Source organism: Marinifilum sp., assembly GCF_965230805.1.
Classification (GTDB): Bacteria; Bacteroidota; Bacteroidia; order Bacteroidales; family Marinifilaceae; genus Marinifilum.
In genome coordinates, this window is the sequence record NZ_OZ246019.1 from 980,415 (window position 1) to 1,095,757 (window position 115,343).

93 protein-coding genes, 6 tRNA genes, 1 pseudogene and 1 riboswitch are annotated in these 115,343 nt (G+C 35.7%); of the genes and pseudogenes, 48 read left to right on the top strand and 52 right to left on the bottom strand.

Annotated elements, in window-relative coordinates; all coding sequences use genetic code 11:
* Window positions 1-129: 129 nt before the first annotated feature.
* Window positions 130-837 carry an SAM-dependent methyltransferase gene (locus ACO05S_RS03700; RefSeq protein WP_421920199.1) on the top strand — a complete coding sequence of 236 codons (708 nt, stop codon included), beginning with the start codon at window positions 130-132 and terminating at the stop codon, window positions 835-837.
* Between the two features lie 398 nt (window positions 838-1,235).
* Here the strand turns inward: ACO05S_RS03700 and ACO05S_RS03705 are convergent, their stop codons facing one another.
* Window positions 1,236-2,270, bottom strand: a complete 1,035-nt coding sequence (locus ACO05S_RS03705) for a DHH family phosphoesterase (RefSeq protein ID WP_421920200.1) — start codon at window positions 2,268-2,270, stop codon at window positions 1,236-1,238.
* A 210-nt stretch (window positions 2,271-2,480) separates the two neighbouring features.
* On the opposite strand from ACO05S_RS03705, the gene ACO05S_RS03710 reads away from it, so the two are divergent.
* Window positions 2,481-2,900, top strand: a complete 420-nt coding sequence (locus ACO05S_RS03710) for a nucleoside-diphosphate kinase (RefSeq protein ID WP_421920201.1) — start codon at window positions 2,481-2,483, stop codon at window positions 2,898-2,900.
* 59 nt (window positions 2,901-2,959) lie between these two features.
* Here ACO05S_RS03710 and ACO05S_RS03715 read toward each other — a convergent pair whose 3' ends face one another.
* The gene (locus tag ACO05S_RS03715; protein ID WP_421920202.1) at window positions 2,960-3,250 is read right to left on the bottom strand and encodes a DciA family protein; all 291 of its coding nucleotides are present in this window, start codon (window positions 3,248-3,250) and stop codon (window positions 2,960-2,962) included.
* Window positions 3,247-4,356: a DNA replication/repair protein RecF gene (recF, locus tag ACO05S_RS03720; protein WP_421920203.1), complete on the bottom strand. Its 1,110-nt coding sequence runs from the start codon at window positions 4,354-4,356 to the stop codon at window positions 3,247-3,249. The genes ACO05S_RS03715 and recF overlap by 4 nt, the downstream gene beginning before the upstream one ends.
* 176 nt (window positions 4,357-4,532) lie before the next feature.
* On the opposite strand from recF, the gene ACO05S_RS03725 reads away from it, so the two are divergent.
* Window positions 4,533-5,225: a tetratricopeptide repeat protein gene (locus tag ACO05S_RS03725; RefSeq protein ID WP_421920204.1), complete on the top strand. Its 693-nt coding sequence runs from the start codon at window positions 4,533-4,535 to the stop codon at window positions 5,223-5,225.
* A gap of 143 nt (window positions 5,226-5,368) precedes the next feature.
* Here ACO05S_RS03725 and ACO05S_RS03730 read toward each other — a convergent pair whose 3' ends face one another.
* Window positions 5,369-6,235, bottom strand: coding sequence for a diacylglycerol/lipid kinase family protein (locus tag ACO05S_RS03730; RefSeq protein WP_421920205.1), 867 nt, complete (start codon window positions 6,233-6,235; stop codon window positions 5,369-5,371).
* A 409-nt stretch (window positions 6,236-6,644) separates the two neighbouring features.
* On the opposite strand from ACO05S_RS03730, the gene ACO05S_RS03735 reads away from it, so the two are divergent.
* The 5 genes from ACO05S_RS03735 to ACO05S_RS03755 all read left to right on the top strand — a co-directional run bounded on the left by ACO05S_RS03735 (window position 6,645) and on the right by ACO05S_RS03755 (window position 7,146).
* Window positions 6,645-6,727: transfer RNA gene (locus ACO05S_RS03735), tRNA-Tyr, on the top strand.
* Window positions 6,728-6,766: 39 nt separating this feature from the next.
* Window positions 6,767-6,839: transfer RNA gene (locus ACO05S_RS03740), tRNA-Gly, on the top strand.
* A gap of 18 nt (window positions 6,840-6,857) precedes the next feature.
* Window positions 6,858-6,940, top strand: a tRNA-Tyr gene (locus ACO05S_RS03745).
* Window positions 6,941-6,979: 39 nt separating this feature from the next.
* Window positions 6,980-7,052: transfer RNA gene (locus ACO05S_RS03750), tRNA-Gly, on the top strand.
* Window positions 7,053-7,061: 9 nt separating this feature from the next.
* Window positions 7,062-7,146, top strand: a tRNA-Ser gene (locus tag ACO05S_RS03755).
* Window positions 7,147-7,319: 173 nt separating this feature from the next.
* Here ACO05S_RS03755 and ACO05S_RS03760 read toward each other — a convergent pair.
* The 11 genes from ACO05S_RS03760 to ACO05S_RS03810 form a co-directional block, all read right to left on the bottom strand.
* On the bottom strand, window positions 7,320-9,788 hold the full coding sequence (locus ACO05S_RS03760) for a T9SS type A sorting domain-containing protein (RefSeq protein ID WP_421920206.1): 2,469 nt from the start codon (window positions 9,786-9,788) through the stop codon (window positions 7,320-7,322).
* Window positions 9,789-9,912: 124 nt separating this feature from the next.
* The gene (locus ACO05S_RS03765; RefSeq protein WP_421920207.1) at window positions 9,913-10,950 is read right to left on the bottom strand and encodes a thioredoxin family protein; all 1,038 of its coding nucleotides are present in this window, start codon (window positions 10,948-10,950) and stop codon (window positions 9,913-9,915) included.
* 77 nt (window positions 10,951-11,027) lie between these two features.
* A complete protein-coding gene (locus ACO05S_RS03770; RefSeq protein ID WP_421920208.1) occupies window positions 11,028-11,993 on the bottom strand; it encodes a S1 family peptidase in 966 nt (321 codons plus the stop codon).
* Entirely contained in the window at window positions 11,929-13,161 is a 1,233-nt protein-coding gene (locus ACO05S_RS03775; protein WP_421920209.1) for a thioredoxin family protein, read from the bottom strand. Before ACO05S_RS03775 ends, ACO05S_RS03770 begins: the two co-directional genes overlap by 65 nt.
* A 22-nt stretch (window positions 13,162-13,183) precedes the next feature.
* Entirely contained in the window at window positions 13,184-14,557 is a 1,374-nt protein-coding gene (locus ACO05S_RS03780) for a TlpA family protein disulfide reductase (RefSeq protein WP_421920210.1), read from the bottom strand.
* 114 nt (window positions 14,558-14,671) lie between these two features.
* Window positions 14,672-15,847, bottom strand: a complete 1,176-nt coding sequence (locus ACO05S_RS03785; RefSeq protein ID WP_421920211.1) for a thioredoxin-like domain-containing protein — start codon at window positions 15,845-15,847, stop codon at window positions 14,672-14,674.
* Window positions 15,848-16,060: 213 nt separating this feature from the next.
* A complete protein-coding gene (locus ACO05S_RS03790) occupies window positions 16,061-17,341 on the bottom strand; it encodes a hypothetical protein (protein ID WP_421920212.1) in 1,281 nt (426 codons plus the stop codon).
* 18 nt (window positions 17,342-17,359) lie between these two features.
* On the bottom strand, window positions 17,360-18,823 hold the full coding sequence (locus tag ACO05S_RS03795) for a RagB/SusD family nutrient uptake outer membrane protein (RefSeq protein WP_421920213.1): 1,464 nt from the start codon (window positions 18,821-18,823) through the stop codon (window positions 17,360-17,362).
* An 11-nt stretch (window positions 18,824-18,834) separates the two neighbouring features.
* A complete protein-coding gene (locus tag ACO05S_RS03800; protein WP_421920214.1) occupies window positions 18,835-22,320 on the bottom strand; it encodes a SusC/RagA family TonB-linked outer membrane protein in 3,486 nt (1,161 codons plus the stop codon).
* A 528-nt stretch (window positions 22,321-22,848) separates the two neighbouring features.
* Window positions 22,849-23,997: a FecR family protein gene (locus ACO05S_RS03805; RefSeq protein WP_421920215.1), complete on the bottom strand. Its 1,149-nt coding sequence runs from the start codon at window positions 23,995-23,997 to the stop codon at window positions 22,849-22,851.
* Entirely contained in the window at window positions 23,998-24,579 is a 582-nt protein-coding gene (locus tag ACO05S_RS03810; protein WP_421920216.1) for an RNA polymerase sigma-70 factor, read from the bottom strand.
* A 1,864-nt stretch (window positions 24,580-26,443) separates the two neighbouring features.
* Between ACO05S_RS03810 and bglX the strand changes: the two genes are divergently transcribed.
* Window positions 26,444-28,711, top strand: a complete 2,268-nt coding sequence (bglX, locus tag ACO05S_RS03815; RefSeq protein WP_421920217.1) for a beta-glucosidase BglX — start codon at window positions 26,444-26,446, stop codon at window positions 28,709-28,711.
* A gap of 1,418 nt (window positions 28,712-30,129) precedes the next feature.
* On the opposite strand, the gene ACO05S_RS03820 is transcribed toward bglX, so the two are convergent.
* Complete coding sequence (locus tag ACO05S_RS03820; RefSeq protein ID WP_421920218.1) at window positions 30,130-30,291, bottom strand: hypothetical protein; 162 nt, start codon at window positions 30,289-30,291, stop codon at window positions 30,130-30,132.
* A 432-nt stretch (window positions 30,292-30,723) separates the two neighbouring features.
* On the opposite strand from ACO05S_RS03820, the gene hpf reads away from it, so the two are divergent.
* Window positions 30,724-31,014, top strand: coding sequence for a ribosome hibernation-promoting factor, HPF/YfiA family (gene hpf / locus ACO05S_RS03825; RefSeq protein ID WP_421920219.1), 291 nt, complete (start codon window positions 30,724-30,726; stop codon window positions 31,012-31,014).
* A gap of 38 nt (window positions 31,015-31,052) precedes the next feature.
* Here hpf and ACO05S_RS03830 read toward each other — a convergent pair whose 3' ends face one another.
* Window positions 31,053-31,496 carry a (4Fe-4S)-binding protein gene (locus ACO05S_RS03830; RefSeq protein ID WP_421920220.1) on the bottom strand — a complete coding sequence of 148 codons (444 nt, stop codon included), beginning with the start codon at window positions 31,494-31,496 and terminating at the stop codon, window positions 31,053-31,055.
* 249 nt (window positions 31,497-31,745) lie between these two features.
* Between ACO05S_RS03830 and ACO05S_RS03835 the strand changes: the two genes are divergently transcribed.
* Window positions 31,746-31,818 (top strand) — tRNA-Trp (locus ACO05S_RS03835).
* Window positions 31,819-31,955: 137 nt separating this feature from the next.
* On the opposite strand, the gene ACO05S_RS03840 is transcribed toward ACO05S_RS03835, so the two are convergent.
* The 3 genes from ACO05S_RS03840 to purB form a co-directional block, all read right to left on the bottom strand.
* The gene (locus ACO05S_RS03840) at window positions 31,956-32,102 is read right to left on the bottom strand and encodes a hypothetical protein (protein WP_421920221.1); all 147 of its coding nucleotides are present in this window, start codon (window positions 32,100-32,102) and stop codon (window positions 31,956-31,958) included.
* A gap of 165 nt (window positions 32,103-32,267) precedes the next feature.
* A complete protein-coding gene (locus ACO05S_RS03845) occupies window positions 32,268-34,097 on the bottom strand; it encodes an ABC transporter ATP-binding protein (RefSeq protein WP_421920222.1) in 1,830 nt (609 codons plus the stop codon).
* A 120-nt stretch (window positions 34,098-34,217) separates the two neighbouring features.
* Window positions 34,218-35,555 (bottom strand): adenylosuccinate lyase, encoded by a 1,338-nt coding sequence (purB, locus tag ACO05S_RS03850; protein ID WP_421920223.1) that lies wholly within the window; start codon window positions 35,553-35,555, stop codon window positions 34,218-34,220.
* Between the two features lie 387 nt (window positions 35,556-35,942).
* Between purB and ACO05S_RS03855 the strand changes: the two genes are divergently transcribed.
* The 4 genes from ACO05S_RS03855 to ACO05S_RS03870 all read left to right on the top strand — a co-directional run bounded on the left by ACO05S_RS03855 (window position 35,943) and on the right by ACO05S_RS03870 (window position 39,674).
* The gene (locus tag ACO05S_RS03855) at window positions 35,943-36,725 is read left to right on the top strand and encodes an EI24 domain-containing protein (RefSeq protein ID WP_421920224.1); all 783 of its coding nucleotides are present in this window, start codon (window positions 35,943-35,945) and stop codon (window positions 36,723-36,725) included.
* Between the two features lie 71 nt (window positions 36,726-36,796).
* A complete protein-coding gene (locus ACO05S_RS03860; RefSeq protein ID WP_421920225.1) occupies window positions 36,797-38,224 on the top strand; it encodes an NfeD family protein in 1,428 nt (475 codons plus the stop codon).
* Window positions 38,217-38,642, top strand: a complete 426-nt coding sequence (locus tag ACO05S_RS03865) for a GNAT family N-acetyltransferase (protein ID WP_421920226.1) — start codon at window positions 38,217-38,219, stop codon at window positions 38,640-38,642. Before ACO05S_RS03860 ends, ACO05S_RS03865 begins: the two co-directional genes overlap by 8 nt.
* A 165-nt stretch (window positions 38,643-38,807) precedes the next feature.
* Window positions 38,808-39,674, top strand: a complete 867-nt coding sequence (locus ACO05S_RS03870) for a class I SAM-dependent methyltransferase (protein WP_421920227.1) — start codon at window positions 38,808-38,810, stop codon at window positions 39,672-39,674.
* A gap of 75 nt (window positions 39,675-39,749) precedes the next feature.
* Here ACO05S_RS03870 and ACO05S_RS03875 read toward each other — a convergent pair whose 3' ends face one another.
* The 6 genes from ACO05S_RS03875 to gldF all read right to left on the bottom strand — a co-directional run bounded on the left by ACO05S_RS03875 (window position 39,750) and on the right by gldF (window position 47,116).
* Complete coding sequence (locus ACO05S_RS03875; protein ID WP_421920228.1) at window positions 39,750-41,546, bottom strand: AMP-dependent synthetase/ligase; 1,797 nt, start codon at window positions 41,544-41,546, stop codon at window positions 39,750-39,752.
* A 235-nt stretch (window positions 41,547-41,781) separates the two neighbouring features.
* Entirely contained in the window at window positions 41,782-42,393 is a 612-nt protein-coding gene (locus tag ACO05S_RS03880; protein WP_421920229.1) for a fumarylacetoacetate hydrolase family protein, read from the bottom strand.
* Between the two features lie 30 nt (window positions 42,394-42,423).
* The gene (locus ACO05S_RS03885) at window positions 42,424-43,191 is read right to left on the bottom strand and encodes an exonuclease domain-containing protein (protein ID WP_421920230.1); all 768 of its coding nucleotides are present in this window, start codon (window positions 43,189-43,191) and stop codon (window positions 42,424-42,426) included.
* 102 nt (window positions 43,192-43,293) lie between these two features.
* Window positions 43,294-44,424: a DNA polymerase III subunit beta gene (dnaN, locus tag ACO05S_RS03890; protein ID WP_421920231.1), complete on the bottom strand. Its 1,131-nt coding sequence runs from the start codon at window positions 44,422-44,424 to the stop codon at window positions 43,294-43,296.
* Window positions 44,425-44,681: 257 nt separating this feature from the next.
* Window positions 44,682-46,391 carry a gliding motility-associated ABC transporter substrate-binding protein GldG gene (gene gldG / locus ACO05S_RS03895; protein ID WP_421920232.1) on the bottom strand — a complete coding sequence of 570 codons (1,710 nt, stop codon included), beginning with the start codon at window positions 46,389-46,391 and terminating at the stop codon, window positions 44,682-44,684.
* Window positions 46,385-47,116, bottom strand: a complete 732-nt coding sequence (gldF, locus tag ACO05S_RS03900; RefSeq protein ID WP_421920233.1) for a gliding motility-associated ABC transporter permease subunit GldF — start codon at window positions 47,114-47,116, stop codon at window positions 46,385-46,387. Before gldF ends, gldG begins: the two co-directional genes overlap by 7 nt.
* A gap of 245 nt (window positions 47,117-47,361) precedes the next feature.
* On the opposite strand from gldF, the gene ACO05S_RS03905 reads away from it, so the two are divergent.
* Complete coding sequence (locus ACO05S_RS03905; RefSeq protein ID WP_421920234.1) at window positions 47,362-48,318, top strand: acyloxyacyl hydrolase; 957 nt, start codon at window positions 47,362-47,364, stop codon at window positions 48,316-48,318.
* Entirely contained in the window at window positions 48,311-49,051 is a 741-nt protein-coding gene (locus tag ACO05S_RS03910) for a GIN domain-containing protein (protein ID WP_421920235.1), read from the top strand. Before ACO05S_RS03905 ends, ACO05S_RS03910 begins: the two co-directional genes overlap by 8 nt.
* A 2-nt stretch (window positions 49,052-49,053) precedes the next feature.
* Here ACO05S_RS03910 and lpxB read toward each other — a convergent pair whose 3' ends face one another.
* The 3 genes from lpxB to surE form a co-directional block, all read right to left on the bottom strand.
* Complete coding sequence (lpxB, locus tag ACO05S_RS03915) at window positions 49,054-50,184, bottom strand: lipid-A-disaccharide synthase (RefSeq protein WP_421920236.1); 1,131 nt, start codon at window positions 50,182-50,184, stop codon at window positions 49,054-49,056.
* A 77-nt stretch (window positions 50,185-50,261) separates the two neighbouring features.
* Window positions 50,262-50,561 (bottom strand): hypothetical protein, encoded by a 300-nt coding sequence (locus ACO05S_RS03920; protein ID WP_421920237.1) that lies wholly within the window; start codon window positions 50,559-50,561, stop codon window positions 50,262-50,264.
* Complete coding sequence (surE, locus tag ACO05S_RS03925; protein WP_421920238.1) at window positions 50,545-51,318, bottom strand: 5'/3'-nucleotidase SurE; 774 nt, start codon at window positions 51,316-51,318, stop codon at window positions 50,545-50,547. Before surE ends, ACO05S_RS03920 begins: the two co-directional genes overlap by 17 nt.
* A gap of 348 nt (window positions 51,319-51,666) precedes the next feature.
* Here surE and pheT point away from each other — a divergent pair, with 348 nt between their 5' ends.
* Window positions 51,667-54,114, top strand: coding sequence for a phenylalanine--tRNA ligase subunit beta (gene pheT / locus ACO05S_RS03930; RefSeq protein ID WP_421920239.1), 2,448 nt, complete (start codon window positions 51,667-51,669; stop codon window positions 54,112-54,114).
* Window positions 54,115-54,181: 67 nt separating this feature from the next.
* Here the strand turns inward: pheT and ACO05S_RS03935 are convergent, their stop codons facing one another.
* On the bottom strand, window positions 54,182-54,703 hold the full coding sequence (locus ACO05S_RS03935; RefSeq protein WP_421920240.1) for an OmpH family outer membrane protein: 522 nt from the start codon (window positions 54,701-54,703) through the stop codon (window positions 54,182-54,184).
* A gap of 286 nt (window positions 54,704-54,989) precedes the next feature.
* Here ACO05S_RS03935 and ACO05S_RS03940 point away from each other — a divergent pair, with 286 nt between their 5' ends.
* Window positions 54,990-55,574 carry a PrsW family glutamic-type intramembrane protease gene (locus ACO05S_RS03940; RefSeq protein ID WP_421921274.1) on the top strand — a complete coding sequence of 195 codons (585 nt, stop codon included), beginning with the start codon at window positions 54,990-54,992 and terminating at the stop codon, window positions 55,572-55,574.
* 145 nt (window positions 55,575-55,719) lie between these two features.
* On the opposite strand, the gene ACO05S_RS03945 is transcribed toward ACO05S_RS03940, so the two are convergent.
* A complete protein-coding gene (locus ACO05S_RS03945) occupies window positions 55,720-56,172 on the bottom strand; it encodes a DUF5362 family protein (protein ID WP_421920241.1) in 453 nt (150 codons plus the stop codon).
* 246 nt (window positions 56,173-56,418) lie between these two features.
* On the opposite strand from ACO05S_RS03945, the gene ACO05S_RS03950 reads away from it, so the two are divergent.
* Window positions 56,419-56,874: a cold-shock protein gene (locus ACO05S_RS03950; protein ID WP_421920242.1), complete on the top strand. Its 456-nt coding sequence runs from the start codon at window positions 56,419-56,421 to the stop codon at window positions 56,872-56,874.
* A gap of 121 nt (window positions 56,875-56,995) precedes the next feature.
* Here ACO05S_RS03950 and ACO05S_RS03955 read toward each other — a convergent pair whose 3' ends face one another.
* From ACO05S_RS03955 to ACO05S_RS03965, 3 genes and pseudogenes are all read right to left on the bottom strand, one after another.
* A complete protein-coding gene (locus ACO05S_RS03955; protein ID WP_421920243.1) occupies window positions 56,996-57,187 on the bottom strand; it encodes a cold-shock protein in 192 nt (63 codons plus the stop codon).
* Window positions 57,188-57,398: 211 nt separating this feature from the next.
* Window positions 57,399-57,662, bottom strand: a pseudogene (locus ACO05S_RS03960) (GNAT family N-acetyltransferase); the annotation flags it as partial.
* A 396-nt stretch (window positions 57,663-58,058) separates the two neighbouring features.
* Window positions 58,059-58,814 (bottom strand): DUF4197 domain-containing protein, encoded by a 756-nt coding sequence (locus ACO05S_RS03965; RefSeq protein ID WP_421920244.1) that lies wholly within the window; start codon window positions 58,812-58,814, stop codon window positions 58,059-58,061.
* 415 nt (window positions 58,815-59,229) lie between these two features.
* On the opposite strand from ACO05S_RS03965, the gene trhA reads away from it, so the two are divergent.
* Complete coding sequence (gene trhA / locus ACO05S_RS03970) at window positions 59,230-59,913, top strand: PAQR family membrane homeostasis protein TrhA (RefSeq protein ID WP_421920245.1); 684 nt, start codon at window positions 59,230-59,232, stop codon at window positions 59,911-59,913.
* 92 nt (window positions 59,914-60,005) lie between these two features.
* Here the strand turns inward: trhA and ACO05S_RS03975 are convergent, their stop codons facing one another.
* A complete protein-coding gene (locus tag ACO05S_RS03975) occupies window positions 60,006-60,329 on the bottom strand; it encodes a hypothetical protein (protein ID WP_421920246.1) in 324 nt (107 codons plus the stop codon).
* 295 nt (window positions 60,330-60,624) lie between these two features.
* On the bottom strand, window positions 60,625-62,004 hold the full coding sequence (locus ACO05S_RS03980; protein ID WP_421920247.1) for a tryptophanase: 1,380 nt from the start codon (window positions 62,002-62,004) through the stop codon (window positions 60,625-60,627).
* A gap of 595 nt (window positions 62,005-62,599) precedes the next feature.
* Between ACO05S_RS03980 and ACO05S_RS03985 the strand changes: the two genes are divergently transcribed.
* The 3 genes from ACO05S_RS03985 to ACO05S_RS03995 all read left to right on the top strand — a co-directional run bounded on the left by ACO05S_RS03985 (window position 62,600) and on the right by ACO05S_RS03995 (window position 65,412).
* On the top strand, window positions 62,600-64,231 hold the full coding sequence (locus tag ACO05S_RS03985; protein WP_421920248.1) for a DUF3078 domain-containing protein: 1,632 nt from the start codon (window positions 62,600-62,602) through the stop codon (window positions 64,229-64,231).
* A 193-nt stretch (window positions 64,232-64,424) separates the two neighbouring features.
* The gene (locus ACO05S_RS03990; protein ID WP_421920249.1) at window positions 64,425-64,892 is read left to right on the top strand and encodes a hypothetical protein; all 468 of its coding nucleotides are present in this window, start codon (window positions 64,425-64,427) and stop codon (window positions 64,890-64,892) included.
* A 91-nt stretch (window positions 64,893-64,983) separates the two neighbouring features.
* Entirely contained in the window at window positions 64,984-65,412 is a 429-nt protein-coding gene (locus ACO05S_RS03995; RefSeq protein WP_421920250.1) for a rhodanese-like domain-containing protein, read from the top strand.
* A gap of 104 nt (window positions 65,413-65,516) precedes the next feature.
* Here the strand turns inward: ACO05S_RS03995 and ACO05S_RS04000 are convergent, their stop codons facing one another.
* On the bottom strand, window positions 65,517-65,690 hold the full coding sequence (locus ACO05S_RS04000) for a macro domain-containing protein (RefSeq protein ID WP_421921275.1): 174 nt from the start codon (window positions 65,688-65,690) through the stop codon (window positions 65,517-65,519).
* Window positions 65,691-66,456: 766 nt separating this feature from the next.
* Between ACO05S_RS04000 and ACO05S_RS04005 the strand changes: the two genes are divergently transcribed.
* Entirely contained in the window at window positions 66,457-67,551 is a 1,095-nt protein-coding gene (locus ACO05S_RS04005) for a 6-phosphofructokinase (RefSeq protein WP_421920251.1), read from the top strand.
* 382 nt (window positions 67,552-67,933) lie between these two features.
* Here the strand turns inward: ACO05S_RS04005 and ACO05S_RS04010 are convergent, their stop codons facing one another.
* The 6 genes from ACO05S_RS04010 to ACO05S_RS04035 all read right to left on the bottom strand — a co-directional run bounded on the left by ACO05S_RS04010 (window position 67,934) and on the right by ACO05S_RS04035 (window position 71,458).
* Window positions 67,934-68,359, bottom strand: a complete 426-nt coding sequence (locus ACO05S_RS04010; RefSeq protein WP_421920252.1) for a thiol-disulfide oxidoreductase DCC family protein — start codon at window positions 68,357-68,359, stop codon at window positions 67,934-67,936.
* A 25-nt stretch (window positions 68,360-68,384) separates the two neighbouring features.
* Window positions 68,385-69,422 (bottom strand): permease, encoded by a 1,038-nt coding sequence (locus tag ACO05S_RS04015; protein WP_421920253.1) that lies wholly within the window; start codon window positions 69,420-69,422, stop codon window positions 68,385-68,387.
* A 170-nt stretch (window positions 69,423-69,592) separates the two neighbouring features.
* A complete protein-coding gene (locus tag ACO05S_RS04020; RefSeq protein WP_421920254.1) occupies window positions 69,593-70,297 on the bottom strand; it encodes an aromatic aminobenezylarsenical efflux permease ArsG family transporter in 705 nt (234 codons plus the stop codon).
* 7 nt (window positions 70,298-70,304) lie between these two features.
* A complete protein-coding gene (locus tag ACO05S_RS04025; RefSeq protein WP_421920255.1) occupies window positions 70,305-70,757 on the bottom strand; it encodes a nitrophenyl compound nitroreductase subunit ArsF family protein in 453 nt (150 codons plus the stop codon).
* Between the two features lie 97 nt (window positions 70,758-70,854).
* The gene (locus ACO05S_RS04030) at window positions 70,855-71,091 is read right to left on the bottom strand and encodes a thioredoxin family protein (protein ID WP_421920256.1); all 237 of its coding nucleotides are present in this window, start codon (window positions 71,089-71,091) and stop codon (window positions 70,855-70,857) included.
* Between the two features lie 67 nt (window positions 71,092-71,158).
* Window positions 71,159-71,458, bottom strand: coding sequence for an ArsR/SmtB family transcription factor (locus ACO05S_RS04035; RefSeq protein WP_421920257.1), 300 nt, complete (start codon window positions 71,456-71,458; stop codon window positions 71,159-71,161).
* 514 nt (window positions 71,459-71,972) lie between these two features.
* Between ACO05S_RS04035 and ACO05S_RS04040 the strand changes: the two genes are divergently transcribed.
* The 5 genes from ACO05S_RS04040 (at window position 71,973) to pcaF (ending at window position 77,558) form a co-directional block, all read left to right on the top strand.
* Window positions 71,973-73,505, top strand: a complete 1,533-nt coding sequence (locus ACO05S_RS04040) for a hypothetical protein (protein ID WP_421920258.1) — start codon at window positions 71,973-71,975, stop codon at window positions 73,503-73,505.
* 30 nt (window positions 73,506-73,535) lie between these two features.
* Window positions 73,536-74,249, top strand: coding sequence for a 3-oxoacid CoA-transferase subunit A (locus ACO05S_RS04045; protein ID WP_421920259.1), 714 nt, complete (start codon window positions 73,536-73,538; stop codon window positions 74,247-74,249).
* Window positions 74,243-74,896 carry a 3-oxoacid CoA-transferase subunit B gene (locus ACO05S_RS04050; RefSeq protein WP_421920260.1) on the top strand — a complete coding sequence of 218 codons (654 nt, stop codon included), beginning with the start codon at window positions 74,243-74,245 and terminating at the stop codon, window positions 74,894-74,896. Before ACO05S_RS04045 ends, ACO05S_RS04050 begins: the two co-directional genes overlap by 7 nt.
* A 19-nt stretch (window positions 74,897-74,915) precedes the next feature.
* On the top strand, window positions 74,916-76,262 hold the full coding sequence (locus ACO05S_RS04055) for an aspartate aminotransferase family protein (protein ID WP_421920261.1): 1,347 nt from the start codon (window positions 74,916-74,918) through the stop codon (window positions 76,260-76,262).
* Between the two features lie 90 nt (window positions 76,263-76,352).
* Window positions 76,353-77,558: a 3-oxoadipyl-CoA thiolase gene (pcaF, locus tag ACO05S_RS04060; protein ID WP_421920262.1), complete on the top strand. Its 1,206-nt coding sequence runs from the start codon at window positions 76,353-76,355 to the stop codon at window positions 77,556-77,558.
* Between the two features lie 4 nt (window positions 77,559-77,562).
* Here the strand turns inward: pcaF and ACO05S_RS04065 are convergent, their stop codons facing one another.
* Entirely contained in the window at window positions 77,563-78,033 is a 471-nt protein-coding gene (locus ACO05S_RS04065) for an RNA methyltransferase (RefSeq protein WP_421920263.1), read from the bottom strand.
* Window positions 78,034-78,198: 165 nt separating this feature from the next.
* Window positions 78,199-78,416: riboswitch (cobalamin riboswitch) on the top strand.
* 95 nt (window positions 78,417-78,511) lie between these two features.
* Here ACO05S_RS04065 and ACO05S_RS04070 point away from each other — a divergent pair.
* Window positions 78,512-80,773 carry a TonB-dependent receptor gene (locus tag ACO05S_RS04070; RefSeq protein ID WP_421920264.1) on the top strand — a complete coding sequence of 754 codons (2,262 nt, stop codon included), beginning with the start codon at window positions 78,512-78,514 and terminating at the stop codon, window positions 80,771-80,773.
* A 62-nt stretch (window positions 80,774-80,835) separates the two neighbouring features.
* On the top strand, window positions 80,836-81,774 hold the full coding sequence (locus ACO05S_RS04075) for a sirohydrochlorin cobaltochelatase (RefSeq protein WP_421920265.1): 939 nt from the start codon (window positions 80,836-80,838) through the stop codon (window positions 81,772-81,774).
* Window positions 81,775-81,939: 165 nt separating this feature from the next.
* On the opposite strand, the gene ACO05S_RS04080 is transcribed toward ACO05S_RS04075, so the two are convergent.
* Entirely contained in the window at window positions 81,940-82,095 is a 156-nt protein-coding gene (locus tag ACO05S_RS04080; RefSeq protein ID WP_421921301.1) for a hypothetical protein, read from the bottom strand.
* On the opposite strand from ACO05S_RS04080, the gene ACO05S_RS04085 reads away from it, so the two are divergent.
* The 10 genes from ACO05S_RS04085 (at window position 82,043) to ACO05S_RS04130 (ending at window position 94,023) form a co-directional block, all read left to right on the top strand.
* The gene (locus ACO05S_RS04085; RefSeq protein ID WP_421920266.1) at window positions 82,043-82,213 is read left to right on the top strand and encodes a transporter suffix domain-containing protein; all 171 of its coding nucleotides are present in this window, start codon (window positions 82,043-82,045) and stop codon (window positions 82,211-82,213) included. The genes ACO05S_RS04080 and ACO05S_RS04085 overlap by 53 nt on opposite strands.
* A gap of 473 nt (window positions 82,214-82,686) precedes the next feature.
* Window positions 82,687-83,133: a DUF4231 domain-containing protein gene (locus ACO05S_RS04090; protein ID WP_421920267.1), complete on the top strand. Its 447-nt coding sequence runs from the start codon at window positions 82,687-82,689 to the stop codon at window positions 83,131-83,133.
* Between the two features lie 11 nt (window positions 83,134-83,144).
* Window positions 83,145-84,386 carry a toll/interleukin-1 receptor domain-containing protein gene (locus tag ACO05S_RS04095; protein WP_421920268.1) on the top strand — a complete coding sequence of 414 codons (1,242 nt, stop codon included), beginning with the start codon at window positions 83,145-83,147 and terminating at the stop codon, window positions 84,384-84,386.
* A 1,726-nt stretch (window positions 84,387-86,112) separates the two neighbouring features.
* Window positions 86,113-86,280, top strand: coding sequence for a hypothetical protein (locus ACO05S_RS04100; RefSeq protein WP_421920269.1), 168 nt, complete (start codon window positions 86,113-86,115; stop codon window positions 86,278-86,280).
* An 81-nt stretch (window positions 86,281-86,361) separates the two neighbouring features.
* Complete coding sequence (locus ACO05S_RS04105) at window positions 86,362-87,216, top strand: AraC family transcriptional regulator (protein WP_421920270.1); 855 nt, start codon at window positions 86,362-86,364, stop codon at window positions 87,214-87,216.
* A 111-nt stretch (window positions 87,217-87,327) separates the two neighbouring features.
* On the top strand, window positions 87,328-87,810 hold the full coding sequence (locus ACO05S_RS04110; protein WP_421920271.1) for a DUF2938 domain-containing protein: 483 nt from the start codon (window positions 87,328-87,330) through the stop codon (window positions 87,808-87,810).
* Window positions 87,811-88,193: 383 nt separating this feature from the next.
* A complete protein-coding gene (locus ACO05S_RS04115; RefSeq protein WP_421920272.1) occupies window positions 88,194-88,781 on the top strand; it encodes an RNA polymerase sigma factor in 588 nt (195 codons plus the stop codon).
* A gap of 353 nt (window positions 88,782-89,134) precedes the next feature.
* Window positions 89,135-90,016, top strand: a complete 882-nt coding sequence (locus ACO05S_RS04120) for a FecR family protein (protein ID WP_421920273.1) — start codon at window positions 89,135-89,137, stop codon at window positions 90,014-90,016.
* Between the two features lie 160 nt (window positions 90,017-90,176).
* Window positions 90,177-93,122, top strand: a complete 2,946-nt coding sequence (locus tag ACO05S_RS04125; protein ID WP_421920274.1) for a TonB-dependent receptor — start codon at window positions 90,177-90,179, stop codon at window positions 93,120-93,122.
* 73 nt (window positions 93,123-93,195) lie between these two features.
* Complete coding sequence (locus ACO05S_RS04130) at window positions 93,196-94,023, top strand: hypothetical protein (RefSeq protein ID WP_421920275.1); 828 nt, start codon at window positions 93,196-93,198, stop codon at window positions 94,021-94,023.
* A gap of 101 nt (window positions 94,024-94,124) precedes the next feature.
* On the opposite strand, the gene ACO05S_RS04135 is transcribed toward ACO05S_RS04130, so the two are convergent.
* Entirely contained in the window at window positions 94,125-95,285 is a 1,161-nt protein-coding gene (locus tag ACO05S_RS04135; RefSeq protein ID WP_421920276.1) for an ATP-grasp domain-containing protein, read from the bottom strand.
* A 215-nt stretch (window positions 95,286-95,500) separates the two neighbouring features.
* On the opposite strand from ACO05S_RS04135, the gene ACO05S_RS04140 reads away from it, so the two are divergent.
* The 3 genes from ACO05S_RS04140 to ACO05S_RS04150 all read left to right on the top strand — a co-directional run bounded on the left by ACO05S_RS04140 (window position 95,501) and on the right by ACO05S_RS04150 (window position 98,027).
* Window positions 95,501-96,442: an NAD(P)-dependent oxidoreductase gene (locus ACO05S_RS04140; RefSeq protein ID WP_421920277.1), complete on the top strand. Its 942-nt coding sequence runs from the start codon at window positions 95,501-95,503 to the stop codon at window positions 96,440-96,442.
* 38 nt (window positions 96,443-96,480) lie between these two features.
* On the top strand, window positions 96,481-97,251 hold the full coding sequence (locus ACO05S_RS04145) for a type III pantothenate kinase (protein WP_421920278.1): 771 nt from the start codon (window positions 96,481-96,483) through the stop codon (window positions 97,249-97,251).
* Window positions 97,252-97,568: 317 nt separating this feature from the next.
* Window positions 97,569-98,027 carry a CYTH domain-containing protein gene (locus ACO05S_RS04150; protein ID WP_421920279.1) on the top strand — a complete coding sequence of 153 codons (459 nt, stop codon included), beginning with the start codon at window positions 97,569-97,571 and terminating at the stop codon, window positions 98,025-98,027.
* Here the strand turns inward: ACO05S_RS04150 and ACO05S_RS04155 are convergent.
* A complete protein-coding gene (locus ACO05S_RS04155) occupies window positions 97,998-101,108 on the bottom strand; it encodes a glycoside hydrolase family 3 N-terminal domain-containing protein (protein WP_421920280.1) in 3,111 nt (1,036 codons plus the stop codon). The genes ACO05S_RS04150 and ACO05S_RS04155 overlap by 30 nt on opposite strands.
* Before the next feature lie 782 nt (window positions 101,109-101,890).
* Here ACO05S_RS04155 and ACO05S_RS04160 point away from each other — a divergent pair.
* Window positions 101,891-102,424 carry a hypothetical protein gene (locus ACO05S_RS04160; RefSeq protein WP_421920281.1) on the top strand — a complete coding sequence of 178 codons (534 nt, stop codon included), beginning with the start codon at window positions 101,891-101,893 and terminating at the stop codon, window positions 102,422-102,424.
* Window positions 102,425-102,435: 11 nt separating this feature from the next.
* Here ACO05S_RS04160 and ACO05S_RS04165 read toward each other — a convergent pair whose 3' ends face one another.
* From ACO05S_RS04165 to ACO05S_RS04175, 3 genes are all read right to left on the bottom strand, one after another.
* A complete protein-coding gene (locus ACO05S_RS04165; RefSeq protein WP_421920282.1) occupies window positions 102,436-104,373 on the bottom strand; it encodes an OmpA family protein in 1,938 nt (645 codons plus the stop codon).
* 120 nt (window positions 104,374-104,493) lie between these two features.
* Entirely contained in the window at window positions 104,494-107,358 is a 2,865-nt protein-coding gene (locus tag ACO05S_RS04170) for a PD-(D/E)XK nuclease family protein (RefSeq protein WP_421920283.1), read from the bottom strand.
* Window positions 107,359-107,373: 15 nt separating this feature from the next.
* Window positions 107,374-108,030 carry a YiiX/YebB-like N1pC/P60 family cysteine hydrolase gene (locus tag ACO05S_RS04175; RefSeq protein WP_421920284.1) on the bottom strand — a complete coding sequence of 219 codons (657 nt, stop codon included), beginning with the start codon at window positions 108,028-108,030 and terminating at the stop codon, window positions 107,374-107,376.
* A gap of 249 nt (window positions 108,031-108,279) precedes the next feature.
* Between ACO05S_RS04175 and ACO05S_RS04180 the strand changes: the two genes are divergently transcribed.
* Complete coding sequence (locus tag ACO05S_RS04180) at window positions 108,280-111,132, top strand: 2-oxoglutarate dehydrogenase E1 component (protein WP_421920285.1); 2,853 nt, start codon at window positions 108,280-108,282, stop codon at window positions 111,130-111,132.
* 86 nt (window positions 111,133-111,218) lie between these two features.
* Window positions 111,219-112,469: a 2-oxoglutarate dehydrogenase complex dihydrolipoyllysine-residue succinyltransferase gene (gene odhB, locus ACO05S_RS04185; RefSeq protein ID WP_421920286.1), complete on the top strand. Its 1,251-nt coding sequence runs from the start codon at window positions 111,219-111,221 to the stop codon at window positions 112,467-112,469.
* Window positions 112,470-112,628: 159 nt separating this feature from the next.
* Here odhB and ACO05S_RS04190 read toward each other — a convergent pair whose 3' ends face one another.
* Window positions 112,629-113,987, bottom strand: coding sequence for a hypothetical protein (locus ACO05S_RS04190; RefSeq protein WP_421920287.1), 1,359 nt, complete (start codon window positions 113,985-113,987; stop codon window positions 112,629-112,631).
* Between the two features lie 442 nt (window positions 113,988-114,429).
* Entirely contained in the window at window positions 114,430-115,158 is a 729-nt protein-coding gene (locus ACO05S_RS04195) for a DUF6261 family protein (RefSeq protein WP_421920288.1), read from the bottom strand.
* Between the last annotated feature and the right edge of the window lie 185 nt (window positions 115,159-115,343).

A 115,343-nucleotide genomic window follows, 5' to 3' on the forward strand; every position in this document is an offset into this window, starting at 1 on the left:
AACAATTATAATTGGATTCAAAATTATTTAGATCTATTCCAGATAGACTTTGTAAAATAGATTCCCCACTCCTTAGCATTCACTCATTCCCTCATTAATTTTGTACATTTGCCCAAAATAAAAACAAAAATGAAAGGCAAGTTATACCTAATTCCAACCACTTTGGGAGATACCTCGATCAATCAAGTTATTCCTAAAGACATTCAAGAGCTGATTCCAACAATCAAACATTTTATTGTTGAAAACATTCGAACTGCACGCCGGTATCTTAAAAAGGTAAATTCTGCAATTGATATCGATACACTTCGGTTTTACGAACTGAACAAACACAGCTCGCCAAGCGAAATTGCCAGCTATTTAAATGCTATTAAAGATTTTGATATCGGAATTATTTCGGAAGCAGGTTGCCCTGGTGTTGCTGATCCTGGTGCCGATGTTGTAAAACTGGCTCATGAGAAAAACATTCAGGTAGTTCCGCTGGTTGGCCCCTCTTCTATATTAATGTCGCTAATGGCATCTGGCTTTAACGGACAGAACTTTGCCTTTAATGGATATTTGCCAATAAAATCAGACGAAAGAGCTAAAAAAATAAAGCAACTTGATTCGAGATCGCTGAGCGAAAATCAAACTCAGATCTTTATTGAAGCGCCTTACCGCAACAACAAGTTGGTTGAAGATCTAATAAACAATTGCAGCCCTGCCACAAAACTTTGCATTGCTGTTGATATTAGCATGCGGAGCGAGTTGATTAAAACACTTCCAGTAAAAGCTTGGAAAGGAATGGATATCGATCTGCACAAAAAACCTGCAATTTTTCTTCTGCACAGAGAAAAGTAGGTTTTATTCCGCCTGTATTATAAAGAGAGTATGCTATACTCTAAAAACAGCGCAGATGTTATTACCTGCGCTGCGAAAATCATAGTTAAAAATTTAGGTATAATCCCAAGCGCCTAAAACCGGGACTATTTTTTGACGAAGCCTTTATTGATACCCTAAAAAATTACAAAACCACTATGTAAATACAAGACTTTCGTCGGATTAAAATTTACAAATATCATACCAACAGGTCTTTTTTATTTTCTAAATAGCAGCAATACCATTTCTAAACCAAAAGTTCCGATTCGTACCTTATCAAAGATTGAAGCTAAATAACGTGAGTTCGACGTAAAATAATAAGCTGACTGATTTACCTGATCTATTAAAATACAATTGATATTACACTCAATTACTTGCTATTAGCTTTTCAAACTCTTATAAAAATCAGGTAAAACTGCTTTAAATTTTGCAATGGCATCTCTTAGCTGATCCGTTGTTCTTCCTCCTGCTGCATTCATATGTCCGCCGCCATTAAAGTATTCCGAAGCTACCGAGTTAATGGGTACATTTCCTTTCGATCGAAAAGAAATCTTAACCATGTCTTCCTTCTCAATAAAGATTACCGAAACCAACATGTCCTGAATCGATAAAGGGTAATTCACAAAACCTTCGGTATCGCCATCCGTGTATTTAAATCGCAGCAAATCCTCTTGACTTAAAGTTATGATTGCCGTTTGATATTCGGGAAGTACCTCAAGGCCTTTGTCCAAACAATGCCCTAACAACTTCATTCTATCAGTAGAAAAATTGTCGTACACATTCGAGTGAATTTTACTTTTGTCGATTCCTCTTGCCAATAAATCGCCAACAATCTGATAGGTTCTTGGATTGGATGAATTGTAGCTTAATCCGCCTGTATCGGTTACGATTCCTGTATACAAACATTCGGCAATTTGTGTATCAATCAGGTTCTCATCACCCAAAGCTTCAATAAACTCATACATCAGCTCACAAGTTGCACACATCGAGGTATCCGAAAACATTACATCTACTATTTGCTCGGGTTCGGGATGGTGATCGATCATGATTTTTTTTGCTGTCAACTCCTGTAGAATTTTTTCCAAATCGCCCGAGCGTTTAAATGAGTTATGATCGACAATAAAAACCAAATCGGATGAGTTCAGATACTCTTTTGCTTTTTTCTTATACGAAATGTAAATCAAAACCTCAGCGTTTTGAGGCAGCCAATTTAAAAATTCCGGATAATCGCTCGGACTAATGATCTTTGATTGTTTACCCTTTATATTTAGGTACTGATACAATGCAAGGGATGAGCCTATGGCATCTCCATCGGGACCGGAATGCGGAATGATTGCAATTTGTTTTGATTCCTGCAACAAAGCTTCTGCTTTGGCAATCAAATCCATATCAATTCTATTCTTTATATTATTCATTCTCTATTGAGTAAGATGATTCAAAATGAATGGGTAAAGATAAAGATTGATAAGCAGAATTCATCATTAAAATTATTGCGCTTGATTGTAAAGGCAACCTATTCAAAATTAACTAGAACTGTTCCAAATAAATTAAATGGGATTTTATTGCATGCCATAGCAGAAATATTATTTTTGTATACCTAGGTAAAACTTTATACACATATTTAAATGAGAAGCGACAGAACTTTTACGATGATTAAGCCAGATGCAGTGGCAGCTGGACACATTGGAGCAATTCTTGCAAAAATTAACGAAGCTGGTTTTAGAATTGCCGCCATGAAATACACTCAAATTACCAAAGAACAGGCTAAGAAATTTTACGAAGTTCACAAAGACAAACCATTTTACGATGACTTAACTGATTTTATGAGTTCAGGTTCGATTGTAGCTGCAATTCTTGAAAAAGATAATGCTGTAGCTGATTTCAGAAAGTTGATTGGTGCAACCAATCCTGCCGAAGCTGAAGAAGGAACAATTCGTAAAGAATTTGCAGAATCGATGTCGAAAAATGCTGTACACGGTTCGGATAGCGATGAAAATGCTTGTATTGAAGGAGCATTTTACTTTTCTGCAACTGAAGTTTTTTAGATAAGATATTGGCAATTGGCTTTTAGCTTGTAGCTATTAGCCTTTTGCAAATAATATTACTACCTCACCACAATTTCATCAATAATATTGGCCTGTACTTCACGGTTTAATGCTTTCACCAATCCATCGCGAATGATCATTAGTTCGTTTCGAATTACCGATGAGCGAACCGCAACAAACAAGCGGCGGTTACGGATGTAGATGTCGGTAGTTGCTTTGGCTACAGTTTTACCAATTACTTTTTCCCACGAGTTCACCAACTCATATTCCTTCAGTTTCACATCAAGTTTCGATTCTTTTAAAACCTGCTTGATCAGTTCATCTATTTTTTGTGTGTTGCTTCTTCTCATGTTTCCGTATTTACTATTGCACCATTATCGATTACAAACAATTGATATTCCAGAGCCGAACCCGATAAAATCTCATCCAAATGATCGCGATTGGTATCGGAAATAAATATTTGTCCGAAACGCTCTTCGGATACCAACCGGACAATTTGCTCAACACGATTTGAATCCAACTTATCGAAGATATCATCTAACAGCAGAATTGGCGCAAATCCTGCAATTTGCTTAATGAACTCAAACTGTGCCAGCTTTAAAGCAATCAAGTAAGTCTTCTTTTGTCCCTGCGAACCCATTTTCTTAATGGGATATTTACCCAGATTTAAAACCAAATCATCCTTATGAATTCCTACCGTTGTGTATTGCATTACCTGATCTTTCCAACGGGCATTATTAAGCAATTCGCGCATACCATGATCATGCAACTGAGATTTGTACTCCAAACTTACAATTTCGTTTCCCTGAGATATAAATGAATAGTACTCCTGAAAAACTGGCATTAGCTTATGCAGAAAATCCTTTCGCTTGTTATAAATTTCTGCTCCTAAATTTACCAACTGCTCATCCCAAATACTTAATGTATCCTCATCATATTTAACTCCGGTGGCAAAATCTTTTAATAACTTATTTCGTTGCTGAATTACACGATTGTAACGAATCAAATCATCAAGATATTTTCTGTCGTATTGAGAAATAACGCTATCCATGTACTTTCTGCGCTCCTCGCTACCATCGGTAATCAATCTTCCATCGGCAGGTGAAACCATTACAATAGGCAGCAAACCAATATGCTCCGAAAGTTTTTTGTATTCTTTTTTGTTTCGCTTAAAGTTTTTCTTCTGCCCGCGTTTCACACCACAATATACTGCCTCTTGCAGTTCCTTACGGCGATAATCCCCTTCAAGCACCATAAATTGCGCATCGTGATTTATGTTATGCTGATCGGTAGAAGAAAAATAGCTTTTACAAAAGCTTAGATAGTAAACTGCATCAAGAAGATTGGTTTTTCCCATTCCGTTATTGCCAATAAAACAATTGATTTTTGGAGAAAAATTTAATTCCAATTCAAGTATGTTCTTGTAATTAATAAGAGATAGTTTTTCAAGATGCATGCACAAAACTTTATGGTAATGCTGCAAAATTACGAAATAAAATCAATTCATATCAGCCATAAGCAAGCATTAATTAAGGTCTAATTTATTCTCATTTTTTATATTAATCCTGCTTAATATTTGGTAAAAAAAATTACATTTGCGTTAGAAAAAATAAACCTATTAATTATTTGAGTATGTCGAAGAACAAAAACAATCCGGAAACTGCGGATAATTTCGAAAATCTAGAAGAGGCGTTAAGTAAAACTGAACAATATATAGAAAAAAACCAAAAGAAATTAACTAGCATTGCAGTTGCAGTTGTTTTGGTTGCCGTTGCAATTTTTGCATACCAAAGGTATTACAAAACACCTCTGGAAGAAAAAGCTCAAAATCAATTGTTCCAAGCTCAAAGATATTTTGAACAAGATTCGTTTAAGTTGGCTTTAAATGGAGATGAAAACTATCCTGGATTTTTAGAAATTGTTGACGAATTTGGCTCAACTACTGCCGGAAACTTATCAAAGTATTATTCTGGGATTTCATACTTAAGAATAGGAGAATATCAAAATGCTATTGACTTTTTAAATTCATTCAGCTCTGATGATTTCCTTTTAAGCGCCTTAGCTAAAGCTGCAACAGGTGATGCCTATATGGAATTAGGAGAGAATGCTAAAGCTGCTTCGAACTATATGGATGCAAGCTCAATGAATGCAAATGAGTTTACAACTCCTATTTACCTGCAAAAAGCTGGTATGGTTTACGAAATGATGGGAGAATACAAAAAAGCATTAGCGGCTTACGAAAAAATTGAAAAAGATTTTTCTAAATCAGCAGAGGCTCGCGATATAGAGAAATACATTACAAGAACTAAGGCAATGTTGAAGTAATCTCTTTTAAAAAATATTTAAGGCGGAAATCAATATTGATTTCCGCTTTTTTGTTTCATCTGTTATATAATTTCTTTTCATTTGTCAGATTGAAGCCGCAAGATTAAAATAATCATTATCGTGGGTGTTTAGTCCTGCTCGATTCAACAAATTACCTGTAAAGCTTTTTCTTCAAGAATCACATTAAATTTTGATCCTATCGATTTAGGTTCGCCATCCAAGTGTGCGTAATCATTTTTCTGCCTTATCTCAAATTCTTTACCTAAAAGCTCTTTCCATCCGGAATACTTGCCTACAGTACCCGTTAAAATTCTAATAGCCAATGCCGGAAGCTGCCACAGGAAAGGTTTCCGAACAAGTATTAGATTTAAAATCCCATCAGAAACGCTTGCCTGAGGGGCAATATAGGCATTATTCCCAAACTGGCTCGCATTTGCAAAGCAAAGCATAAATCCGTTTAAAACGATCTCTTCAGTTTCGGTTTTTACAATAAAATTCTGATTCTTGCTTCGGTTAAAGCATTTTAAACAAGCAATAATGTAGGAGTACAAACCGCGCGCTTCCATCTTTTGAAACATTCGGCTTACCTTAGCATCAAAACCAATTCCTGCCACACAAAATGAATAGGAATTATTAATTCTCACGGCATCCATCCTTAAAAAATACATCTTGTTAATTCTCTCAACCGCACCTTTCACCGACAAAGGTATTCTAAGATGTCTGGCAAGTCCATTCCCCGACCCTGCCGGTATTATCCCCAATGCAATCTCTGAATGAACCAAAATACGTGCAGTTTCATTCACTGTTCCGTCTCCACCTACAGCAATAATCACATCAAAATGTTCTGTTAAGGCTTGAGCAGCAATCTCGGATATGTGTCCATGATATTCCGAATATCGAAAATATGCTTTAAATCGAATTGTGTCGAGATACTTTACGATTTCCTTAACTATATTCCTTCCTGCTTTTTTACCTGCAATAGGATTAATAATAAAAAGAATGTTTTTCATGAAATTAATTGAGCAAATTATTAATAGAATCTAATATAATTGGGTTAACATTAGAAAAGCAAGTCAACTCCTAAAGTTTAAAAAGAACCGAATATAATCATAAACAGATACAATAAGCTAAGGTAGCTTAGTGCTCAGACGATTAGAAAATCTTTATCCAATCGACACCTACAAGTTTAAGATGTATTACTTTAGTATACTGAACCTTACATCAATACTCAGGGTAATTATGATTATATGAAAAAAGTATTAAATAAAAATGTCAAAAATATTTACTAGGAAATCAAACACTTACATAAACAACTTCATTTTTTTTGAAAAAAAAGCTTTCCAGCCCTTGTATATTCTATCAAAGCACCTATATTTGCATCCGCAATCGAGAAACAAAGTTCTTTAAAAAATTGCTTTTGGGGAGATACCAAAGTGGCCAACTGGGGCGGACTGTAACTCCGCTGACTTTCGTCTTCGTAGGTTCGAATCCTGCTCTCCCCACAACAAGGTTGAAAACGTTCAATCGGTAAAAAAATTCTTGCGGGAATAGCTCAGTTGATAGAGCATCAGCCTTCCAAGCTGAGGGTCGCGGGTTTGAGTCCCGTTTCCCGCTCAACATATTGATAATATTGGGGAGATACCAAAGTGGCCAACTGGGGCGGACTGTAACTCCGCTGACTTTCGTCTTCGTAGGTTCGAATCCTGCTCTCCCCACAATTAGGTTGAAAACGTTCAATCAGTAAAAATATTCTTGCGGGAATAGCTCAGTTGATAGAGCATCAGCCTTCCAAGCTGAGGGTCGCGGGTTTGAGTCCCGTTTCCCGCTCATAATTTTGGAGAGATGGCAGAGTGGTCGAATGCGGTGGTCTTGAAAACCATTGTACGGCAACGTACCGGGGGTTCGAATCCCTCTCTCTCCGCTTCGCAGAAATGCAACAGAAAAAAAAACCTTGTAAACCTTACGTTTGCAAGGTTTTTTTCTTTTATACCAAAGCAAACAAACGCCTTAAAATGCAAAAAAAGGGTATTTCAATTGGTGTAGTTACATATATAACCTAATCATTCTTGGTTCATCATCATAGTATACAAAATGTTAGGATTTAATTACTTTAAACGACTTTACACTTTCATTAGAGCTCACATTCAACACATAAATACCTGCTGATAAATTAGCTGTACTTAACTCAATTAATTGTTCACTAGTAACTATCGACTTGACTAGTTTTCCTTGAATATTGTACAGTTTTATATCCATTTTAAGATTGTCTTTATTTTCAATCTTTAAGTAATCGCTAAAAGGATTAGGATATACTTTTAATTCTATACCGTTTTTGGCTTCAAGTTTATCTTTTATACCTGTGGTTATAGTTTCCCAAGCATTCGTAGAATACAATCCTCTACCATGAGTGGCTGCGATTACAGTTTGGTCCGATTTTCTAAGCTTTAACATGTCAATGCGCACATTTGCTAATCCACTATTTTCAGCATTCCAACTTGGATTATCAGAATCAAAATCCTCGGTAGCCCATACCCCAAATTGTGTAGCTAACATCACTTTATTTCGCTCTGTTGGATTTTGAATTATCCAACGAACAGGCATATCCGGTAAATTACCTTCTTTCTCAGACCAAGAATCTCCACCATCATCAGTATACCAAATGGAAGAAACTCCATAATTGCTAAAACAAACAATTAGTTCATTTTCCGATTCCCCTAATTCAATACAACTTATGTAGGCGTCTTGTGGAAACTCACTATGGGTTAAATTGGTTGATGTTGGATTCTCCGTATCGGCATTCTCAATTTTTAATAATTCCCCAATTTCTGTCCCTACATAAATTGTTGATGACTCTGTAGTATATGGTGATACCTTAATATGAGACACCCCAATTCCGGGATCTCCTTTCATGTTTATTTCAAATTCATCAGCAGTAACTGTTACTCCTTTTATATTTTTAAAACGGTGTATGGTTTTGGTACTAAAACTTGAGCCACAAGAATATAAGATAGCTTTGTTATCATCGTAATCAGCAGGGTTTACAAACTTGCCTGCGCTAACACCATCCAAACGACTAAAACGTTTTCCTCCATCAGTTGAACGGTAAAAGCTATTGCCTATATGCGATGACAATTGATATCTAGGATTAGATTCACTAATAAAACAAAAACATCCATCACCTCCGGTAGCTCCTTCGGTAATTTCAATTCCCGTGCTATTAAAAATCTCGGTCCCATTATCCTGAGATCCTGCCAGAAAATAATTTTCACCTGCCTCGGGATGTATCGCACAAGTATAAAACTGGGTAATATTATATCCATCATTTAACATTACAGCTTTAGAATCTGACCATAAGTTGCTTAATTTATAAACACCTCCATCATTCCCAAATAAGATCTTATCATTATCATCAGGGAAATATTCAATCACATGATAATCAGCATGCATCTTTGCATTAATGCTTGCCCAACTTGTCATACCATCCTCAGAAATCATAACATCAATAGCTCCAATGGCAATTTTTTGATGATCCGAAGGATGCACAGCTATAACCAAATCATATACACCTTGAAATCCTGAGAAATCATCTTCCGGATGAGTCGCGTCTTTCCACGTAAGCCCCATATCATCGGAATACATAGCATAACATCCATTACTCGTAGGGCTCTTACTAATGAGCGCATAAATATAATTTTCGTTTGAAGGTGCGCAGGCAATTGCAACTCTGGCACCATCACTCTTTAATGTGCTTTCGACCCATGTGGTACCATTATCAGAATAAAAAACACTTCCTCCTGCCTTGTTTGAAGGATTCGATTTTGTTGAAACATACATTCTGTTGTTAGCTCCAATTTCAATTTGTGCAGGAGAATAATTCTCACCTTCAATTTGAGGTAACACCTGGGTAAATGTTTCCCCTCCATCAGTAGAACGATACAATCCCTGGTCTGCAATTAGTTCTCCTGTTTGTCCGGATAGATTATCTACAGCTACATAAAGTACACTTTCATTATTTTCCTTACGAACTATTAAATCATTTATAAAAAGAAAGTTCTGGGAAGAAGCCAAATGAGTCCAAGATTGTCCGCCATCGGTAGATTTCATTATTCCTATCCCCTCATTTCCTGTTGAATTGGATGACCACCACCCTTCACCAGTTCCAACATAAAAAACTTTCGTATCAAGCGGATCATAAGAAATAGATGTAACTCCCAAGTTTGACCAAAAATCATCAACTGCAATCCACTTATTTTTGGTCGCATCAATATTCTCGTTGTACCACAATCCTCCTGTTACACCACCGGCCCATACTTTTCTATTGTTTGAATCATTTGGGTCAAACATTATCGCTCTTGTTCTACCTCCTACATTATACGGACCGCGAGACTCCCATTGAACGCTACTGGTTGATTTCAACCTACTTTTTACTGATTTTTTGAACGCATTAAGCACAGATTCTCTTGGAATATAGCCTAACTGAGGGTTTCTAATTGCTTTAAAATTTTGTTCCCATGCCTTTAATGGTGGTTCATCTTTTTCCATAGGCAATTGTTCTCTTTGCATAAAAAAGACACCTAGAAGTATCGATAAGAAAAAAACTAGAATTGATAATGATCTTAATTGCATTGTGATGTGATTTGGTTAGTATTTCTTATTTGATATGTGATTTAATCAGTATAAACCTATTTTATGGATTCATTTTAGCTTTGGCCTTGTCTCGGTGTTCTAATAATTTCTGATACAGCTTGGTGCTTTTTACAAATCTTTCTTTCTTTTCCATCATTTTTAGAATAAGCTTAGGATTTGATTTACACTGATTTTCGAAATATTGTAACAGAGCTCGACTTAGCTCTTCATTTTTTTGGCAGTTCGTTAAAAAGTTGATATCAATCTCTGCTAACAATCTTTCTTTATATGGATAATTAAGGGTTTGAACAAAATCTTTAACGGAATGATCAGCATATTTCTCAGCCCATCGCGAACCAAAGTGATGACTGTGACTCAGCAAAAATCTGCGATGAATTTTTTCAACAACAGCTTCTTCACCAGCAATCCTGCAGTATGTATCAAAATTATCAATCAGTATTTTATACACATCTCCTCTTATGTTTGAACCATATTTATTAATCAAATCATAAGTCTCTAATGTTGTTATTTCCTTTTTAGGAAGACTTTCTAAATACTCAGCCAATTTAGGGTCTACGCTTCCTCCTGCTGCGCGTAAAAGTTTGAAATAGTTCAACACAAAATCCTTGTCCCTATTCCCATTATTAAATTCTTCCTCCAGTGGCGCAAATCTCTTTCCAGGATCTAGGGCTATTTGCCCAAGTTTAATGAATTGTTCGGCCTTCATATAGGCAGATTTACGATGGAGCAATTTACTTGTGAAATCTGAATATATATAAGTTGGAAAAGAAGCTACACCATAAAGCTTAGCCAATTTTGGACCTTCTCCCTTCTCTGCATCAACTTTATAACAGATAAAATGTTTATTGTAGAATTTTCCAACTGTGTCAAGAGGAAAAACCTCTTTGTTCATTTTCTTACATGGGCCGCACCAATCAGTATAAAAATCAATAAAGATCAACTTATTTTCATTTTTTGCAATTTCCTTTATCTCCTCCCAGTAGCCATTTTTAAACTCGATACCTTGCGACATTGCAGATGATCCAAACAGTGTTAATAACGCAGCTAAAAACAGTTTTTTATTTTTTCTAAAAATCATAAATTTTAACATTTTAGATTCATATTAATTATATTCCTAGGTTTTGATAATCATTGTGCCAATGGTTTGAAACAATTTTACTCTTCTGTTTGAAATAATTCCCATAAGGCTTGAACTGGAATCGCCTCCTTCACTAACATTAGTGTTTGTTTTTTAGAATCTTGCATGAGAAATAGTGTAGAAATTACTCCAACCAGATTACCACGATTATCAAATATTGCTCCTCCACTAGAGCCGGGAGCGTATTCTGCGGATATGTTCATACGCAGTTCTTTCTTTTCCGAAGTACTTAATCGATTTACAATTCCACTAGTATAGTTATATAACATCACTCTTAAGTGATTAAAGGGATGACTTATAGTGGCTATGTCTTCTCCAACCAGAACTTTCCTTCTAAGCGGAAAAATATCCAAACCTTTGTCAATACCTCCTACTTTGAATATTGCAAGGTCATTTTTTTTACTTGATGCCAAGACTTCAGTTACTGGATAAACTTCTCCTTTATAATTCATAACGGCTGCTGCAACAAAAGTATATGTATTTTCAGATGAAGGAATCTCATGAATTACATGATAATTTGTAATACATATTCCATCGGAACCAACAGCAAAACTGGAAGCTAAAAAGAGATAAAATTTGCCTGGTTTATCTTTTCGTGTTGCCAGTTTGCCAAACACAAGAGAAGCTTTAGCCGCTTGCTTGTACAAAGCAGGTCCATCTAAATCCTGTTTCAGAAGTACTTCATCAGGTTTCCATTGTAATGATTTACGTGAACTCAGTTGCTGATTCAACAATTCAAAAGAAGCTAATCCTGATTTGTCATTTTTATACATCTCCTCCAACTTCAATTGAAATTCGTAAATCAATTCACTATCATTTATTGCTTGTTCAGTGATTTGGGCCGAGGAATAAAACTCCATTCCAAAAAAGAAGAATAAGAAATAGATAAGAGACAATGTCTTTGTTGTATAAACCATATTAGTTGTACTTTCGAAGTGCTTCAATCCTCTGATTAATTCTATCAATAGTTTCTTTGTTTTCATGCGACCATTTTGCCAACTCCAATGCTTTCTCCTCCAGCTCCAACGCTCTCTTATTTTCTTGCAATGCGGATAAAATATGCGAGTAAGTATCAAACACTTCAAAATACTCTGTTGTAGTAATTAATTTGTCCATCCATTCACAGGCATCCAACAAAAGTTCTGAATTGTCGGTTCTTTCGCAGTATTGATATAGAAACCAAGTGATATTATTTATACTACTGGAAGAATATAGATAGTAATGATTTGTATAGGCTTCCTTCGATAATTCAGCAAGCTTATTAACAAGTGAGTCTTTAAGAGTTCCACATGATTTATCAATTTGATCCTTTAAGCTCCATATATCGAATTCTCGCTGAAGTGCTTTAACAGGAGGAAATGCTTGATTTTTCAACTCTTTTGAAGCTACCTCATAATGCATAGATGTATATTTGTACCACACGTCGAAAAAAAACTTATCAATCTCTACCTTACCATACTTTTCAACAAACTCACTATAGTTCTTTAAAATGTACTTGTATTGATTGTTATTGGGATTGATTACGCATTTTTGAATTAGCGCCCAGTTCTTTACACTCATCCATTTATCTTCTGAAATAGTATCAAAATATTTATTAAAGATTCGTAGCGGTTCGCATTCTTGATCAGGCGGAAGATATGCATGAGGTGGTTTCAAGCTGTTAATACGTTTACTAACCACATCATAAGAATAATCTCCATTTTCAATCTTTTCTTTCCAAACCAATAAATTATCATCCACAGAGTTAGCCTGCTTCCCAAATTTTAAAAAGTCCTCAACATCGACATAACCAATGCACCTATTTAGGGTATCTCGTTTGTAATTTATAATTATAAATTGTGGTGCCATCTTAACCAATTCATCAATATCCAAATGATCCACATTGTCATCCCAACTTACTTTAGTATTGATGAAATTTTTCTTGTAGTAATTTCTAACTATACTATCCGTAAGTATTTCTCGTTCGAAAACTTTGCACCAACCGCACCAATCTGCAGTAAAGTACATAAGAATCAACTTGTTTTGCTTTTCAGCTCCCTTAAGGATTCTTTGAAATGTTATAGTATCACGTGAAATATTTGTAAAATGGATTTGCGATTTCGAGAAATGAAATGACAGAATTAGTGCTAAGATCAATGTAAAGCGAATCATTTTTCTTTTAATTAAATTAGATCTATAAAACTTTATCCATTATCCTTCTTGTCTTTTTATCAGATGGAAAAGGAGCATTAAAATTGACAAGCTTACCTTTGGAATCGATTATAATATATCTTGGAGCATATCCAATTCTATAATCCTTATTAAATTGAGATTCATGTCCATTTCGAACAATAAACTGACGATCTAAATGCCCAAGTTCTTTGGCCTTTTTCTGCCATTTCGCATTATCCTTATCCAAGGAAATCATTAAGAATACCCAATTTTCATTCTTGTAGTCTTTCTCCAATTGATGAACATTTGGCATCTCCTTCAAACATTTACCACAGTACGTAGCCCAAACATCAATATATATTTTCTTACCCCTGTAGTCAGCCAAACTGTGAACCTTTCCATCCATATCAATCAATTCAATTTCCGGTGCTGGTTTGCCAGGGCCTAAAACGGATATCTCATCAACTTTTGCCAGCATTTCAGCCTTCACTTTTTCATCAAGGCAATTCTTATTAAAATATTCAAGTATTGGCTCAATACCAGCATCGGAGTATTCATTTAATTGCATACTTAGAAGAGATTGCGCAACCAAAGATTTTACTTTTGGATTGCTCACTAATTCTTTTATCATCTCTAAGTTACCAATTGAGGCAGGGTTGGGCACATCCTTATGATTAACCCCATTTATTTTGGCATAATTATACAATAATCCTCCTATTAAGTTTCCTCCGTAAATGATGATTTCATCATTATTTAAAACCTCTTTGCTGACAACTTCTTTGCTAAAAGAAGGAATAACTTTTGGCACTTTCTTATAGGAATAGGCAGCATTCATAAATGGATAAAAAACCTTTCTGGTTAGTACCCAATACTTTGTACTAAGCTGCTCATTTTTGATCCATCTTTCATCAAAATCATTATTTTTACTCAAATCTTCCAATAGTTGATTCGATTGCTTAATGATATCATCCATCTGTTTCTCGAAAGATAAACTATCGAGTAAACTCTCTTCTTTACTCCAACTATATTTTAGATTCAATGCTTTGAATAAATTATAGTCATTCAAAGCTCGAAACTTGCCACCCTTAATCTTTATAGATTCACCTTTCTCTCCTGATAAATACAGATCAACATTATCACCTTTGGCTACTACCAATTTAAGACGTACTCCATTAATGTAATATTGTTTTTCAATTCGATCTTCTGCGATGTAAACAAAAGAGTGTTGTTCTCCTGGAGCCAAATTAACACTTACGGTATCTTTATGATTGAAGATACGAACACTTTTCTCACATTCTTTATCCAAGAGTATGCTTAGTTTTGCTTCTTTAGTGAGAAAATTACAAGAAACACAGAGCACCACTAAACAAACACTTACAATTAAATTCTTTTTCATTCTTTCGATTTAATAAGTAGTTCTTTTTCCTAATATTGATTAATCTAATGGCAGACCATACAAGAAATACATCTTCCATTACATTTTCTGGATTGTACAAAATTGCAATTAGCTTCAATTTTTCATTAATTCATCTAGTTTCTCATAAAAGTCTTCTGATTCACCACTATACTTTGCTACAATCATTTTGTCCTTATCTAGAATAATTTTGGTAGGATAAGCTTGAATCCCATACATTACTGACACATCTTTTTTAAGGTCTTCATCGTTTATTACATTTAACCATTCCAGTTTATTCTTTTTCACCGACTTCTTCCAATTATCTTCAGTATCGCTACATGCAATCCCAACTATCTCAATTTGATCTCTATACTTACTATAGTATTCTTTCATTTTTGGAAAACCTTTTGTACACCATCCACACCAACTTCCCCAAAAATCAAGTATTACATATTTATCTGTTACAGAACTTAGCCTAAGCTTTGTTCCTTTTATTGATTGTAAACTAAAATCAGGAGCGAGACTTCCTTCAATTATTCTCTTTTCCGCTTCCTTTATCTTAGTATACTTCTGGTATCTATGACACTTACGTTCTAACTCATTCTTAAAAATTCCGTTTTTCACCTTAGAATCTAAATGGTCGGAATATTTAGCTATAGTATCAAGTCTTTGCAACAATAAACAAAAGGCTGAGAGTTCTTTATCCTGGTTATTCCTGAGGTATTCCAATTGCATGATTTCTTCTGAAACACCTGCCTTTCTTCTCTCTGCAAAAAGATCATTAACTAACTTACGATTCCCTTTGCCTGATAGAGAATCAATTTGCAACTCAATTTTTACTGCCTGAGAAGATTCTCGAATATACCCACCTCTTAAATGACTGAATTCCTGATTAAACTCAGAACCAAATGCCTGATAATCCAAATAATAATCATATAATTCTCCCTCAACTTTTATACGATCATTCGGATTTATTAATAGAAAAAGAGATTTTTGATCCGGAATATATAAGTGTCCGTTAAGCCTTGTAAACCTTCCCTTTTTAAAGAAAAAGTAAGTTAAACTTGGCTCTTCACATGGCAAATCAAATGTGAATTTATTGTTCTTCGAAAATATTGTGTCCTTAAAAGGCTCATTTATCTTTCCTAGTTGCGAAATAGGAATATATTCTACATAAATGGTATCATTGCCTAAATCTTCAATATCAGCAATAAGGTTATGCTTTTGTCTACATGCTGAAATTGCTATCCCTAAAATAATAATGATTGCAAAATTCTTAATCTGATTCATAACTTATGTATTTAACTCTGCTTGACAAAGCCCGTACTAATTATTACACTTCGCCTATTTGTACTTCTATCAAAAAAAACAGACATAGTAATACCACTCCAAACAATAAGTAATTCTAATTTGCTTCAGAAAATATTTGAGGTTAATAAATTTATTGAAATAGCAAAGAAGGTTACACACCTCATAACAAGAGGCATGTAACCACTTTATTTATTATTTACGGAACTGTCTATGTGGACATAATTCCAACACTTTTCGTATTCGTAATGCTTGTTCATAAGTAATAGTTGTAGAAGCCGAATACTCATCCATTATATTATACGACCAATAGAACACTCTTTGATCGCTCTTCACCGTATACTTTTCTCTTCTAGGGTATTTCACTTCATACAAATAGGTATCTGAGCAAAAATCAACATCTCCATTAATTAGAGGAGTGCTATTATTACTGTAAAAATCTGTTGGTATTAAACCTAAAAATTTACCAACAATATATTCGAATGAGATCTCATTATCAGTATCAAACAACACAGAAGTATTAACTACAATACCAATATCCTCTACCTTCTCCCAATCTTGATATAAATCATCAACCTGAGTCATATTTTTCCATGATTTATTGGAAAATGGTACCAATAAAGGATCTCCCATTATATAAGTTGGTCTGTTTGCTGCATATTCTAACAAAGTCCACCAATCGATACCATACTCATCTTCATACCAATCAGAAATCCATATATTTAGATACTTTTCAGGATCCCATACAGTATTTTCATTTACATATGCTACCAATTCTTTTCCTTCTGCATCACCAACATTATGACGATCTAAACCTTTCTCCTTTAATGGTCTACCATCCTCACTCTGGCTTGCCAACTGAAATTTAACATTCAAATCAACAGAATGAGGAGCATTTTTCAGACTTCCTTCAAACACCTGGTTTAAATTATTGATCATTTCTTCGAGGTTCTCAGATTTAATTTCACCAATAGAGTACTTGTTATTGACATTAGAAATTAGATGAAAGATAACAGGTATCGTAATTTCATCGAAATCAACACTTGGTTTATCTTCAATATCCACAGTAAAGAAATCACTTTGAACATCTCCTGCCTTAGCATAAAATGAAACCGTACCAGCCGAAGCTGTGGTTGAATATTTACCTCCAGTTACTTCCTCGCCATCTTCAGTAAATATTTTTATTGCACCATTCGGGATCCTATCTTTTGCAATTTGATAGCCTAGGGTATCTATAACCTCAACATATTCGCCAAGAGTATCACCTTCCACAACTTTTGTAACTATGGTATCTCCATAAACCTTAAGTAAGAATTCTATTTCAGCGATTCCATCATTAAACAGTTGTTGACTATTGGCGTATAAGTTTATTTGTTTAATATAATCAACACTTTCATTAAATTCTATTACTTCTACATCCTCCTTATCACAGGCCACAAATACACAAAAGAAGGCCAGAATATATAAATATTTCATAACAATCAATTTTAAATATTACAACAACGACCAACCTGGATTCTGCTTGATCTTATTATTAAACATTAATTCTTCTTCCTGAGGAATAGGTTGAGTAAACCTATAGTCATTATCTTCAATTGTGTAAGTTATACCTTCCTCATCCTTGTCGACAGCATTCCTCGTCCATCCTGTTTGTAACCTCACAAGATCAGTCCAACGCATATCATACTCAAAACAGAACTCTCGTCTTCTTTCATTTAATATCTCACCCAAGACATCTGAACCTTCAAAGCCCGTATAGTCATTAATTCGGTTGGATTGAAATTCCTCAAGATATAGCCTTGCATTACCCAAATCATCTATTCGAGCATACGATTCTGCAATAATTAACTGCATTTCTGCAACTCTCAGAAAATAATGAGCATTGTCTTCATAATAACGATCCAACTCGCTAAACTTAAAAATTCTTCCATCTGGTTCTACGAAAGCACCTAATCTTACATCATCGGGGGAATACAAGTTGAGCAACTCATCTGATACATGTATATTCAAATTTCTCATAGGTCGCCCAATAATATTTTGTATTCCACCATTGGTATACCACGAAGGCACTGATACAATCAATGCATAATTCTTATCGGTTAAAATTCCTTTTTCATCTCCATAACCAAACTTAAACAAATCAGAAAAATTATCAATTGAAGTTAAGCTTCTTCCTTTCATTGCTTCTTTAGCATAGTTAATGGCCTTGGAATAATCATCTTCCGATCCTGCTCCTGACCCTCCTTTAAAATGATACACTTTAGCCAGTAATCCATTTACAATATTTTTGTTGTAAAAAACACTGTAATCTTGTGGCGTGGTTTTATAAGTCAGTATTTCCTCCAATAAATCAGTAATAATTTGATAAACTTCGGTCTGAGTTTTTCTAGAGGAGTCGTATGTACTTATTGCCAATGGGTCTAGGTTTATAGGCAAACCTAAATCATCATTATCATATGGAGAGAAGTATTGTATCAATTTAAACAATTCATAAGCCAATAAATACTGAGCCTCAGCCTTTACCACAATTATTTCATCTTCACTTACCGTTTCTTTCACTTTCTGTAAATGATCCAGTATGGTATTATAAAATCCAATATTTTTATAGTGATTTCTCCATAGTTTACTATGAATTGTACCTTGGAACCAATTCAGGCTTTTATAAAACATTCCATCATTGTTTCTTGCTTGCCAAGAGTACAATAAATAGGTATCTACATTTAGATCATCACTATAGTAATTAAATACCAAATATGGATCAATTGATCTGGATGTTAAAGCATCAGTTGTTCCTCCCAGACTTTCATTATCAAAATATGTACGAAGATGGGCTCCCATCAATTGCCATGCATCTTCATAAGTAAGCATGCTAATTTTATTCTTAGGCTCCACTTCCAAATAATCCTCACATGAAGTAAAGATTATAATAAGTACTAATAAATATATTTTAATTTTCATGTTGCTTATTTTTAGAATCCAAGGTTAAGAGTTAAGGTATAATTACTACTATTTGGGTAACCAAAACCGCCCATAAGTGCGGGATCAATACCATTGTATTTTGTTAGAGTTAACAGATTATTGGCAGTAGCACTTAAACGCATAGTTTTAAAGCCAATTTTCTTTAATAATTCAGGTGGAAAATTATATCCTAAGGTTACATATCTTAATCTAAAATAATCTCCATCTTCAAGCTCTGTATCAAATAGGTAAGTATTATAGGCATATCTAGTATGACCCGGATAAGCAGGAACGTCCGTAACATCTCCCGGTTGTCTCCAACGGTTAATATCCTTAATATACCGGTTTTGTCCATTAACCAATTGAGTAGTGTTAAATGACTTTATTTTATGTCCTGTGTAAAAATTCCCCCTTGCTGACAAGGTTAAACGCTTGTAGCGTAAAGTAGTTGATATACCCCCACTAATTGGCGGATATGCCTCCCCCAGATAAGAAAGCAATGGTGGTTCGAGACCTTTATGAGATTTACTATAAATTTCATCCATATCAAAGGTTCCTCCGTTTTCCAGATACGCAATTGTATTCCCTGTAGCTTCGTCTACGCGTGCAAATTTAAATCCATACCAAGCTCTTACCGGGTATCCTTCAACAAATGCATCCGAATTTGTTGCCGGAACTTCATTCAATGATTTGAAAAAAGTAGTCTTTACCTTATTGTCATTTATAGCTACATTAAATCGGGTTATCCAAGTAAGGTCTTGTGTTCTTATATTTGTTGTGCTCAACTGAAATTCCCAACCTTTATTAATCAAATCAGCCACATTCTCAATTACACTACCTCTCCCTGATGAGTATGCCAATTTTCTTCGATCCAAAACATCATCAGTTGTGTTATGATAGTAATTTACAGTTAATTCAAAACGATTCTTCAACATGGCTACATCCAAACCAATGTTAATATCTTCTTTAGTTTGCCATTTTACACTTGGGCTTGGATAATCAAAACTGGTTGGAACATATACACCATCATATTCAATCGCACTATTGAAATACATTACCAAGTTTGGTCGGGCATTTTTATCAATACTCCCGGTAAAGCCATAACCTGCCCTTATCGAAAGCTCGTTAAAAAAGTCTCTTGAGTTAATAAAGTCTTCGTTGTGCAAATTCCAACGGAATCCTACATTCCATAAAGGTGTAAATTGGTTATCATTACCTATAATATCCGATCCATCATAACGAATCGAACCATTGAAGACGTAGCGATCCATAAACGAATAGGAACCAATCGCAAAAAATGAAGAAATTTTTTCGGTATACTCTCCTGTTCCTCCTAAACGGTTTACGTTTAAATCTTCCGGTTTTATATCGGTTAAATTAGGAAAACCTGTAACCCCATGTAATTCATCGAATACTGGTGAATAATTAGAAAAGTTTCTACCATCCCGGCGAAGAATTTCCTGTCCGGTCATAATGTTAATAAAATGCATGTTGTTTATTTCCTTGTTATACGAAAGACTGTTTCGCCAAGTGTAAGAATCAGCATAACCAGTTCTTTCCGACAATGCTCCATCAACCATATCATGAGTAACTTCTCCAATTGTTGCATTCAGCCAATGGTTCTTAAAATTAGTATAAGTGTTTGCACCTTCGGTTGATCTGCTGTGAGTAGCATTTACATTGTATGTTGCTTGAGAAGTATACATTAGACCTGGGACTATCTCATATTCAAATTTCAAATTGGTTTGCAAATCAATATATCTGCTTTTGGCTGTATTGTTATTTAGATCATGAAAAATATTAAACTTCCCCCATGCTAATTCCTCTGGTTTATCCAAATCGGAATTTTCTAGATTATAACTTAGATCATAAGCATAAGTACCATCATCATTATAAGGTTTCTCATATGGATTGGCATACATAGCATATTGCAGTGGTCTGACTCTACTAGCCGTTGACCTATCTTTACGCATAGTTCCATTCAATCCAAGTTGGATTCTAACTTTCCTCGATGGGTTATGAGTTAACTTTAGATTCATACCCATTTTCTGATACTTATTGTTTGGCTCAGTTCCCTTATTCGTTAGGTAAACACCTGAGGCATAGTATTGTGTTTTTTCTGTACCTCCCTGCATGCTTACGTTTGTTTGAGAACTTGTACCAGCTCTAAAAATCTCATCAAACCAATCCGTATTTATTTTCTCAAGTTCTGCAACTTTGCTGTCAAATTCAACCTGACTCATTGTACCATAATCCACCTTCTTCATCATATCAAATACTCTTCCCAAATGATTGTATCGTCCAAAATCGTTATACATACGTTTTTCATATTCAATCTTTTGAGCAGTATTCATCATTTGTACATCCATCTCAGGTTTTTCGAAAATACTGTAGTTTGATGTTACATTAAAATATGTCTTCCCCTCTGTACCCGATTTAGTTTTAATAACAATTACACCATTGGCTGCACGTGCACCATAAATGGCTGTTGCCGCTGCATCCTTTAGTACTGTAATTGATTCTATATCATCAGGAGTAAGATTTCCAATACCTGTTGTAAAGATTGCTGACTGAAGATCAGCAGCTCCATCAGATACATTTGGGACTTCACCCATCATTGGCATTCCGTCAACAATCCACATGGGTGAAGTACTGCCTGAAAGTGAGTTTACACCACGAATTGTGATTTGGGCATCCTCCCCCGGCCGGCCGGATGAAATGGTAGTTAATCCCGCAATGGTTCCTTCAAGAGCTTGTTCAATATTAGTAAAACCTTTGTTCCTCAGTTCTGTACTGGTAATTACAGCCGACGAACCAATCATTCTTTCCTTTTTGATTTCTTGATACCCAGTAGTAACCGTAACTTCACCAATTTGATTTTCTTGTTCTTTTAATACAATATTGATATCAGCATTTTTCTCAATTTTAACTTCTTGAGATTCCATCCCTACAAAACTAAAAACAAGCACATCACCAGGAAGAACAGAAATAGTATAAAGTCCATCAATATTAGATGTCGTTCCAACATATGATCCTTTTATCAATACCGACACACCAGGCAATACATTACCTTTTTCATCTGTTATTTTTCCTCGTATTTTTGCTTTTTCTTGTTCAGTTTTTTCAATTTTCTTTTCGGTATCCTTTAATTTTAACACGTAAGCATTATTCTTAAGCTCATATGTCAATTTGGTATCAAGCAAAATAGAATTAAGGATTTCGTCTACAGTACCCTTCTTATCAACACTTAAATTTGAATAATTCTGCAAGTGTTTGGTATTATAAATAAACTTATAACCAGACTGTTCCTTGATTTTCCAGATCAAATCTTCCAGATTAATATTTGACTCATTAATTACAATTTGGTTTCCTTGCATAGCAACAACTGCCCAAGAGTTCAAATTCAGCGATAATATTAAACATACCACTGCTAATAATTTAACAGGCAATCCTGGTTTTTTCTTATGAAAAAACTCTAGGTTAAATTTTTTCTTCATAAATTTAGATTTTTTACGGGTTAGTTAATCATATTAGCTAGCATTTCCTAGTGCAGAATGTGGCGGCATTCTGCACTACTTTTTCACCACCAATACATTATTTTTTACTTTTAAACTTTACTCTTTCTGTTACTAACAAGAGTCCAACAAACTTAAAAAAACAAGAAATCTCATAAAACAAACATAATTTTACTAGAGAATAATATCCGAATCAGTGCTTATATTTCCAATTTTAGATAAAATGCATCAATAAAAGGATTTAATCTATTGAGAATTGGATATTTTAACAGCAAAGAAATGTTCAAAAATTCAAGTAGCTTCCAAATACAGAATATTATAGTCTTTACAAGTAAGAAGAGTCAAGCTTAGTAATCAATTGCTCAGGAATTGATTTTCAGCGATAGTATAAAGTATACCTCTGCTTATCATTCAATAGGCAATCCATTTTTTTCTTCATAGGTTTAGAATTTTTTATGGGTTAGTTAATCATATTAGCTAGCATCTTCTGGTTTTAAATGTGGCGGCATTCTAGACTACTTTTTTTACAACTAGCACATTATTTTTAATTTCAAACTTTACACTTCCTGTAGCTTCCAATAACTCTACAATCTCTTGAAAGTCCGGTGTTATATTGAGAGACAATGAATAAGATTCAAATTGCATTTCCGGATCCTTATAAAAAACTTTTATATCGTAATACCTCTCCAAATCAATCAATATTCTCTCTAAACTTTCATTACGATATATTAATTGGCTGTTTCTCCATCCGACAAAAATGGCAGCATTTACATTTTCCAATTGTAAGTTATTCTGTCCTGAACGAATAGATACCTGTTGATTTGGCATCATCCTAAGCTTAGAGTGTTTATTACTTACCACAACTTCACCCTCTACCAAAGTGATCTGATTTTCAATTTCATTATTATAGGCTCGAACATTAAACTCTGTTCCCATAACCCTTACCTCTTCATTGTCAACACTAACAATAAAAGGCATTTTCTTATTTTCCTGAACATCAAAATAAGCCTCTCCCTCTGCCAGAAATACTTTTCTCTCGGTTCCAATAAATTCCACAGGATATTTTAACTTGGTTTGAGCATTCAACCAAATTTTAGTCCTATCAGACAGAGTTAAACAATACTTCATTCCTTTGGGTATAATGATTGTGTTATATTGCTCAATTGAATCATTATTATGATTTAAATAGCTAATATTTGTAGAATCAATTTCCAAAACGCCATTTGAAGTATATATAACCGAATCTTTATGATCAAATGTATGAACTTCTCCATTATTTAATTCTAAAGTAACGCTTTCACTAAACTGCTCAATTGCTGCAAGTCCCGGTTTCTGGAGTATGAAAATGTTATCTTTTATAAAAAAGACTGAAATTCCAAGAACAAGAGGTAAAACAATCACAGCCGCATAAGCTAACCATTTTTTAATTTGTATCTGAGGCTTAACGTATTCTGAAAACTCATCCATCCGATTATTTGAATGAAAAAAGTCCAAATCTTCAAGATTCTCGTGTACATTATTCAATTCAACAATTCTATCAAATTGCATTTTATTAAAGGAATCCTCAAGCCAACCATTTAAATATTCCTCTTCAGCCGGCGTTAACTTTGAGGTAATATACTTTGAAATTAGCTCCGCTATATATTGTTTTTCGTCCATTTAAACATCTTTTATTGTATTACAAAGCATAATTAAAATAGGGTGTATTAGATAAAGTAGATTTTTAAATTTCTCTCTCATCTTTCTGTATGAATGTTTTTTAAGAGTCTTTACAGTATTCACAGATATCATTAATTCGCTACCTATCTCATCATTGGAAACACCATTTAATGTTAGCAACATTACCTCTCGAGATCGCTTGGGTAAGGATTGTATGTAATCATACACCTTGGCAAATACTTCTAGTTCCAACTGATTATAATCAAACAATGTCTCAGAATTTAGATCTGTATAATTCTGGTGAAGCTTAGCTACTGATTTTTCTTTTCTTAAATAATTAATGGATCTATTCTTTACACTAACAAATAAAAATGAATTAAAAGAAGTGTTACTTCTAATAGAAGTTCGATGATCCCAAATATGCATAAAAACATCCTGAACGATATCAACACTTACTTCCCTGTCATTTACATACTTGTTGGCAAATGCACAAAGCCTTGGGAACATTTCGAAGTAAAGCGCATGAAAAGCCTTACGATCTCCACTTTTTAACTTTCTAATATAGTGCTCTGGAAAATTCATTCTATCCTCCTATTTTATTACACAAGCAAATGAATAGCATACTATTATCTCACCGAGTTATAACGGTAATACAATCGACTATCAAAAGAGGGTGATATCATTTTAGGAAAAATCCAACCTTGATAAAAAATATCCTCCACAGAAAGTCAATTTAATTCGAGATTTGCTTAAAAGAAACATGCAAGAATATAAGTAAATTAAAGATCTTTAAAACAATACCGATATTACCATTGTCACCCTTACCAAGGCAATGCCTCTATTTTTTGCCTTGACTAAACTCAAGATTCTCAAAATAATTTAAGGTTTATTCCAATTATGAATCAAGATGAATGACATCTAAATCCATCCATTCTAAGAAAAATGTCAAATCAACTTGTAGGGCACAAATAGAAATTTCTGGCTATAAATCACAAGCTAGTGTGAAGAGTGTTAATAAAACGAATTAAAGTTTTTGAAAATATTTTTCTTTTTACAAGGCAAGGTTTACAGGCATAGCCATAGCTACGGCGAAAAAGCTTAACGCAGTAGAAAGGAAAATAGGTCAAAAAATTAGTTCGGGGAATTAGCATTCTTTACACTAGTTCTTGGTTTTGTTTTATCAGATAAGGAGAAATATAAGTATAATACTAATAATTATATCTCTTTTATTAACATTACTATATATTATACGACTATTTATATGTATTTAACTAATCTATCTAGGTTTTATACATATAATTACACCCATAATACATATCTATATATGTATAATACTAATTTATATCGGTAATTTACAAATGATTCTAAGTATTTTACTGTTCTAACTGGTGTATTGTACATATAAAGAATATATCATATAGATTTTATTCGTCATCCGCACATGACGAAAATATTTTGGATCTAGTTCAAAGGCCTTTATAAAGAAACTTCCTATTTAAAAAAATGCTCACCTCATTCTGGTATAAGCATCAAAACACATATAAACTATGGATTTAGATCTGAAATACAATTGGTATTATTTCGATCTGTTTTTATTTTTTTCCCATTTGTCAGGTTTAAGCCAAATACGATCAAGATAATCATTACATATATGTTTATATAATTATTTTAATCAAGCTTGTTTAATAGAAAACTGGAATTAAGCTTCTTTTTGCAGTCAATTTGATTAAATCTGTGTAAACAGAGACTATATTTTAGTCGCACTCAAGCTTACAGGACGTTTTGCGTAAATGCTATTCTATATGATGTTCAGGTTCACAAAGACCATCACGCTTTCCCAATGAAGCTACATTTTAAGGAATAAAAGGTATTCTGCTGACCCTGTTCTTTTATAGTCATTGTAAGATGGTAAAATTCCTGTTAGCTTTTTATCCTAATAATAACATGAAATTGATATTAAACCCGGAAAATGCACTAGAAAAAATATACATTGAAATCACTTTAAAGCATTCCCCTTAATAACTTTACCCAAAGTCAGACGGACAAAACTACCGAAGAAATTGTTACTTCTTGTTCATCCTTTCAGTAAAATCTTGTTTTATTGCTCTTTCAATTCCCCTAATGAAGTTATACTACATAATAAAGGATAAAAGAAATTGAATATTCTTAGAGATAAGAATTAATAATCAACAGCTTTCAAGAGTCTTTTCTTAAAATAACTTTCTTATTTTTATCAGATATTAAATAACGAATGGTGCTTTTGAAGCGATCCTTTCAATAGTTTATAATTTTTTCATTTGTCAGTCGGAAGTCGAACAATCAAAATAATCATTAGCCTGCATGTTTAATAATTATTTTAATCATGCTCGTTTCATCAATAATAACAAACCCCACCAACGCCATGCAAATAATTATTTATCATTGAATCTTAATCAAAACAATTAAAATGACTAGAGTAATGCTAATTATCGCAGGATGCCTTTTATTATCTGCTTGCAACAACCCATCAACAAAAAGCGAAGAAGATCGGTTTGTTGATCAGTTGTTATCAAAAATGAGTTTGGAGGAAAAAATTGGTCAAATGAACCAATATGCCAGTCATTGGGAAATGACAGGACCGGCTCCTAAAAATTCATCGGCTCAAAAGCGATTAGAAGAAATTAAAAACGGCGACGTAGGATCCATGCTAAATGTAGCGGGTGCAAAAGCCACATACGAAGCACAAAAACTGGCGGTTGAAAACAGTAGACTTGGAATTCCATTGTTATTTGCTTACGATGTAATTCATGGATACAAAACCATGACTCCCATTCCATTAGCGGAAGCCTGTGCCTGGGATCCTGAAATCTCAAAACTAGCATCGCAACTGGCAGCCAGAGAAGCTTCGGCAGCAGGCTTACATTGGACTTTTGCCCCAATGATGGATGTTGGAAGAGATGCTCGTTGGGGACGTGTAATGGAAGGCTGTGGCGAAGATCCATACCTGACAAGTGTATTATCGGTAGCCAGAGTAAAAGGATTTGAAGGAAATGATCTTAGCAAGGAAAACTCTATAGCTGCCTGTGCCAAACATTTTGCTGCCTATGCTTTTGCAGAAGCTGGCAGAGAATACAACACCGTGGATATTGGCACCTACAGCTTGCACAATATCACCCTTCCCCCTTTCAAGGCTGTTGCTGATGCCGGTGTAAGTACATTCATGAATTCATTTAATATCATCAATGGCACTCCGTCTACTGCCAACCCTTACTTGCAAAGAGAGCTTTTAAAAGGCGATTGGGATTTCGATGGATTTGTAGTGTCCGACTGGGCAAGTATAAAAGAAATTGTTATACATGGAGCTGCCGAAGATTTAAAACATGCAGCTGAACTATCGCTAAAAGCTGGTTCTGATATGGATATGGAATCGAATGCTTACCTCCCCTACCTTAAAGAACTAGTGCAAGAAGGCAAAGTTGATGAAGCTTTAATTGATGATGCAGTTAGAAGAATTCTAAAATTAAAATATCGCTTGGGATTATTTAATGATCCTTACAAGTATTCAAATGAAGAGCGTGAAAAAGAAATCGTTTATAGCAACGAGAGCAAAGAACAAACAAGAAAGATAGCACGTCATTCCATGGTATTGCTGAAAAACCAGGATCACTTGTTACCACTTTCAAAAAATGCAAAATCCATTGCCGTTATCGGGCCTTTAGCCAACGACAAGAACTCACCGCTGGGAAACTGGAGAGCCCAAGCCATAAAAAATTCTGCCGTATCGTTGTTGGAAGGAATCAAAAATGCAGTTAACCCGACAACAGAAATCAAGTTTGCAAAAGGATGCGATTTGGCTGTATCAGGCAGAAATTTCCTGAACGAGTTGGTTTTCGCAAATGCTGATGCCAAAGAAATGGATAAGGCTGTTGCTGCTGCTCAAGAATCAGATCTTGTAATCATGGCCTTGGGTGAAGACAGCTTTCAATCTGGCGAAGGTCGCAGTCAGACCGACATACGATTAAAGGGGGCACAAATGGAATTGTACAACAAAATCAGGAAACTGAATAAAAAAATTGTGGTTGTACTGATGAATGGCCGCCCTCTTGCCATACCCGAAATTGCAGAAAGTGCAGATGCTATTTTAGAAACCTGGTTTGCCGGAAGTGAAGCTGGTAATGCAATTGCTGATGTATTATTTGGCGATTTTAATCCATCAGGTAAATTAAGCATGTCCTTCCCTTTTAATGTAGGTCAGTGCCCTATATACTACAACCACATGAACACAGGTCGCCCAACTTCTGCTGGAAATGTATTTTGGTCGCATTACACCGATGCTCCCAATGATGCACTTTTCCCCTTTGGTTATGGCTTAAGCTATACAAAATTCGAATATGGGAAAGCATCAACAGATAAAGAAGTATACAAGATGGACGAATCGGTAAAACTGAAGGTTAAAGTGAAGAATACAGGCAAGTTTGCTGGCGAGGAAGTGGTTCAGGTATACATTCAGGATCAGGCTGCCACTTATGTAAGGCCGACCAAAGAATTAAAAGCCTTTAACAAACAGAACTATCAGGTAGGCGAAGAAAAAGAAATTACATTCACCCTAGATCAATCGGATTTGGGATATTATTCTCCGGAGGGTGAGTTCTTATTCGAAGCAGGCTTGTATCACATCTATGTTGGAACCAATTCGAAAGATGTACAAAAAATTAGCCTTAAATTCACCGAATAAAAATAGTTGCGTATCGTCATGCTTCGCCCATAAGCAAGCTGCAAATGTCGGAGCATGACTATTGGTAATACTTTTATAGAACTATCGGTTGATCACCATTCTGTAACTTTGTTAAATAACGTGAGTTCGAGGTAAAATTCTATCCACAGAAAGTTATATTTGGGATAGATTTGCATTAAAAATTTGGAAAGAATAGTGGGCTATTTTGAGGAATTTTTAATGTGAAGATGTCGTAAAGAGAACTTTCCATTATGTGTTTGCCTGCTTTCGGCATAAATCTCCTCAAATCTTCTTGAAATATCCCGATATTCCTTCGAAAATTTGAGAAAATTTCTACTCAAAATCAGATCAAACTCTGAACGAATTTTACGTCGAACTCACGTTAAATATTTAATACAATTAGTCCTCAATACTGAGTATCCTCAACCAAGTGAAAGCATCAAGCCCATTTTCTTCTGAGCTTATCACTCCAATACCAAGGTCAATAAGAATAGGAAAAGAAAGCGGATACACCCCTAAAATTGTTATCGGCGACCCCAATTACGGGGTGCAAAAGTTGCAAGTTGCCTTCAACACCTTCAACCATAAGTATGTTGGCCTTAAAACCCTCCTTTTTCCCCCCGAAATGCCAGACTCAGAGCAAACATCTCTCGATAGAGATGAGGGAATAAAGGAATACATCAACAAATACCTCCGAAGAATCGGGTTTTCAAAAATTGTAGTCGGCATTGCCCGATTTTAGCTAAGGATTTCTATCGCAGGGCTTGACATCTCTTTTAAAAAAAACGAGTTTAAAGACAATGGGAGATGATTTGCTTTCGCTACCCTCAAATTTGTACTTCTAATCCCCAATGCGGAGCATTCTGATAGAAAAATGGAACTCGCCACTTGCCAAGGACAATACTGAACTCACAGATAGAAAAGAGCTAATTATACCCTTCATGCTTAAGCAAATCTAAAAGAAAGTGGAGCCGCAATCGGGCAATTGCAAGCTTAATCTCAGAAAAATCAACGAATGACACAATTAATTCGAACAAATATAGGTCATGCACAAGCCTGTACATTTTTTCCTTTCCTCAAAATATGCAAGGGAAGTATGCCTATTCTATTGTATTTATAAGTTTAAATAAAGATCTTTCGCAGCAAGAAAGGATACCGTTCCGTGGTACCCTTTCTCTCTTTAATTCACTAAACAGGCGAGTATTTTACTCGTCTGTTTTTTCGGTTTTCTTCGCTCTGCCTAAAAAAGTTTCGACAGATCATCCTCTTTACCCTGAGCCCCCGAATGTACAATTTTGGCAGCATTTTTCATCAAGCTGTAAACGATAAGTGAAGTTCGGTAAGCTTCGCTGCCTACCAATGCATAAGAATCCGCAACAACCGAACTAACCTGCGACTATTTGTAATCGATAGAACACCTACACGTCGTGATCGAATGCTTCAAGATCGATAAATCCACCTAGCATCGGAGCTGCCTGTTTTACTAACTCAAGCACTTTGTCAACAAAAGCCACTGATTTGTGACCCATGATCGAAATGTTCTTCTTCTCTTCATTAGGAAGAATTTCAATTTGGCCCAAAAAACATCACTTAGGGTTTGCAGAGCATCAGCCTGAGCTTTCTATTCAGCCGTTAAAACCAAATTAAATAATTATTTTTGCACATTATTTAGTTTTAAATTAACACTTAAATAACGCATCGAATTTAATGAATAATCTGTTCATAAATGCTTACATTTATCATATTTTACAATTTTTAACAATTAAATTGTATTTTTCTTGCCCACACTGTTATTCATATCATTATATCTCTTATTTTGAATACATTGTATGATTTTGCAAAATTGCTTATCTAAAGCCTATGAAAGCTTAGTTTTTTTCTGTATTTTCATACTAGCAAATTTAAAACACGAAAGGCCTTTAATTAAAGTGTTTTACCATTGCTACAACCGGTTATATTTATCAGAATGTTAACTTGTGCACTTGTGCATATAAAATATAGGAGGAATTGTAATGAACATGAAAATGCAATCCGTAGGTTTTAAAGCAGATAGCAAGCTGGAAGCTTTCATTAACCAAAAACTGAAAAAGCTTGAGAAGTTAGAAAACAGTATTACTGCTTACGATGTAAAATTAAATGTCGACAAAGCCAGTAACAAAGAAAACAAAGTTGTTGAAGTGAAGATGCAAGTTCCGGGATCAGAACTATTTGCAAAAAAACAAAGTAAAACATTCGAAGAAGCTGCTGATTTGGTAGCAGACGCACTTCGAAGCCAAATTTTAAAATACAAAGAAAAGAAATAAGCCTAGAACAAAAACGGAGTCGATCGACTCCGTTTTTTTTATTCTTTAAATCCAATATCATTATGCGTTCCATCGCAGAATGGTTTATTCTTTGAAGCCCTACATCTACAAAAGTAACATGCATCTTCCATGGCTTCTCTTTTTCCATCTGATCTAACTAAAGTAATCGGTCCTTCAACCATTAAAGGTCCGTTAGGCATTACCTCAACTTTTTTCCCCGTTTCAAGTGCCTTAACCGGTCCCTTATCCGCTTCATCCTCTTCGGGTGTATTCATGTAAAAAGATAAAGCACGAGATGGGCATTTTTGAACTTGTTTAATGATTGATTCGGTATCAGAACCTTGCATTTTTATCCACGGACGAGTTCCTGGCTGAAAAACTGAAGGTAAACCCTTGAAACATGTTCCTGCATGAATACAAAGTGCCGAATCGTAGACAACAATTACTTCTCCGTTCGAGTATTCTTTTTTAGTGTTTTTCATGATATGTTTTTTTAAATCAATTGCCATATCAATAATTTACTACTTTTTTAAAAATTTTGCAGAATTTTATTTTCTCTCCAAAAAAAACTTATGACAATCCCCTCATCCTGAACACGCTGCAAAAACAAGTAAAATAAGCATTAATAAAATCGAAATATTAGCCCTAAAAAGCTCTTGCAGATCTAAAAAAATGTTCTACTTTTGTCGCAGACTATTTAAGAACGTAAGTTTGCAAATAGCGATAAACACACGGGTGTAGCTCAGTTGGCAGAGCACTGGTCTCCAAAACCAGGTGTCGGGAGTTCGAGTCTCTCCTCCCGTGCAAAACCTTCCCATTACAGGAAGGTTTTTTTGTGTCCTAAAAAAAGAAAACCGCCCGAAGGCGGTTCTTTTGTCGTTTAATTGTTCTAACACTAATATTACTTAACTCTGGTACAAATTGTCTCCATTTTGGAGATTTCATACACGCTCTCTAATCAAATAATTGTCTGCTATTTCCTGATAATTTTCTCGGTTTAAATTGTTCTTAAATCCTCTTTTTGATTTCTTCGATTGAGGTCGTCTTCTCTTTTCTCTGGTCTGTTCAGCTCTAAAAGTTTTAGACATAACTTCAAGATTTTAATTCTTCAAAAATCATATTATCAGATATTTGTACGAGAAAAGACTCTCTGGTGTTACATTTTGACACACAGACTGATAATTTTAGAGATGACCAAAAAAAGATGGACCAGTAAATCGATCCATCTTACTCAATAAAATATTTCTTTAAATCTAGAGCAATTGCATATCGTACAATTTCTTATAAGCTCCGTCTTTTTCAATCAATTCATCATGTTTACCACGTTCCACAATTTCACCTTCGTGGAACACACAAATTAAATCAGCATTTTTCACTGTTGATAAACGGTGAGCAATTACCAAAGAAGTTCTGTTTTCCATCAACTTATCCAAAGCATCCTGCACTAATCTTTCAGATTCTGTATCTAATGCTGAAGTTGCCTCATCCAAAATCATAATTGGTGGGTTTTTAAGTACCGCACGTGCAATGCTCAATCTTTGACGTTGTCCACCTGAAAGTTTACTACCTCTATCTCCAATATTGGTATCGTAACCAAGCTCTGTTGCTGTGATAAAATCATGAGCATTGGCAATTTTCGCAGCAGCAATAACATCTTCCAATGTTGCATTATCAACACCAAAAGCAATGTTATTAAAAATGGTATCGTTAAACAAAATTGATTCCTGATTCACATTGCCCATCAGGTTTCGCAAATCTCTCATTTGATAATCTCGAATGTCAACACCATCCAAGCAAATTCTTCCCTCGTTTACATCGTAGAATCTTGGCAGCAAATCCACGAAAGTGGTTTTACCCGAACCCGATTGCCCTACCAAAGCAACGGTTTTCCCTTTCGGGATTTCCAGATTTAAATTCTTCAAAACATTCTTCTCCCCATTGTACGAGAAGGTAACATTTTTATATTCTATGGAATTCCCAAATGTATCTACTTGCATAGCATTCTCTTTATCCAAAATAGTAGATTTTGCCTCCAACAATTGATCGATACGATCCATGGCAGCCAAGCCCTTCTGAATTGTATATGCTGCTTTCGAGAAAGCCTTGGCTGGGGCAATTATCATATAGAACATCCCCAGATATGCTATAAATGTAGAGCCCGACAGATTACCAGTCCCATTGAGGATTAACATTCCTCCATAACACATAATCACAAGCATCACTAAGGTTCCCATAAATTCACTAACCGGATGGGCTAAAACATATCTACGCATCATGCTATTCATTATTCTTCTGTAAGAATTGCTTTCTTCGGCAAAGCGAGAATGCATTTTTTCTTCGGCATTAAAAGCCTTGATTATTCTCAAGCCCGACAAACTCTCCTCAATGGTAGATAAGATATCACCCATTTTGTTCTGCCCATCTCTCGAAGATTTTTTCAGTTTCTTACCGGTTAAACCGATAATATACCCCGCCATTGGCAACATGATAAATACAAATAATGTAAGCTGAGGACTAATGACTAACAGTCCGATCAAATAAACAAGAATTAGAATTGGGTTTTTAAAGATCATATCGATCGAACTCATTACCGAAATTTCAACTTCCTGAACATCACCGGTTGAACGAGCTATAATATCTCCCTTCTTTTCAGCTGAGAAAAAAGGAAGAGGCAATGAGATCATTTTGGTATAGATCTTTAATCGCATATCTCTAACCACAGCATTACGAATATTAACAGAGTGGTATGAGGCCAAAAAAGTAAATAGCACTTTAAAGAACACCATTATTAATGCTACCGAAGCTATAAAAAACAAAGAATACTCAGAACCATAATTATTCTTTATCAATGTAATATAGTAATTAAAGTTGTGTATTATTACATCAGTGTTCGGTTCCCAAGGCATTTTTTCATATATTGCAACATCTACACTTTTATTAAAAAATGTATCTAGTACAGGTACAATTGCTCCAAGCGAAAAAACACCAAAAACAGCTCCCAACAAATTGTAAACAAACATCATTGTTACATCTCCTTTATACGGAGGAAGGAATCGCTTTAGAACCTTAATAAAATCTTTCATTAATAATTAAATAATTGAAACAAAATAAATGAGAAAACCACAATTCTCTAAATAAAAACAGGCTATAAAAGTACAACCCTCACAGCCTAAAAACAAAGTATTAACAATTATTAATATAGTCTATATTCCTGTGTAATTATCAGGGCTAATTGTCTTTAATTGAGCTTTTAACTTATCGTTTATTTCAAGTGTATCGATAAACTCAGCAATACTCTCCTGAGTAACCTGAGTATTTGTTCTCGTTAAAGCTTTTAATGCTTCGTAAGGATTTGGATAGCCTTCTCGACGTAAAATGGTTTGAACCGCTTCGGCTACTACTGCCCAGTTTGCTTCCAAATCTGCTTCGAAAGCTTCTCTTGCAATCAACAATTTATCCAAACCTTTTAATAGTGATTTAAAGGCAATAATAGTGTGAGCAAAAGGAACTCCAATATTTCTTAGTACAGTAGAGTCTGTAAGGTCGCGCTGCAAACGAGAAACCGGTAGTTTTGTAGCCAAATGCTCGAAAGTTGCGTTTGCCAAACCTAAGTTACCTTCTGAGTTTTCAAAATCAATTGGATTCACTTTATGAGGCATTGCCGATGATCCAACCTCACCTTTCTTAATCTTCTGCTTGAAGTAATTCATAGAAATGTAGGTCCAGAAGTCACGATTCAAGTCAACCAAAATGGTATTGATGCGTTTCAGATTATCAAAGATTGCACCCATATTGTCGTAGTTAGAGATTTGAGTGGTTAACTCTTCTCTTTCTAGTTTAAGAATATCATTTACAAAGTGATTCCCAAACTCTGCCCAGTCAACTTCAGGATACGCAACATGGTGCGCATTAAAGTTACCTGTTGCACCACCAAATTTTGCCGAACAAGGAACGCTTTTCAACAAATCCAATTGTTTCTTTAATCTATAAACATAAACCTGAATCTCTTTCCCTAATCGAGTTGGAGAAGCGGGCTGACCATGAGTACGTGCCAACATAGCAATCTCTTTCCAGTCTTCCGAAAGGCTTTCCAACTTTGCAATCAATTGATCTAATATAGGGTAATATACATCGTGTACTGCATCACGCAAAGAATATGGAGTTGCGGTGTTGTTAATATCCTGAGATGTTAATCCGAAGTGGATGAATTCTTTGTATTGCTCCAAGTTTAAAGCATCGAATTTTTCTTTTATAAAGTACTCGACTGCTTTAACATCGTGGTTTGTAACACTCTCAATATCCTTTACTTTTTGTGCATCCTCAACACTAAAATCAAGATAAATGTTACGCAAATCGGTATATAAATCTTTGTTAAAATCTTTTAACTGAGGAAGAGGCACCTCGCAAAGAGCAATAAAATATTCCACTTCAACCAACACCCTATAACGCACTAAGGCATACTCAGAAAAGTACTCACCCAACACGTCTACTTTGTCACGATAACGCCCGTCAACCGGCGAAATTGCTGTTAAACTTTGCATTTCTAAAATATTTAATTTCAACAATGGTTATTTAGAGCGCTAAAGGTAAGCAAAAAGAGTTGAAAATACTTAAAGTTATAAGTGTCTTAAGTTAAAAAACAGATCAATTTAAAATTCAAGCATTTAAAAAGCTTATGAAGTCGGCAAAATGGCTTTCTATTTGTCGTTACTTTTTTACTTCATCAAGTTCCCATGATATAATCACTTTAAGTAATTCCTGAATTATTACACTTTTTTCGGTGAAAGAACCCAACTCTCAATTCGCATATTTCACTTTTAATCTTATTTTTGTTACTACTCTATTTTTCTGGTTAAACCTGAGATCTGGACTCTCATTAACTTTGCTTTTTTACTCTTATTGAACAAATCTCATATCAATACAAGAACATGAAATTATTAAAAGATTTTGGATTTGGGTTACGCACCTACTCAGAAGCCTTGAATTACATTTTTAGAGAAAGATTAGCTTGGTTCTTTGTCTTCCCTCTTTTACTAAACATTATACTCTTTTGGATTGGCTGGGACTATATTGGCTCATTATCCGAACAAGTTCAAAGTTTTTTGCAAAACTGGCTTGATCTGGAAAATGCCGTTTTTTGGGGATCAGGATTTTTAAGAGCTACAATTGGTGGTTTTATTTGGATTGTATTTAAAATTCTCTTCTTTCTGATTTTTGCCTATTTTGGAGGATACATCATCATCATTATCATGTCACCAGTATTTTCCTATCTATCGGAGCGAACCGAAAAAATTAAAACAGGTAATGATTATCCATTTGAATTCAGACAATTCATTCGTGATATTATCCGTGGAGTCTTTATCGCCATAAGAAATCTAAGCATCGAATTGGTATTAACTATACTGATGTTCATTCTTAGCTTTATTCCAATTATTGGTTGGGCTTCTGCAATCATGCTTTTTTTTATTTCTGCCTATTTCTATGGATTTTCATTTCTCGATTACACCATCGAAAGAAAAAGGTTAAGCATTAAGGAAAGCATACAATTTATGCGCGAAAACAAGGGAATTGTTATTGCCAATGGATTTGTTTTTTCACTTTGCCTGATTGTTCCGTTCTGCGGGGTCTCCATCTCAAGCTTTGCAGCAATCATATCGGTAGTAGCCGGAACATTAGCCGTAAACGAAATCTGGGAAAAAGAACAGCGTTAATTCTTATGAAGTTCGAAAGAAATATTTCAACTTAATTGTTATCTTATACAATAAACAAAACAAGTATTTTCATGAATCATTTTAAAAATATTACTCTCTCTTTATTGGCTTTGCTCAGTAGTTTTTCTATGCAAGCCAATAGCATTTCTGACTCTATCGTTGAATCAACAGAAAAGCTAGTATACAAACTAGATATTAAAAGAGAAATTGGTCCAGCTGTCTGGCGGCAAACTAAAGATGCCTTTAAAGAAGCTGATGCGGCAAATGCAGATCTTATCCTGATCCATATGAATACTTATGGAGGAATGGTAATTCATGCCGATTCAATTCGAACAGCAATTCTTAATCAAAAAAAGCCAGTATATGTTTTCATCGATAATAATGCCGCTTCAGCTGGTGCATTAATTTCCATTGCCTGCGATAGTATATACATGCGACCAGGAGCTAATATCGGAGCTGCTACAGTAGTGAATCAAACAGGTCAAGCTATGCCAGATAAATATCAATCATACATGAGATCGACAATGAGGGCAACTGCAGAATCGCATGGAAAAGATACAATTGTTCAGGCTGGCGACACCATTTACAAATGGCATAGAGATCCTCTGATTGCCGAAGCTATGGTTGATCCCAGAACTTATATCGAGAATGTAATTGATACGGGTAAAGTGCTAACTTTTACTGCTGAAGAAGCCATTGCAAACGGATATTGCGAAGGTGTTACCAACAATATTGATGAAGTGTTAGAAAAAGTAGGTGTGAAAGAATATTCGATTAAAGCTTACAAACCTTCGGGAGTTGAGAAGATGGTTGACTTCATGATTAACCCAGTTTTACAGGGAATTCTGATCATGATCATCATTGGAGGTATTTATTTTGAATTGCAAACACCGGGAATTGGATTTCCAATTTTAGCCTCAGTAATTGCTGCAGTACTTTATTTTTCTCCATTGTATTTAGAAGGAATGGCCGAGAACTGGGAGATTATTCTTTTTGGAGTAGGAGTCGTTCTTCTCGCTGTCGAAATCTTCGTAGTTCCTGGTTTTGGAGTCGCAGGTGTTTCAGGAATTATTTTCATTATCACAGGTTTAACTTTAAGTATGGTAGATAATGTTGCTTTCGATTTTGAAGCTCACCACATCAACACCATTGTGGCTTCATTGCTTCTAGTGATTTTTTCAATGCTTGTAGCCATTGTAGGATCGATATACCTGACAAAGAAACTATTTTCCAACAAATCTTTCCTTGGAAACTTGGCTTTAAGTACTGTTGAAAATTCCGAAGAAGGTTATGTGGGAGTTGACATGAGAGCCAGAACATTGGTCGGAAAAACAGGTACTGCAATGAGCGTACTTCGTCCATCAGGAAAAGTAATTATCGACAATCAGATTTATGATGCCAAATCTGAAGATGGTTTTATCGATAAAGAAGCAGAAGTAGAAGTAATTAAATTCGAAACAGGCCAAGTTTATGTAATTAAGACAGAAACTAATGAGTAAAATCAAGATTAGAGAATACGAGTCTCACGATTTCCTAGCTGTTCTTGGCTTATGGGAACTTACTGGTTTAGCTGACGAAAAACGTGCCGACTCGGCTCTCACCATAGAAAAAAGCCTGAAATTTGGAGGCAAATTCTGGATTCTTGAAGATTTGACAAGCGACGAGTGTATTGGCACCATTTGGCTTACCAATGATTCCAGAAGGTTATACTTGCATCATTTAGGCGTGCACCCAAACTATCAACAGAAAGGATACGGAAGGTTATTAAGTGAAAAAGCCATAAGGTTTGCAAAAAAATCCAACATGCAAATTAAGCTTGAGGTGCACGAAGCAAATAAATATGCCATTAAACTGTATAGAAATCTGGGCTTTCAATACCTGGATAAATATAATGTGATGATAAAACGCAAGCACTAAATTTATTCGAAGCAATACCAGTATTACCATAAAATAAGTCTCATCCCATAATAAAACCAGTATAAAATGGAAACTGATATTTATATAATATTATAAAAGGCAGAACTGTAACAATTATTCTCAGCTTTCAATATCAGGATTGAAACCATCTTAACATTAAAACAAATGAACTTTATTACCGCCAATGGTTTTCTTGATCTTAAAGATCTGGAAAACATCACTAAAAAACCCAAGCTATTTGCCAAAGATGATGGGAATTTTTGGCAGGATCCTTATATATCCGAACATCTTTTATATGCTCATCTCGATGATGAATCTGATCAGGGATCGAGGAAATACGAAAATATTATTCAGTCAGTAAATTGGCTATGCTCTTGCATGAAGCTTCCTGAAAATAGCAAATACCTTGATCTTGGCTGTGGACCTGGTTTGTATAGTGAGAACTTCTTTGGAAAAGGATTCGATGTAACGGGAATCGATTTTTCTGAAAATTCCATCAATTACGCAAAGGAACAAGCGGCAGTTTTTGGTTACCCAATTAATTATTTGTGTAAAGACTATCTTGAGATCGATTACGAAAATGAATTTGATGTTGTAAGTCTGATATATGGCGATTTGTGCGTACTTTCGCACCAAGATCGTGACAAGTTGCTCAAGAAAGTATACAAAGCACTTCAACCTGATGGTTATCTTATTTTCGATGTGTTTACCAAATACTATTTTGAAAAAAAGGAACCTGATCAGTCTTGGTATATTAGTGAAGAAGATGGTTTTTGGAGCAAGAAAGAACATCTTCTTTTACAGTCTCATTTTAAATACAAAAATGAGAAAGTTCGCCTTGACAAGTACACTTTAATCCTCAATGATGGCGAAATAAAAACCTACCACATTTGGAAGCATTACTTTTCGGTAAAGCGAGCCATTGCAATGGCAGAGGAGCACGGGTTCTCAGTAAAGGATTACTGGGCTAATTTAAGAGGAAAGCCTTATGAATTAGGTAGTCCGTGGATTGGAATGATTGTTCAGAAGTAGATATATTGGTATAAAACAAAACCCGAAAGGCCAATGTTCTTCGGGTTTCTTTTAACAAATAAACTGGTGGGTTTATTATTCTTTATACATCTTCTCGATAAGATGTTTGTATTTTTCCTGAATTACTTTTCTTTTCAATTTCAAGGTTGAAGTAATTTCACCCGCTTCGATTGTAAACTCTTTTGGAAGAAGGGTAAACTTCTTCACCTTCTCGAATCTTGATAACTCCGCTTGCAATTCCTCGAATCTCTTTTCAAAAAACTCTATAATCTGAGAGTGTGCCAATAATTCTTCAATTGAATTAAAAACTATATTCTGCTGAAGTGCATAAGCCTGTAAAGGGCCAAATGCCGGAACAGCCAAAGCGGTTACATAGTTTCTACAATCTCCAATTACAGCAATTTGCTCAATAAATTGATCATTAACCAATGTAGTTTCAATTTTTTGTGGCGCAACATATTTACCACCCGATGTCTTCATCAAATCCTTGATTCGGTCGGTGATAATCAGGCTTCCATTTTCATCCATTCGACCAGCATCTCCGGTGCAAAACCATCCATCCTTCATAACTTCAGCCGTAGCTTCAGGTTTTTTATAATAACCACGCATTACTCCCGGACCTTTCACCATAATCTCATCATTGTTCCCAATTTTAATTTCAGTGCCAATAATGGTATGTCCCGCAGTTCCAAAATCGATATGTTTATCTGCATACAAACTAACGGTTGCCATGGTTTCTGTAAGTCCATATCCTACCTTTACATTTATCCCAATTGAATGGAAAAATTCAAGGATTTCTCTGGAAAGAGGAGCTCCTCCGCATGGTGTAAAATTAATTCTTCCTCCCATAATTGCGCGCAGTTTGCTCAAAACCAATTGATCTGCAATTCGATGCTTAAGCCGTAATTTCAAAGGGATTTGCTTCTCAAACATTTGATAGCAATTATAGTATTTTTCCCCAACTTTAACAGACCAGTTTAATAGAGCACGTTTCATTAGAGAAGCTTCTTGGCTTTTATCTTTAATCCCAGAATAAATTTTCTCATAGAAACGAGGAACTGTACACATCAAAGTAGGTTTCACCTCTTTCATTACTTCGGCAATCTGTTTCGGATCACGATTAAAGTAAACCTCTATTCCTCGATGAAAACAAAAGAAACACCATCCTCGTTCGTATACATGACTCAATGGCAAAAAGCTCAGGGAAATATCATTTTCAGAAACATTCAACTCCTTGTCGTGAGAAACCAATACACTTGAGATATTCTTGTGATCAATCATTACTCCTTTAGGTTCTCCCGTTGTTCCGGAGGTATAGATTAAAGTCGCCAGATCATCAAACTCACCACTATAAAAGCGTTCGTCGAAAGTCTTTCCCAATCCCGAATTTTTTCCACTAATAATGAATTCATCCCAATACATTGATTTATCGTGATCTGTTAATTTCGTATTCTTATCGAAAACCACAACCAATTTCACATGTGGAACCTCTTTAGCGAGTTCCATTGTACGATCGTACTGCTCTTGCTCTCCAACGAAAATTACCTGAGCTTCAGAATCTTGAACAATGTATTTAGCTTCGCTAGTAGAGTTGGTAGGATATATTGGAACAGAAACACCACGAACACTCATAATAGCTAAATCAGCAGTAATCCATTCTGGCATATTTTGAGAGAAAATTGCAACAGATTGCTTCTCTCTAATACCCAATTTCATAAGAGCTTTTGATACTTGTCGAATTTGTAAACCAAATTCGTTCCAGCTTACACCTATCCATCTATCGCTCTTTTCATCTTTGTAGCGCATCGCAATTCGATCACCGAATTTTTCAATTCTATCACGAATCAATTTGCCCCAATGTTGATACTCCATAAAAGTTTTTTAGTTGTAAATCGCCACAAAGATAATCATGTTTCCTTGATTTAAAAGTTTAGCATTGGGATACAAGCTGTTATAAACTGTTAAATATTATTAAATTATAATCTCACACAAATCATTTAAAGCCTAAATCAGCTACTATTCAATAGATTGTATCAAAAACGACCATCAACATAAGTAGGTGGTCGTAGAAAGTATCTTAAAAACGGAACTTATACCTTAGTACTGCTTACCTTACATGAAAATCCAATAATTTCTCTCCCTCAAGCTCTGCAACTAAATGATCGCCAATCTTTACTGGTCCAACTCCTTCTGGTGTTCCTGTATAAATCATATCACCAATTTTTAAGGTAAAATACTGAGACAGGTATGAAATCAAGTAATCAATTGAAAATATCATATTTGCCGTATTGCCAGCCTGTACCCTCTCACCATTAATATCCAAATTAAAGCTTAGGTTATCAACCGATTTGAACTTATTCTTCGAAATAAATTTACTAATTGGAGCAGCTCCATCAAATGCTTTGGCCTTTTCCCAGGGCAAACCTTTTTTCTTACATTCTGCCTGAATATCTCGAGCGGTAAAGTCAATTCCTAATCCTATTTCTTCGTAATAGCGATGAGCAAATTCATTTGGAATATTCTTTCCTACCCTATTGATTTTTACTACCACTTCCAATTCATGATGGATATCTTTCGAAAAATCAGGATAGTAAAAATCATTATTATTTTTAAGTAAAGCCGAATCGGGCATCGAAAACACAACGGGCTCTTTTGGCACAGGGTTGTTCAGTTCCTTCGCGTGATTTACGTAATTTCTACCAATGGCTAATATCTTCATTTCGTCAAATCTGATCAGTTAAACAATGGATTACTTGTTAAATCCACGAAGTTTAATCTCAGTAAGGATTTTCTTTGTGTACAGAGGAAAGTCACTATTCATTACCCAACCATAGTAACCTGGTTGTTGTTCTAGTACTTCTTCAACAGTTTTTCCTTTGTTCTTTCCAAAATTGAATCTTTCAACTCCTTTTTCATCTATGATAATGAAGCCTGCAAAATCAGCATTCTTATTTTGCGATGAAAATTTTGCCAAGAAGTCGATATCATTCTCTAAAGAATCGTACTTGTCCAGTTGGGATTTCAGCACCTCGTATGTTGCCTTGGTATCAGCTTCAGCACCATGGGCTCCTTCTAATTCTTTATTACAATAGAATCGATAAGCTGCAGTTAAAGTTCGTTGTTCCATCTTGTGGAAAATTGTCTGAACATCAACAAACTTTCTCTTACGCATGTCAAAATCGATATCGGCACGTAAGAATTCTTCAGCCAGCAAAGGAAAATCGAAACGATTTGAATTGTAACCAGCCAAATCACATCCTTCAAGATATTTTGTTATAATTTTTCCCAATTCTTTAAAAGTTGGCTCATCTTTTACGTCCTCATCCTTAATTCCATGAACAGCCGAGGCATGCGCAGGAATAGGCATTTCAGGATTAACACGATAAGTTTTTACGTCTTCATCACCATTAGGACTAACTTTTACTATGCAAATTTCAACTATTCGATCTTTGGCAACATTAATACCTGTTGTTTCTAAATCGATAAAGGCTATGGGATTCTTTAAATTAAGATTCATCTATATTTATTGTGTTTTTTAATGGTATAAAAATATAAAACCTAACAGAAATATACTCTCTGTTAGGTTTTTAATATCATTTTTTTTCGATTTTAATTCGGCTTATGCATTAATCATCATTGGCATTAACAACATTAACACATCTTCATCAGCATTTTCGTTATCGTAAGGTAAGAAAATACCAGCTCTTGTAGGGTCCGATAATTCAACCATTACATTTGATGAAGAAATATTGGAAAGAATCTCCAATAAGAATATTGATTTAAATCCGATTTCTAATTCCTGTCCTTCGTATTGGCAAATCAACTTTTCTCTTGCTGAGATTGAGAAATCGATATCCTGAGCAGAAACAACCAGTTCATTTACTCTTAGCTCAAACTTAATTAAGTTACTTGCAGGATTCGAGAATACAGAAACGCGTTTTAATGTATTGAACAATTCTACTCTATCAATAGTAAGTACATTAGGATTATTTTTAGGTATTACCGAATTGTAACTTGGATAATTTCCTTCAACCAATCGACAGATCAGCTTATAGTTAGAAAGCGTAAAAAATGCATTTTTGTTATCAAATTCTATTTTTACAGGATTCTTTTCCTTTGGCAAAATATTACGCAACAAAGAAGCTGGCTTTTTAGGTAGAATAAATGAAGACTCCACCTCAGATCTTCCATCCAGACGTTTATAGCGAACCAACTTATGAGCATCAGAAGCTACAAAAGTTAAATCGTTGTTCCCCAATTCAACAAAAATACCATTCATTACCGGGCGAAGTTCATCATCAGCAGTAGCAAATAAAGTTTTATTTACACCTGTTAAAAGAACATCGCTCTCAACAGTAATGTTCACCATGCTACTTTTTTCTTTTTCTGGTAGTTTTGGAAAATCTTCTCCATTTTGACCAACAATACTAAACACACCATTTTCGGATGTAATTTTAACAGCCAAAGAACTAATGTCAATGTCGAAAGTAAGAGGTTGTTCCGGAAATTCTTTTAATGTATCAGTCAAAATTTTAGCAGGAAAAGCAATTACACCATCACCTTCCGAAATCTCAAGAGGAATAGTGGTAATTAAAGTTGATTCCAAATCAGAAGCAGTTGCTATTAACTCACCACTGTTAAGCTCAAAAAGGAAGTTATCTAAAATCGGCATAGTGTTTTTATTACTGATAACTCTACTGATGGTCTGTAAATGACTTAACAATTCCGTACTTGACACTACAAATTTCATTTGCATAATATTTAAAAGTTAACCTAAATGTCTATTCTCTAACACTAAAACAAGTTTAAATTCTACGCTTGTACTAGCTCAATATAAAGTGGTGAATATACAAATTTATTAAGGATTGTTGATATTCCATAGCGAAAAAAGATTAGTTGCTTTACTAAATAAAATCTGAATTTTATTTGAAACGAGAATATTACAAATAATTATTACAGTATAAGTATGAATAAATGAAAAAAACAGGAATCTACTTCTAAAAGCAATTATCTTGTAAAATTCCTTTTGCGCACAAAATAACCTAACAATCCTAATATCAATAATAATAGCAAGGGCATAGCCACATTCACGACCTGCCAGAAAACTCTATATGATCGAATTTTGGACTTATCAAGCATTCTAAGCTTAATTTCCCGGGCTCTTAACTCCATCCACCCTTCATTGTCGCACAAATAATCAACACAATTCAATAGAAAACTACTATTGCCATATGTTTTTCTTGAGTATCTATCGTATCCTAAAGTTTCAATCTGACGGTTTTTTCCAACCCCACGAACTCTATTTTTAATGATATCCCCATCAGAAATAACAATCATCTTAGTTGGAGCACTTTCTGCTTTAAAGGATTTCCGATCAATTCCCTTCCAAGCTCTATTCTGAAATGCTGAGTTAAACTTCCCTTCAAGCAAAACAGCAATTTTCTTTCTGCCTACTGCAAAGTTTTCTGGCTTTGGTTTTTGATTTACGATTTCCAAACTAACAATACTTGGTACTTTTTCTAAGCGCGTATAATCCGAACTTGCAAGAAGAGTGGTTCTTTTTACCTCGCTATTTTCCCCCACCCAATCAATCGAATTGGCAAACTCAGCTTTAACAACATTCAGTTTTCTTGTAATCGGATGATCATCAGGAGCATTTAGCAAAGGTGAATAATACCATGGAGCAGGAGTAAACTTTGGTTTTTCACCAGGCAAAGCTGTCTGAACAGGAATTAATTGTCCTTGAATATCCATTACCAAATCAGGATTGATCCGAACTCCATAGGTAAATAGTTGATCTTCTATATTTAGTGGTTTGTAGAATGCTACTGTACTTTCTTTCACCTGCAAACTATCCATGCTTGCCATAACCTCATCTACCAACCAAAGTACCCGCCCACCTTTCATCATATACTGATCGATCTGATATTTATCCATTCTGGAAAATTCATTTCTAGGCTGAGCTATGATTAAGACAGTATATTTTTTGTCGGTATTTAAAAGCTTACTGGCTGAAATACGATCGACTTCATATTTCTGAAGCAAAGAGGCAGTAAAGTCAGCTACCTCATATTCATTTAATTCTCCATGACCTGTTAAAAATGCAATATTCTTAGGTTGCTTATTTTGCAACAGTCGTACCGCTTTTGTTAATTCAAACTCTATGGTTTCTATGGAATGATTCAAATTCTCTTCGGCAGATAAACCAGCAACATTCTTCAACAAATGAACAGATATTTCACGTTCTCTATCATGCACAATAATTCCTGGAACAATGATCTTTTGTTTTAAACTCCCATCAGTTGTTCTTTCTTGCAAGCTGGTTGGTTTTAAACCTCGAATCGCTAACTGTTCGTACATTTCATTCCTTTGCTTTGGATTTGAAATATCGCTTGTATTAATTAATGCATAATTGAGATTCACATTAGAGTAAGCTTCCAATTCATCAAGCATTTCGATACTTGCCTTCTGTAATTTTTTAAAACCATGTGGCAAATCACCAGCCAAGTATATTTCAAAGTATAAATCCTTATCCAAAGAGCTTATTAATTGCTTTGTATTCTCAGAAAGGGTATATCTTTTTTCTGCTGTAAAATCTATTCGAAAAAAATACAATTGAAATACCAGGGCAATGAATCCTAGTGCAAGCAGCGAGATAAATAAATTGAGGATGTCCTTTTCTCTTCTATTCTTCATCATAGCCTTTAATCTTACCATTTTCTACTTTTTAAAACTGTTATTGTAATCAACAAAAAAGCTACAATTACTCCTGTGAAATAAACCAGATCTCTTGAATCAACAACTCCACGGGAAATTGATTTGTAATGTTCCTGAATTCCCATATTATAAATGTCCGACTGCATATTTTGGAACACGCTTAATTCAGCCAAGTAATCAAACCCAATATAGAATAGAAAACATAGCAACACTGCCAAAAGGAAAGCTACAATTTGATTATCGGCAACGGAGCTGGAAAAAACACCAATGGCTACATACGTAGCTCCAAGTAAGAACAACCCAATAAATGATCCCCAAAAAGCACCTGAGTCGATACTGCCCACTGGACTTCCCAAATAGTATACTGAAAAATAATAAACCAAACAAAAACCCAAGGAAACTACAATCACCAAAAGAGCTGCAAAGTATTTTGCCAATACAATTTCCATTTCTTTGATCGGGCGAGTGTAAAGCAACTCAATGGTTCCCTGTTTCTTTTCATCGGCAAAAAATCTCATACAAACTGCCGGAATCAGAAAAAGGTAGATCCAGGGAGACATTTCGAACAAAACATCCAAGTTCGCATAACCTGAATCCAGAGGGTTATTGGAACCTGGAAATACCCAAACAAACAAACCTGTGACAATTAAAAAAACAGATAAAATCAGATAACCTGTAAGAGAACTGAAAAACGATCGGAACTCCTTAGTGAGAAGTGCTAGCATAAAGTGTGAATTATAAATCTGTACTCCCGCAAATTTGCAAAATTATTTTCGTAGAAGAAATTTGTTTGCCAATTCATTTAACTTACATAAATTTGAGGATGAAAAATTGGCTACTACTTATCCTCTTACTTATTGTATTCAATAGTTCTTTTGCTCAGAAAAATAAATCAATAGATACTTTTACATTTACAATAAGGTATCATTATGGAGTGGTTTTACCTCATCATAAATCAATAAGCTTCCTCGTGAATGATCAAGTTAGAGCGGTAGAACTAAATTTTGGCTTGCTGCCTTCCACAAACAGATATTGGTCGAAATTATACAATCAACCAGAAATCGGTTTGGGTTTTTACCATGGAAGTCTTGGCAATAAGGAGGTTTTTGGGAAAACAAGTGCCTTGTTCCCTTTTATCATTTTTAACCTAAAAGATTTTCGAAAAGGAGATTTGCACTTACAAACAGGATTCGGATTAGCATACAATAAAAAACATTTTCATCCATCAGAGAATTATGCAAATGTTGCTATTGGCTCAAAATTTAATGCCTTTTTTAAACTTCTTCTTAGCGGATCATACAATTTATCAAAAAGATTATCAGCAGTTATAGGTGTTGGTTTCCAGCACCTTTCAAATGGCTCTGTTCATGTCCCCAACAAAGGGTTAAACCTCCTTACAACAAACATGGGACTTAAATATCATTTTAAGTCCAAAGAGTTCAACAAAAACATCACAGTTTTAAATTCAAAATTAAATAATGAGCTTACCATGATTTGGAGTGGCGGATTAAAACAAGCTTCGGAAATTGATGACAACAACTACTTTGCCAGTAGTTTGTCAACAAACTATTCTTTTGGAATTAATGCAAAACAAAGGCTTGGGTGCGGAGTAGATTTGTTTTATGATGAAGCCTCAAATAGAGGAGATTGGAATTTTGCTCCTGAAACAAAATTTAAAGATCGATTCAGTCAAGCAATAATATTATCTCATGATCTGGTGATTCAAAGAATTAGTATCATTACTCATATAGGTATTTATACATGGTATAAAACCAAACCTGAAAAACCCTTATACACCAGACTTGGTTTAAGGTACAATTTAAGTAAAACGATTGTTGCAAATCTAAGTTTAAAAGCCCATCTGGGTAAGGCTGATTTTATTGAATGGGGAATTGGTTACAGATTTAAAAAGAAGAAAAATGATTAATCGGTCAATATTTGTACTTTTTTGCTCATGCTTACTTTCCTGTGATGCTTTAAATCCATTTGAAGCAGAAGGAGAATACACCAAAAAAGTTTTTGAACCAGGCGAGATCCTGAATGTTAGAAATAACAATAATTTTAAGATTGTTCTGGTTAAAGATGATTCTGATTACTTGATACTAAAAGGTAGAGAGAACAAAATTAATGGTTGCGAACTAAGTTATGAGAATGGAAGCGTGTCTCTGAATCATAACTACAAGAACAAACTAAGAAATTTTGAATTAATCATTGCCGAAGTGCATTCCAGCAATTTGAATACCATCACCATTAATGCCCCTGCCGAGATCAATTCTGTAAATGTGCTCGAAGGCGATAATTTACATATAGATGTAACCTCCAAAGCTGAACTGGTAGAGTTAAGCCTCAAATTGAACTTTGAATCCTTAAAATTTCACTCACATGGCAGTGTTAGTGGAGGCTTTCACTTTTCAGGCAATTGTAATGTTGCCAATTACACCATGAATGGGATCACAAATATCCTTGCTTCAGATTTGCAATGTCAAAAAGTACGAATTGGACAAAATGGAATTGGAGATGCCCATGTGTGGTGTGAGCAGTCTTTATATGTTACCATTTATAATTCGGGTAACATCTATTGCAAAGGTACTCCCGAAGTTTCGGTAAACTATGTGAAGGTAAACAACCAGAATGCAACAGGGGAAATAATATCAAAGTAATTTTACTGAGCCCTCAAATCTTGCACAATCATTTTAGCAAATCGGGCTGAAGCTCCTGCTCCACCTAACTTTTCGTCAAGCAACTGGTAATTGTAAAGCATTTGTGTTCTGTAGTTTTCCTCTTCCACAATCTGCTTCAACTCTTGAGATATACTTTTTTTATTGCAATGGTGTTGAATCAATTCTTTCACAATTAGCTCATCCATCACCAAATTAACCAGCGAGATATATTTTACTTTCAGCAGTCGTTTGCCAATGGCAAAAAGAATTCTTCCTCCTCCGGTAATGTAACAAACAAGCTGTGGAATTTTTAAAAGTGCAGTCTCTAATGTAGCTGTTCCCGATGTTACCAATGCAGCTTTTGACTGTTGCAACAAGTCATAGGTTTGCCCATAAACAAATTTCACATTCCTGTTACCAACGACCTGTGCATAAAAATCCTCGGTGACAGATGGAGCAGCTGCAACCACAAACTGATGATCAGGAAAATCTTTAACAACACCTAGCATTACCGGAAGTATTCGTTCTATCTCCTGTTTTCGGCTCCCTGCCAACAAGGCAACAATTGGTTTATCGGAAAGATTGTTTTTTGAAGTAAAATCAGTAAAGGACTCTCCTTTGTTGGGTCTATTCGCTATGGCATCCAACAATGGATTTCCTCCAAAACTCACCTCATAATTGTGCTTTTTGTAGAAGTCTGTTTCGAAAGGAAAAATGGTGAACATACGATCCACATAGGCCTTAATTTTCTTCACTCTGCCCTCTTTCCAAGCCCAGATTTTCGGAGAAATATAGTAATGAACGCGAATTCCATGTTCTTTGGCAAACTTTGCCATGCGTAAATTGAATCCAGGATAATCAACCAAAATCAAAACATCTGGCTCATAATCGAGAAGATCTTTCCGGCACAAGGCAAAATTGGCTCTAATCTTTCTCAAGTTCTTTAGTACAGTAATAAATCCCATAAAAGCTGTTTCGCGATAGTGCTTTACCATTTCCCCTCCCTGGACTTGCATTAAATCACCTCCCCAGAATCGAAAATCGGCTTGCCAATCTTCCACCTTAAGTTCTTTCATTAAGTTTGATGCATGAAGATCGCCTGATGCTTCACCAGCTATGATATAGTATTTCATTCTCTTTGAGATTTGGGATTTGAGATTTAGCTGAAAGGATTTCCTATCATTTCACATCTAAGTTCTCATCTCTAAATTTACATTCCAAAACGGAAAACGACTATGGCAAATGTATACAGAATTGTTGCCAACAACACTCCTCGTGCCGCCTTTAAGTAGTCCAGCTTAACAAAAAGAAAAAATAAAACAATGTTTCCGAAGTATACCCCTAAAGCTACCACTTTCGTATAAATTCTGTGAATCAACAAACTATCCACAAATTCCTTTATCGTTAATTCTGATTGAAATTTTACCGCATAAGCCAATAAAATGGAAAATAAGGGAACGATAATTCCTAAAACAGCACCAACAGGGATTAGATTAATCTTCAACTTCATAATCCCAAGTTTTTAAATCTTCCAACAAATGATGTGCAGTCATGTCAATTTTAGTGGGAACAAGAGTAGCAAAACCATTATTAATTGCCCATTCATCTGTTTCTTTGGCATTTGGTTCGGCATTTTTAAAATAGCCTGTCAACCAATAATAATCCCCTCCAAATGGATCTTGTCGATGATCAAATTCTTCTTTCCAGCGACCACTAGCCTGACGGCAAACACGGATGCCTTTAATATCACCTTTAGGGAAATTTACATTTAAGCATACACTTCTTGCTAAACCTTTCTCGATTAGATTCGCAAAAACCTTACGCCCATACTTTATACTACTTGAAAAATCGGCATCAGCACTAAAGTCATTCAAGGAATATCCGATAGAAGGAATTCCATTCAGACAACCTTCTATTGTTGCACCCATAGTTCCTGAATAAAGAACACTAACCGATATATTTGCCCCATGATTAATGCCCGAAACCAAAAAGTCTGGTGTGCGCGGTAGAATTTTGTTTAAAGCCAGTTTTACACAATCAACCGGAGTCCCTTTGCATGAATAAATGTGTAGATTTTCCTCATCACGAACCTTTTTTATGCGAATAGGAACTTCTACAGTTATGGAGTTTGATTTTCCTGAATTCGAGCGGTTTGGTGCAACCACGTAAATATCACCAAAGTCCTTAACCATTGCCACCAAAGCCTTAATTCCTTTGGCATTTATTCCATCATCGTTTGTAACAAGTATAATTGGTTTATCGCTCATATCTCATTTTTGATAATTGTACAAATATATCCGAATTTGGGGCAATTAGCAATATTAAATTTAACCTCAAGCTTAAGCAATAATCTTTAATAGAATGTACCTCTTTAATTCATTTAATTTTAACGCAAAGACTCTAGAAAAATAATCGTACTTTAAAAACACCTATACCGGAATTACAATAATCTTGCAACACAGTGTTAAAAACCTCAAAAACTTAACCTCTTTCTCCTTAGATGTTCTTTGGTACTTGAGCCAATAATTTCTACTTTTGTAAGCTTGTAAACAGAAGACAAGCTGCATCTGTTTACAAGTATAATTTGATAATTATCTGATAAAATATATACACAAATGAAGGTATCGTACAAATGGCTGAAAGATTATATCGATATTGATTTTTCATCAGCAGAAATGGATGAGATTCTAACTCAAATTGGTTTGGAAGTTGGCGGAATAGAGAAGTTCCAGTCAATTAAAGGAGGATTAGAAGGATTGGTTATCGGTGAAGTAAAAACTTGCGAGCCACATACCAACTCAGACCATTTGAGCATTACAAGCGTTGATATTAACAGCGGTGAACTTTTACCTATTGTTTGTGGAGCACCTAATGTTGCTGCGGGACAAAAAGTGGTAGTTGCTACAGTTGGAACTGTTTTGTACGATGGCGATGATAGCTTTACCATTAAGAAATCAAAGATCAGGGGTGAACTTTCGATGGGTATGATTTGCGCTGAGAACGAAATAGGGCTTGGAAATGCTCATGATGGCATAATGGTTCTTCCGGAGGATGCAAAAGTAGGTACTCTTGCTAAGGAGTTCTTTGATATTGAAGATGATTTAACCATTGAGATTGATTTGACTCCAAACCGTATTGATGGAGCTTCACATATTGGTGTGGCTCGCGATATGGCTGCATACCTAAAACAACAGAAAGAGATTGATTATAATATTCCTTCAGTTGAAGATTTTAAGATTGAAAATACCAATCTCCCAATTGATGTAAAAATAGAAAATCATGAAGCTTGCCACCGTTACTCGGGAGTTTGTATTAGCGGTGTAAAAGTTGCAGAATCACCAGAGTGGCTGCAAAATCGTTTAAAAGCAATTGGCTTAAGCCCGATTAGCAATGTGGTTGACATTACCAACTATGTGCTATTTGAAACCGGCCAGCCATTGCACGCATTCGATTATGCAAAAACAAATGGTAAAGTAGTTGTAAAAACTCTTGCTGCTGGAACTTTATTCAAAACATTAGACGAAGTTGAGAGAGAATTGAACGGGAAAGATTTGATGATCTGCAACAACGAAGCGCCAATGTGTATTGCAGGTATATTTGGTGGGATTAAATCAGGCGTAAGCGAATCAACCACCGATATTTTCTTGGAAAGTGCATATTTCGATTCTGTATATGTTCGCAAAACAGCTCGTCGTCATGGTTTAAATACCGATGCATCTTTTCGTTTTGAGCGTGGAACTGACCCGAACAACACCGTGTATGCAATGAAACGTGCGGCTCTTTTAATCAAAGAAGTTGCTGGTGGCGAAATTGCATCTGAAGTTGTGGATATTTATCCAAATCCGACTGAAGATTTTAAGGTAGAAGTAAGCATTGAGCGAATTGAAAACCTAATTGGTAAGGAAATTGGAAAAGAAACCATCAAAAATATCTTGAAAGCTCTTGAAATCAAAATCGAGAAGGAAGATGGTGATTCCTTAAACTTATTGGTTCCACCTTACAGAGTTGATGTAAAGCGCGAAGCTGATATCGTTGAAGAAGTATTGCGTATTTATGGTTTCAACAATGTTGAGATTCCTGCTAAAGTGAACGCTTCCTTGAGTTATGCTCCTAAAATTGATGAGCACAAACTAAGAAATACCATTGCCGACATGTTGACAGCTGCTGGTTTCAACGAAATCATTAACAACTCACTAACTAAAACTTCATACTACGAAGGATTGGAAAGCTTTAAGCAAGAGAACACGGTTAGCATTTTCAATCCCCTAAGTTCTGATTTAAATGCAATGCGTCAAGGCTTGTTGTTTGGTGGTTTAGAGTGTGTGGCTTACAATATCAACCGCAGAAACTCTGATTTAAAATTTTACGAGTTTGGTAAATCATATCAACACATTGTAAATCCGGAAAACGAAAATCCAGTTGACAACTATTTCGAGCATGAACGTTTGGGTGTTTTCATGTGCGGTAACAAAACTGCTACAAACTGGAACCTAAAAGAAGAGCCAACAAGCTTCTTTCACATGAAAGCTTACGTAGAAAATATATTAAGACGTTTCGGTTTCGATAATGAGAGATTAAGAATTAGAGAAACCGAAAACGACCAGTTTACCGAAGGGTTGACCTATGGTTTAAGAAAAACCATATTGGTTGAAATGGGTATGGTTAATGGAAAAATCCTTAAAACAATGGATATTGAAACTCAGGTTTACTATGCTGATTTCGATTGGGCGACTCTAATTAAACAAGCAATGAAAAACAAAGTATCGTACACTGAGTTGCCTAAGCATCCTGCTGTGAAACGCGATCTTGCTTTACTGATTGATAAGAAAGTAACATTCGCTGATATCAAAACAATCGCTTTCAACTGCGAGAAAAAGCTATTGAAGTCAGTTTCTTTGTTCGATGTTTTCGAAGGGGAAAAACTCGGTTCCAATAAAAAATCATACGCAGTAAGCTTCATTCTTCAGGACACCGAAAAAACTTTGAACGACAAACAAATTGAAAAGATCATGCAGAAGTTGATTAAGAGCTACGAAAAACAATTGGGAGCAGAGTTGCGATAAGCCCAAACCAAATAACAAATAATAAAGCCGATTCCGCAGAAATCGGCTTTATTATAATGTAAGGGAATTAATATACTCCCAATTTCTTAAGAACCTTATCAGAAACATCAGTCTGATCATCCGAGAACAAAACAATTTCTGCACCACCTAACTGGCCATTTAAAATTAGATTAAATCCTTCCTCCTTAGCCAACTCTTGAATCGCAGTTTTGATTTTTACAAATAAAGGATTCATTAATTCAGCTTGTTTTTGCTGTAAAGAGTTTTGCGCATCTGCTTGAAATTTCTGTATTCTTTGTTGCAATTGAGTAAGTTCAATCTCTTTTTCTTTACGAACAGCTTCTAACATGCCATCAACACTTTGCTCATAGGCTTGAACCTTTCTCTGGTACTCGCCCAACATGCCATCCAATTGAGTTTTCAACTCTGCATTAGCAGCTTCCAACTCAGTTTCTATGGTATTAACTTCAGGCATTTTACTAACTATAAACTCAACATTGGCATAGCCAATTTTTGTATCGGTCTGTGCCTGCACTGCAAAACCAAAAACATTTAAAATGAATACGAATAGTAAAATTTTAATTCTCATACTTTAGATTTAAATAATCAACTTAACTTCCGAGTTGTATCTATTTTCTTTATAACTCCAGTCCAAAGTAAATCAATTTGATCATTAATACAGATTTATTTAACATTCTTTCACATTTTTTTTATCCCCAACAAATAACATTCTTTCACTTTGATTCACTATAGCCTTTTCCTAAATTTGTTAAAATAATCCCGAAACAAGCAAAACATGAATCTTCTACTTGTATCCGTTGCACCAATAGCTATTATTCTATGTATACTATCGCGATAAATATGAAAAAGAACCTATTTCGCTTCTTGCAAAAGTAATTTTGGCTGGTATCATCATTACCATTCCTATAATAATTGCCGAACAAGCTGTCTCATCTTTGCTCCCACATATTATTTTTAGTAAAATTGCGAATGTATTTGGCAACGCCTTTTTGGTAGCTGCTCTTTGCGAAGAAGCTTTTAAACTGCTGGCTGTATATATTTTGGTGTGGAAGAATCCAAACTTTAACGAACAATTCGATGGCATTGTGTATGCCGTTTTTGTATCTCTTGGCTTTGCTTTGGTTGAAAATATCATGTATGTATTTTCAAACGGAATGGGCACAGGAATTGCAAGAGCTTTCACAGCTGTGTCTGCACATGCCATGTTTGGCATCATGATGGGTTATTATTTAGGGTTGGCTAAATTTTCAAAAAACCGGAAGCTTCCACTTCTAATCATGGCTTTCTTTGTTCCATTTCTGATTCATGGCATCTACGATTTTATTCTAATGGTACAAATCAGTTGGGCATTGCTATTCTTTTTCCCATTCTTAATATACCTGATGTACAAAACCAATGGGAAAATGGCAGAATTGAATAACAAATCGATTTTTCGGTAAAGATCAAATTTGATAGGACTTCTCTTCGCAAAGAGCAGCTACCAAAAAGCCGGGGAATTGAACAAAAGTGAGTAAAAGAGGCCACAAAAACCTTCTCTAAAAATCATCAGAGAAGGTGTAAATGGTATGCTTAAATCTTAAAATACTACATGATTCCGGCAAATCCTCCTACAACAAGGGCAACTAAAAATATCAATATATAAATTGACAACATTACAATTGTAAAAACACCAATAAACTTGTAGTGTGATTTTAAATACCTAAATGCCAAACTAAGTTGATCCTTGTCTTCATTGTAAATGGCTTTTTTCGAATAAGTGGAAAACTTATACAAATAGTAAATTGGGAAAAAATATAAAAGCCCCATTAACAGATAAAAAATACCTACACCAGCACCCATTCCTGGAAATGGCATTTCGCCAGGAACAATTAAGTTGTAAATGGTAGACATAAATAAGGATGCCACTACCAATAAACCCAAAAAAATAAATCCCAAAATTGATAAAAAGATGGTCCATTTTCTTGTTTCGTTTAAATAGATAACCGATTCAGCCGTGAATTCTATGGATTTAGCTTCTCTTCCTTCTTGTTCTTGCATAATTTATTAGAGTTTGGTTAAAAAATCAGCTTAAAATAATTAAAACATTTTAATTCTAACAATAAATAAGATAAATCGTTCATTGCATTTTTGCACCTTTTGGTAAAATCTATGACATAAAATAACAAAGTACTGCAAATAAATGTTTATCTTGCAGCACCTTTTTGTGTTGAGCAAGTAGACAATATTATTATCTGAATCGATTCATTAAGGTTTTTTTATCATTAAATGTATCGTTAAAATTTTATGGGAAGATCGCAAGAGACGTATAACAAAAAGGAAAAAGAGAAAAGAAAACTTCAGAAGAGAAAAGAAAAAGAAGCTCGTAAAGAAGCTCGTAAAGAGGCGGGAGGAAAAAGTAGTTTGGATGATATGATTGCGTATGTTGACGAATTTGGAAACATTACATCCACTCCTCCAGATCCTGAAAAGAAAAAGGAAGAGATTAAAGCCGAAGACATTGTGTTGGGAGCCAGAAATAGTGGCGAGTTTGCCGAGGAAGAAGGAAAAAGACAAGGAATTGTTAGTTTCTTTAATGAAAGTAAGGGCTACGGATTTATTAAGGATCTTGAAACCAAAGAGAGTATTTTTGTTCACATAAACGGATTGATTGATACCATTAAAGAAAACAACAAAGTTGAGTTCGACACCGAAAGAGGCCCAAAAGGTCTGAACGCCATAAATGTTACTTTAAAAAAGTAACAAGCCGTACGATTAGAAATTTACAGGACAGAAAGTAAATCAAATTACATAACGACAATTCTAGTCAATAAAAAAGCACCCATTCCAGGTGCTTTTTCTGTCTCTTATAAAGGTGTAGCGATTATTCAATCACTCTTACATTTACTGCATTTAAACCTTTTCTTCCGTTTTCAACTTCGTATTCAACTTTGTCGTTTTCTCTGATTTCGTCAACAAGTCCTGATACGTGTACAAAAACATCATCACCTTGATTAGCTGGTTTAATAAAACCAAAACCTTTGCTTTCGTTAAAGAATTTTACTGTTCCTTCCATTGTAATTAAGTTATAATAATAATTTGAATAAAGCCTTAGTTCTTAATAACTCCCGCATACTCCTGTTAATTTAATTCCGGGATTGGAATGAATAGTAAAGAATAATATTGAAATTAAAAGAGTCGATTATTAATCCACCTATGACTTGATATCGAGCCAAAGGTAGGTAAAAAATGTATACTTAAAACAAAAAACTTTTAATTTGCTGATTTCATTGCATTTTAGCCTTCCATTCGCTACTTAAAATGGCATAAATAACATCATCCACCCATTGCCCATTAATTAGAATACTCTCCCTAAAGTGAGCTTCCTTTCTAAAGCCTAATGCCACCATTAGCTTTAACGAGGCAGTATTCCTTAGATCAATAGGTGCAGTTATTCTATGCTTTTTAAAATGATCAAACAAATGTTTAATGACCTCCGATAAGGCCTCAGTCGCAAAGCCTTTACTGTGATGTTCTTTTTTGAGAGTACATCCGAATTCTACCTACTGATCGTCATCTTGAATAAAATGAACAACTACATCACTAATCATTTCCTTTGAATCGTGCAGTGCAATTGCAAATTGAAACCATGTTCCCGATTCATCAAATTGTTTTGCAATTCTATTCTTTATAAAGTACTTGCCATCTTCCAGTGCGTATGGAATCCAAGCTTGGTATTTATTGGTTTTCGCATCCGATCGATAAGCTTAAAGGCTTCGACTTACTCCATTTCTAATTTTTCGAGCACTAAGCGTATTGTCCTTAATTTCATCTGTTTTTAATTTTTTTCATTTGTCAGAAGGAAGCTGCAAGATCAAAATAATCATTAGTATGTATTTAATAATTATTTTAATTATGATTGTTTTATTTTTAATAACTGTTCACTTTCACTTGTCCAACTCTGCAAACACCCTTTTCAAGATATTGCTAACCCTTTTCAGCGGATCTTTCCTGATTTGTTTTTCTTCTTCCGCTACTTTTAAAAATAATGCATCGAGTGCTTTTTGGGTAACGTAATTGTCCAATTTTGTGTTTACAAGTTCAAGATTGGCAAGTTGTCCTGCAAAACTAACAGCTATCTTATTATAATTGCTTGTAAGTAAACTCCACGATTCATTGGCAGAAATATTCGCTATCAATTTTTTATCAAGTGAAGCCTTTACCTTTGGCATAAACAGATCTTTTAATTTGTCTGAAGTTTTATTTTTAAGGTATTGCGTCGCTGCATCATCATTTCCCTTTAAAATACCAAAAGCATCGGCAATGGTCATTTCTGTAATGGCTGATGCAAAAATAGGGGCAGCTTCTTTTACCGCATCTTCAGCAGCTCTATTCAGCCTGATTTCTACTTTCTCAACCAGTTCCTTTCCTCCTGGAATCAAACTAATGTTCTTTAGTATTTTATGAGCTTCTGACGGCAATAAAATTTTAACCAACTCATCTTTGTAAAATCCATCTTTCACCGATAAAATATGGGCTGCATTCACACTTCCTACTTTCAAGGCTTCTTTTAGCCCATTAGATACCTCGGTGGTGCTTAATGGCTTGTTTTGTTCCAAATTGTAGTGGTCTAAAACTGCTTGCATTTCGGCGCAAGACCAAAATACTGCTGCAAGCAGAAATAAGAAGAAGTATTTTTTCATGTGTCTAAAATTTGTTTTCAATAGCCAGATGGAACTCGCCAATTTTGTCATCCTCGTGTGTGAGAACTTTTCTCATGGCTCGTTTCATCTGTTTATAATTTTTTTCATTTGTCAGAAGGAAGCTGCAAGATCAAAATAATTATTAAACATACAGGGTAATGATTAGTTTAATCATGCTCTTTCCTTGCAATAATAGATTTTGCTTTGCGTAAAAATAAGATGTTTTAATTTATGAAAAGGGATTTAATACCAGTATTCCCTTCGAATATTAATTTTGTGCAGTCATAGCTTTTTCGGAAATTTGGTTTTTCAAACTTAAAAATGTGAAAGGTGAAAAAAGCATGCTTAAATACACACGTTAATGATTATTTTGATCTTGCAGCTTCCTTCTGACAAATGAAAAAAATATATACAGATGAAATACATGCTGCTCATCACAAGTAAAATTAAAGAAAACAGAAAAAGGTTTTTTGCAGATCAAGAATCCCGGCATGAGCTTTGGAATTGGATAACGCATCTGGCTGGAGTTGTATTTATTATTCCTGCTGGTATTTGGCTATTATCCCTTACATGTGAAACACAATCCTGGAAAGAAGTATTAGCTGTTTCAATTTTTCTTTTAGGCTTTTTACTTCTTTACACATCGTCATGCTTGTATCATTATATGATTGATCACCCAAAGCGCATTTGGTTCCGCAAGATAGATCACATAAGCATTTTTGTAATGATTGCCGGAACTTATACACCATTTTTGGTGATTTACCTGAATAATGTGCTTGGAAAAGTGTATCTGTTTATTTTATGGTTATTGGTTGCATTTGGTATCATTTACAACCTTTTCTTATTGGGCAAATACAAATGGATTTCCCTGCTCATGTATCTTTTTATGGGATATATCCTCGTTTTTAATTTTAATGCTTTTAGTATCGTACTGCCTTCCTTAAGTTTGCAATGGATACTAATTGGTGGTGCTTTTTACACACTTGGGGTGATATTTTATGTGTGGACGAATTTGGCTTATAATCATTTAATTTGGCACTTGTTTGTATTCGGAGGCAGCTTATCGCACTTTGTAGCGGTTTATTATGCCATTTTATAAATGTATGAAACCAGCTAAACAAGAAAAAAGAAGGTGTTCGAAAATTATTTTACGAACATCCTCTTTTTCTCAGTTGATTTTGTTGGCCTTCCTTAACAGATTCTGCAATTTTCAGCATACCAAGACACAGGGTGGTCTCTATTCTCGACCAATTCCTGAATAATCTTACGATTATCCCATACCGCACAGCATGAATTCTCGTTTAGAATTTTATTCAATCTCGACCAATTATCCATGATTTCCAAAGTTAAGCGGTTCTCATACTCCTTAAAAATCTTTATGGCAGAAGCACCACAAAAATGCAACCTGTCTTCAATAGACTTTATTTTATCACTTTTTGTAAAAATGTGATCACCAACTTTAAAATAATCTTCCTCGTTTAATTGCAGTGTAACTGTAAGATCAATTGTAGTCATAGCTTGTTAATTTAGGTTAGAGTTTGTTTCTTTATTTAAACTGGATTTTATTCCTGTTTGGTTTTATATATTGACCTTTTCCAAAATTAAGGAATTTTATAATTCCAAAAAATATTAACGATTGGTTTCTTTATTAAAGCTGAGTCCGATTAATGTGACAACAACTTCTCGAAAATCAAATATTTACTGTTTTAATTAAGTTAATCACCTCTAGTACACTAACCCAGATTCGAATAAAAAAGCTCCCAAAAGGGAGCTTTAAAGAAATATACCTTATTTATACTTTTATTTTGCGCTATTTAATTTTCTCTAACTGCACAGTAAAATGTCTCATAATTGGAGCTTCGTCAACAATCTTAAAACCGTGTTTGATCTCATGTCTGCGATCGTAAACGTTCTTAAGAGCTGCGGCAATAACATCCATATGGTTATTTGTATAGGTTCTTCTAGGAATAGCCAAACGCAACAATTCCAAGTCAGGGTAACGATTTTCTCTTGTTTCAGGATCTCTATCTGCTAAGATCGCTCCAATTTCAACACCACGTATACCAGCTTCTAAGTACAATTCACAACCTAATGTTTGTGCTTGATACTCTTCTTTTGGAATGTGTGATAAAATTTTCTTAGCATCAACAAAAATAGCATGGCCTCCAACTGGCTTCTGAAATGGAATTCCATACTCATCTAATTTTTTTCCAAGATACTCTACTTGCTTGATACGCGTTTCCAGATAGTCAAATTCAGTACCTTCATCCAAACCTTGAGCCAGAGCATTCATATCACGACCCGACATACCACCGTAGGTTACATATCCTTCGAACATAATGTTATAAGTAGACGCTTTCTTCCAAAGTTCTTGGCTTTTCATACCGATGAAACCACCCATATTTACAATTGCATCTTTCTTAGAACTCATTGTTGCCATATCTGCGTATGAGTACATTTCAAGAACGATTTCCTTGATTGTTTTGTCAGCGTATCCTTCTTCACGAGTTTTAATGAAGTAAGCATTTTCAGCAAAACGCGCAGAGTCGAAACACACAGGAATATCATACTTGTCTGCCAATTCTCTTACCGCTTTAATATTTGCCATAGAAACTGGCTGACCACCTGAAGTGTTACAAGTAACCGTAACAATAATCATAGGAACTTGCTCTTTAGGATAAGTAGAAAGAACAGATTCTAGTTTTACCAAGTCAAGATTGCCTTTAAATGGGTGGTCGATTTCAGTATCGAAAGCTTCGTCTATTGTACAATCTATTGCTTTAGCTTTTCTAAATTCTATATGGCCTTTTGTTGTATCAAAGTGTGAGTTTCCAGGAACAACATCACCATCTTTTACCAAAACTGAAAACAATACATTTTCCGCTGCTCGCCCCTGGTGAGTTGGCAAGAAATAATCGAAGCCAAGAATGTTTTTCAATGCAGCCTTCATGTTATAGTATGAACGGGCACCGGCGTAACTCTCATCACCTAACATCATTGCCGACCACTGCTTATCACTCATTGCACCTGTTCCCGAATCGGTTAGCAAATCAATAAAAACATTATCACTTTTAAGGTTAAATAAATTGTAATTAGCTTCTTTTAGCCATTGTTCTCTTTCTTCACGAGTACTTCTTTTGATGGTTTCTACCATCTTAATTTTGTATGATTCTGCAAATGGAATTTCCATGATATTTTTTGTTTAAATGTTTAATTTATTGTGCGTTACTATATTCAACTTACTCAGAATTTACGGTATTTAATTACAGTTGAGTGTGAATTAAATCATTCAATTATAATTAGAGAGTTGTTGTGAGCAAGTCGAAAAAATAAAATACAGATTTAACTGTAGAATTGACCAGAAGTGATATTCGGCAGATAATTCGTTATTAAATATGTATTTTGAAAGTTAGGACAGAAACGTCCTGAGGCGGATTAGAAGTGAAATTCGTCTCTATTTTTTATATTTAGGTAGACTTTATGAGTCAGCTTTGGAAGTTGATACTTAATTTCCATGATTTCTGATTTTCTACTTTGGCAAAAGTAAAACTTTTTGAATGAAAACAAAAATTAAGCATTCAAAATCTGCAAACGTTTGAATGTAGCAGCTTTTGAAATAAAGACCATTTCGATCTTTTTTTATGCAGATTGCACACACAAATACTTTTAAGAACGAAATAAATTTGACATTTTTGCAAGGATCTTGTGTGATAAAATGATATCATATTCGTCAAGTACAAGTTCCAAAAGCCGATTTATTATTAATCTGAACAGAGCTACAACCAATGATTCGACTATTCTTTGTATTGCTGATTGTATTTCAGCCTGTCATCATTTTATCTCAACAAAATTTACAGAAGGATTCCTTGCTCCCGGATACCATAAGATTTGAGGAATCAATTTACAAATTAAAGCATAATGTTGTCGATTCATTAAAGCATTTTACGCACGATTCTGTCTTAAAATCGATAACAGATCCTTTGCATCATATCGAGAATGTTGGTTTTAAATTTATTGTGCGAGAACTTGCAATTAATTATGCTCCAACCAAAAAGCATCAGACCGACTCTGTTCGAAACGCGGTTAATACACTTTTGCAATATGTAGGAAACGATAGTATTAGAAATATGGTTTTCTATCTTAAAGATTATATTGAGAAAAGAAAAACAGAAGAAGCTTTGCGCGAGTTAAAAAAACAAATAGAGCTTGAGAAGGCATTAAGCTACCAGCCAGATTTACCAGTACTTAAAGAAATAGATAGTGATGATACATGGAAAACTGAAGCTTTAAATGAATTGTATAATTACGTTGAACACGATCCGGTTCATCAGTGGATAAGAGAAATTAGCCGTGATTCTGTATTTATGGGTGTGCGAAATTATATGGATGATTCTATAAAGTTTTGGATCAACAATGGAAAGCAGGACTACAAACGATTTTGGTTGAAGAAAAACAAGAAAGATTCTATTGGAATTTGGATACAAAATACTTCCGACCAATCGGTACGAATTCTGGTAGATGATGATGTATATCAACAATCAGTACAAAAATCTAAAGTTAGAGGAACAAGAATACTTCTAAAGAGAAAAGAACGTGCAGACCAGTATAAACTTGCCAAACTTGCCAAATACAAACGATATTCTCGAACATGGAAATTAGGAGCAACAATTGGTGTAGCTTTTAATCAAGGTCATGTTAGTGAAAGTTGGTCGAGAGGTGGCCAGAGTTCTATGGCAACTACATCTACCCTTGATGTATTTGCTAATTATAAAAAAGGAAACCATACCTGGGATAACAGCCTAAAAGTAAAGTATGGTTTGTTAAAATCCGGCGATAATGGCTTTAGAAAGAATGAAGATAGAATTGAATTGAACACCAAATATGGACAAAGAGCAGTAAAAAAATGGTACTACTCGGCAGAATTTGATTTGAAAACTCAGATGGTGAAAGGATACTCCTATCCTGGTAACGAACCAAGAGTGCTAAAGTCAGACTTTTTTGCTCCGGCATATATAATCGCATCCATTGGTATGGACTACAAGCCCAAGAATTTTTCCATTCTTCTTTCTCCTTTGTCTGCAAAATACACCATAGTTAGTGATACAACTTTAATCGATCAAACAGCCTATGGTGTTGATAAGGGTAAAAAGGTAAAAAAAGAGATTGGTTCGTACGTTAATTTATCGCATAAAGTAACGTTTTGGGAAGATTTGGTAATAACAAACAAGCTTGCACTATATTCAAATTACACTGAAAAGCCTAAGAATATAGATGTTGATTGGGAAATGAGTCTTACAATGCCAATCAATCAATATTTGTCATCCAAGTTTTCAACTCACTTGATTTCTGACGATGATACAGGCTCGAAAGTTCAGTTTAAAGAGAACTTCTCAATAGGAATTAGGTATAGATTTTAAATAAAATTTCATCTGTTTATGATTTTATTCCATATGTAAGATGGAAACCGCAAGATCAAAATAATCACTAGCGTATAGGTTTAATCATGCTCGTTTCATCCGATTGTTTGATTGAAAAATAATAGTGTGTTTTTAAACCTATTTCTATTATTTAAAAACCACTATTTTGTGATTAAATTAAAACATATAAACTATGAGTTTAAATTATTCGGTTCCTGGTGTTGGAACAATTACAATTGATACCTTAGTGTTAGATTCGAATGGAACACTAACCGTTAAAGGCGAAATGGTTCCCGGTGTTGTTGAGAGAATTCACCGTTTACAGATGTTGGGCGTTAACGTAGTAATGATTTCATCAGATCAGCGTGGAAATGCAAGAGACTTGGCTTTATCAAGTGGCATTGCATACTACGAAGCAAATAATTCGCGCGAAAAAGAAGATGTTCTTCTCTCGCTAGGTAGTCGTAATGTTGCAGCCATTGGAAATGCACGCATTGATATTGGGTTATTTGTTCAATCTGTAGTTTCTGTTGCAACTTTACAAGGCGAAGGAATTCATAAAGATATTATCGATCATGTTGATGTTATCTTACCATCTATTAACGATGCTCTGGACTTCTTCCTTGATGAAGATACTTTTATTGCAACAATGAAGCGATGATTTTTTTACCAATATAAAAATCTCCTGCACGGAGATTTTTATATTGCAAATCAAGCAAGAAGAGCTTATTTTTTGGTTTATTTATTTCTATATGAATTTATTTTTATTGATCATATCAATTATTGCAGTTGTCTTTGGGATTTATTGGTATTTTCTTCATGTGCCAAATTATTATGGATATACCTCCTCTGAAGGTCAAGAGTTGAAAAAATATTTAAGCCCTGGTGTTTTATTGAAGCTCTCACAAAAAGAAGCTGATGATATCTGGATTTTAGATGTAAGGGAAGCTGAATATTATTTAATGGGACATATCCCCAATGCCAAAAATTTTCCGCATCACGAAATAGAAAAATGGCACAAAATAATTCCAAAGGATAAATCCTTAATTCTGTATTGTGATTTAACCATTAAAACCCAGAATGTAATTGTATTTTTAGAAGAAAAGGGATACACCAAAATGCTAAACTGGGGGAAATATAAGCGTTGGAGATTCGACGAAATTGTAGAGGAATCAATTTAAAGAACTTGCTATTACTGTTCCGGATTTTCATTATCAAAAACACAGTATATTAACTCCTTAAAATACTTGCATTTATTCAACTGCTTCCGAACCTGTTTAAATGGCTATTTCGGCCACCTCTTGCTTAGGGTAAAATAAACACCTGTGTTAATATTTGGGAAAGCAACACTCCGTCGTATAGATTTTTCTGCTAGTTTTATACTCTTCTTACAGCGAAGCTTTGCACTTTGATCTTTATTGCATTTTCCACAACTCCAAACAGATCCGACTAAATGTATTACAGGTTTACATTATAAATTGTAAGCCTTGTTAATTTTTGCATCTCCTGTTGGGCAAGCATTAAGCTTTCTGCACTCTCCAAACTACTCAGAACGTGCTGCTTTGTAAATCGCTCCATCTCCTCCTCCTTAGCCTGAGTTCGATTAAAAATATTCGACACTGAAAGTCAGCTTTATTTAAGATTGGCTTTAAAAAATCTGAAAGAATATCGGGATATAAAAAAAATTTAAAGTAACGATTGGGTGAAGATTACTTTTCAAAGCATTTAAGCTCTTTTGGCTTAACCCTCAAATCCCCTCACAATATCAAGATATTCCTTCGGTAATTTGAGAATATTTCTACTCAAAATCAGTGTAAACTGTGACAATTTTTTTAGTCGAATTCAACTTAATAATCTTTGGTTTGCAGCATTCACAATCACATCAATCTTTAGCTTTGTGATATCTCATTTAAAAAATAAAATTTTCATGACCTCTGGTTTAATTTTTCTTTTTTATCCTTGCTAATTATTCTAAATTGCAAACAGATTCTTTAAGCTCAATCTCAAGTGATTATTTTGGTTTAATGCTAATTAAAGCACCTCACTTATACTAAATATTAGAATTGTACATTTTAAAAGTAATAATTCAAATTCATTATAAAAAACAAGCTCGAAATCGATTGCAATTCACTGACAGTGAAATTGTTTGTTTCGGTTTGGAAAAATATTTTTATTTTAGCCCCGCTAGCCAAGCAAATTGATTGAAATATATTAAATTGACAATTATGAAAAGAGTATTAGTTGCAACCGGAGGTGGTGATTGCCCTGGTTTAAATGCTGTGATTCGCGCGGTTGTGAAACGTGCAGCTCAAGAAAAAGATTGGGAAGTTGTAGGTAGTATTCAGTCGTTCGACGGAATTTTAAAAGAACCGACTGAAATTAAAATATTAGATGATGCTGCGGTAAAAGGTATCCATTACCAAGGCGGTACAATAATTGGAACAACCACAAAAGGTGGTCCTTTTGCTTGGCCAGTTAAAAACAAAGATGGTTCTTGGGGAGCAGCTGACCGTTCTGATGAAATGATTCGTAAACTACAATACTTAGGAATCGATGCTGTTATTAGTATTGGTGGTGATGGTTCTCAGAAAATTTCACAAGCCCTGTACGAAAAAGGTTTAAATATTATTGGTGTACCAAAAACAATCGATAATGACCTTTCAGCTACCGATTTTACTTTCGGTTACCAAACTGCTGTTCAAATTTGTACCGAAGCTGTTGATAAGTTAAAGACAACAGCAGCATCTCACAACCGTGTTTTTATTTTGGAAGCTATGGGACGTGATGCGGGATGGATTGCATTAAGTGCGGCTATTGCTGGTGGTGCGGAAGCTTGTTTGATTCCTGAAATTCCTTACGACATCAAAAAAGTAAAAGAGAAATTGGATACTCGTTTCTTGAAAGGTAAAGGTTTTGGTATTATTGTAATTGCCGAAGGTGCCATGCCTAAAGGTGGTAATGCTCTTGCCGAAGAAAGCACCGAAGTAGGTAACCCTAACTTGAAGTTAAGTGGTGCTGCCGATCGTTTGGCTGTTGAACTGAAAAAAGCAGGTATCGAAGCTGACATTCGCACTACTGTTCTTGGTCACCTACAGCGCGGAGGCATCCCGGTAGCATATGACCGTGTATTGGCAACACAATTTGGTGTTAAGGCATTCGAAATGGTATTGGAAGGTAAGTTTGGTCATATGGTTGCTTACCATCACCCGGAGGTTGTTGCCGTTCCTCTTCCTGAGGCAATTGGCCAGCAAAACCTGGTTGATCCAAAATCGAACCTTGTTGCAACTGCAAAAGGCGTTGGTATTGCTTTTGGAGATTAATTCAAAACAAATGATATTGCAAGCCGGAATTCATATGGATTCTGGCTTGTTGTTTTTAGATACCTTATACCAGTACTAGTATGATTGTTGATTAGAGAAAAGACTCTTGATCAATCAGAAACGCTTAAGCACAACAAGTTCATTTTTATGTCCCTAAAGATTCTTATTTTCCCACACCCTGGTGTGGGAAAAAGCCGTTTGGATTTCATACCAGTATTATTACCAAAAAAGCTTTAAGAAACGCATGAATAAAATCATTATTAAACTTTCACAATAATTATTTGGTCTGATCTTGCGGCTTCCATCTGGCAAATGGAAAAAATAAACGGATGAATTATTAGGAGTTCGTGAACTCTTTTACCCACTTTCCGAATGAAGTTCCTTACTCATGGAATCTTTCCTTCCATTCCGGCTTTGGAACCATACACTGGTTCTTTTTACCAAAGAATGAATACCTGTTTCTGGCAATCAGATTGTAAGCCCAATCACTAATTCTTTTAGGAATGTGTTTGAAGTAGTAAAGAGCTTTCCATGGGAAAATTAAATGATGTGCGATTTGAAAAGCTGCTTCGCTTTTGGTATATGCTTTGCCATGTTCAATGAAAACTACTGTGTCGATATCATCGGAAGATAAATTGTACTTTGAAAGTAATTGTTTTGCAAAAAAAGACTGAAGAGGTGCGAAATGTATGTTTTCTTTTCGATTATATGCAAGAACAAAACGAACTGTGATATTACAAAAATTACAAACCCCATCGAATAGTATGACAGGGTTTGAGTTACTTATATTTTTAGAATGACTATACATTGCTGTTTTTATCTCATACCATAACTTAATAGATAAAGTTAAAAATAAATCCAACGCAAAGTATTCCTGCTGCTACAATTCCAACAAAAGCTAAAATCAAAGGCATTTTAAGTACTTTCTTTAGGATAATGACCTCAGGAAGTGATAATCCGATTACCGACATCATAAATGCCAAAGCTGTTCCAAGAGAAGCTCCTTTTTCGATTAATACACTAACTATGGGGATAATACCTGCTGCATTGGAATACATTGGTATTCCGATTACAATTGACAGTGGTACGGAATACCAAGCCGATTTCCCCATTAGGTTAGCCATAAAATCTTCGGGCACATAACCATGAGCACCAGCCCCAATGGCAACCCCAATTACAATGTATAACCATATTTTACCTACAATTTCCTTAACCGAATCAAGACCGGCTTTAATCCTATTAGAGAATGGAATTTTAGTTACATCTTCGTCGGGTTGACCCGTTTTTACATCGAATACCCACTCTTGCACGTACTTTTCCAACTTTAAAACACCAATTAACCAACCTGAAACAATTGCGATAAGCAATCCCGTAAGGGTATAAATAATTGCAGTTTTCCAGCCAAACAAACCAACCAGCATGATTAGTGCTATTTCGTTAACCATTGGTGCGGCTATCAGGAAACTAAATGTAACACCCAATGGCACTCCTGCCTCTACAAACCCCAAAAACAATGGAATTGCAGAACAAGAACAGAATGGTGTAACAACGCCTAATAAAGCTGCCATTACGTTTCCTAAAAAGGTAGACTTGCCAGCCAAAGCCTTTCTGGTTTTTTCGGGAGAGAAATAGCTTCGAATTATACCAACTCCAAAAATAATCAGTACCAGTAAAAGAAGTACTTTAGGAACCTCGAAAACAAAGAAACGCATGGTTTCCGTTAAATGAGTTCCTGCTCTCATCCTAAAAACCGTATCAATAAAAAAATCGGAAATATTCTGAAGGTTTGCGTATAGAAGATACCACAATGGCAAGGACAAGAAAACCAATAATAGTTGATTTCTGTTTGTAATTTGTATTGATCTAATCATTGTTAAATTTTGATTTTATATGCAGTACCAGTATTACCATAAAATGAATCTTGTTATTTTCCCATTTGTCAGACAAAAGCCGCAAGATCAAAATAATCATTAACAAGTATGTATAACAATTCCTTTAATCATAATGGCTTCATGATAAAAACTAGTATAACATTACATTTCTATCCTATAAAGAAAATGTACGTGAAATACACGCCGGCTGAAATAAAAATCACAGCTGCTACTTTTCTAAACCAGAATTCGAAGGTTTTAATCTTATTGTAAAAACTGCCAACACCCGACAATGTGAATGCCAGTAAATAAGCAATTATAATTACGGGTAGGCCGGTAGCAATTGCAAAAACAATTGGTAAAAATAAACCATCTACTTGCGAAATGGTAAGAGGAATTAACATCCCGAAATAAAGAACCCCACTGTATGGACAAAATGCCAAAGCAAACACCATTCCCATTAACAAGGCTCCCCAATACTTCCCCCTTATTTTTTCGCTATTCAGCTTATCGGCAATTGAGCCAACACCAGGAAAGTTAATGGATATAATATCGAGCATGAATATTCCGATGATGATTAACAAGGGTCCCAATAATCTTTCGCCATAGGTATTGAAGAAGCTTGAGATATCGAACTTACTGGCACCGAAAAACAGAATTATTCCAACAACAGTATAGCTAATTGCTCTTCCAAGCGTATAAACCAATCCGTTTAAAAAGATTCTTTTTTTGTTGCTTAAATTTTTACTGATATAGGCAGTGGCAGTAATGTTAGTTGCCAAAGGACAAGGGCTAATTGCTGTCATAATGCCTAATAAAAATGCAGTAAATACAGGTAAGTTACTTTGCGATAATAATTGATCCAAGTATTCCATTTCGATCTTATTGAAGCTCTGCTTTAATTACAGTTTGTAATTTTTCGACATATGCAGGAGTATCATTAAGTGCATTGCGGAAAGCAAATATTGTTAAATCCTGAATTTCTCCCGATTTAGAACTCTTGATGTACAAGCCAGAACTACTTGCGTGAAAAGTTTTAGCCAATTCCTTGTTGTTTTCTTTATCGAAATTGATATCGAAGAATTTTACTTTTAGAGATTCTGCTATTTCTTTCGCTTTTGTTCCTACTGCCTTACAAGTTTTGCATTTTCTGTCACCATGAAAATAATATACCCCTGCTTCGGCAGTGTTTGATGTTGCTTGGCATTCGGTCGAGGCTTTACAATTGCCGCAAGAACTTGGCCAAGCCGATGCTGTTTCTTTTTTATTTTTCGATTGGCAGGCGCCAATACTAAGTGCTAATGCCAGAAAACTGAATGTTATTAATTGCTTCATTTTGTTTACGTTTTAGTGTTATACCAGTATTGCCATGAAATAATTCTCATTCTTGTGTCCTTTTGAATTTCTGTATGTAAAAAGAATTGTTATGATTTTAAGCTTTTTCAATCAACTCCTTGATTTCTGATACAGAAGGAACTTTGCCACTCACCACAACTTTTTCGTTAATAACTAAAGCAGGTGTTGACATTACACCATATGATAAAATCTTTACCATATCGTCGATTTTTTCAACTTTTGCATCAATAGCTAATTCTTCAACAGCTTTTTTTGTTGCCTCAGTCAGCGTACCACACTTTTTACATCCTGGTCCTAATACTTTAATGTCCATTTTAATACTTTTTGATTGTTTTATTAGTTCTAGTTACTGATTTTTATATGAAATTTTCAAATACAAATCATTTGAAAAATTCTTTGAATAATTGTTGAGCCTCTGCCCAGTTCTCTTTATTTAAACAATATTTAATTTTAGGAGGATTAATTTCTCCTTGCACCAAACCAGAGTTTTTTAATTCTTTAAGGTGCTGCGATAAAGTTGATCGTGCAATTGGAACCTCTTCGGCTAAATCGCCACTGTAACAACAAGATTGCTTCGATAATAAATCGCATATATAAACTCGAACAGGATGCGATAAGGCTTTGGCATACCTGGCTAGTTTTTTTTCTTCAGCGGAATAAAACTCTTTTACTTCTTCCATGTATTTCGTATTTCGTAAAATTACGAAACGAAAATGCAGACAATTTTTAAATTCTCCAAATGATTTGAAGAATTTTATATCGAATAAATCTAGCATAGCATAAAAACAGTACACAAATGAGAAGAGAAGTTCCAGGCCACATGCCTAAAAAATAACCTCTCACTTTTCCGCAAGCAAATGCTATGAATGTCATCTTTTATACACACAGCATTGTGATGGCTACTGGCATTTAAACTACTATTACAAAGTATCTATCTACCTTCCTTAATACCAAGCACATTTGCATAAATCATATCGGTTTTTGTTGTAACTTGATTGGTGTTTATACCAACTAAATCACCGAATGATTCATACTAAATATCATTCGCTATTTCAATTGGTATTTGTCATTTGATCCTGCATCCTGATAACAACTAGGAAATGGATAACTTCACTATGCTTATTATGGATAGCGCCACGAATTTGAAAGGGATGATTTTGTATCTTACTAATTGTTGAACTTTAAATAATATTTATGTCTTGTTCCGATAAAATTGATTTTTCCAGACAATTTGCTCATCACGGAATTGATGAAAACGCAGCCCAAAACATCGAAAGAGAAAATTTACTACCTGCCAGTCTCATCAACAAATTGCATCATAATTTTCCTCAATACTCCATTTTAAAAGAGGAAAGCGCACCAATGTTTACCTCTAACAAAAACCGCTATACTGGTATCGAAGGTTTTAGAGAAATCATTACTGTTCTCAACCAAAATGGCATTGATATAGGTTATATCGAAGAACGTGAACTTTTCATTAATGTGTATCGATTTTTGGCTACCAAGCACGTATTAAATACCATAAACTGGAAAGACTACAAAAATGATTCTGTATTTCAATTGGTATTTCCTCAACCCGGAATGATGAAAGCCGAATTGTTGGAAATTTACAGGAAGGCCAAAACAGAAGAGGAAAAGCAACAAGTTTGTGAGGAGTACATCCGTAGCACCAATCCACATGATGGTAAACAATTGTTGAACAAGGCATGCTTTGAAAATGAGCATGGCGATATTGAAATTCTGGATGGCAGTCAGCACAAATACCCACAATGCTTTCTTGTTTTCGATAAAAGCACGCAAAGTTGTTTTGCTTTCTGCAATTATTGTTTTCGTCATGCACAGGTAAGAGGTGACGAAGATATGTTTATACAAGAAGATATTGATCAGGTTCATAAATATCTGCGAGAGCATAAAGAAGTAACCGATGTTTTGCTTACTGGTGGCGATGGTGGCCTAATGCCTTATTCGAGGCTGAAAGAGTATTTATTGCCATTAACAACCGATCCTGAACTTTCGCACATCCGTAATGTTCGCATGGCTTCAAGAAGTTTGACTTTCGATCCACAAATGGTTCTAAAGTCGAGCTTTGATAATACCTTGGCGCTCTATAAAGAATTAATCGATAATGGAATTCAAGTGATTTGGATGGGACATTTCTCAGGTCCGAAAGAATTGATGAACCTGACCACCATAGCTGCTGTTCGCCGATTAAGAGCTGCTGGCATTACGGTAAAAAGTCAGAGTCCAATTATGAAACACATTAGTTTATTCCCTAATGATAAAGGAGGAATCGATATCGATAAATCTGCTCAAAACTGGATAGATCTTGGGCATGTTTTAATGATGTTGGGCATTGGTTTCCACTCCATGTATTATGCACGACCAACAGGAGAACACCACTACTTTACGGCTCCTTTGGCCGATATCAATAAAGTCTTTAGTCAGATATACCGAAGTCTTCCGTCGGTTGGTCGACCTTCAAGATATATTTCCATGACTTCCTCGGCAGGGAAAGCATCCATGTTGGGAACTGTAGAGGTAAACGGGAAAACTGCCTTTGCACTTAAATTTAACGAAGCCCGCAATATGGAATGGATGGATAAAGTGTACTTGGCAGAGTATGATGACAAACAAAACACAATTGAAAAACTGAAACCTTTTGAAGGAGAAAAATATTTCTATACGGATGAATTAGAAGCCATAGAAAAGCATCTGGAAAAAAAATAGTTATTGTTTAAATGATATCATTCCTATTCTATGATTAACAAAACAGTAAAATCGCTAGCCGAAGCAGTAAAATCCATTCACGATGGAGCTACGGTGATGATTGGAGGCTTTGGCGAAGCAGGCAGTCCTATTGAATTGATTCATGCCCTAATAGATCAAGGGGCAAAAGAACTTACCGTGGTGAGTAACAATACCGGAAGTGGAAATGTGGGATTGGCTGCCTTAATCGAACAGAGAAGAGTAAAAAAAATGATCTGTTCCTTCCCAAGAACTGCCAACTCAACGGTATTTCCCGAACTTTACAATGCTGGAGAAATAGAATTGGAGCTCGTACCACAGGGAACACTGGCAGAGAGAATCAGAGCCGGAGGAGCTGGAATACCGGCATTCTACACTCCCGCTTCGGTGGATACGCCCTTGGCCAAAGGCAAAGAATCCCGAATTTTTGATGGTATTGAATATGTGCTGGAAAGAGGTATTAAAGCTGATTTTTCGTTGGTAAAATGCCAACTGGCCGATCGTTATGGCAATTTAACCTATCATGCGACCGCGCGTAATTTTGGACCAATCATGTGTACTGCTGCCAAAACAAGCATTGTTCAGGCTAGAAAGATTGTAGATGCAGGTGTAATAGATCCAGAAATCGTGATAACACCAGGAATTTTTGTGAATCATATTGTTGAAGTTTCACAGCCAGCCAATGAATCTGATTTGGTGGCACAAAAACTTACATATCCATGGTAGCAAATGAAATAAAAATTGGTTGGAGCAAGACCGAAATGGCTCAAAATGTAGCCATGGACATTCCTGATGGCTCTTATGTGAATCTGGGGATTGGAATGCCCGAAATGGTGGCCGACTTTGTTCCCGAAGGTCGTGAACTCATCTATCAGACTGAAAATGGATTGCTTGGAATGGGGGCTGTTCCAATGGCCGGACAAGAAGATCCTGAATTAATAAATGCTGGTAAAAAATCGGTTACTGCCATACCTGGAGCATGCTTCTTTCATCATGCCGATAGCTTTACAATGATTAGAGGAGGACACATAGATGTATGCGTTTTGGGTGCGATGCAAATCTCTAAAGATGGGGATTTGGCGAACTGGTCGACAGGTGCTGCCAATGCCATACCGGCTGTAGGTGGAGCAATGGATTTGGTTGCAGGTGTAAAAAGGATTCTTGTGATTACAAAGCACAACACCAAAGATGGCAAACCCAAAATCCTAAATCAATGTAGCTATCCATTAACGGGAAAAGCGGTAGTTGAAACCATTTATACAAATCTGGCCATTATCGATGTAAAAAAAGAAGGACTTTTTGTTAGAAAACTAGCTCCGAATGTGGATTTTGAATATTTACAGGAACATACCGAAGCCAAATTATTTCAATAATCTAAACGCTGAAATCATCATGAAAAATGGGAATAATGTAAATTATAAATCAAGTCTGGAACTGTATAAGAGAGCCAAAAAAGTAATTACTGGTGGTGTAAGCAGAAATACTATTTTCCGTCGTCCCCACCCTTTTTATGTGGCGCAGGCAAAAGGCAGCTATGTAACAGATATCGATGGTAATACCAGAATAGATTTCGCCAATAATATGGCTTCATTGATTCATGGTCACTCCCACCCTGTAATTGTTGATGCCGTTACCGAACAGATGCAAAATGGTACTGCTTATACACTAGGAAGTGAAGTGGAAGTGGAATTTGGCGAGTTATTGGTTGAAAGAAATAAGGAGTTCGAGAAAATTAGGTTTGTGAACTCTGGTACCGAGGCAGTAATGTCCATGATAAAAGCAGCCCGTGCTTATACGGGCCATCCTAAAATTGCAAAGGCTGAAGGAGCCTATCACGGCACTTACGATTTTGCAGAAATCAGTCAGATTGCTGAACCTCACAATTGGGGAGATATCGATAAGCCCAATTCGGTTCCGGTAACCTTTGGCACTCCTGAAAATGTAAAAAAGGATGTAATTGTATTTCCATATAATGATATTGAGAGAACGATTAATTTACTCGAAGCCAATAAAGATGAATTGGCCTGTGTGTTAATCGATCCGGTTTCGCACCGGGTTGGCATGTTTCCTATTGAAGAAGAATTTTTGGTGGCAATCTACAATTGGACCAGAAAGAATAAGGTGCTTTTGGTATTCGACGAAGTAGTAACCTATCGTGTAACTTATAGTGGTGCTCAGCATTTATATCCGGTTAAGCCTGACATGACTGCGCTTGGAAAAATTATAGGTGGCGGTTTTCCAGTTGGGGCCATTGCTGGAGATGCAAAAATAATGAAGGTGTTCGATCCAACACAAAAAGTAATTAAACAACCACATTCAGGTACTTTCTCGGCCAATCCTGTTACCATGATTGCTGGAAAAGTAGCCATGCAGTTATACGACAGGAAAGCTGTAGATGATATCAATAGAATGGCAGAAATTGCTAAAAAACAAATTCGTGAAGCCATCCAGTTAGCCGATGTTCCTGTTGTGATTACAGGTGGTGGATCAATGTTTCGTTTCCATTTTCGTCACAAAGATCCTCGTAATTATCGAGAAACTTATCAGGCACCAGATGAAAGAAAGGTAATTGTTGACCTTCTGGATTATCTATTCCTTCACGAGAATTTGATTCTGATCAATACCTTTGCTTGTATGTTTGCCACTACCATTACGCAAGTAGAAGTGGATCGTCTATCTCAATCCATGTACAATGGATTTAAGAAATACAAAGCCGAAATCCATCACTTTGCCAAATAAATAGAAAGTATAAAGTGGTAAGTATAAAGTGATCAAAAATAATTTAAGCATAGGTCGAACTCACATTCACTAGGCTCCAAAAGCAACCATATGATGACAAATGTTTATATCTGCGATGCCATAAGAACACCTGTAGGAAAATATTCAGGATCATTAGCTTCGATTCGAACCGATGATTTGGCAGCAATTCCTTTAAAAGCCTTAATGGACAGAAATCCCGATATGGATTGGAACGCCATTGATGATGTTTTAATGGGCTGTGCCAATCAGGCGGGTGAAGACAACCGAAATGTAGCTCGTATGGCTACTCTTTTGGCTGGTTTTCCTGAAATAGTTTCGGCAGTCACCATTAATCGTTTGTGCGGATCGGGAATGGATGCTATTGGAAGTGCTGCAAGAGCCATAAAAGCAGGAGAAGCGCATGTTATGATTGCCGGAGGTGTAGAAAGCATGTCAAGAGCTCCTTTTGTGATGGGAAAAGCCGAAACAGCTTTTGGTCGTACTCAAAAACTGGAAGATACAACAATCGGTTGGCGATTTGTGAATAAAAAGCTTGACCAATTGTATGGTACCGAAGGAATGATTCAAACGGCACAAAATATTGCAGATGATTTTAATATCAGTCGTGAGGATCAAGACAAATTTGCCCGATGGAGTCAGGAGAAAGCTCAAATAGCTCAGGAAAATGGAAGTTTGGCTCACGAGATTGTTCCAGTTGAAATACCACAGCGAAAAGCCGAACCAATCCTCTTCTCTACCGACGAGCATCCCCGACTTTCCTCATTGGAGAAACTGGCCAGTTTAAAATCCATTTCAGGACCAAATGGAAGTATAACAGCAGGAAATGCTTCGGGAGTAAATGATGGTGCTGCAGCAATTTTATTGGCTTCCGAAGAAGCTGTAAAAAGGTACAAACTAACTCCTAAAGTGAAGATATTGGGCATGGCCACTGCTGGTGTTCTGCCTCGAATTATGGGTATGGGACCAGTAAGCGCCACACAAAAAGTGCTTAAACTAACGGGACTCCAACTTGATGATATGGACATTATTGAACTAAATGAAGCATTTGCTGCCCAATCGCTTGGTTGTACTCGTGAACTGGGTCTTGCTGATGATGATCCTCGTATTAATCCTTTGGGAGGCGCTATTGCCTTAGGTCATCCGCTTGGAATGAGTGGAGCCCGCATCACTACATCGGCTTATTATCAGCTCATCAACTCCGATGCTAAATATGCACTTTGCACCATGTGTATTGGAGTTGGACAGGGAATTGCTATTGTACTAGAAAAAGTCTAGAAAATCAATATAAAGTCTTGCCAAGCTTAGTTTTTAGATTTCTATCGTACATGATGATGCTACCTGCTGCAGATACATTTATACTTAAACGAGTATCAAACTTTACCAGGTGATGCGATTTTTCGATTGCAGTTTTGGTTAAGCCATTGTCTTCGGCTCCTAAAAGATACACACAACGACGTGGATGCTTGAATTCTTCCAATTCTACAGCCTTATCATCAAGCTCCACTCCCACCAAAACAGCTCCTTTAGGCAGATGAGCATAAAAATCATCGAAATTATCGTAATGGAAATATGGCATAGCTCCCGTTGCTTTATGTGTATCACAGGCTTGCTTTGCATAGCGTTTACCAACAGTAAATATAAAGCTAGCGCCCATATTCTGGGCTGAACGCCACAACACACCTAAGTTCTCGGGTGTTTTTCCGTTCTGTATACCAATACCAAAAAATCCTTGTTCTAATGTATCTATCATTTGTATTCTGATTTGCGGCAGTAAATATAGAAGTTTATCGGGGAATAGTTCATGAGAGAAATACAGAATCGAACATCTATTTTGTCTCAGCACGCTTTCAACAAAAAAATGCTCCTTAACACAAGTATTGACTCCAGTTCTATTTTTCTTATCAATAAAAAATAATACATTTGCAACGCTTTTGGTGCTCGATTTGCAATCAGCAAATTGGGTTAAAAGGGAATCCGGTGTAATTCCGGAACAGTACCCGCTACTGTAAATCCCATTAATGCTTAGGCATTAATTTTTTCTTAACAGTCATTATCCACTGTCCCGATATTTGGGGATGGGAAGGAGTTAAGAATAGGGAAAGTCAGGAAACCTGCCAACAGTTATTGTTTAATTATTGCTTCCGGGAAAAGAAGTTAATGATGGTTGGTTTTATTTTCAGAATACATTTACCTCATTTGTTCCAGGAATGCATTAGTAAATTTTTACTATGCATAAGTTTTTTTGCATGATGTTAATGCAGATAGTATGTTTTTCCGCATTCTCACAAAAAATTAGCCTTAGTGGCAAGGTGTACAATAACAAAACCAATGAAGGTATTGATTTTGCCTACCTTTATTTGGATGGTTTAAATGTTACCACAACTACTAATAATGGCGGTTTATATAGATTTGATGAACTTAAAAAAGGATCATATATTCTTTCTGTTTCGGTTTTGGGTTACGAAAAATTCAGTCAAACGATCACATTAGATACTGATCCTTATAGCTTTAATATTGCACTTCAACCAAAATCATTTTGCATAGCACCTGTGGTTGTAACAGGAACGGGAACTCATCACAAAATTGATAATACCCCTGTACAAACCGAAATAATTACCAAATCTGATATTACAGATCTTTCGGGAAGAAATATTGAAGAGATCATTTCTGGCATTTCTTCCTCAATAGATTATACCAGAAGCTCTATGGGTTCTAATATCAAGATAAATGGTTTGGGAAGAGACTATGTTCTAGTTCTTGTAAACGGAAAAAGACTTACTGGTGGTGTTGGTGGTTATACCGATTTGAGTCGAATTAACTCAGACGATATTGAGCAAATCGAAGTTGTTAAGGGTGCCTCATCTACACTGTATGGATCAGATGCCATTGCTGGTGTAATCAATATCATCACCAAAAAATTAAAAGGCAAAACAAGCGTGAACTCTAGTTCCAGACTGGGTGCTTATGGAGAATTTAAACAACTAAACAGCTTTGGTTTTAGCAAAGGAAAACTATCGGGGAAAACCACTTTTAATTACAAACAGAAGGCAGGATATCAGCTGAATTCAATGAAGTATAACAACAAATGGGAATCTAATCATGATTTGCCTTTTTTGGTTCATACCTTCTACAAACCAGTAAACAAAAGTAAAGCATATACCATTAGCCAGCTTTTAGAGTACGAGGTAAATCAAAAATTGAGTTTAAATATGGATTTGTCCTGGTACGAAAAAACACTGTACTTTCCATTCAGGGCGCAAATGCACAACTATTACTACAACGACAGGGCTGTATCACTTGGAGGCAAGTACAAACTTAATAAGAATGATTACCTAAGTTTCAGTATTGATGCAGATAACTATTTGTATTATACCGAATATCCATACAAATACAACGAAACCTATATTACGGATTCAGATGTGATTAAGAAAACCTACTATCCGGGCGATCGATTCAAAAATTCGGATGAGGTGAATGTGATTTTACAATGTAAAGGGGTTTTAGGGCTAAACGACAGGCACAAATTGATTTTTGGAAGCGAAGTTAAAGGCGAATACCTCGAAGCCAAATACCGACTAAGCACACCTAATGTAAACTCCTACACTTACTCATTGTATACTCAGGATGAGATGAAACTTAGCAAAAAGTTTGATTTGGTTGTGGGCATTAGAAGTATTTATCATGATAAATCAGGTTTTGCACTAACTCCCAAATTAACCATGATGTATAAAGAGGCTAATTTCACTCACAGGTTTACATACTCAAATGGTTACAAGAGCCCTACTCTAAGAGAATTATACTATTACTATGAAAGTAATCGCATGGGCATGTATCGATTGTACCTTGGAAACGAGGATCTAAAAGCTCAAAAATCACATTATTTAGCTTTATCCAGTGAATTTAGTGCAAATAAGTTTAAAACTGGCTTAAGTGTATACCTGAATCGCCTATACGACAAAATCGATTACAAAATTATTCCCACAACCTACGATCACTCGCGAAGAGGAATTGAAGAAAGCAAAAAGCGCTACAATATTGATGATGCAAGAACTTTTGGTGCAGATTGGCACTTTAGCTACCCAATATTTTCGCAACTCATTTTTAATGGAAGCTACAGCTATGTGTATGCCAGAAATCTAACACAGGACATTAGATTAAATGGTATTTCGGAACACAGTGCTACCTGGAAACTTTCATGGACTGAGAGATGGAAGAAGAAGAAGTTGAATATCAACTTATCTGGTGTTTATAAATCTAACCGATTCTATTTGGAAGAAGACCTTGAGCGTAGTTACGCTGACGCCTATCAACTTTGGAAACTAACATCAAACTTTAGTTTCAGGCAGTGGAGAAACTATAAAATAAGAATCACGGCTGGTATCGACAACTTGTTCAACTATACAGATAACAGGCCATATGGCTCTCATTACGGCACATTAAATCCAGGAAGAACGCTCTTTATAGGATTAGATGTAGATTTTAGTAAATAATCACGAATTCACATTTGAATTCAACTAACAAAATCAATATTAACAAAAACAAAAAAATCAAAATGAATTTAATTAAAAGATCAGCTATCGCTTTATGTACATTGGCAATGGTTTTCACCGGATGTAGTGACGACGACAATGATGACAAAAACAATTTAGGCGACAAAGAAGGTATTCTATTGGTAACTTTTGGTTCTTCTTTCCCAGCACCACAAGAAACATTTAAGAATATCGACAATACAGCAAAAGAACGATTTGCTGGCGAAACAATTCGATGGGGTTATACATCTGACCTTATTATCAACAAATTGCGTCAAGGTAATGGAGAAGGCTCACTAAACGGAACAATTATCGACAATGATACGCCAGAAGAAGCATTGGAAATCATGGTGAAAGATGGGTTTTCAAAGTTCGAAGTTCAATCTTTACATGTTATTCCGGGTGAAGAGTTCGACGAATTGGAAGAGGCAGTTGCTGAATTTAAAGCCAAATATGAAGGCGTGACGGTTAAAGTTGGTCGTCCATTATTAGATAGCGATGCTGATATTAAAGCTGTTGCTGAAATTATGGCTGCTAAATTTGCTACTGAAATTACTGAAGGTCCAGTATTGTTTATGGGACACGGAACTCCACACTCTGCAGATGCTCAGTATTTAAAGCTTCAAAATGAACTTCAAAAAATCAATACTAACTTCTTTGTAGGTACCGTTGAAGGTATTGGTTTTGATGCAGATGAGACTTCAATTTCAGGTATTCTTGCTGAACTTGATAAACTTTCTCCAAAAGCGACCAAAGTTACCATTACTCCATTAATGTCTATTGCTGGTGACCATGCCAACAACGATATGAACGGCAACACAGGTGAAACTGATCCGGCAGAACAATCATGGAAAGAAAGATTAGAAGCTAGCGGTTACACTGTTAATACAGTAATGAAAGGATTAGGTGATTACGATGAAATCAACGCGATTTGGATGGATCACCTTGAAGATGCAGAATAAACTACTACTGACATCATAAATTGTTTAAAAATGGAAGAGGCAGAAATTAAGTTTTCTGCCTTTTTTATTTACCGATATTTTGAGGAAATTCTCACAAATCGATATACAAAGAAAAAGGCCTTCCAAACGGAAGACCTTTCATATCTAAAATCACCTAATTTTCTATTAGATTGCGTCTACAATTTCATTTAATGTAGTTGATGGACGCATAGCTTTAGAAGCCATATCATCACAAGGCATGAAGTAACCACCAACGTTCATTCCATTTATGAAGCTGGACACCAAAAGCAAAGTTACCCTTTCTACCCTATCGCTAATCATAGGAGAAGTATTGTTTTGGGGAGGCGGCATTTTAGTTGGCAAAGAGCTATTTATAAAATACAAATCCTACTTTAATCCTAAAAATTGGTGGAAAGGGAAAGGGGAAAATAAAAGCTAAACAGCTTAATTGCCTTCCCAATGAAATCATTTTACCATTTAAGGGATCACTCATAGATGGTAATCTGCTCTAGAAGAAAACCGACTTGCAAGGCCTAAATTACATTGCTAGCCCTTTTTGCAAGTGGTTTAATGCACAATTTTACCTTTGGTTTGTTAATTGCCACTCAGGAAACGCAGCTAGAAAATTTCCAGGACAATACCCAAGTTAATGTAAGCTTGGCAAAATTGATCTGCACCAAGTATTAAAACTAATACAGACATACATGCAGTATATATCTATTGCTTATGTAAGCAAATTTAATTTTGCCTCAGATAACAAACCCAATGCGAAGTTACCTGTTGAATCGTGATAATATTGATTATAATTCTTAGATTTGGAATCGTGAGTCAAAATAAGTGTACCAGTGCACAAATTAATAGTTATGCGCAAGGATGACCAAAGACTGTATATTGAAAAAAAACTTTAGTGCCATGAATTCAGAAGAATACATAGATAAAAGATTAGTTGACCAAATAAATTGGTATGACAAAAAAAGCATTAAAAACCAGAAAACATTTAGGCTTCTTCGTATCATTGAGATTATTGCGGCTGCTTTAATACCTTTTATTTCTGGAATAACAATTAATAATATTAACAGTGGAGAATTTATCATATACTTTACAAGTTTTTTAGGAGTATTAATAACAATAATCGCAAGTTATATTGCTTTAGGCAATCATCAAGAAAAATGGATTGAATACAGAACTACTTGTGAAAGCCTGAAAAAAGAATTGTTTTTGTTTGAGACTAAGGTTATGCCTTATGATACGGATATTTCATTCCCACTATTGGTAAAAAGAGTTGAAACAATTATTTCAAAGGAAAATACAAATTGGTCAATTTACTCTTTAAACGATAATAGTAAAAAAGAAACCTAAAAACGAAAGAAATGTCAAAAATTTTTATAAGCTATCGGAGGTCAGAGACTAGAGAGTTTGCTGTTAGGATATATGACAGGTTAGTTCTTGAGTTTGGTAAAGACAATGTATTCCTTGACGTAGAAGATATTGAACCTGGTATTATATTTCCAAAAGAATTGGAAAAAGCTTTAAATGATTCAAGAATCATGCTTGTAATTATTGGAAACAATTGGTTGAGTTTAAAAGATAAAAACGGAAATGCAAAGATATTTAATCCTGAAGATTTTGTATTTCAAGAAATAAAAATGGCAATTAATAATGGTGTGAAAATTATACCGGTACTTGTTAATGGATCTAAAATTCCTGATAAACTTGAACTGCCTGAACAAATAAATCAGCTTTCACATAGAAATGCTATTGAAATAAAAAACGACAGTTTTCATATGGATATTGACCGCTTAGTAGAAAAGCTGAGAGGTCCTAATTACCTTTTACTCGGAGTACTAATATTTATTTCAGTATTTATAGGCCGCATAATTTTTATGTTTTTTCGTGAAACCATGACTTCAAGCTCAGAGGAAGCTGTTATCAATATGCTCGATACTCAAAATATTATTCATGGCCTTAGATGGTTGCTAATATCTTTAGCTGTATTGACGGGTATTAAGAAAAGCTTTGGTATTCGTTTCGAACAGATTATTTCGACCTCTGCACTAATTGCTTTGGGAGTCATTTTAGGATATTCAATTAACACTCTGCTCAAAATGTCAGACAATACATTATACAGTGTTTTAAAAGAAGGAATAAAATATAGCTTTATTTCTTTTGGTTTATTATTGGGGCTCAAGAAACGAATATCAATTTCTTGGAAGAACATAATTTTAGTGTTTGGTTCTGTTTTTTTTAGTGGTTTAATAAGTGCCTTAATTTCTTCATATGCATTAAAACCAGTTTTGCAAAATCTGGATATCATTATAGTTAATAGAATAGTTAGACATATTCCATTACTTATTGTAGCGTTGTTAACCATGATTTTATCTAAAAAATATTTTAAAATGAATCGTGTCCAGATATTAAATATGTCAATTTACATATTTCTAGGAGTTATTACTTCAGCAATCTTGATTGACTTAGGAAATCTGGCATTAAGTAAAAATATAATGAGATGGGGACTCACTTCTTCATTCTACTATACTCCGATTATTCTATCAATATTTATGGGAGTATTCAAATTAAATGAAAAACGTAAGAATATAAATCCCAGCGCATAATCCAGTAGGCAGCCGCTAGGCCATAGCCTAGCGGAGAACCTCTCACACCGCCTACCTGCGGGTCTCGTATACAGCGGTTCGTTAAGTTGTGGGGAAGTTTTCTTGTAAATGTAAAGCATTGATTCGTAGCCACGCTTCTTCAATCGATCAAGGGTTATTGTAGTTCCTAGTATTGGACTTTGAGCAATTGACCAACCTCCCATTCCAGAACGAGACCATGCATAGGCTTGACCCTGTTCTACTCCTAAACGAATCAGGTTTTTCCTTTTTCGTTCAGGCTTTTTCCAATGATGCCAGATACAATATCTGAGCCTGTTACGAATCCATCCATCAACACCCTTAAGTTTTACGATCATGCCAGTCATTCGGAAGTTGTTTATCCATGCCGATTGGTTGCGTTACGACACCAAGCTACATGACATTTTCGGATGAGACAAAATGCCCTCTCAAAACACTTACAGTCGCTTCTTTGGCAAGTTTTTACAATGCCACAATACGACTTTTCCCATCATTGCAGAATTGGTTCTTTTCCCAGCTACGAGTCAACAACATAAGCTTGGATATCGCCAGTACTGTTATTACCCAGTCTGGAAAACAAGAAGGCAATAGAGGTTAAAAGCAAGAATGAGTTCTTCCTCAATCCAGTTAGGGCCTCGCATAAGTAATAGTCTTTGTTTTTTGCTTATGTACAAATAGAAAAACTCAGAACAAATAAATATGGTCGGGAATAATCCTATTTCAAAAGAATCTTAACTGCTGGTAAACTCTAATTTTCGTAATCGGCTAAATAACGTGAGTTCGACGTAAAATAAAAATACTCGGAAGTCCTTTTGTGTTTGCGGGTGTAATCTCACCTTCCTTTCATGCACATCTGCCATAATCCATCATCTTTCTGCGCACAAGTTACAAAATTTCGTAAATCGGCACTTCTAACTTATCATTGGTAAGTAGTCCTTTGAAAATTGTCGCCAAAGATCTACACTTTTCCGCTGGCTGCCAATAGCTTGCGTTCGACGACAAGCCATAGGGAAGCGACGACAAGCCTTAGGGAAGTGGCGACAAGAGATAGGGAAGTGGCGACAAGCCATAGGGAAGTAACGACAAGAGATAAAAAAATGGCGACAAGAGATAGAAGCATTGCGACATGAGATTTAGGGATTGCGACAAGTGATGGGGAAATTGCGACAAGAGATAGGGAAACGGCGCCTAGCCTTAGGGATGTAACAACAGTTTACACGCATGAATGGCAGATTCTGTTTATTAAAGCGTGCCTGGTGAAAAAGATTGTGCACTTTAAAATGTATCGAGCCAGTTGTCTCAAACTTTGTACATCTGTTGTTTTAAGCCAAGCGCACCATCTTAAATGTTGTGGTAGTTACTTTTGGCTCGTGCATTTCTTCTTTTGGCTTGTACGCTCCATCCATTTAAGCCCAATTATGCATTAAGGTATTTAACGTGAGTTCGATGTAAAATTCTATCCACAGAAAGTTATATTTGCGATAGATTGGCATTAAAAATTTGGAAAGAATAGCGGGCTATTTTGAGGAATTTTTAATGTGAAGATGTCGTAAAGAGAACTTTCCATTATGTGTTTGCCTGCTTTAGGCATAAATTTCCTCAAATCTTCTTGAAATATCCCGATATTCCTTCGAAAATTTCTACTCAAAATCAGTGCAAACTGTGAACGAATTTTACCTCGAACTCACGTTAATAAACAAATACGGTAATGATTATTTTGATTTTGCAGCTTCCATCAGGCAAAGGAGAGAAAATTATAAACAAAGCAGGGGCAAAGACTTGCGTACTTTTGGATCGCATCCATTCTGACTATCAGGAGAAGCTTTTTTCTCCAAATATTTGCCAGGTCAATCTTTTTAAAGAACTTGTTCCTTAAATTTAATCGTACCAACTAAAACACCATTTGATTGAAGAATAAATCCAGTTCTTTGTTTCAATTGGTATAAAACCTATTTCCTTGAAAACTATCAAAGTAAAAAAATATTCGAATCACAATACCTCTGGTAATCTTCAGATTGTAAGACTTAACGAATACTTGAGTCAACAAGCAATGATTGAAAAAATCCACAGACATCATTTTTACTTCGTATTGGTAATTGAAAAAGGAAGCGGAAAACATGATATCGATTTCATCAGTTACGACATAAACAACTATTCCGTCTTTTTGTTGCGACCTGGCCAGGTACATTCAATAAAGCTTAATAAAGGAAGTAAAGGGTTTCTTGTAACATTCGACAAGGCGTTTTATACTCCTACATTTCAAGTTGCTTTTTTCGAACATACATTTCGACAAAATGTTATCTCGGTAGGCTCAGAATCTCTTCGGCAAATAAAACAAGTTTTAAATGAAGTTTTTTCTGAGTACAACAGGCGTTTAATCGGCTATAAAGAAGCCATTAAAGCCCATTTTGATGTACTATTTATTCTGCTTTATAGAAATGTTGATATGCTTGCCGCACCAAAAGTTTCTTTTGAACTAGATATTTTTGAACATTTTTTACAACTGGTAGAAACTCACATTGCACATTATAAAAAGACTGAGTTTTATGCGGAAAAACTAAATGTTAGTACTTATCAATTGAATGCAATAACTAAAAAACTAGCGGATAAAACCTCTACTCAAGTCATTACAGATCAAATTATACTTGAAGCCAAAAGAAACCTATTGGCAACAAGCCTACAAATTAAAGAAATTGCCCATATACTCGGATATGAAGATCATTCCTATTTTATTCGTTTTTTTAAAAAGCAAACCCAATTAACTCCAAAGGCTTTTCGGGAATTGCATTGTGCCGCTTTTATTATGAAATAAGCCTCAGTTTTATTTCATAATAAAACTGGTATTAATCGTCCTTTCGTTTCCTTAATTTGTCCTACCAAGCAGTCTTTAATCTGTCGTATTTTTATCAAAAAAAATAAAAATATGAACTTCTTATTTCAGACTATTTTAATTGGCATTGGTGCCACCATATTCATGGATGTATACTCGCTTGTTTTAAACATCTTTGGAATCAAAACCTTAGATTACAGATTTGTTGGCCGATGGATTGGACATTTTTTTAATGGTAAGTTTTGTCATGCTGCAATCATCAAAACCACTCCTGTAAGATACGAGCAATTTATTGGTTGGACTGCACATTACATGATAGGAATTACATTTGCTTTTGCTTTGGTATTGATTTTTGGAGAACAGTGGTTGCAATCTCCCAACTTAGCACCAGCATTAATCATTGGAATAGTTAGCATAGTTTTCCCTCTCTTTCTCATGCAGCCAGCATTTGGTTTGGGCTTTGCTTCCTCTAAACTACCCAATCCTTTAAAAGCAAGATTAATGAGCTTGGCAACTCATACCGTTTTTGGTTTCGGATTATTTTTATCGGCCCGATTGCTTTGCATGGCGTTTTAGTAATAAGCCCCAAACCTCTGGCACTGGTTAATATTAAACGTGAGTTCGACGTAAAATTCTATCCACAGAAAGTTATATTTGGGATAGATTTGCATTAAAAATTTGGAAAGAATAGCGGGCTATTTTGAGATATTTTTAATGTGAAGATGTTGTAAAGAGAACTTTCCATTATGTGTTTGCCTGCATTCGGCATAAATTTCCTCAAATCTTCTTGAAATATCCCGATATTCCTTCGAAAATTTGATAAAATTTCTACTCAAAATCAGATCAAACTGTGAACAAATTTTACGTCGAACTCACGTTATTAATGTTTTTTTAATTGTAGGTTAAAACAACACATCCACCACATAAGTATTTTAGAGCTGGTTTTAGCCTTAAACAGCATGAAGAACAGCGATTCTATTGACAGCAAGTTGTGGATTAAGATTACAAATGACGATGAAAAAGCTTTCGGTACTGTCTTTGATAAATATTTCTCGCCTCTTTGCAAGTATTCATTTCAAATCGTAAAAGAGCTTGAACCAGCCGAAGAGGTTGTTTCTGATGTTTTTGTGAAGCTATGGTTGAACAGGCATACCATAAAGATAGAAACTGACCTTAAATCTTATTTGTTTCGTGCTTGCAAAAATACTGCACTTAATTACCTTCGAAAAACGAAAAACAACATTAGTCTGGATGAAATAATTGGGAAAGAGTTGATGTCTGTTATAAACACTGATTCCGACTTGATACATAAAGAAGTTTGCACCCAAATTCAACAAATGTTGGATATGCTTACACCCCAGCAAAGTTTGGTTTTGAAATTGCATAAACTGGAAGGCTTAAGCCAGCAGGAAATTGCCCAGAAACTTTCCATCTCAATAAAAACAGTACAGAACCACATCTATTTAGGCCTTTTACATCTTACCAAGCAATTGGCTTCGCGCAAGCATGAGTTTTACCTTTTTGTTATTTTAATGTTATCTGCTTAGCCTCTCAACTCCTTGTCTTTTAATGATTTTTTAACCTAAAGAGCCGGGAAGTTTTTTTGTTCCTCGTGTCTTAAATACAGAGTAGCTTATCTGGCAAATCAGAAATAATACGAAAAACAGGAGTTCGATTGTAAAAAAGATCTGACCCCAATACTATATCAAACCAATTGAAATAGGTAATGGTAAAATTTTTAGTTTCTGTTCTATAGCGAAATATACAAGATTAGAACATAGCAGAGTTCGCTTGTATTTTTTTAGTGCGGCTATAGAAGAAAAGCTAAGATCTATATGAATGATTTTTTTGTATTAGGATTACAATTAAAAAAAATACGTGAAATCAACTTAAGAAGCTTATGTCAAAAAAAGACAAAGAACCTGATATGAAATTCAATTACGACAGAACGAGGAAGCGGGTTATTCGAGAAATTCGTAAGTACGAACCATCCTTTACAATGGGTCAGAAAAAAGAAAACTTGATCTTGAGATTGAATAGTAACATTTATAAGCTGACTGCCATTCTTATAATTGCTATTGCTTTAGGCAGTGCAATCTATAAGCAAAACAAGACAAAAAATATGAATTCTGCACTTGCGGTACAGTATTATACTACAAAACCAGGTGAAAACTTAAAGTGTACACTCTCCGATGGTTCAGTAATCCGCTTAAATGGGGGTTCAAGCATACAATTTGCCAAAAAATTTACAAGCGAAAAAAGAGAAATTAAAATTACGGGCGAAGCTTACTGTATAATTGCAAAAGACAAAAAGCGTCCTTTTGTTGTTGATCTTGGTGATTATAAAGTTGAGGTGCTTGGAACAACATTTAATGTTAATGCCTATCAAGAGGATCAATGTATTTCGATTGCTCTTGTCGAGGGAAAAGTTAAAGTACACCAAACCAAAGATGAGCAGATACTTCTAAAGCCCGAGGAAATGGTAACATTTGACAAAAAAACTCAGGAACATGTAAAATCGAGATTTGATGTTGAGAATGTAACGGGATGGAAAAATAAAGTTTTCGTATTTGATAATGTGCCAATACTTGAGGTGTTAAAAAAGTTGGCGCGAAGATATGGGGTGACTTTTAAAACTGAAGGACTTGAGGGTACAAAAATCCGCATCAATGCAAAATTTGCAGATGAATCCTTGGCAACTATTCTGAAAGCTATTTCATATGGTACCGAATTAAAATTTGAGGTAATAGAAAACAACCTAGTAAAAGTGCAAATAAAATGAACAAAACCTGAAGCCTATGATAAAATAGCTTGCGAAGAAACACAAAGAATAAAGATACTTAGTATGTCCCGGGAACTTGAGAAAGTAGCAGTTTCTCAAGCCCCATTTGGACATTGTGTCTTAATAATATCAGAAGTATTAAATAACACAACTCAAAATTATGAAAAAAAAATTTATTAGAAAATTAATTACAATGTCAATTTATAGCCTTATCATACAATTTGTATGCGTTGCAAGCCTATTTGCTTCGACAACCGGAAGTGGCCAAAACATTGAGAAAATTGAATTGAATCTGGAAAACCATAATTATTCATTGAAGAATTTTTTCAAGCTTGTAGAAGAACAATCGGACTACAATTTCTTTTATGTAGAAGGGGAAATTGATGTAACAAAAAATTATACACTTAGTTCTGATTCGCAAAACTTGAAAGAGATGCTTCAAGAAGTAGCGAATCAGGGATCATTGAGATTTAGAATTGTTAATGATATAATTGTTGTGAAAAATTCAACAAGATCGAAGACAAAAGTGCTTGTTGCTAAGCCTAAGTCAATCAATATCCATGGTAAAGTTGTCGATTCAAAAGGAAATCCACTACCATTTGCCAGTATAGTTATTGATGGTAAAAATCATGGAACACTTTCCAATGCCAATGGGATCTTCAATATTGATGCACCTGAGGGGACTTGTACAATTTTGGTGCATTATCTTGGTTATAAGGATAAAAAAATCACACTTGATGTTTCGGATGCAACAAAAGAAGTAAACATTGTATTGGAAGAAGAATCAACCAATCTTGGCGAGGTTATCGCTTATGGAAAATTAACACGAGGTCAGGCAAAAGCGCTGAACATTCAAAAAGTTTCAAAAAACATCAAAAATGTGGTTGACCTTGAATTGTTTGCTAAATATCCAGACATAAGTGCTGCCGAAACAGTGCAACGTTTGCCCGGGATTTCAATTACCCGCGACCAGGGAGAAGGTGAGTTTGTTCAGATTCGCGGTGTTTCGGAGCAACTGAATTCACTTACAATGAATGGACAAAAAATGCCAAGTGTTGAGCCGGATGCAGGTCGTACAGTTGGTCTTGACTTGGTACAGTCCTATTTAATTCAGTCCATCGAAGTTACCAAAGCATTAACTCCGGATATGGAAGCAGATGCAATCGGAGGAATGGTGAATTTTCAGCTTCGCGAAGCATCAAAGCAATCTGAATTCGAACTTTCAATGGGCTATGGTATCAACCAGCAAGAGTCGGAATACAGAAACTGGGGACGTTCAATCGTTTCGTTATCCGGGATTGGTGGAAAACGTTTTGCCGACAATAAATTTGGGATATTGTTAGCCGCCTCTTATTATAAAACAGACAAAGGTTCGATGTTTAATTCCCGTAGATTTGCAGATCAGAACCAGAATGTGCTGAACCGTAGGAGAACTACAGATTATGATGTAAACAGGGAGCGTTTTGGCTTGGTAGCGAATCTCGATTTTACACCAAACGAAAACCACAAATGGGTTCTGACTTCAAATTACAATCGCTACAAGGATGATGAGATCAGGCAACAGGCACGTTATACTTGGGACAACCAACGTGAAGAACGCAGAACGCGTAACCGATTGGAGGATCAGAAAATCTTTTTTAACATGTTAAAAGGGGAACATCAGTTTAATCAGGTTAAAGCCAATTATATCATTTCCTATTCAAAAGGAAATGAAGACCTTCCAGACAGGACTGAATTTAGGTACCGAAGGACAGTAGAGGCACTTGCAGACTTAAGCCGTGATGAGCAAGATGCTTTATCGGCAAACTCCACTTTTGGCGACAATACCCCCTTTACATACAGCCGCGTAGGATTCGAACCGCGTTTTACTGAAGAGTCAAATGCGACTGGTGGATTTGATGTGGAATTCCCACTTACAAAAGACGATAAATCCTTGATAAAAGTTGGAGGAAAGTTCAGAAAGCTGGAACGTGAACACAGAAGTGGTTCTTTTAGACCAAAACCACTTGATGGTGCTCAAATAAGACAATTTCAGGAAGGTGAGTTTCCGTTCCCGAATCTGAGTTTTACAGATGCCGAGTTTGCAAGTCTTGGTTTTGATTTATCACCAGCAGATATCAATCTGGATGAAGAAACAGATGGTTACGATGCCAGCGAGAAAGTATTGGCAGGTTATGTGATGAACACAACCCAATGGTCAAATAAATTTTCGACTGTAGCAGGTTTGAGATTTGAAAACACAAAAACAGATTATACGAGTACCGAAAATGAATTGAAGGGAGAAGGTAGTTATTTAAATATTCTTCCTTCGATACATTTCACTTATAAGTTAAATGAGAATAACCAAATTCGTTTGGCTTACAGTACTGGTTTAAGTCGCCCCGATTATACCTCATTGATCCCTTACAATAATGTAGGAGCCGAAGAAATAAGGCGTGGAAACGAAGATCTTGAACCAATTACTGCCAGTAACTTCGATTTGATGTTTGAGAAATACACAAACAAACTTGATTATTTTAGTTTCGGTGCTTTTGCCAAGCTTATAGAAAATCAGATCGTTACTTCTCAGGTTGGCATTGAAGACGGATTACCTGTATTCAGCCCAACAAACGGTGCTTCCGCCAAAGTTTTTGGGCTTGAGTTTGGGATGAATAAAAACTTGACTTCTGTTGGTCTTCCGTTTTCGATAAATGCAAACTATACATTTACAGAGACAAGTGCAGATTATGGTGATGATCGTGACGACCTTCCTTTGACAAATAGCCCTAAGCATATGGGAAATTTATCCTTGCTTTATAACAACGATAAAACAGGCTTTTTTGCTGTTTTAGGTGGAACATACAGACATTTTGTTTTCAACAAGTTTGAGAATACCAATGCTGCGGCCGATGGAAACGAAGAAATATGGTTGGATAAAACCTTGCATATGGATATGTCTTTGGGCTATAAAATAAATGATAAGATCAGCCTAAAATTACAATTGAACAACCTTACAAATGAGTCAAATACCGAGGTAAGTGGAAAACCTTCGGAAGATTCTTCGAAATGGACTGAAACAGAGAGTTACGGGATATCAGGCCTATTTGTAGTTGAATTAAAGCTGTAAAACATCGATAGTTATTTCTATGCTCCGGCAGTCGTTTTTTATGCTGCCGGAGTTCCATATAATACCATTTCATATGAGCAGGAATATTATTTATATTTTAATAACGAGTGCAGTATTCGTGTTTATTCTGTCTACAACTTATTCATCAGATGCCCAGAGCACAAAAGCTAAGCTCATAAAAGAATATCATGTTAAAAAAGCAAGGCAGGCAGTGGCAACAGATGTTGACAATTTCTACGTAATTAACAATAGCAATATTGCAAAATATAGGAAAGTTGATGGCAAATTGGCAACAGAATGGGAAGATAATGATTCAATTATCCACCATTTAAATAGTGGGATAATTATTGAAGGGAAGCTTTATTGCTGCAACTCCAATTACCCAAAATCGCCCATGGCTAGCTCCATTGAAATTTTCGATCCGCAAACATTAAAGCACATCGGAAACCATAGCTTTGGGATTTTTAATGGGTCGGCTACCTGGCTCGATTTTTACAATGGTTATTGGTACGTAGTGTTTGCCCATTATACTGGCAGAGGTAACGAAGCAGGCAAGGATAACTCATGGACAAGGATGGTGAAGTTTGATAAAGAGTGGAGACAGCTTGAGTCGTGGATATTTCCGGAAAAACTTGTGAGCAGATTTGGCACAAAAAGCAGTTCTGGAGGAAAAATACTTGAGGATGGCAGGATATTATGTACTGGTCATGATAATTACGAAATCTATGAGCTATGCTTTCCTAAAAAAGGTTATGCTTTAGAGTGGATTAAAACCATTCCTGTTGCTTCCTTTGGACAGGGAATTGCCTACGAAAAGAAAAATGATCAGGAACTGATCTATGGAATAGTAAAAAAAGAAAACAAGGTAGTAGTTTCTATAATTTCCGAAACTTTTCATTAAAACAATTACTTCATTTAAAAATGAGATCGCCTCAAACACAAATTGAGCTGATCTTTTTTATCTCTCATTCTTCTATTTTATCATGAGTTCGATAGAGAGATTTAATATTGAACAAACGCCTTTAAATCTGATGTTAGAATCTTCTCAATTTCTGAAAATTGATCCTTTGGTGTTTTGGTGAACAGCATCCCAAAAATAGGGTAGGTTTTATAATCTACCTTCCTCAACTCCAAGGGGTGAATAAATTTATCAAGCAAGGCATCGTAATCGAACTTTACAATCTTCTGCGAAGGAATTCCAGTTGAATTGTCTAATATGATTAGAGAGTAAATCTCATCATCCATCTCTTTTAAAACCTGATTCCAATCTGGTTTGATATTTTTTAGAAAACAATGATAAGGATTCAACTTGCTTGCAAAATAAGTTAGGTCGGCAGTAGTACACCAGCCACCAAATCGCATAGGATTCACTTCAATAGGAACCAATAAGCCGTTTTCATCAACTCGTACCTCAATGTGAACCGGAAAATTTTTCAATTTGGCTTCATTACCCAAGGCTTGAGCAAAATTAGTAAAGGATTCAAGATATGTATTTATCGTTTCCTTTGATGTATAGTACACCCTATCACTAACGTCGGTATCACAAGAAAACAGATGCTTCGAGATCCCCAATACACTTGTCTTTCCTTCTTCATCAAAGAAAGCATCAAAAGCAAACTCCTCCCCTTCAATAATCTCCTCTATCAGAAAACTGGAAGCATTTACCACCTCGATTGGAAATATGGATTTGGCCTCGGCAAATTCGTCTTTAATTAACTGTTTAACATGTGTCCAATCTTCTGCATTTAAAACCTTATGAACGCCTAAACTTAAGAATCCAACTGCAGGTTTAATGATAAAAGGCATTGGCAGTTCCTCCAAGTTTAACTCGTCCATTTCTTTTAAAGTCACCTCACGGAAAAAGAAGTTAGGATACATTTTTTGAATCAACCTTCGGAATTCAACTTTGTTTTTAAACACATTAATGTAGTCTGGTAATTTTGTAAAGCCCAGATTCTTGACTACCCAATTAATTGAGTTTTCGGAATTTGTATACAACTTGCTATTCGAATCGTTTTTAAAAGACTGAATAATTTCTTCAGCACCAATTAGACTTAACTCACCTTGTTCTGTAATATTTCCAGTATCCAATACAGGAAAATTATACTTTATAATGGTTTCTTTTAAAAATTTAGAAACGTATGGTTTATCCAATAAAATCATATATTGCGTAGTGTTTGTTCTTCATCTTATTCACATCGCAAAGCTACTAAGAATGCTTTAATTTATGAGTTTAGCTTTCAATTTTAAGCTGGTTCAGTTCCCTTTACAAAGGATATCAGTATTAGCCTAAATAAATTCTGCTCCCATAATAAAACTGGCATTATAGCAATTGATTTCTTACATTTCAGAATCGAAATCATAACAAAGCTTAGATTGTGAAAAACAAAATTCTCATTGCTTATTCTATTCCACATCAAGGACTTTCGGAACTTGAAAAAAATTTTGAACTGATCTATCCCGAAAAGGAATTCTTTTCGATTGATGAATTAGTTGATCGAATTCCTGATTGTGTGGCCTTGCTTTCCATTTTTAACAAAGCTGTTCCCAAAGAAGTAATCGAAGCAGCAAACAAGTTAAAAATTATTAGCAATTACGGAGTTGGCTTTAATAATATTGATATTGAAACTGCAAGTAAGAAAGGAATTGTGGTTTGCAACACACCTGAGGCTGTTTGCGAACCTACTGCCGAACTTTGTTTGGCACTAATTCTTTCCCTTTCAAGAGGCATAGCAAAATGTGATTATGGATTAAAATCCAATCCTGATTTTGAGTGGGGCGTAATGAGAAATCTGGGAACAGGATTACAAGGAAAAACTCTTGGAATTATAGGCATGGGAAAAATTGGCAAGTCAATTGCTAATAAAGCAGAGGCTTTTGGAATGAAAATCGTTTACCACAATCGCAATAAGATTCAAGGCTCATCCTATCAATATCTTGAATTTACAGAATTGCTTGGGCAGGCCGATATTCTATCCTTAAATTGTCCGTTAACCGCAACAACTCATCATTTGATAGGAGCAAAAGAATTGGGTTTGATGAAAGAATCTGCATTATTAGTTAACACCGCCAGGGGATCTGTTGTAAACGAACAAGAGTTGGTTGATGCTTTAAAAGAAAGACAAATTGCAGGTGCTGCATTAGACGTGTTTGAGCATGAACCAACAATTCATCCCGACTTATTAAAAATGGATAATGTACTTGTGGTTCCGCACATTGGAACTGCAACCATAGAAACCAGAATAGAAATGGGAAAAGAGGCAAGCGAAAATATCATTTCCTATTTAATGAAGAAAATAGAAAAAAATCGAGTGAATTAAATCGTATTAATCATTGAACTTTAATCATTGAGAATTATATGTTACTGGCTATTGACATAGGAAACACAAATATAGTTTGTGGATTATCGGAAAACAATCACTGGACAGAGGAGTGCAGAATTCATACCGTTGCCAATAAAACTTCGGACGAATACGAAGTAATTTACAGGACATTATTTGCCAGCAGAAATGTTGATCTTAGGCAAGTGGACCGAATTGTGGTAAGTAGTGTAGTACCTTCTTTAATTCTGCCAATTTGCGAAATGATTAAAAAGTTATTTGGCAAAGAGCCACTGGTTGTAGGCTCCGAAATCTATCCTAAACTGAATATTGGCATTAAAAACCCTTATGAAATTGGCACCGATTTGGTTGCAAATGCAGTAGCAGCACACAACAAATATAAGGGCAATTGTATTGTTGTTGATTTTGGCACTGCTTTAACTTTTACTGCCCTTAAGGCGGATGGTAATTTACTGGGTGTTAGTATTGCTCCCGGATTAAAAACAGCAATGGCATCGCTATCGCAAAATACGGCAAAACTTCCGAATGTTGATATTGCAATTCCTCCCTCGTGCATTGGTAAAAACACAACTCATGCCCTGCAAGCCGGTATTGTAATGGGATACAAAGGATTGGTTGAATATTTATTGCAGGAAATAAAATCAGAACTCGAAGGCAACACAACAGTAATTGCAACTGGAGGCATTTCCAAACTGATGCTCCCAATCGTCGAGAGTTTCGATTATCACGAACCAAGCCTAACCCTTGATGGCTTAAAAATCATTGGAAACCTATTCTATAAACAATAATGCCTGTATTATTACCTATAACGTGAGTTCGACGTAAAATTCTATCCACAGAAAGTTATATTTGCGATAGATTTGCATTAAAAATTTGGAAAGAATAGCGGGCTATTTTGAGGAATTTTTAATGTGAAGATGTCGTAAAGAGAACTTTCCATTATGTGTTTGCCTGCTTTCGGCATAAATTTCCTCAAATCTTCTTGAAATATCCCGATATTCCTTCGAAAATTTGAGAAAATTTCTACTAAAATCAGATCAAACTGTGAACGAATTTTACGTCGAACTCACGTTACCTATAAGCAAGTATAATAACTGAAACAATTATGGCTTTAGAAATCGAAAGAAAATTTTTGGTACACCAAAATCGCCTGGTACTGCCTAAAAAAGGGAAGCAATTAATTCAGGGATACATATGGAGTGATCCTGAAAAAAGCTTGCGAATACGCATTAGCGACCAACAAGCCTTTTTAACCATTAAGGCTGGTAATGACATTCTGAATAGAACCGAATTCGAATATGATATTCCGCTAAACGATGCAAAAGAGCTATTGTTATTGTGTGATGCTAAGATTGAAAAAACAAGATATTTAATCGAACATCACAAACACATTTGGGAGCTTGATGTTTTTCATGGTGCTAATAATGGTTTAATTGTGGCTGAAGTTGAATTATCCTCAGCCGATGAACAAATACAATTCCCGGATTGGATTGCACAGGAAGTAAGCAATGATCCTAAATATTTAAATGTTTCCTTAATTAAAAATCCGTTCGTGAAGTGGTGATTCCAATAGATAAGAAAAATTCCTGGCCGGGGTAATCTCCGGCCTAACGGCTTTATAAATGCACTCCTGAATTTTGGTTCTTACATCCATTTCCATCAATTTTGAATTCGTTTCGTCCGGACAAATTCTGTTCGATAGAAAGATGTATAGCAAATCGTATTCGGGATCAATCCAGAGCATTGTTCCGGTAAATCCTGTATGCCCATAGCTCTGTAAAGAAGCCAAATTACTTGTCGGTCCATTTTTATTTGCAGGATCTAAAAAAGGTTTATCAAATCCTATTCCTCTTCTGTTTTTCCCATTTGGATAGGCACGGGAAGTAAACTGTTTTACAGTTTCTGGTCCAATATAGATTTCGTTTCCATATTCGCCCTTTTGCAAGAACATTTGTGCAAGTTTTGCTAAATCGCCGGCATTACCAAACAAACCTGCATGCCCGGCTACACCACCCAGCATTGCTGATATAGGATCATGTACATATCCTTTTATCCATTGTTTTCTGAAAAACTTATCGTTTTGAGTTGGAACAATTCTATCCAAACCAAATCTTTTTGTAGGTTGATAGCCTAAACTTCCGGCTCCCAGCTGACGATAAAAGTGGCGATTCGCATAACGATCAATAGGTTCTCCTGATCTTTCTTTTATCATTTCTCCCATCAATATAAAACCTAAATCACTGTATTTGTAAGCATTGGACTTTCGATAATCCGAATCTAAAATTCCTTTCAAAATCGTATCCCTATAGCTTTTGGTGATATAAAGACTTTTAGCAACTTTCTCAGAAAAAACATCCGATTTCACTTTGGAAAAGATCCCTTTTTTGAATTTGTAATTTGTATTGATATACAAATTCTTTCCAAGCTTTAAACTATACTGTCTGGAATACCTTCTGCTAAACAAACTTCCTTGGAAGCTGGAAGAATCAATTGCTTCCCAATGAAAAGGCTTCCAGCTGAGCAAGCGTGCCTCATGAGCCAAAATCTTTCTCAACACCAAGCTGTCTTTGTTCGAATCCTTAGCCTCTATTAGATACTCTCCCAATTTCGAATCGATATTAATCCATCCCTCATCGGTCATTTGCATGATTACCGGTAAGGTAGCTGCAACCTTTGTTATGGAAGCCAAATCATAAATATCAGGATTTCTTACAGGTCTTTTTCGGGCATAAGTATGATGCCCATAGGATTTATTGAATACCACCTTTCCCGATCGGGCAATTAATACCTGACAACCTGGAGTTGCTTTTTCCTTGATTGCATTTTCTGCAATGGAATCAATCACATTCAGTTTTAAAGTACTCAAACCAACTTGCTCGGGCAATGAGTAACCTAAACGATTGTGAGCTGTTTCAAATCCAGTTCCAACAGGAAACTCTCCATTAATCGATACCGGTAGTTTTCCTTTGGCAGCCAATCCACCAAACACAATTTGCGCTGAAGCCATTTGCGATTCTCTACTATCTTGATAGGATACCAAAATGGCATCTAAATCATCCAGATTCTTATACTTATCCAAGGCATAGGGATTGCCAAACAAATCAAAAATTACCTTTTTGTCCTTTGCTATATCAGATAACAACTCGATGCTTTGTTTTGTAATTCCAAAATTCCTGGATGGCCGTTGGTCTGTATCATGCATACTTACCACCAGCAAATTGTATTGATCCAGCTTCTCTTTTAAAATCTCAAAATGCTCTTTGGATGCATCTTTTTCTATTTGATAGAAATCAATATCTGTATACCTTCCCAAATACTCCTGATATCGGTTACGAATAGAAGCTCCCATAGCAATGGAAGCTACCTTTAAGGTATCTAATCTTTTTAAAGGAAGTAAGCGATTGTTGTTTTTCACCAATGTTATTGCCTGTTCTGTAAGTTGACGCCTTAAAATAAATCCTTCCTGCGTATTTAGCCCGGACCAAAGTCTATCTATATCCACTTTATGATATTCATTCAAGCCCAGCCAATACTTTGCAAGAAGAATCTTCCTACATTTTTGATTGATACTTTCCCAAGAAAGATCACCATTAGCGATGGATTTTCTGATCTCTTGAAGCGCTTTTTCCACATCCTCGGTAAACAGCAGAACATCGTTTCCTGCCTGAAGCGATTTTGCATCAACAACACCTTTATCGTGATATTTTCGAATTCCCTTCATATTAAGGGCATCGGTAAATACCAATCCTTTAAATTTCAATTCCTTTTTCAACAGATCTGTTACAATTGCCGACGACAATGTTGCTATTTTCTCATTCTTATCAAGAGCCGGAACATTAAGGTGCGAAATCATCACGCCTCCCAGGCCTTGGGCTATTACTTTTTTAAAAGGATACAACTCCACCGAATCCAATCTGGATCTTGAATGATCGAGCAAGGGAAGATCTACATGCGAATCGGTATCAGTATCTCCATGCCCGGGAAAATGCTTTCCAACTGCTATCACGCCGGCACTTTGTAATCCATTTACAAAAGCATATGATTTATTCGCAACATTGTACCTGTCTTCTCCAAACGATCTGCTATTAATTACAGGATTAGATGGATTATTATTCACATCCATTACAGGAGCAAAATTCACATGCACTCCTAATCTTCTGCACTCTTTCCCTATTTGCTTTCCCAAGCGATAAATCAGGTCATTATCCTGAACTGCACCCAGCATCAATTGCCTTGGATAACTAATGGTCTGCTTCAACCTCATTCCAAGTCCGGTTTCAGCATCCATTCCAATCCACATAGGAACTTTAGATAAACTTTGGTACCAATTGCACAATTCTGCTTGTTTATCTGGTTCACCATGAAAAAAGATAATCCCCCCAACTTGATAAGTGTCTATTAATTTAGCAATGCGTTCTGTCTCGCTCTTACTTTTATTAGAGTAGGCCGCAATCATAAACAATTGCGTAATTTTCTCATCCTCACTCATTGTATGAAGAACAGAATCAACCCATTGGTTGGATTGATTCAACTGATCAACCAAGAGGTATTGATCTTGCACATAGTTTTGAGCTGAAACTGATAGATTGAATAAATAAACTAAAACAAATAAAAGAATCCTTTTAGGAGATAATATATAATGCATAAATAATTTCTTAATCCTGTTTTCCTCGATAAATTAACGATTGGTCAATGAAAGTATTTTTCATCGACAGCATCTTCATAAGCCTTTATTGATTCATCGGGATTTACGATTGTAGAGTCAAATGATAATCATTTAAATTTACAACTGGTATAACAAAATTATAAAACGCCCATGAATAAAGAGAATGATTAATCACTAAAATAAATGGATTTGTAAACTTTTACATGAAAAAGATATCCCATACAAAAAAAGGGGCCAAGCCCCTTCACAATTACTTACAACTAAAACCATATTAAAAAACTTGAATCCAGGATCGAACCAAACGAAATATGAATCACTAGATTGAAAAGTTTTTTACCGTATTCGAAAACAAAATTATTTCTCTAAATCAAAAAAAGCAAGTGTCAAGTTTGCCAAGTTTTCCAAATTGAGCATAATACCAGATGTTTCAGTTTGCAATTAAAATCAATTTTGGATTTATTGATTTGCATTAAAATTTAAAGGTCATTATCCTTTAATGAAAGTCCAAATTGGAATATTCCCATTCATATTGATTTAATAAGCGATCACAAATTTTGAGCGAAATTCTGATAAAGAATAATTTATCAGTCGTTTAGATTCGTAATCGGTATCATTTCAAGAATCCACAAAACCTAATTGCCGGCTTCAATCAACAATACCAAAACTCTAAGAATGTGTGTTTCTGCTATTTTGATTTGTCTTGCGAAATGGTTATTTTAAGACAAAGCCAATCCAAGTAAAAACCCCTAAAACCGATTCCTATGAAAAAGATATTCTGCACATTTATTTTACTTTCCGCGGTAGTTATTGCAATTGCACAAAATCATGCCGAAAAACAACTTATTATCAATGATCAAGCCGCATTAAAGTTAACCGCCTGCGTTCAAGTTGCTCCTGACAATTACAATAAGCTTAAGAATTGGGTTCTTTCAACTGAAGCTGTTGAATTAAAAATGCTCAACACAAACTCCGGAGAAGCCAGAATTAAAGGAAATAGTTTAATCTATTTGAGTAGGAAGCAATCGAGCTTTCAAACCAAAATGTACTACACTATAAGTTTGAAAGAACAAAACAATCAGTTGCAAATTGAAATTAAAGATGTATACTATCTTTCCTTGCCTGTGTATGGAAAACAGGGAACTCCTTCGGTGATCTCTTATCCTTCGGATTGGTTCTCGAAAGAGAAACTCTATAAAAAATCAGGCAAAGAGCGTTACCTCAATTCGCTTGTAAAGCAGAACACAATCGATAAAATGAATGAAATCATGAACTCAGCTTTGGCTTTTTTGAATTAGAGGTTTCAACACTAATCGTTCACTACCTTAAATTCAGTTCTCCTGTTTAAAGCCTTGCCTTCTTCGCTATGGTTATCAGCTATCGATTTGCCGGAGCCAAATCCTTTGTGCAGCAATCGCTCTTTTTTAATTCCTTTGGCAATCAGGTAATCGCACACTGCTTTGGCTCGATTTTCCGATAATTTTAAATTGTATTCTTCCGATCCTGTATTGTCGGTATGCCCCGATATCTCAACAATCAAATCCGGGTTCTGATTCATTAGATTGAAAAGGATAGCCAATTCAATTTCTGACTTTGGCAGAATTTCCCATGAATCGCTGTCAAAAAACACATTTCGAAGAACAATTTCACTTCCTTTAAGCAGTTTCTGAAGGCCAATATTCAATTCCTGCGGCTGATTCTTTTTCCGATTCTCCAAAAGCGAAAAATGATCGGAATAAAACAAATAGCCCTTGCTCTCAACAGCTAATAGATACTCTTTTCCGGCAGGCAAACACACCAGATATTTCCCATTTACCCGATCCGAATGAATTCGGGCAATCGTATCCTTCGAACTCAAATCAATTAATTGCAAAGCAGCATATAGGTTTTCTTTGCTGTGCTTATCGTATATCTTCCCTTTCAGCCACGAAACCATTGGGGGTTGATGTTCTTTGGGCAAATCAAACACAAAAATATCCTTTCCTTTTCCCTCCATTCTGTTGGATGAAAAGTAAGCCTTATCGCTTTTTGCATTGATCACCATTCCCAATTCCTCACCATATGTATTAATCGGATATCCCAAGTTCTCTGGCTCAGACCACTTCCCATCTTCCCGAAGCCTTAGTTTAAAAAGATCGTAAGATCCCATGCCCGGCAGTCCATCCGAAGCGATTACTAAATACTGATTGCTGGCATGAATAAAAGGCGACATTTCATTGTTTGCGGTATTAAAATCCAGATTCACAGGTTTCGACCACCTTTGTCTTCCATCCGCTAAGCTTTCCAGCAAATCCGATTTCCAAATGTCCATTTTTCCTTTACCGCTCTTTCGATTGCTCACAAAATAAAGCACTCTCCCATCGGCCGAAATACTTGGCTGAGCCTCCCAAGCTGCCGTATTTATGGTAGAACCTATATTTCTGGGCTTCGACCAATTCTCACCCTCACGAACCGAATAATAGATATCGCATCTGCCTAATCCATCTTTTCTGCCACAAGCAGTAAAATACATGTATTGTCCGTCGGCTGTTATGGATTGCGCCCCTTCGTTACTGGTAGTATTAATAGTTTCCGATAAGCCTTTTGCCGGCCTCCAAAGCCCTTCCTCTTTTACGGATATCCAAAAATCCTCTTGCAGCTTTAGTTTTACTGGCGTAGATTTTTCGGCCGCACTCAATCGGGTGAACACCAGAACTTCCTCATCGGCAGTTAAGCTGGGCCAATATTCATCATACTTTGTGTTGATCGCATCACCAATATTAATGGGCTCAAAATCCACAGGGTTCGCAATCATTTCAAGAGCAAAATCACAATTCTTAATCAGCTTTTGGGTCTTTGCCTTATTCTTTGATAAGATTTTTGAGAAAGACAGAAAATCTTCAAACTTGCTTTTGGCAAGCTGATATTTTCCTTGCTTCAAATAAGCATTTCCCAAATTAAAATGTACCCGAGGAAAATAAGACCAGTCTATGTCTATGGCTTTTTGACAGGCTTCAATTTCTGCCGCACTATTCTTTATACTATAATATACATCTGCCTGAAACAGATAAGCCTCAATAAATTTATCGTTCACCTTCAATGCTTTGCTCAAACTTTCCAAAGCTTTCTGATTATCCCTGTTTCTGTAATACTGCCCCGCTTCCTCGTAAAGTTGTATGGCTCTACGCGATTTAATACTGTATTTCTTTTGAGCAGAAAGTGGAAGTACAAAAAGCAATAGCAATAAGCTTAAGACTGAATATTTCATATCTGTATATAATTTCCCTTCAATTGCCGAATGTAAGCCGCAAGATCAAAATAATTAGTAGCGTGTATGTTTATTAATTATTTTAATCATGCTAGTTTCTTCAGTTACCAAGTTATCAAATCACCTATGACAAATTTCCGCATACAAGCAAGTCCTGCAAGTATCTTGATTTTCTACCTGCTTAAATGGTAGCTTCGGATCAAAAATCTCCTCTAACATACCATGCAGAGCCTTGGTAAATTCTTCCTTATATACTCGGTAATCTTCTACAGGTTCTGGTTTTGCCCGACCTTCTTTCCTAGCCAACATGCAAGCAAATCTGTTGTTAAAGAACTCTTTCAGACTATATACGCCAGGCGAAATTGCCTCGGCCGCTTTTGTCTTGTCCTCGTAAAACAAGCAATACAACAAGGTTTGAAAAGCAGCTTTGTTTCTGCTCTTTCCTTCCTTCTCGAACAGTGATTCAATATCCTTAAAGAACAAATCGGCTTTACCCGTTTTATAATCTAAAATTCGAATGGTTCCATTTGCCCTGTCAACTCGGTCAATCAATCCCTTAATGTTCACCTTTCTCTCTCCCGATATCAGAATCTGAATATGATACTCATCCTCTAAAGAAAGAATCTGGAAAGGAGCAAACTGTTGATCCAAAACCAATATCCTATCGATATACTTTTTCAGGATATCAAAAATCAACAAGTTCCTTCCGGATATCTGAACCTCTTTATCCTTGGGCGTTTTAAAATAAGTATCGCAAAAAGCTGTTTTCAGTTTCTCTTCTATCTGATCTTTGTCTTTTCTAATGATCTCCAAGTCTTCCCGCTCTAATGTAATGCCCACAAATGGTTTGTAAATATCTTCTAAAGTATTGTGAAAAAGATTCCCAAAAGTAGGCGGGTCGATCTCTTCCAATACCCGATCGGGTTCCTTTAATCCAGCGATGTATTTAAAGTAAAAACTTAAAGGGCAAGTCATATAAGTATTTAAAGCCGAAGGAGAGAAACTTCTAAAACCATCACCACAATACTCTGCCAACTTATTTAAAACTCTCTCATTTTTAACAACACTTATGGGTTTAGGCTCTTTTAGCAAGATATCATATCCCGGACTCGACTCTACAATATCAAATTTCGATTCATATTTCAATTGATACAAAAATCTGCTCATTTCTCCTGTTCTGATTCCATCACTTTGGGTACTGTAGAGTAATTTGATATCATCTGCTCGCTGTATCAATCGATAAAAGTAATAGGCAAAAATGGCATCCTGATGATCGATGGTTGGCATTCCAAATCCTTTTCTCAGATGATATGGAATGAATGAATTTGCGCTTGCTGTTTTCGGTAATTTGCCTTCGTTCATCGAAAGTACCACCAGGTTTTTAAAATCCAGCAAACGGGTTTCCAAAATCCCCATCACCTGCAATCCTGCCAACGGTTCTCCTTCGAACGGGATGCTCAAAGATTGAATCATTTTGTCCAAAATCTTATAAAAGGTATCTTGTTTTACCTCTATACGATGTTGATCCAGCAATGATTTCAGTCTCTTAATTGCTAAAAACAGGTGATAGATATACTCCTGCTCAATCTTATCGACCAATGATTTTTCCTCCTCTTTGCTTTCTAATCTTTGGTAGACATTCTGCAACAAATTCAATAAATAGCTGGCAAATTGATTCACATCTTTCACAGGTGTAAACAAGTTTTCGATTACCTCATCGCCTGTTAAAAGCTTTTGTGGAACCTTTATTTTATTGGTGCTAAGAATATCTTGGGTTAGCTTATGTGCCAATTCCGGATTTACCGAATTTAAATACTGATGATTCAAGAGCGCCAAGACTTCCTTATGATGGAATTCTGTTTCTCCTCCATTCTTTCGTGCACTTTTTTGCATATCAATTACCAAACGCAGCAAACTGGCAACAGGCGTATTCTTCGCAGGGTATCCCATGGTAACATTTACATTCTCTACCAATTCGGGAATGGAATGCAGAACAGGAAGCAGTAGTTCCTCATCAGCCAATACGATGGCTGTTTTTTCGGGTGCAACATCACGATCTTTGCAAAATTCCTGAACAATAGAATGAGCATGTTTTGCCTGTCCTACTTCCGATGACAAGGATAAAAACTCAACTTTCGCATTATTTTGCTTGATATTGCAGAATCTTAATTCGGTATTTGGTGCAGGAAATCTTTTGATGTTTTCACGCAAAAACAATCCTGCTTCATGATGTGGATTGTTTAAATAAGATTCATCGTAATCCCAGTAAAACTCTGCTAAATCCTTTCTTTTCAAGAATTCGAACAAATCAATTTCACATCGATTAAGAGCATTAAATCCAACAAAAATCACCTTTTTAGCATCTATCTGAATTCCTCCCAACTCCAATCCATCTATCAGACCTCTTGAAGCCATTCCTTCGTAAGCAAGCTTTTCTGAATTCAATTCTTCTCTTAAATCTTTATAGATTGCATACAGGTTCTCCCAAAGGTTTACAAACTCCTTTTGATGTTCAGAATACTTTTCGGGTCTGAATGAACTCCAAAAAGCCTGAATGGCTTCAACTTGTTCATCACTTAGGTAATCAAACAGACTTTCGATTTCTTTTTCATCAGCTAAATTCTGAAACAAATGCTCAGCATTTACCCTGTACTTATCCAAATCATCGAAATCGCCCAGCAGCATTTCTCCCCAATGATAAAACTCATCAAAGCTTTCGCTTACCTTCATTCTCTTCACGTAAATTTTATACAAGCGAAATAACAATCCCAGGTTGTCTTCAATCTGCAGATCGGACAGAGAGCGAAAAAACTCACTAATGGTATAAACCTTGGGCGCCCAAAGAGGTTTTTCAACCAATTCGTTCAAATATTTCGAGAAAAACAAACCTGCACGTCGGTTGGGAAAAACCAAAATGCAATCGGATAGTTCATTTGAATATCTGGAATATAACTCCTTGGTAATTTGTTGTAAGAATGAGTTCATATAGCGTGTAAGAGATTAATTAAATTGATGATTTCCGTATGGCAAGGCAATTTCAATATTTGGTGATAGAAACATTCCGTTAGGATTCAAACCTGGCTTTCCTTCCGGGATTTCAACTCCAAACTTTTGATAATAATCTATCCAAAAAGGTAAAAACTCACCTGAATTGGAATCTTTAAATGTCATGGGATTCAATTGAAATACTGCTGTTGAATCACCTGTATTTATAAACATTTCATAAATCAACTCAGAACAATAATAAGTTGAATCCCCTATTACATAAATATCATCGTAAGGCAAATTCAATAATGAATACCCATAATCCAATGCTTCCTGAACTCGGATTTGGAAGTTTGCTTTCAATCTTCCCACCGCAATTTGATTACTGCGTTTCAAAAAATCATTTAAGCGGGTTAAGCAAACTCCTTTCGAAATTGCTTCTAGCACATAAATATTCCCTCTAGAATCGATATCAACAATTCCTACATGAGAAAAATTAAGATTCCTTTCACCTCCAGTAACCAATTCTATGGCATCGGAAATGGAATCGGTATTTAAATCCTGAAAAATAAGATCGCCTTTGCGGAATTCAAACTGCGTTTTTTTTTGTAAATTATTACAGCTTGAAAACAAAGCTATCAGCACAAAAATTATGGTTCGAAGGAATATCATGCTATGAAATATTGATGATTTAGAATGCAGATCTAAATTACTTGGAAATTGCTACAATCGAAAAAACAGCAATGTATTTTTTCAATAAATGTTAAACAATATCAGCTCATAGAAAATGTCTATAAGCTCATTAGTAAAAAAAATGACCTTTTGGTCTTTTATTAAGCTCGATCATTACTTGCAAAGTTTCAAAATTAATACATTTGTTTAAGCAACAACAAAAATCAGACAAGTACAATAAACAATTCTATGGATAAATTCAGTTTTTTGGGTAATAGTGAAATCGAATATATTGATGAACTTTACCAATCCTATAAAAAAGATCCTGATTCGGTTGAAGAAAAATGGAGAGCCTTTTTCCAGGGATTCGATTTTGCAACGGCTAATTTTCCGGTAAAACATCAAAGGGCAGAATCATTGCCAGCCAATGAATCGATGAGCAAAGAATCCAATGTAATGAATTTGATTCAGGCTTATCGCCAAAGAGGGCATTTGTTTACCAAAACCAACCCGGTAAGAACCCGAAGAAAGTACTTCCCTACACTCGATATTGAAAATTTTGATTTGGCAGAATCGGACTTGGAAACGCCTTTTCATGCCGGAAAAGAAATTGGCATTGGCATAGCCAAATTAAAAGATATTGTAAGTCATCTGAGCGAAACCTACTGCAAATCGGTTGGTGCGGAATATGTTTTTGTTCGTCACCCACAAATGTTGCGATGGCTGCAAAAGAAAATGGAGAATTCGAAAAACACTCCGCAATTTTCCGACGAACAGCGCAAACACATCTACTATCATTTAAGAATGGCAGTTGGTTTCGAAAACTATATCCATAAAAAATTTGTTGGGCAAAAAAGATTCTCCCTGGAAGGTGCCGAAACCTTAATCCCGGCTTTAGATGCCATGATTGAACGCGGTGCTGAATTGGGCGTTCGGGAGTTCATTTTTGGTATGGCTCACCGAGGCAGACTAAATGTTCTGGCCAATATCCTTGAGAAACCTTACGAGAATATCTTTAAAGAATTTGTTGGTGAGGAATACGAAGAAGATATCGCTTTAGGCGATGTAAAATATCACTTGGGATATGGCAACACGGTAAAAACCGACGATGGCAACGAAGTAAAACTTCATCTGGCTCCAAATCCATCGCATTTGGAAACTGTTGGCGCTGTTGTTCAGGGGATTTCTCGTTCGAAAATAGATAACGATTATCAGGGCAACCAAGATAGTTTGGTACCTGTGGTAATTCATGGCGATGCTGCCATTGCAGGACAAGGAATTGTATACGAAACCATTCAGATGTCCCAATTAAAAGGATACAAAACCGGAGGTACCATCCATTTGGTAATTAACAACCAGGTTGGTTTTACAACCAATTATCGGGATGCTCGTTCGAGTACTTACTGTACCGATGTTGCCAAAGTAACTCGCTGTCCTGTTTTCCATGTAAATGGGGATGATGTGGAAGCATTGATTTTTACCATTAAAATGGCAATGGAATACCGCCAGGAATTCAATACCGATGTGTTTATTGATATTTTGTCGTACCGTAAATATGGACACAACGAAGGCGATGAGCCACGTTTTACCCAGCCAATATTATACAACACGATTGCCAAACACAAGAATCCAAGAGATATTTATGCTGATTATTTGATTGAAAAAGGCATTTACTCGCCAACAGAAATCAAGGCAATAAATTCGGATTACAACAAGCTTTTGGATGACAAATTTGAGCTCTCGAAAACATTCGATAAGGTAATCATTCAGCCTTTCCTCGACGATTATTACAATGGCATTCGTTATTCAGATGAATCTGATTTTGAATCTTCTCCTGAAACGGGTGTAAATCATAAAACACTTCATGACTTAGCGGATAAGTTTACCTCTCTGCCCGAAGATTTAAAGTTCTTCAAGAAAATTGGAAAGCTCATGGCAGATAGAAAGCAAATGGTGGAAAATGATCAGCTCGACTGGGCAATGGGTGAAATGCTGGCTTATTCCAGTTTGTTGACCGAAGGAAATTCTGTTCGAATTAGTGGTCAGGATTCTGAGCGCGGAACCTTCTCGCACCGACATGCTGCCTTGGTAATCGAGGATACCGACAAGAAGTATTTCCCACTTAAACACCTTGCCGACAAGCAGGCTCCGTTCCATGTTTACAATTCATCATTAAGCGAATATGGTGTGTTGGGCTATGAGTATGGTTATGCAATGGCTCATCCATCGGGATTAACCATTTGGGAAGCACAGTTTGGAGATTTTCACAATGTAGCACAAGCGGTAATCGACCAGTACATTAGTGCGGCCGAAGACAAATGGGGAATTAAAAATGGCTTGGTAATGTATTTGCCACATGGATACGAAGGACAAGGTGCTGAGCATTCAAGTGCCAGAATGGAACGCTTCCTCACTCTTTGTGCAAACAATAATTTACAAATTACCAATCCAACAAGTCCGGCCAACTTGTTTCACATGTTGCGCCGACAGCTAAAAAGAGATATCAGAGTACCTTTGGTTTGCTTCTCGCCTAAAAGTTTGTTGCGCCATCCGGCTTGTATTTCGAGCATGGATGAATTGGCAAAAGGCAAATTTCGGGAAGTAATTGACGACAAGAATGTAATATCTGAGGAAGTGAGAAGAGTTGTATTCTGCACAGGTAAAATATACTTTGATTTATTGGCTCAGAAAGAAAAGTTGAATGCACAAGATATTGCATTGGTTCGTTTGGAGCAATTGTATCCTTTCCCACACAAGCAAGTTGATCAAGTAATAGAAAGATATCCTAATGCATTGCTGCATTTATGGGTTCAGGAAGAACCTGAAAATATGGGCGCATGGCAGTTTATCAATTACAAATTCCGAAACAAAGAGGTAAGATTGGTTCCCGTTGCGCGTCAGGCCAGTGGTAGCCCGGCAACAGGTTTGGCTAAAATACATATGCTTGGCCAGAATGAAATCATTAATAAAGTATTCCGAAAATGTGATTGCGACAGAAAATTGAAGTATTGTGGATTGCAATGTGTTGAAGGCAGTTCGCATGAAGAAATCCTGCAAACGCATGAATATTTTGAAGAGAAGAAAAGCAAACTTTTAATGTAATACAGACAAAAGATATTAGTATCAAGTATCCTGACATAACATCTTGATACTTGATACTCTTTACTTGATACCAAAAACAATCAAACATGACAGTTGAAATAAAAATACCCAGTCCCGGAGAATCCATTTCGGAAGTTGAGATAGCCAATTGGTTTGTTGCCAACGGCGATATTGTAGAAAAAGATCAAGACATTGCAGAAATTGAATCGGACAAAGCTACTCTAACCCTGGTAGCCGACGAAGGTGGAAAAATCGAAATTCTTGCCCAAGAAGGTGATACCGTTGAAGTGGGTTCGGTTGCCTGTAGAATCGACACCAGTTTTGCTACCGAAACTCCTGCCCCAAAGGTAGAAGCTGCAAAAGAAAACCTTATTGAAGAAAAAGCAAAAGAATCAGCCGGGTCAGCTCCTGCTGCCAATATCGAATCAGAGAATTATAAGGATGTAAAAATTTCTCCTGTTGCCAAAAAGCTGATGGAAGAAAACCAGCTTTCGGTTGATGATGTAATTGCCGGTTTGCAAAGATTATCGAAAAAAGATATTCAAGCCGTTGTTGACAGCAAAAACAGCCAGCCTGTTGCAATACCTACAGAATCAAAAGCCATTTCGCGCGAACAAAAGCGCAACAAAATGACCAATTTGCGTAAGAAATTGAGTGCTCGTTTGGTATCTGTTAAAAACGAAACTGCCATGTTAACCACCTTTAACGAGGTTGACATGAGTGCTGTAATGGAGTTAAGAAAGAAGTATCAGAAGAAATTCATCGAGACTCACGATATCAAATTGGGTTTTATGTCATTCTTTACCAAAGCGGTTACCGAAGCTTTAAAAGCTCACCCAATGGTAAATTCCATGATTGACGGAGAAGAGATTGTTACCCCCGAATTTGCTGATGTTGCCATTGCCGTGCAAACGCCAAAAGGTTTAATGGTTCCGGTAATCAGAAATGCAGAATCATTAGGTTTGGCCGATATTGAAAAGAAACTAAAGGAGTTGGCTACCAAAGCACGTACAGGTAAAATTAGTCTGGACGAAATGACCGGAGGAACATTCACAATAACCAACGGAGGTGTGTTTGGATCCTTGTTGAGTACGCCTATTATTAATCCTCCGCAATCGGGAATATTAGGCATGCACAACATTGTTGAGCGACCGGTTGCTGTAAACAGCAAGGTGGAAATTCGCCCGATGATGTACATCGCCCTTTCCTACGATCACCGCGTAATTGATGGTAAGGATTCGGTAGGTTTCCTGGTAAAAATCAAAGAAATGATTGAAAATCCACACAAAATGCTCTTCGACGGGAAAGATCCGGATAGCATGTTATTGGAATTCTAAATACACGATCGTACTCACGTTACTCTAGATGTTACAGATGTGATATCACAAAAAAACCTGCCAGGAACAAATTCTTGACAGGTTTTATTTTTAAAGTGTTATCTAAATGTAATCTGCCCCCTCAATAAAATTTCTTTATTTTGAGAACAAGACTTTGAACTAAATTTCAGCTATCAATTTATTATTAGCTTCACATCTTTGTTTTCTGTCGAGCATAAATTCGCGACAATTCTTCAACTTTCTTTCCTCTTTGGATTTTAAATCCAATTTCTCTAATTCGGCAGTAAGCTTTTGCGCTTTGTTAAAATCGTTTAACCAAATTGAACATTCAATAATGTTAAAATATAATCCTTTTGCTACCTGAGCACTAATTCTGGCCTTCTTATTATCATAGTTGGCTTCTTTTAATTCTCTTTCCCAAATTTCTATTGCTTTTTTAAGATCTTCCAAATTAGGTGTTTCTTTGGTTAAAGCTTTTTCAAGCGTATTTTTTGCAATATCGTAAGCCTTCGAAATGTCGTCATAATTATTATCCTTCCCCTTTGCATAACTCAGCTCAAACCATCTTTTTTTAATTGGATAAGCATATCGTTCAGCTAAAAAATCTCTGGCATCGTAAAGTCTGTTAATGGCAGTTTCTTTTTCTAATTCACTTATCTTCTTTTTGATTTCGCGACTTTCCGTTTTATCCAAGTCAAATTTCTCTAATTTCCAATCATCCGTGCCTGGAACTAGCCCTTCAGCAATAATCTGATTGTTCTCATCAATAGCCTTATATCCGGTAACTCTTCTATATTTAACCATTTTATAAGTCTTTTCTCGTGATTTCTTTTCCTCCTCCTTGGTCTCGAAATTTGAAAGAGAAATTTCAAAGAAAACTTTCTCTGCCTCATTATACTCACGCTCTAAACCTCTAATTTTCATTCGCTCTGCAATTAAAGATTCAGATAATCTATAAGGTCCGGCCGATTTTGTCTTAGGATGGAAGAAAGGTTTTCTTGGTCTGGTTTCTGCCATCAATGTTTTTAATTGTGCTTTAAAAATCATTTTTAGTTCAGACTTGTTTACCGAATCCAGACGAGCAGTATGCATCTTCATTTCCTTTACATACAACTCCATTTCCTGATCGTAACTTACCTTAGGTCTTTGAGGTTTAGCAGGCTTCGTTTGATACACCTTTCCCATTTGCACCTGTTTCTTAATCAATGATAGATCTTTAGATTCACCAATTTTTATAACTTCCTGATCGAGTTCAGACATTTGCTCATAATAAAAGTTGATTTCTGTTTGATACCCTTTTATTAATGATTCAATCTCCTCTCCGGAATTTACATCAGATTTTTCATTCTCGTCGTTCTGATAAACAACATAGTCGAACTTATTTGTATTCAGCGGATGAGAAGGCAGCTGAATAAACTGATAAGAAATGCTCTTATTAACAGATTTTTGGGCAACCGCTGCGAATGAAACTACCAACAGAGCCAATACAATACCAAAATTTAAAACCGTTTTCTTCATAAATATTTAATTTTTATTAAAATGATATCAGCAAAACACTTTCGTGATTTTTTTTAATAAACCAACAACAATATTAACAATTACGCACATTGTACAAATAAGCAGACCATTCTATACAAACAAGCCTTGGCAAAATATATGTGCACTTTATTGATTAACCGGCATACGAATCCCAAGCCAATCGCAACTCGGCTCAAAATTACTATAATTTCACATTTGAAAAATGATTATAATTATTTTATTCTAATTCTTAATTAGCCTTATTGCTGTTACAAAAAAATGACATGTATTCGGTCATACCCTAACATTTGCAGCTTGCTAGTGTCAGAGCATGACACAGCTACAGTCAGAAAAATTGAGGATTTCAATTGTTTATTTGCAAGCCATACCCTAACATTTGCAGCTTGCTTAGAGTCAGAGCATGACCTGTGCTTTAATCAGCTCAACTTTCCTTGGCCAACTTGTTCTTTCTCCTTACAATCTCCTTGTTATAGGCAGCAATCAACTTGTTAAACCGATTACATAATTCCATTGCTCCATCTTTTTCCAACAAGCAATAAGCTTCAAGTTTTTTTACACTTACACGGTACTGTTTTATTAACTCAGCTCTTAAGTCAATCAACTTGGCCTTTGGTGCGCTAGCTTGCGCTGATAATCGTTCCAAATAAGCTGCTTCGAATGCTTTGTTGTCTTCGTTCAAGTGCTTTATCCAGTCGCTCATCGCTAAAGTTTCAAAAGCCTCAGCAAATTCGGGTATATCTTGCCAAGATGAGCATAGCGAAGAAAAAGTAGCCGATTTTACCTGGTAATTTAAATACACAATCTTTGATCCCATCGATTCTATGCTTTCCAAAATAACTTGGGCTGCCTCTCGAACATCCTTTTTAAAATGTTTTGTATACCCACGAACACATTGCAGCAATCCGGTAAAAGAAGCACATCTTTTCTTATCCAGCTCATTTACTTTTTGTGTGTAAGCAATTAATTTTTTCTTCTCAAAAATCATATCGAATTGTGCCAGTCCCTTACGAATCTGTGCCGTTTCTTTCCGAAAATCAAGCTCCTGATTTACTTCATTCAGGGAATTCAGAATATTTTCGACAAACGAATAGAACTCTAAATTGTGCAATAACTGCAAATCAACTGAAAAAATAAAAGCCTTTTGCTTCATAACGAACCGGGATTATCAATTTTAAATTATTTTCGATCAATTTATTCTCCTGATTGCTTCCTTAAGCACAGTTTCTCCCTTCCCCAAAACACAAGAATCCATATCTAATATTGAATCAAGGCTTCCCACATTGGGAAACATCCATTTTAAAATAAAAAGAGCAATCAGTAAATCATATTTAGTTC

What these genes read in the sequence shown, in the direction of transcription:
- ACO05S_RS03700 (WP_421920199.1), top strand. Translation starts at nt 130, where the DNA reads ATGAAAGGCAAGTTATACCTAATTCCAACCACTTTGGGAGATACCTCG.
- ACO05S_RS03705 (WP_421920200.1), bottom strand. Translation starts at nt 2,270, where the DNA reads ATGAATAATATAAAGAATAGAATTGATATGGATTTGATTGCCAAAGCA.
- ACO05S_RS03710 (WP_421920201.1), top strand. Translation starts at nt 2,481, where the DNA reads ATGAGAAGCGACAGAACTTTTACGATGATTAAGCCAGATGCAGTGGCA.
- ACO05S_RS03715 (WP_421920202.1), bottom strand. Translation starts at nt 3,250, where the DNA reads ATGAGAAGAAGCAACACACAAAAAATAGATGAACTGATCAAGCAGGTT.
- recF (WP_421920203.1), bottom strand. Translation starts at nt 4,356, where the DNA reads ATGCATCTTGAAAAACTATCTCTTATTAATTACAAGAACATACTTGAA.
- ACO05S_RS03725 (WP_421920204.1), top strand. Translation starts at nt 4,533, where the DNA reads ATGTCGAAGAACAAAAACAATCCGGAAACTGCGGATAATTTCGAAAAT.
- ACO05S_RS03730 (WP_421920205.1), bottom strand. Translation starts at nt 6,235, where the DNA reads ATGAAAAACATTCTTTTTATTATTAATCCTATTGCAGGTAAAAAAGCA.
- ACO05S_RS03760 (WP_421920206.1), bottom strand. Translation starts at nt 9,788, where the DNA reads ATGCAAAGAGAACAATTGCCTATGGAAAAAGATGAACCACCATTAAAG.
- ACO05S_RS03765 (WP_421920207.1), bottom strand. Translation starts at nt 10,950, where the DNA reads ATGATTTTTAGAAAAAATAAAAAACTGTTTTTAGCTGCGTTATTAACA.
- ACO05S_RS03770 (WP_421920208.1), bottom strand. Translation starts at nt 11,993, where the DNA reads ATGAAAACAAAGAAACTATTGATAGAATTAATCAGAGGATTGAAGCAC.
- ACO05S_RS03775 (WP_421920209.1), bottom strand. Translation starts at nt 13,161, where the DNA reads ATGATTCGCTTTACATTGATCTTAGCACTAATTCTGTCATTTCATTTC.
- ACO05S_RS03780 (WP_421920210.1), bottom strand. Translation starts at nt 14,557, where the DNA reads ATGAAAAAGAATTTAATTGTAAGTGTTTGTTTAGTGGTGCTCTGTGTT.
- ACO05S_RS03785 (WP_421920211.1), bottom strand. Translation starts at nt 15,847, where the DNA reads ATGAATCAGATTAAGAATTTTGCAATCATTATTATTTTAGGGATAGCA.
- ACO05S_RS03790 (WP_421920212.1), bottom strand. Translation starts at nt 17,341, where the DNA reads ATGAAATATTTATATATTCTGGCCTTCTTTTGTGTATTTGTGGCCTGT.
- ACO05S_RS03795 (WP_421920213.1), bottom strand. Translation starts at nt 18,823, where the DNA reads ATGAAAATTAAAATATATTTATTAGTACTTATTATAATCTTTACTTCA.
- ACO05S_RS03800 (WP_421920214.1), bottom strand. Translation starts at nt 22,320, where the DNA reads ATGAAGAAAAAATTTAACCTAGAGTTTTTTCATAAGAAAAAACCAGGA.
- ACO05S_RS03805 (WP_421920215.1), bottom strand. Translation starts at nt 23,997, where the DNA reads ATGGACGAAAAACAATATATAGCGGAGCTAATTTCAAAGTATATTACC.
- ACO05S_RS03810 (WP_421920216.1), bottom strand. Translation starts at nt 24,579, where the DNA reads ATGAATTTTCCAGAGCACTATATTAGAAAGTTAAAAAGTGGAGATCGT.
- bglX (WP_421920217.1), top strand. Translation starts at nt 26,444, where the DNA reads ATGACTAGAGTAATGCTAATTATCGCAGGATGCCTTTTATTATCTGCT.
- hpf (WP_421920219.1), top strand. Translation starts at nt 30,724, where the DNA reads ATGAACATGAAAATGCAATCCGTAGGTTTTAAAGCAGATAGCAAGCTG.
- ACO05S_RS03830 (WP_421920220.1), bottom strand. Translation starts at nt 31,496, where the DNA reads ATGAAAAACACTAAAAAAGAATACTCGAACGGAGAAGTAATTGTTGTC.
- ACO05S_RS03840 (WP_421920221.1), bottom strand. Translation starts at nt 32,102, where the DNA reads ATGTCTAAAACTTTTAGAGCTGAACAGACCAGAGAAAAGAGAAGACGA.
- ACO05S_RS03845 (WP_421920222.1), bottom strand. Translation starts at nt 34,097, where the DNA reads ATGAAAGATTTTATTAAGGTTCTAAAGCGATTCCTTCCTCCGTATAAA.
- purB (WP_421920223.1), bottom strand. Translation starts at nt 35,555, where the DNA reads ATGCAAAGTTTAACAGCAATTTCGCCGGTTGACGGGCGTTATCGTGAC.
- ACO05S_RS03855 (WP_421920224.1), top strand. Translation starts at nt 35,943, where the DNA reads ATGAAATTATTAAAAGATTTTGGATTTGGGTTACGCACCTACTCAGAA.
- ACO05S_RS03860 (WP_421920225.1), top strand. Translation starts at nt 36,797, where the DNA reads ATGAATCATTTTAAAAATATTACTCTCTCTTTATTGGCTTTGCTCAGT.
- ACO05S_RS03865 (WP_421920226.1), top strand. Translation starts at nt 38,217, where the DNA reads ATGAGTAAAATCAAGATTAGAGAATACGAGTCTCACGATTTCCTAGCT.
- ACO05S_RS03870 (WP_421920227.1), top strand. Translation starts at nt 38,808, where the DNA reads ATGAACTTTATTACCGCCAATGGTTTTCTTGATCTTAAAGATCTGGAA.
- ACO05S_RS03875 (WP_421920228.1), bottom strand. Translation starts at nt 41,546, where the DNA reads ATGGAGTATCAACATTGGGGCAAATTGATTCGTGATAGAATTGAAAAA.
- ACO05S_RS03880 (WP_421920229.1), bottom strand. Translation starts at nt 42,393, where the DNA reads ATGAAGATATTAGCCATTGGTAGAAATTACGTAAATCACGCGAAGGAA.
- ACO05S_RS03885 (WP_421920230.1), bottom strand. Translation starts at nt 43,191, where the DNA reads ATGAATCTTAATTTAAAGAATCCCATAGCCTTTATCGATTTAGAAACA.
- dnaN (WP_421920231.1), bottom strand. Translation starts at nt 44,424, where the DNA reads ATGAAATTTGTAGTGTCAAGTACGGAATTGTTAAGTCATTTACAGACC.
- gldG (WP_421920232.1), bottom strand. Translation starts at nt 46,391, where the DNA reads ATGGTAAGATTAAAGGCTATGATGAAGAATAGAAGAGAAAAGGACATC.
- gldF (WP_421920233.1), bottom strand. Translation starts at nt 47,116, where the DNA reads ATGCTAGCACTTCTCACTAAGGAGTTCCGATCGTTTTTCAGTTCTCTT.
- ACO05S_RS03910 (WP_421920235.1), top strand. Translation starts at nt 48,311, where the DNA reads ATGATTAATCGGTCAATATTTGTACTTTTTTGCTCATGCTTACTTTCC.
- lpxB (WP_421920236.1), bottom strand. Translation starts at nt 50,184, where the DNA reads ATGAAATACTATATCATAGCTGGTGAAGCATCAGGCGATCTTCATGCA.
- ACO05S_RS03920 (WP_421920237.1), bottom strand. Translation starts at nt 50,561, where the DNA reads ATGAAGTTGAAGATTAATCTAATCCCTGTTGGTGCTGTTTTAGGAATT.
- surE (WP_421920238.1), bottom strand. Translation starts at nt 51,318, where the DNA reads ATGAGCGATAAACCAATTATACTTGTTACAAACGATGATGGAATAAAT.
- pheT (WP_421920239.1), top strand. Translation starts at nt 51,667, where the DNA reads ATGAAGGTATCGTACAAATGGCTGAAAGATTATATCGATATTGATTTT.
- ACO05S_RS03935 (WP_421920240.1), bottom strand. Translation starts at nt 54,703, where the DNA reads ATGAGAATTAAAATTTTACTATTCGTATTCATTTTAAATGTTTTTGGT.
- ACO05S_RS03945 (WP_421920241.1), bottom strand. Translation starts at nt 56,172, where the DNA reads ATGCAAGAACAAGAAGGAAGAGAAGCTAAATCCATAGAATTCACGGCT.
- ACO05S_RS03950 (WP_421920242.1), top strand. Translation starts at nt 56,419, where the DNA reads ATGGGAAGATCGCAAGAGACGTATAACAAAAAGGAAAAAGAGAAAAGA.
- ACO05S_RS03955 (WP_421920243.1), bottom strand. Translation starts at nt 57,187, where the DNA reads ATGGAAGGAACAGTAAAATTCTTTAACGAAAGCAAAGGTTTTGGTTTT.
- ACO05S_RS03965 (WP_421920244.1), bottom strand. Translation starts at nt 58,814, where the DNA reads ATGAAAAAATACTTCTTCTTATTTCTGCTTGCAGCAGTATTTTGGTCT.
- trhA (WP_421920245.1), top strand. Translation starts at nt 59,230, where the DNA reads ATGAAATACATGCTGCTCATCACAAGTAAAATTAAAGAAAACAGAAAA.
- ACO05S_RS03975 (WP_421920246.1), bottom strand. Translation starts at nt 60,329, where the DNA reads ATGACTACAATTGATCTTACAGTTACACTGCAATTAAACGAGGAAGAT.
- ACO05S_RS03980 (WP_421920247.1), bottom strand. Translation starts at nt 62,004, where the DNA reads ATGGAAATTCCATTTGCAGAATCATACAAAATTAAGATGGTAGAAACC.
- ACO05S_RS03985 (WP_421920248.1), top strand. Translation starts at nt 62,600, where the DNA reads ATGATTCGACTATTCTTTGTATTGCTGATTGTATTTCAGCCTGTCATC.
- ACO05S_RS03990 (WP_421920249.1), top strand. Translation starts at nt 64,425, where the DNA reads ATGAGTTTAAATTATTCGGTTCCTGGTGTTGGAACAATTACAATTGAT.
- ACO05S_RS03995 (WP_421920250.1), top strand. Translation starts at nt 64,984, where the DNA reads ATGAATTTATTTTTATTGATCATATCAATTATTGCAGTTGTCTTTGGG.
- ACO05S_RS04005 (WP_421920251.1), top strand. Translation starts at nt 66,457, where the DNA reads ATGAAAAGAGTATTAGTTGCAACCGGAGGTGGTGATTGCCCTGGTTTA.
- ACO05S_RS04010 (WP_421920252.1), bottom strand. Translation starts at nt 68,359, where the DNA reads ATGTATAGTCATTCTAAAAATATAAGTAACTCAAACCCTGTCATACTA.
- ACO05S_RS04015 (WP_421920253.1), bottom strand. Translation starts at nt 69,422, where the DNA reads ATGATTAGATCAATACAAATTACAAACAGAAATCAACTATTATTGGTT.
- ACO05S_RS04020 (WP_421920254.1), bottom strand. Translation starts at nt 70,297, where the DNA reads ATGGAATACTTGGATCAATTATTATCGCAAAGTAACTTACCTGTATTT.
- ACO05S_RS04025 (WP_421920255.1), bottom strand. Translation starts at nt 70,757, where the DNA reads ATGAAGCAATTAATAACATTCAGTTTTCTGGCATTAGCACTTAGTATT.
- ACO05S_RS04030 (WP_421920256.1), bottom strand. Translation starts at nt 71,091, where the DNA reads ATGGACATTAAAGTATTAGGACCAGGATGTAAAAAGTGTGGTACGCTG.
- ACO05S_RS04035 (WP_421920257.1), bottom strand. Translation starts at nt 71,458, where the DNA reads ATGGAAGAAGTAAAAGAGTTTTATTCCGCTGAAGAAAAAAAACTAGCC.
- ACO05S_RS04040 (WP_421920258.1), top strand. Translation starts at nt 71,973, where the DNA reads ATGTCTTGTTCCGATAAAATTGATTTTTCCAGACAATTTGCTCATCAC.
- ACO05S_RS04045 (WP_421920259.1), top strand. Translation starts at nt 73,536, where the DNA reads ATGATTAACAAAACAGTAAAATCGCTAGCCGAAGCAGTAAAATCCATT.
- ACO05S_RS04050 (WP_421920260.1), top strand. Translation starts at nt 74,243, where the DNA reads ATGGTAGCAAATGAAATAAAAATTGGTTGGAGCAAGACCGAAATGGCT.
- ACO05S_RS04055 (WP_421920261.1), top strand. Translation starts at nt 74,916, where the DNA reads ATGAAAAATGGGAATAATGTAAATTATAAATCAAGTCTGGAACTGTAT.
- pcaF (WP_421920262.1), top strand. Translation starts at nt 76,353, where the DNA reads ATGATGACAAATGTTTATATCTGCGATGCCATAAGAACACCTGTAGGA.
- ACO05S_RS04065 (WP_421920263.1), bottom strand. Translation starts at nt 78,033, where the DNA reads ATGATAGATACATTAGAACAAGGATTTTTTGGTATTGGTATACAGAAC.
- ACO05S_RS04070 (WP_421920264.1), top strand. Translation starts at nt 78,512, where the DNA reads ATGCATAAGTTTTTTTGCATGATGTTAATGCAGATAGTATGTTTTTCC.
- ACO05S_RS04075 (WP_421920265.1), top strand. Translation starts at nt 80,836, where the DNA reads ATGAATTTAATTAAAAGATCAGCTATCGCTTTATGTACATTGGCAATG.
- ACO05S_RS04085 (WP_421920266.1), top strand. Translation starts at nt 82,043, where the DNA reads ATGAAGCTGGACACCAAAAGCAAAGTTACCCTTTCTACCCTATCGCTA.
- ACO05S_RS04080 (WP_421921301.1), bottom strand. Translation starts at nt 82,095, where the DNA reads ATGATTAGCGATAGGGTAGAAAGGGTAACTTTGCTTTTGGTGTCCAGC.
- ACO05S_RS04090 (WP_421920267.1), top strand. Translation starts at nt 82,687, where the DNA reads ATGAATTCAGAAGAATACATAGATAAAAGATTAGTTGACCAAATAAAT.
- ACO05S_RS04095 (WP_421920268.1), top strand. Translation starts at nt 83,145, where the DNA reads ATGTCAAAAATTTTTATAAGCTATCGGAGGTCAGAGACTAGAGAGTTT.
- ACO05S_RS04100 (WP_421920269.1), top strand. Translation starts at nt 86,113, where the DNA reads ATGATTATTTTGATTTTGCAGCTTCCATCAGGCAAAGGAGAGAAAATT.
- ACO05S_RS04110 (WP_421920271.1), top strand. Translation starts at nt 87,328, where the DNA reads ATGAACTTCTTATTTCAGACTATTTTAATTGGCATTGGTGCCACCATA.
- ACO05S_RS04115 (WP_421920272.1), top strand. Translation starts at nt 88,194, where the DNA reads ATGAAGAACAGCGATTCTATTGACAGCAAGTTGTGGATTAAGATTACA.
- ACO05S_RS04120 (WP_421920273.1), top strand. Translation starts at nt 89,135, where the DNA reads ATGTCAAAAAAAGACAAAGAACCTGATATGAAATTCAATTACGACAGA.
- ACO05S_RS04125 (WP_421920274.1), top strand. Translation starts at nt 90,177, where the DNA reads ATGAAAAAAAAATTTATTAGAAAATTAATTACAATGTCAATTTATAGC.
- ACO05S_RS04130 (WP_421920275.1), top strand. Translation starts at nt 93,196, where the DNA reads ATGAGCAGGAATATTATTTATATTTTAATAACGAGTGCAGTATTCGTG.
- ACO05S_RS04135 (WP_421920276.1), bottom strand. Translation starts at nt 95,285, where the DNA reads ATGATTTTATTGGATAAACCATACGTTTCTAAATTTTTAAAAGAAACC.
- ACO05S_RS04145 (WP_421920278.1), top strand. Translation starts at nt 96,481, where the DNA reads ATGTTACTGGCTATTGACATAGGAAACACAAATATAGTTTGTGGATTA.
- ACO05S_RS04150 (WP_421920279.1), top strand. Translation starts at nt 97,569, where the DNA reads ATGGCTTTAGAAATCGAAAGAAAATTTTTGGTACACCAAAATCGCCTG.
- ACO05S_RS04155 (WP_421920280.1), bottom strand. Translation starts at nt 101,108, where the DNA reads ATGCATTATATATTATCTCCTAAAAGGATTCTTTTATTTGTTTTAGTT.
- ACO05S_RS04160 (WP_421920281.1), top strand. Translation starts at nt 101,891, where the DNA reads ATGAAAAAGATATTCTGCACATTTATTTTACTTTCCGCGGTAGTTATT.
- ACO05S_RS04165 (WP_421920282.1), bottom strand. Translation starts at nt 104,373, where the DNA reads ATGAAATATTCAGTCTTAAGCTTATTGCTATTGCTTTTTGTACTTCCA.
- ACO05S_RS04170 (WP_421920283.1), bottom strand. Translation starts at nt 107,358, where the DNA reads ATGAACTCATTCTTACAACAAATTACCAAGGAGTTATATTCCAGATAT.
- ACO05S_RS04175 (WP_421920284.1), bottom strand. Translation starts at nt 108,030, where the DNA reads ATGATATTCCTTCGAACCATAATTTTTGTGCTGATAGCTTTGTTTTCA.
- ACO05S_RS04180 (WP_421920285.1), top strand. Translation starts at nt 108,280, where the DNA reads ATGGATAAATTCAGTTTTTTGGGTAATAGTGAAATCGAATATATTGAT.
- odhB (WP_421920286.1), top strand. Translation starts at nt 111,219, where the DNA reads ATGACAGTTGAAATAAAAATACCCAGTCCCGGAGAATCCATTTCGGAA.
- ACO05S_RS04190 (WP_421920287.1), bottom strand. Translation starts at nt 113,987, where the DNA reads ATGAAGAAAACGGTTTTAAATTTTGGTATTGTATTGGCTCTGTTGGTA.
- ACO05S_RS04195 (WP_421920288.1), bottom strand. Translation starts at nt 115,158, where the DNA reads ATGAAGCAAAAGGCTTTTATTTTTTCAGTTGATTTGCAGTTATTGCAC.